Below are 86,716 nucleotides of genomic sequence, written 5' to 3' on the forward strand. Positions count from 1 at the left end.
ATACCAAAGGCAATCTGGATGCCGAAGTCGCTTTGCGTTTTGACACCGCAGATCTGCGCGCTGACACTTTGGGCTTAACGCGCTCGTTCAACAATATCTCCGCCGCATTTGGCCTTGGCTATCATATTGGCGAGCTAAAGATCGGCGCGAATATCTCGCGGACTGGCCGCGCACCAGCGGTGGAGGAGTTATCTTCCAACGGACCGCATATCGCGACGCAGGCCTATGAAATCGGCGATCCCGATCTGAAAAGCGAGCGCGCTTGGAATGGCGAACTCTACGCACGGTACGAAACGCCGGGCACCGCGTTCAGCGCAACGCTATACACCAACCGCTTCGACAATTTCATTTATGAGGCCGAGACTGGCGACAGTGAAGATGATTTGCCGGTGTTCCAATATTTCCAAAATGACGCCAAGGTTTGGGGTGTCGAATTTCAGGCGTCCACGCGCCTCGCCAGCTTTGGCAGTTCGAACCTGTCGGTCGATGGCGTTGCGGATTATACACGCGCCAAAATCTCCTCCGGTGGCGGCGATGTCCCGCGCATCCCGCCCTTGCGTTTATTGGGCGGGCTTAAGTTGACCAATGCACGTTTTGACCTGCGCGGCGAAGTCGAATTCAGCGACGACCAGACGAAGACGGCAGTGTTTGAAACGCCAACTGATGGCTTTACTTTGGTCAATGCTTCGGCGACTTGGCGGCCATTCGGGCGGGATCGCAACATTGCACTGATTGCGTCAGCGAACAATATCTTCGACGTAACCGCCCGCCGTGCCGCCTCCTTTACCAAGGATTTCGTGCCTTTGACCGGTCGTGATTTCCGGGTAACGGCGCGCGTTAGTTTCTGATCAACCGATAGTGTTCATGCAACCCCACCAAGGGGCTATTTCGATGATCGCGCGCTAAAAAACGGAACCTCCGCGTGATCGGTGGGTTAGCCTGCTAGGCCTAATTTGTGGGCCAAGCTCTTGGAGAATATCATGCGCAAAATTGCAACGATCATCCTGCTTTCAGTATCCTTGCTGGCAGCAGCCTGCAACACCGTCAAGGGCTTGGGCGAAGACATTGAATCCGTCGGCGAAGCCGGTGACCGCGCTACGTGATAGATGGCCGGTCGTAGTGACACGAAGGGCTGCAGGGGAACTTCTGGCCCTTTTTGGTTTATCATTCTGGGTCATTCTGAATACCCCTTGCCGTCTGAGTATAGGCGTCATCCTGAACTTGTTTGACCGATGGTCACTTCGTTCCAGGATCCATTTATCCATTCTGGTTAGGGGCGTGCTGCGCGATGGACCCTGGAGCCGAAGGCTGGCAAAGCCAAAACAAGTTTAGGGTGACGTTATGGGTGGCTCAGGGTGACGGAGCGGAGAAGGAAGAGAGGTTAAGGATATAGGACGAAGGCTAGGTTGCCAAACCTACAGCATAGCCTCTTCAACGGCCTCCGCCTTTTTACGGCGGCGGCGGGTGAACCAGATAGCAATCAGAGCCAGCTCGTATAATATACACAAGGGGATCGCGAGCAGCAATTGCGACACAACATCCGGCGGCGTGAGGACGGCGGCAACGGCGAAGGCACCGACAATGGCATAGCGCCGCGCGCCCCTAAGCTGTTCCAGCGTGACAATCCCTGCCCGCTCCAACAACATCAGCAACACCGGCAGCAAAAACGAAATGCCAAAGCCAAAAATGAACTTCATCACGAAATTGAGATAATTGTCGACACCCGGAAGCGCCTGTTGCTCCACACCGCCAACAGTGCCGCCAAAGCCAAGCAAATATTCCAGCGCGACGGGGATCGCCATATAATAAGCCATGGACGCGCCAGTGATAAACAAGACCGGCGTTGCAAGCAAAAATGGCAGAAATGCACGTTTTTCTTTGCTGTAAAGACCGGGGGCAACGAAGCGCCATAACTGCGTTGCGAATACCGGGAAGGAGAAGAAGGTAGCGGCAAAAAACGCGACCTTAATCTCGACGAAAAATGCCTCGAATATTGCGGTATAAATTAGTTTCGTCTGACCCGATGCGAGCAAAGGCTGCACAAGAAAGCCAAAGATCGGCCGCGCGAAATAGAGGCTGATGCCAAAAGCGATGGCGAGCGCCAAAAAGCTCCAGAGCAAGCGGCTGCGCAGCTCAATCAAATGATCAAGCAAGGGCATTTTGCTGTCGTCGATATCGCTCATGTCTTGGTCGCCGTTTCGGCTGGCGGGGTGTCAGCCGGTGCTTCTTCTAAATGTGCTTCAGCATCATCACCAACAACGTCTGCGCGTGGATCAGCCGGATGCGCGCGCATGATGCGGTCGTTTTCGGCCTTCCACTTTTTCTCCAATTCTTCGAGTTCCGACTGACGCACCATTTCGTCAAAGCCAGACCGGAAATGCGAGGCGACACCGCGCGCTTTGCCCACCCATTTGCCGACAAAGCGCAAGGCCTTTGGCAAATCCTTTGGCCCAATGACCAAAAGCGCCACCAGGACGACAAGCAACAGTTCGGATGACGCGATGTCAAACACGTCAATCCCCCGGCATCGAGGGTGAATGATTCAGCACTATCAATGGCTTAGCTTTGAGTCTTGTCAGTCTGCTTTTCAGCGTCAACGACCGTATTTGCGCCAATTTGCGGCGGCGCCTTAGGGGCTTCGTCCTCTTCGGTCATACCTTTTTTAAAGCTTTTAATCCCTTTGGCGACGTCGCCCATCATGTCGGAAAAACGGCCCTTGCCGAACAAGAGCAACACCAAAATGCCAACAATCAGCCAGTGCCAGATGCTAAAACCACCCATTTCAAACTCCTAACGGGGCGCGCCCCGGATGTTGCGACCCTTATGTCCCTACCCTATTTAAGCGTTGTTTTCATCAATTGCCAGTTCGGCGTCACTTTCTTCGCCAGTAAACAGCATTTCACTTATTGCGCTATCAATCGGGTCCAGCAAACCAGCGGCTTTGAGGTCCGCGATACCAGGCAAATCCTTGCGGCTGGTCAGGCCGAAATGCGTCAGGAAATTTGGCGTCGTGGCGAAGAGCAATGGACGCCCCGGCACTTCGCGGCGGCCAGCAGGGCGCACCCACCCCGCCTCCATCAAAACATCAAGCGTGCCTTTCGAAATCTGCACACCGCGAATGGCCTCAATCTCGGCGCGGCTGACGGGCTCATGATAAGCGATGATCGCCAATGTCTCGACCGCTGCGCGGCTGAGCTTGCGGCTTTCCTCCCGTTCGCGACGCAGCAAATGCGCAAGATCAGCGGCCGTTTGGAAATGCCACGTCTTGCCGCGCCGGACCAGTTCAATGCCGCGGCCTTCATAATGTTCCGAAAGGTGCGTGAGCGCCGCCGCGACATCGACGCTATCCCCGACATAGCTGCGTATCTGTTCGACGGTCATCGGCTGATCGCTGGCGAACAAGGTCGCCTCCACCGCGCGCAGGTCTCGGTCGGTTTCGATCATCTTGCCTTTTTCCGCACCATCAATGGCGCAAAAGTTGCCTCTTGCTGCAAATCGGCAATCCCACGTTTGGCAAGTTCCAAGGCCGCGACAAAGCTGGAGGCCAGAGCGGATTTACGCAAAGCTGGGTCCGCCGTCGGCGGCAGAAACGCATGTATCGCGGTCCAGTCAATCGCACGGCCAATCATGGCCGATACACGCTCCAACGCTTGTTCCAGCGTCATAACTTGGCGTTTTTTCACGATGTGCATGGCAGGCGCGGTGCGCGCGTTGATTTGGCCATAAGCGGTGATGAGCTCAAAATAATCGCATTCCCACGCCCGCGCCTTGACCACGCGCAACCCTTCGGGTGTGCCGCGCAAGAACACGTCGCGGCCAATCCGGTCGCGGGCCATCAACCGTGCGCCGCTGTCACGCATGGTATTCAGCCGCTCCAGCCTTAATTGCAGGCGCAATGCAAGTTCCTCCGGCGACGGGTCAATCGTCGGGTCCTTCGGCAGCAACAATGCTGATTTGAGATAAGCCAACCACGCCGCCATCACCAGATAATCGGCAGCGAGTTCAAGCTTCAACGCGCGCGCCTCATCAATGAATATCAGATATTGTTCGACCAAGGCCAAGATAGACAATTGCCGCAAATCCACCTTTTGGTTGCGGGCGAGCGCGAGCAACAGGTCCAACGGCCCTTCCCAGCCGTCAATATCGATGGTCAGAACATCGGGGCCTAACGCGACACTGGCCGCGCTCTCGTCGCGGAGGGCATCCTCTGCGTCAAAGAGCATTGACCCAGTCATGCCGCGCCCGTGGACCCGCCTGTAAGCTTTGTCTGCGTGTCGGCCAAGGCCAGCAACTGGTCCCGCTTGTCCAACAGATGCGCCAAGCGGTCGGCATCAAACGGCACAGACGGCAGGGCCATCGCGCGGTCAAGGCGGGCGCGGGCAGCCGGCGTAATTTCGGGCAGATTAGCTGCTATCGCGACCATTTCGTCCAACCGCCCCCAGCAATTGAGCGCAAGATCACAGCCCGCCTGAACACAGGCCAAAGCACGGCTTGCAACATCGCCTTGCAACGCGTTCATATCGAGATCGTCGCTCATCAACAGGCCGTCAAAACCGACCTGCCCGCGAATAACCGTATCAATGACAAAGCGCGACATGGTTGCGGTGTGCGCATTGTCCCAAACATCATAGACAACATGGCCCGTCATGCCCATCGCGGCGCTGTTCAGCGCACGAAAAGGGGCAAGGTCTTGTTCCAGCTCGGCCTCGGTTGCGGTGACATGTGGCAGATCGTGATGGGTATCGACCGTGGCGCGCCCCTGCCCGGGCATATGCTTTACAACGCCGATGACGCCGCCCAAGGCAAGGCCATCAAGGATAGCGCGGCCCAACGCCGCCACGCGCATCGGGTCGCTGCCTAAGGCGCGGTCGCCAATGGCGGAATGCGTGTCGGGCACGCGGACATCGAGGACGGGTAAGCAATCAACATTGATGCCGACTTCGTTCAGCGAGAGCGCAATAGCCTCCGCATTACAACGTGCTGCCTCAATCGCGGTGATGGGCGCGATGTCATATAGCGCATCAAATGCCCCGCCAGCGGGAAAATCAGGCCAGACCGGCGGACGCATCCGCGCGACACGGCCGCCCTCTTGATCAATCAGGATGGGCACATTGTCGCGCCCGTGCAAGGTCCGCAAGCTGTCGGTCAGCGCGCGGACCTGCGCCCGATCTTCGATATTGCGTTTGAACAGAATATAGCCTGCTGGCTCGACATCGCGAAACAGGCGTTTTTCATCATCCGTCAGGGTCAGGCCCGATAGGCCAAATATTACCGGTTTCATAAGCGAATGCTAAGCCTGCCGCCGCTGCAAGGCAAGCATGGAGCGGCGGGAAGTGGCGCTTTAGCTGTGTATAATTACCGGATTGCGCCCAAGAAATCCAACTTACCCAAAGGCACACCCTTCATCCGCAATAGCGCATAGGCCATGCTGAGATGAAAGAAGAAATTGGGAATGGCAAAGCCGTGGACGTAGGTGTTGCCAGTGAAGGGAATATCGCCGCTGGGCGTAGTCAGCACGACCTTTGCATCTTCGCGCGCCTCAAAACCATCGGGCGATGCGGCTTGCAGAAAGGATATGGCCTTGGCCACGCGCGCTTGAACATCGTCATAGCTGGCTTCATCATCGGCCCAAGGCTGGTTTTCAACTTGGCCGACGCGGACCGCAACAAACTTGGCGGTATCGGTGGTCATCTGCACTTGCTTCGTCAGCGGGGCCATGTCGTCGATCAGCCGCGTATCGAGCAATTCAGCCAAATCCATGCCCTGTTCCGCAGCAAAAGCCTTAGCCTTTTCGAGCATGTTCGACAGGTTTTTCAAGCCGCGGATGAAGGCGGGAACGGAGACATCGTATAAAGCAGGCATATTCTTTTCCTCGGGACGTTTGGCGCTATTTAAGTTGCTATTTGAAACGCTTCAACATGAAAAAGCGGGCAGTGCGCCGTGTTAAAAAAGGAAATGCTAGGTTGCCCGAATATGAGCGCCAGTTAAGCATGACGAGAGAATGTGTGGCGTCGCGCCAGAAACCTACCGCACGACCAGGCAATTCTCACCCGCGACCTTCAGTTTTGCGCAGAGTTGCTGCGCTTCGGTTGAATTGGCGGTTACGGCTTGCAGGCGGAACACCGTGCGCCCGCCTTCGACATTGGCTTGGGCAATCTTGCGGTTCATGCCTGCCAAAAAGCCGAAGCGCTTGTTCAGACCAGTCCATGCCGCTTCGGCCTTGGCGGAATCGCCGAACGCTCCAAGCTGCACCAAGACAGCATTTGCAGGCGCGCTGTTGGTTGCAGAAGGGGTCGCTGGTTTTGCCGCCACCGACTGGGGTGCCGCGACAGGGTCAGCCGACGGACCCGCAAGCACAGCGCCAGTTTTCTGGCCTTCGCTTGCGGCAAAGGCAGAATCGCCCTCACCTTCGAAGCTTTTACCACCCGCATCCGCAGGCTTTTCCTTATAATTACCCTTGGGCGCGACGATCAGTTCGCCCGTGCCATTCGCTCCGCCTGCTGGGCGCGATTGAACCCAATAGACGCCCCCGGCAATTGCCGCGAGCAAGACCAAGCCAGCAACCACCATGAACGTCACCCTGCTGGGCGATCCGTTTACCTCTGCGTCGTAACCGTCAGCGGTCTCAAGCCAAGGGAGACGATCATTTTCGTCGAGATTCAGTCCATCATTGTTGCGTTCCATTACGTCACGTCCCCAATCCCTACATGTTATACGCGGCTTCAATCCCCATCAGCCGCAATCCATTGCGCAGGACTTGCCCGATATTTCGCGCCATGAAAAGCCTTGCACCTGTCATGTCAGTATTTTGCGCCAATATGAAGCGCTTGTCCGGTTGGTCATTACCGAGGTTCCAATAAGCATGAAACGCTGCTGCCAAATCATTAAGGTAAAATGCAATTCTATGCGGCTCGCCCGATTTCGCGGCGGCCTCCACAATACGCGGGAAATTTGCGGCTTCTCGGATGAGGCCGATCTCCGCATCGCCCAGCATCGCGATGTGCGCGCCATCGGGACCGAGCCCTTCAAGCTCTGCCTTGCGCATGGTCGATGATATGCGCGCATGGGCATATTGCACATAGAAGACCGGATTGTCCTTTGACGCTTCCACCACCTTGGCGAAATCGAAATCCATTTGCGCGTCGGCCTTGCGTGTCAGCATCGTGAAGCGGACGACGTCCTTGCCAACTTCTTCAATCACCTCTGCCAAAGTTACAAAGCTGCCCGACCTTTTGGACATTTTAACAGGCTCGCCACCGCGCAGCAGGCGCACCATCTGCACCAGCTTGACATCGAAATCGACCTTGCCGTCGGTCAGCGCATTGACCGCCGCCTTGATCCGTTTGACCGTGCCCGCATGGTCCGCGCCCCAAATGTCGATCATCGCATCGACACCTTGGCTTTTCTGGAAATGATACGCGAGATCTGCACCGAAATAGGTCCAGCTGCCATTGGATTTCTTGATAGGCCGATCTTGGTCATCGCCAAATTGCGTTGAACGGAACAAGGGGAGCGTCACAGGCTCCCAATCTTCGATTTCCTTACCCTTTGGCTTTTCCAACTCGCCGTCATAGACAAGCCCGCGCGCGCGCAGTTCCCTCTCCGCGACATCAGCCTTGCCAGCTGCATGCAGCTCGGCCTCGGACGAAAACAGGTCATGGTGAATGCCCAGCAAGGCCAGGTCCGCCTTGATCATCTCCATCATTTCGGCAACTGCGGCCTTGCGGAATAACGCAAGCCATCCGCTTTCAGGCGCGTCGACATATTGGGCACCAAAACGCTTTGCCAATTGCTGGCCGACGGGGATCAAATAATCACCGGGATACAGCCCTTCTGCGATTTCTATGGTCTCGCCCAATGCCTCACGATAGCGCAAATGCGCAGACCGCGCGAGGACATCAACTTGGCCGCCCGCGTCGTTGATATAATATTCGCGGATCACGCGGTAACCGGCAAATTCCAGCAATTTAGCCAAAGCATCACCGACCACAGCGCCACGGCAATGGCCCATATGCATGGGGCCAGTTGGGTTGGCGGAGACATATTCAATATTCACCGACTTGCCATCGCCCAGATGCGAGCGCCCATAATCATCGCCCGATGCCGCCATAGCGCGCAATTCATCAAGCCATGCCGACGCATCGAGCCGCAGATTAAGAAACCCCGGCCCGGCAATTTCAACAGCTATCACGCCAGCAACCTTCGCCAGCTCAACCGATAAAGCTTCCGCTAAGGCGCGCGGGTTGGTTCCGGCGGGTTTTGCCAGCACCATCGCCGCATTGGTAGAGATATCGCCATGGGTCGCATCGCGCGGCGGCTCGACTGTCACATTGCTGCGGTCCAAATCCGCCGGCAAAGTTCCAAGCGCCACAAGTGCGTTCAGCGCATGGTCGACATGCGCTGCATATTGTTCAAAAAGGGTCATGACTGTGCCTTGAAATTAACGCGGATCACCGCGTGACATTGTAACGCAGCTGATCTTCGGTCAGCTGAAAACCGATGAGCATTTCAAAGCTTGATCGGACAACCGCTGCGCGCACTTCGGGATCGGCCATGGGGTCAAGCGCGGCGTCGGGGTCGCCCGGCTTGCGCTTCTTGGTGATTTTCTGCACGATTTCGGCGGGCAGGCTGGCGGCGTTCTTGTCGATATAGCCAGCGGCTTGCCCCTGCGCCGATGCGCGTTGCTGGCCATCGGCGAATTGCAATGTCACTTGGCCGACACGCTTTGCAATAACGGCGCTACCGCCTTGAACCACGGTATTGAAATAAGGTACAGTTACGGTCCGACTGCCGCGCACATCGCTACGCCGCGCTTGCACATCAAATATTGCCTGTGAAAAGATTTTCTCTCCGCTTTCGTTGCATGTCGGGCGAATATTCGTGATTGTCGCAACCACGTCGATAGCATCGGCGTCGGTGCTGTTCGTCGGGTTGAAAATAGTGATGTCACCCGTACCATCGGGCACCGCAACCGTTGGGCAGCCCGACCGCGTGACGTTCACGCCAACGCCAGCCGCAACATCCAAATCGCCGTCGCGTGAGCAACCGGCCAAAGTAGCTGCTGCAATACCGATGGTCAGGGCTTTGGTGGCGAAGTTCATAAAGGGCAATCCTCGGGTTTCTTAAGCTTGGGTCGCTTGTACGAAAGGTGCATTGGTCCTTATCCCCCCATCGCGGCGTGCGCAACAGGGGAAAGGTCTTGGCGGATGCAGTGACTTTATCTAAAGAAGATTACGCATGACTGAACAATCACTCCCCAAAAAATCGCTCCGGCTGCTTTTAGCCGCGCCACGTGGTTTTTGCGCTGGCGTTGACCGCGCTATCCAGATTGTCGAGCTTGCGCTCGAACAACATGGCGCGCCGGTCTATGTCCGCCACGAAATCGTCCACAATCGTTATGTGGTCGACAGCCTAAAGGCGAAAGGCGCGATTTTTGTCGAAGAGCTCGACGAAGTGCCTGATGGCGGCCATGTCGTATTCTCCGCGCATGGGGTGCCCAAATCGGTGCCCGCCAATGCGCAACAACGCGGCCTGGCTTATTTCGATGCGACCTGCCCCTTGGTTTCAAAAGTTCACAAGCAAGCCGAGCGACAAGTTGAGGCCGGCCGTCATATCATTTTTGTAGGCCATGAAGGACATCCCGAAGTCATCGGTACCTTTGGCCAAGTGCCCACTGGCGCGATGACCCTGGTGGAAACAGCCGAAGACGCGCGGGCAATTGAACCTGCCGAGCCCGACAATATCGCGTTTTTGACGCAGACCACTTTGTCGGTTGATGATACCTCGGAAATCGTTGGAATCCTTCGACAACGCTTCCCCAATATCGTCGGGCCAAAGGGGGAGGATATTTGTTACGCCACGTCCAACCGCCAAGAGTCGGTGAAGGCGATTGCGCATGAATGTGACCTTGTCCTCGTTATCGGCGCGCCCAACAGTTCAAACTCGCAGCGTTTGGTTGAAGTTGCCGCGCGTTCCGGCGCGAAGGCTTATTTGGTGCAGCGTGCCGCAGAAATCAGTCTGAACTGGTTTGATGACGTTAAAACGCTTGGTTTAACCGCAGGTGCGTCGGCCCCTGAAATTTTAGTGCGCGAGATTATCGACGCACTCGCGCTGCATTTTGATTTGGACCAGCAGCAGGTAACTACCGCAGAAGAGACCGTCACGTTCAAACTGCCACGCGAACTGGCTGGCGCGGCGAACTGATTTGGCGGTTTACACGCAGTTGGGGCCGCAGCAGGTTGAGGCATTGCTGGAGCGTTATGATGCCGGCAAACTTGTCGCGTTGAAAGGTATTGCCGAGGGCGTCGAAAACAGCAATTTCTTTGTGCAAACAACGCAAAGCCGTTTCATCCTGACCCTGTATGAAAACCGCGTAAACACTGACGATTTACCATTTTTCTATGCTTTGCTTAAACATTTGCACGATGCAGGTTGCACGGTGCCGCGGTTTATCACGGATCGTGATGGCCAATGGCTGCAATCGGTCGCGGGGCGCCCTGCTTGTTTAATTGAGTTTCTCGATGGCGTATCAGTCACCGAACCGACCGCAGCACAAGCACATTCGACCGGCGCGGCATTGGGGCATATGCATAAGGCGCTCGCCAATTTCACTTTGGCGCGACCCAACAGCCTTGGCGTTTCCGCATGGCGGCCATTGGCGATGCGTTGCACGGCGGAGGGCCTTGAATCCATCGCGCCCGGCCTGTCCACGCGGGTCTTTGCCGAATGCGATTATCTCGAGGCGCATTGGCCAACCAATCTGCCCGTCGCGGCGGTCCATGCCGATCTATTTCCGGACAATGTCCTGATGTTGGGCGACCATGTCAGTGGTTTGATCGATTTCTACTTCGCGTGCACGGAAATCCGCGCTTATGATTTGGCGGTGACGCACAGCGCATGGTGCTTTTCCAATGATGGCGCCGTTTATGATGCAGAGGTGAGCGCAGGCTTACTCTCGGGCTATGCTAGTTGCGTGTCCTTGGACGCGGCGACGCGCGAAGCATTGCCGATATTGCTGCGCGGCGCATGCCTGCGGTTCTTGCTCACACGTTGCTATGACTGGATTAACACGCCAGCAAATGCGCTTGTGACGCGCAAAGACCCGCTCGCTTTTCTGCGCCGGCTAGATTTTTACAGCAACACCGCACAGGTTGAAAATATGTTGGGGCATTATTCTTGAAACAGCTTGAGATTTTCACCGATGGCGCGTGCAAAGGCAATCCCGGGCCCGGCGGTTGGGGCGCTGTGATCCGTTATGGCAAGCATGAAAAAGAAATTTCGGGCGGCGAACCAGACACCACCAATAACCGGATGGAGCTTGCCGCCGCGATACAGGCGCTCAAAATCCTAATCGAGCCATGCCATATCAAACTGCACACTGACAGCAAATATGTCCTTGATGGGATCACCAAATGGATCCACGGCTGGCAACGCAATGGATGGAAAAACGCATCAAAACAGCCCGTCCGCAACGCCGATTTATGGCGTGACCTCATCGATGCTGTTGCCCGGCATCAGGTCGAATGGATTTGGGTGAAGGGCCATAATGGCCACCCCGAAAACGAACGCGCCGACCGACTGGCCAGTGACGCGGCGGAGGTTGCGGCGCAGCGCTAATAAAACCGCGCTGGCGTATACACGGCTGCGTCCACACGCGGTGGCGGGGCGATAGCTTCATCCAGCAATGATCCGGCAAGCTGCGCTGCGGCGGGTGCGGTCTGGATGCCAAAGCCACCCTGCCCTGCGAACCAGAAAAACGCATCATTCGCCTTATCGTGGCCAATGACGGGCAACCGGTCCGGCGCAAAGCTGCGCAGCCCGGCCCATTTATGTTCGACGCGTTGAATGTCCCAATCGACCACGGTCTGCAGACGGTCAATGGCGGTCGCGACGTCCCATTCCTCCGGCGCAGCATCGCAGGCCGGGGTTGCGGTTTCGTCATGCGGGCTGAGCCATAAGCGGCCGCCCGCATCTGGTTTAAAGTAGAAGCTGCCGTCTAGTCCAATGACCAGCGGCAAGTCCGCCGGAACGTCTGGCGATACGACCAATTGTGCGATGGTCCGGCGATAGGGTTGGATGCCCAAGGGCTGGACCTGCGCCAATTGCGCCACTTCGTCGGCCCATGCGCCCGCCGCGTTGATGATGATGTTTACAGAGCAGTTTACGCCGCCTGCCGCGATCTGCCATGCGCCATTTTGCCATTTAGCTGCGCTCAGGCGGCTGTTGCAATGTAGCACTGCGCCTTGCCGTTTTGCTTGGCGCAAATAGGCGGCGTGGAGCGCGGCGACATCAATGTCGCAACAGTCTGGCTCCCAAAGGCCATTCGTCCAATCGCTGCGCAGTCCCGGGACACGCGCCGCCACAGCCGCGCGGTCACTGACATCAATTTGCACACCGCTGGCCGCAAATTCCGCGCGCATATTGTCGGCCATCGACGTCTGATCTGCGGTGCCGATGTGCAGCCCGCCGCGCTTGTGCATCAATGGGCCATCATGAAAATCCGCAGGCGGCGCGGCCAAAAACGGCCCTGACGCAGTGGTAAGCGGCTGAACCCCAGGGCCGCCATAGCATTCGACCCAGAATGCGGCTGACCGGCCCGTCGAATGATATCCGGGATGCGCCTCTGCCTCAATCAATAGCACTGATGCCCGCGCGGACAATTGGGCCGCAAGGCTTGCGCCAGCGATACCGGCACCAATGATGGCAAAGTCAAAGTCGCTCATTTTTGTGGCGCGTTGGCTTCCAGAAAGTCGTCGATCCGCGCAAGGCATTGGTCACGAACGGGATCCGCCTCCCGCAACAATTCATGAGCAGCTTCCTTGCCGAAGATTAATGTTTCGGCATGTGGCAAGCGTTTGCTGTCGGTGATCACGCGCGGGGTGCTGACCAATTGGTCGCCAGTGGTCGCGAGCAGCAAAATGGGCGTTTTAATAGCCTCCAACAGACCCGGCGCTTCCAACATACGGATCGATGCAATCGCGCGTTCAATCCAATGCCAGCTTGGCGGGCCCAATTTCACGTTGGGACGCAATTTCCACCATGCGATTTCGTCTTCATAACGATCATCATCATGCGTCAACATCTTGCCCCGCATCTCCATGGGCGACATCGGCTTCTCGCTGACTTTCCAGGCGGGATCATTGCCCTTGCCGATTTTGACCATCAGCTTGGCAAAAGCATGGTTCAGGGCCAGCGGCAAGCCGCCGGTTTGAATGCCCAACATCGGCGCGCTCAACACTACTGCGTCAGGGTCGATCGCCTTTTCCACCAAAGCACGCATGGTAAGCTGCCCACCCATGCTGTGTGCCATAACAACATGTGGCCCTGGCGTTTCTTGTTTCCAGGCATTCCAGAAATGCCGCAGGTCGACAATCCAAGTGGCGAAATCATCGATATGGCCGACATGCGGGTCCGCCAATAGCCGTCCGGATTCGCCCTGCCCGCGCCAATCGATTGCCGTCACGCGCCAGCCGGCATCGGCATAATATGCCAATGTCTCCAGATATTTTTCATAATGGTCGCCGCGTCCCGGCAGGAACAATAACGACCCGCGTGGCGGGTTTGCGCCTTGCCAATCAATGCGGCGAATGGCCCATTGGTCGGCAGCATGCCATATGCTCTCCACTGCTTCAGCAGGGACCATGCGTCGGTTCATCGGCGTGTTGGTTTTGGGCACGGGCGTCTCTCGTAATAGATGCTGTAAGGATATTGAAGTAGGGAGTGCATTGCCCTTCAACTTTTACGGACGGTCTGCTCGATAGCGCCAAAGATGCTGTGTCCAGCCTTGTCGAGCACTTCAATCCGCACAACATCGCCGTGCTTCAGGAATGGCGTGACCATGTCGCCCGTCTGGATTTTCTCGACCATGCGGACTTCGGCCAAACAGCTATAGCCAAGGCCGCCAGCGGCGACGGGCTTGCCAGGGCCGCCATCGGCATCACGGTTGGACACTGTGCCCGAGCCAATGATCGAGCCTGCCCCGATATTGCGTGTCTTGGCGAGATGCGCGATCAAGGTTCCAAAATCAAAGGTGCAATCGTCCGAAGCCACCGCGCGTCCAAATGGCGCGCCGTTAAGGTCAACATTCAATGTACGGTGCAGCTTTCCATCCTGCCAAAAGTCCCCAAGGCTGTCCGGCGTGACAAACACAGGCGACAAGGCGCTGGCGGGTTTTGACTGGACAAAGCCAAAGCCCTTTTCCAACTCCGCAGGAATCAGGTTGCGCAAGGAAACGTCGTTCACAAGGCCAACCAGCCGGACATAAGACAAGGCATCTGCCGCCGATGTTCCTTGCGGGACATCGCCAGTCACGACAACAATCTCCGCCTCAAGATCACATCCCCACGCCTCATCGGCCAAAGGGATGTCGTCGCGCGCGCCCATGAAGGCATCGGAACCGCCCTGATACATTAACGGGTCATGCCAGAAGCTTTCGGGCAGCACAGCGCCCCGCGCCTTGCGGACCAATTCGACATGATTGACATAGGCCGAACCGTCCGCCCATTGATAGGCGCGCGGCAAAGGAGCGGCAGCGTCATGTTCATGGAAACGTTCGCGTGGAATGACGGCATGTTCAAGATCAGTCGCCAGCGCTTGCAATCGGGGTGCAAACTCCGCCCAATCGTCAAGTGCTGCCTGCAATGTCGGGGCGATATGCGCGGCATCGGCATACCAAGCAAGATTGTCCGACACGACCACCAAATGTCCGTCACGGCCCGACTTTAATGATGCAAGTTTCATGATTTTTCTCCGGCTTTTGTCCTTCATGCAACGATATTGCAGTTGCGGCAACCGCAACTCTGCGTTTAGACATAGAGACATGGCATATAAGAACGCCAAATTGCGGTTGGTTCATACAGGAGCGCTGGCGCTTTCGCTGTTCGTCACCAGCTCTGCCTTTAGCCAGCAACAGAATTTCAACACGGTTGAAGCCGCAAAAAACGGCTGGTTTGCCGAACAGAATCGGTCAGCGACCTGGTATCTGGCGCAGCATCAAAAACTGTCCAGTGCAATGAATGCGTTGCAGCCGCAAAGGCCGGGAGTTGTCGACGCCTATGTGCTGTCCATTGGTCTTGATTCCGACCCAGTCTTTGCGCGCGAGTCGGCTGAAGCGGCCAAGATATTGGCGCGGCGTTATGGGGCGACTGGCCGGACAGTGTATTTGGCCGCTGGCGCAGATGATAAAGCCACAGGCGCACCGCAAGGGTCACCGTCAAACCTCGCCACGGCATTGGCTGCCATTTCCAGCAAGATGGACACGAAGGAGGATGTCCTCATCCTGTTCGCCACCAGCCATGGCGACCCAGTTTCGGGGCTTGCCTATCGCGATGGGGATTATGCCGCAGGGATGATCGCGCCGCAGCGTCTGGCCGTTTTGCTCGACGGCATCGGCGTCAAACGCCGCATGGTGCTGCTATCGGCTTGCTATTCGGGCATTTTCATTCCGCTGCTGACCAATGATCAAACCGTTATCGTGACTGCGGCATCGTCGCAACGCCCTTCATTTGGCTGCACACCGAGTAACGATTGGACGTTTTTTGGCGATGCATTGATGAACAACGCTTTGCGCAAACCGCAGAAATTTGACGCTGCCGTTGCCGAAGCCACCGGGCTCATTACGCAATGGGAAGACGCGTTGGGACTTAAGCCATCACGGCCACAGGTTTTTGTTGGCGCAAATGCGCAGATCTGGTTGGACGTGCTGGAGAATAAGTTGCCCACGACCGCCAGTGCGAAGGTCGGACGCCCCGCGATATCGACCGATTGAAGGAGCTGCGGACTAACCCAATTCAACGACTCGCGCGCGCAATTGGGCCAACATCGCCTCCAACAACTTCGCCTCTCCGCTGCCTAATATCTTCTCAAGCTCGGCCTCTAACGTCAGCGCCTCCGGCACAATTTGTTCATACAAATCGCGTCCGGCGGGCGTGAGCGCCAGATGATGTGAACGGCCATCGGACATGTTCGGCACACGGCTGATCAGGCTGCGGTCCTCCAATGCCTTGCACGCGCGGTTTACGGTGACCTTGTCCATCGCGGTTGCCGCAACCAATTGCCGCTGCGTCGCCACATTGCTTTCGCCCAACAGCGCCATGACCCGCCATTCCGGGACCTTGAGCGCAAATTTGCCACGATAGGCACGCGCGATCAGGTCGCTGACCGCGTTTGATGTGATGGATAATTGATAAGGCAGAAACGCACTAAGCGTTAGTTTTTTGGTTGGCATCACGCGGGCTTCACTTGATCAGGATGCGCCGCGACAAAGGCCGGAAGCGCAGTTAGCGCGGCATCCATCCGCAACAGCTTGGGGAAGGCATTGAGCGGCGTATCCACGCGGCGGGCATTTGCCATTTGTGGGACGAGGCAGACATCGGCCAAATTCGGCAGGTCGCCGCCGAACAGACCATCTTCGGGGGCCATGGCCTCCAACGCCGCGAAACCTTCGATTATCCAGTGCCTGTACCATTGGTCCACGGCCTCTTGCGACTGGCCCATCTGGTCCTTCAGATATCTTAACACGCGCAAATTATCGATGGGATGTATGTCGGCAGCAATGATCAATGCTTGCGCCAATGTCTTGGCGCGCTCCGCCGGGTTCGAAGAGACCATCGCGGGGGCGGGATATTGCGCATCGAGATAATCAATAATCGCCAAGCTTTGCGTCAGGTCATGTCCGTGTATCGACAGCATCGGGACAAAGCCTTGCGGATTACGTGCAACATAATCGGGCGCCCTTTGCGCATTGTCCAGCAGGCTGGTTGGCACGGGCGTGTACGGCACATTTTTAAGGTTCAGCACAATACGCACGCGATAGCTCGCGGACGAACGCCAGTAATCGAACAGGATTATTTCACTCATGCGCTTGGTAATTAGCATGGCACAAGCAAAAGGCAAAAGCATTGCGGCTTGCCTATTCCCCGCTTATGTTGGTTTTCAACGCAAAGGACCCAATATGCACCACGCTAAAACATGGATGATCGCAGCCGCAATATGCGCGGCAATTCCGGCGCAAGCCGCCGCCCCAATTTCTGGGCGCTGGATCACACAAAGCAAGGACGGCGTGGTCGAAGTGTACGAATGTGGCGCGGCATTATGCGGGAAGCTGGTGAAGTTTCTCGTCAACCCGCCAGCAGGAGCAGGCGCGAAGGACTTGAACAATCCCGATAAAAAGCTGCGCAGCCGAACGATATTGGGCCTGAATGTCCTGACTGGATTTCAATCAGACGGCAAAGAATGGAAGGGCCAGATTTACGATCCCAAGTCAGGCAAAACCTATCGCTCAATCGTCTATAAGGGCAAGTCAGGCAATCTGGTCGTCAAAGGATGTATCGGACCCTTTTGCCAAGCGCAAACATGGACACCGGCCAGCTAAGGGCAGGACAACTTAAATGCATGGTCACGGCGTGGGTTACGCGCGCAACTTCCATCCAGAGCGCAGCAAGAGATAGCAGATAAGCCCGAGCACCGCGTTGATGCACAATAACAGCAACGCGCCAAACATCACCGGGCTATCCGCGCTGCCGATAAAGCCATAGCGGAAGCCGGAAATCGCGTAGAAAAACGGGTTGGCGTGGCTTATCGCCTGAAAAGTAGGTGATAATTTATCAACCGAATAAAAAGTCCCAGACAGCAAAGCGGCTGGCGCAACGATGAAATTGCTAACCGCGGCGGCATGATCGAACTTTTCCGCCCAGATTGATGTCATGACCCCGATAAGCGCAAGCATCATAGCCCCCATCAGCCCGAACCACAAAATTGCCCAGAAATGCTGAGGCATAACATGCACGCCGGGCCAAAATGCCATGGCGAGCCAGATAGTTCCGCCCACCAAAAACGCCCGTGTCACCGCCGCCGCCGTGAGCGCGGCCAAAACCTCCGCGTTGGAAAGCGGCGGCATCAGATAATCGACAATCGTGCCCTGAATCTTACCCACCAACAGCGAGAAGCTCGAGTTCGCAAAAGCGTTCTGCATCATGCCCATGATGATCAGGCCAGGCGCAATAAAATCCGCGAACGACACGCCCAACACGGTTGGCTTAACTGAACCCAAGGCGACGGTGAAGATAATTAGATAGAGCAAGGTCGTTATGGACGGAGCCCAAACGGTTTGCAGCTGCACCTTGAAAAAGCGGCGCACCTCTTTCATGTACAAGGTTTGCAGGCCGACCCAGTTTACATTGCGGATATGGCGTTCGCCGTCGGGCAGTTGCACAAGGGGGTTGGCATCCCTATCTTGGCCAATATTGCTTTTATGGTGGATAGTCATTGCGCAATCGACTATCGGCTTGCAACGATAACCGCAAGGCGCAATCGCGTCATTCGCGCGGCAAAGAAAACTCGTTATTGGAATTGCATTTATGTCGTGGACCGACCAGCGGATTGATCAGTTAAGGGCGCTTTGGGATAAAGGCCTGACCGCAAGCCAGATTGCAGACGAACTTGGCGGCGTCAGCCGCAATGCCGTTATTGGCAAGGCGCACCGTTTGGGCCTGAAATCACGCCCTTCCCCCGTGAAGTCGAACGACACGGACAAAAAAGCCGCGCCGAAAAAGGCTATACCGGCGCCGGCAAAGGCTCCAGCCACTGCGGCTGCGCCAGCGCGTCCCCGTCCATCCGCACCGGTCGCTGAACCCATTGCTCCCGTGCGCGCCGATGGTGATACCGCAGAAGCGCCGGTAACGCGCGCATCGACAATGCCACGTATTGTGTCGATCGGACCCGGCGGTTTCATGCGTCAGGGTCCCGGCGATCAGCAAGCGCCCATCCCAACTGCCCCGCCACGCCGCCTTGTACCTGCCAAGCCAAGCCCCGAAATGGCCGACAAAACGTCGTTGCTCGATTTGAACGAGCGTATTTGCCGCTGGCCGCTTGGCCACCCCGGCGAAGCGGATTTCCATTTCTGCGGTGTACCGGTTAATCCCGGATTCCCGTATTGCGTCGATCATTGCGGCCGTGCCTATCAGGCGCAGCTTCCACGCGGTGTGCGTCGCCCTCCACCCCCCATGCCATTTGGCGGTCCACGAGTTCGTTAAGACAGCGGCGAGATAGAGCGTGGATCATCCATTTGCGGATCTCATCGGATTAACATTAGAACAACAAGGTGAAGGTAGCAGTACGCTTCTGCTGCCGGTTGATGGTCGACATTTGAACCCGCACGGTGTTGTGCATGGTGCCGTCATTTACGCAATGGCCGATACTGGCATGGGCGCGGCGCTTTATTCGACACTCGATGCCGGATATGCGTGCGCGACAATTGATATCTCAATCACCTATTTCCGGCCAGTCATCGAAGGCCAATTGCTGTGCCAAACCGTTTTGGACAACAAGGGCAGGACTGTCGCCCATTTAACCGCCCGTATCACGCAGAATGATAAGTTGATTGCCCAAGCGAGTGGTAATTTCGCGATTATGGCCACGCCCCCGGAAAGACGCTGATCCGGTTTATTTCCACAGCCGAGTTTCGTTCGGCTGTTGCGCCGCCGACTCTCCCGCGCCTATAGCATTTATATGACCGATGACCTGTTCGGCGGCAGCGCGGCCGCCACCGCCGCATCCAATGATTATACCGCTTCTGCGATTGAAGTGTTGGAGGGGCTTGAGCCGGTGCGCCGTCGCCCAGGAATGTATATTGGCGGCATCGACGAACGCGCATTACACCATTTGGCCTCCGAAGTACTCGATAACTCGATGGATGAGGCTGTTGCCGGCCATGCCAGCCGGATTGAGGTCCATTTAGGCGTGGGTAACCGCTTGACGATCAGCGACAATGGCCGTGGTATTCCCGTCGACCCGCACCCCAAATTTCCGGAAAAGTCCGCGCTTGAGGTTATCCTTACCACCTTGCACTCCGGCGGTAAGTTCACTGACAAGGCCTATGCGACCTCCGGCGGCCTGCATGGTGTGGGTGTGTCGGTGGTCAATGCGCTGTCAACGGACACTTTGGTTGAAGTCGCGCGCAACAAGCAGCTTTATCGCCAGCGCTTTTCGCAAGGCCTGCCGCTTGGCAAGTTAGAAGAGCTGGGCCCAACGCCCAACCGGCGCGGGACGACGATTGCCTTTACGCCCGACCCGGAGATTTTCGGCGCAGATGCCAAGTTCAAACCCGCAAGGCTGTTCCGTCTGGCGCGGTCCAAGGCGTATTTGTTTGCTGGCGTCGAGATCCGCTGGCGCTGCGATGCGGAACTGGCCAGCGCAGATGTGCCCGCCGAAGCCGTGTTCCAGTTTCCGGGCGGCCTGTCCGACCATTTGCGGGAACAGCTTGGCAGCCGTGCCTGCGCTACCACCGAATTTTTCGCCGGGACGCAGGATTTTCCCGATGCGCAAGGCCGCGTCGAATGGGCCATTTCCTGGCCATTATATTCGGACGGTTCCTATAGCTGGTATTGTAACACAATCCCCACGCCCGACGGCGGCACACATGAGGCAGGGGTTCGCGCCGCGCTGACCAAGGGCCTGCGCGCCTTTGGTGAATTGATTGGCCAGAAAAAAGCCGCGCAAATTTCGGCGGAAGACATTTTCAACGAAGCTGAATTGATGTTGTCGGTGTTCATCCGCAACCCGCAATTCCAAAGCCAGACCAAGGACAGGCTAACCTCTCCTGAGGCCACGCGGCTTGTCGAAAACGCCGTGCGCGACCATTTCGACCATTATCTTGCCGACAATATGGAACGCGGCAAGGCATTGATGGGCTTCATCCTTGAAAAGGTCGACGACCGCTTGCGCCGCAAAGCCGAGCGTGAGGTCAAGCGCAAGACCGCGACCTCAGGCCGCAAAGTGCGCTTGCCCGGCAAGCTGACCGATTGTGCGTCGGACGATCCGACTGGCACCGAATTGTTCATCGTCGAAGGCGACAGCGCCGGCGGCAGCGCGAAGCAAGCCCGCAACCGCAAGACGCAGGCGATACTGCCAATCCGGGGTAAAATCCTCAACGTCGCATCGGCCACCGCTGACAAGATCCGCGCCAACAATGAAATCGCCGACCTGCAATTGGCGTTGGGCTGTGGCACGCGCAAGGACTGCAACCCCGACAATTTGCGCTATGAACGCATCATCATCATGACCGATGCCGATGTCGACGGTGCGCATATCGCAACCTTGCTGATGACATTTTTCTTCCAAGAAATGGCCGAGATTGTGAAAGCCGGGCATTTGTTCCTCGCGCGGCCACCGCTCTATCGCCTGACGCATGGCAGCCAAAGCGTCTATGCCGCCGATGACGCCCACCGCGCTGAGTTAGAAGCGACGGTGTTTAAGGGCAAGAAAGTCGATGTGGGCCGGTTTAAGGGCTTGGGCGAAATGAACCCAAACCAGTTGAAGGAAACCACAATGGACCCGGCGACCCGCTCGCTAATTCGCATCACGCTTCCGCATGAATATGAACGCCGCGCGGTGGTCAATGACCTTGTCGACCGATTAATGGGCAAAAATCCCGAGCACCGGTTCAACTTCATTCAAGAAAACGCTGCGCAGTTGGATGAGAATACGATCGACGCGTGAGTAAGCGCGTTTTTTAACATCTTCGTTACCCTGAACTTGTTTCAGGGTCCATTTCGCCTTTTATGATTGCCTTCGCTGCACGATAGACCCTGAAACAAGTTCAGGGTGACGGTCATCTATAACTGAAAGCTAACGTGCGTTGCTAAGCCGTCAAAGCCTCAACCAGCGCTTTTACCTTCTTCTGCCGCCATTGCGGCAAGGGTGCGACCAGCCAATAGGCTTCATCGCTTTCCTTCGCATTGTCGACGGCACGGACTTTGCCGCTGGCGATGTCGGCTTCGGCAAGGATCAGCGGGACGGTCGCCCTGCCCAACCCAATCGCAGCAGCGTCGATGGCGAGGCCGGCATCGGCGAGCCGAAGCGCAGCAACGCCTTCAGCGATAGGGCAATTGGGCCAGCTAATCAGAGTGTCCGCCCCGCCCTCTGGCGCCGCGACGGTGACATTAGCGCCCGCCGCAAGCCGGATACCCTCATGTTCCCCCGGCCCGGTGGTCAGGCGGATAGCGATATCCAGATTAGCCTCGGTAAAGTCTATATGCTCATCCGCTGGAACCAAATTAAAGCGCGTATCGGGGTTCGCCTTGCTAAAGGTCGCCAGCCGCGCGGCCAGCCATTTGGCGGTAAAGTCACGCGGCGCGGCAATGGTCAGCGCATTGGACGACTGCCCCGCCTGCATCGCACGGACCGATTCTTCAAACTGGAGAAAGCCTGCGCGTAGGGCATCAAGGCCGTTTGCGGCTTCATCGGTGAGTTCAAGCCCTTTGGGTGTCCGACGGAACAGCACGACGCCCAACATATCCTCCAGCGCGCGGATTTGCTGACCGACAGCGGCGGGTGTGACCGCGAGTTCATCGGCTGCCTTCGTAAAGCTCAAATGCCGCGCCGCAGCGTCAAGTACGCGCAAGCCATTCAAAGGCAGATGGGTGCGCTTCATCGCGCCGTGGCTGGCGCGACCAGCGTGAAACGCGGGATTTCAGCTAGAAACGTCGTGCCATCTTCACGCACAAAGCGATATTGGCCTTCCATTGTGCCGCTTGGCGTCGGCAAGGGGCAGCCGGAAACATAATCGTGGCTCTCACCGGGACGCAAAAGCGGCTGTTCGCCCACCACGCCGTCGCCATCCACATGGTTGATCGTGCCGCGGCCATCGGTAATCCGCCAATGCCGCGTCATTAATTGCACGGTTTCATCACCCACATTTTCGATGCGGATATGGTAGGACCAGAACCATCGTCCTTGGGCGGGCGCGGATTGTTCTACCAAAAAATTTGGCGAGACGCGGACAGTAATACCATCGGTGGTAGCGCTAAACGCGAAGAAGGAATCCAAAATGCTCGTCATAAACCAGCGGCCCTGAGTGCCTGATCCAAATCTTCAATCAAATCAGCGGGATCTTCCAAGCCAACATTGATGCGGATCAAGCCTTCGCCGACACCCATTGCCTCGCGGGCTTCGGGCCCCATGCCGTGATGCGTGGAGGATGCCGGGTGGCACATCAAACTGCGCGCATCGCCAATATTGTTGGAAATGTCGATCAGCTGCAGCCCATTGAGCAAGGCATGCGCTTGTTCACGGCCACCATCGACCGAAAAGGCAAATATTGGTCCGCATGCCTTCATCTGCTGCATCGCAAGCGCGTGTTGCGGGTGGCTTTCAAGGCCCGGGTGCATGATATGCGGCACGCGGCCTTCCAAGAATTTGCCGACCGCGAGCGCATTTTCCGACTGCCGCATGGCGCGCAGTTCTAACGTCTCAAGCCCCTTATGCACCACCCATGCATTGAAGGGCGACAAATTAGGACCCGTGTTGCGCTGAAACGGCAACAAAACCTCATCGATCCATTGTTGCGAACCGCAGACGGCGCCTGCCAACACGCGGCCCTGCCCGTCCATCAACTTTGTCGCGCTATACGCCACAACGTCGGCGCCAAAGTCCATTGGCCGTTGCAAGACGCTGGTAGCAAAGGCGTTATCAACCACAGTCGTAATGCCATGCTCTTTCGCCAGACCGCAGACATAGGCCATATCGACAATGTCCATCGTCGGGTTCGCAGGCGTTTCGAAGAAGAACACTTTCGTGTTTGGCTGAATCGCCGCCTTCCACGCGTCATTGTCGCGGCTGTCGATGGTGGTTGTGGTGATACCCCATTTCGGCAGCAGATTGTCGGTCAGCCAGCGGCAAGAACCGAACGCGGCGCGCGCGGCAACGACATGGTCGCCCATTTGCAACTGGCACAATAATGCCGTGGTCATCGCCGCCATACCCGTGGCTTGGGCACGGCACGCCTCGGCCCCTTCCATCAACGCAATGCGTTCTTCGAGCATTTGCACGGTCGGGTTTTGCAACCGCGAATAGGTCATGCCATCCTGTTCACCGGCAAAGCGCGCAGCAACGGTTTCAGCATCGTCATAGGTAAAGCCCGACGACAGGAATAAGGCCTCAGACGTTTCGCCATGCTCGCTGCGCCAAGTGCCGCCACGCACCGCTTGGGTGGCGGGACGCCAATGCCGGGTGATTTCGCGATTCTGGCCAGTGGTTTTCTTCATAAGTTCGCTTTTCGGGGAGAGCGGGGTTCAGGTCAAGGCGGCAAGCACGGCATCACCCATTTCACGGGTCGAATGCGTGCCGCCAAGGTCGGGCGAGCGTGCGCCGCCAGATAGTGCCTTCGCAACAGCCGCTTCAATACGGTCGGCCATCGCGGGCAAGCCCAGCGAGTAACGCAGCATCATCGCGGCGGACAAGATGGTCGCAAGCGGATTGGCCTTGCCCTGCCCCGCGATATCGGGCGCGCTCCCGTGGATGGGCTCATATAAGCCTTTCTGGGCGGCATCCAGCGACGCGCTGGGCAACATGCCAATCGAGCCAGCGCACATGCTGGCCTGATCCGACAATATGTCGCCGAACAAATTGCCCGTCACGATCACGTCAAACTGGCCGGGGTTACGCACCAATTGCATCGCGCAATTGTCGACATACATGTGGCTTAAGGTGACTTCGGGATATTCGGCATGAGTTTCGATGACGACATCGCGCCACAATTGCGACGTTTCAAGCACATTGGCCTTGTCTACCGAGCATAATTTCTTGTCCCGTGCCATCGCGGTTTCGAAACCGACGCGGGCAATGCGGCGGACCTCATCCTCATTATAAGACATGACGTCATAGCCTTCGCGCTTGCCATCTGCGGTTTTGCGCATACCCTTTTCGCCAAAATAGACATCGCCATTGAGTTCGCGGACGATGACCATGTCGATTTGTGACGCAACTTCAGGACGCAGCGCGCTGGCGTCGGCCAATTCGGGAAAAAGGGTCGCGGGACGCAGATTGGCGAACAAGGACAGTTCCTTGCGCAGGCCCAATATCGCCTGTTCTGGGCGCAAATGCCGTTCCAGCGTATCGCAATCCGGATCACCTACAGCGCCAAACAATATTGCATCGGCGCGCTTGGCAAGCGCCAGCGTGTCGGCCGGTAATGGATGGCCAGTCGCCTTATACGCCGCACCGCCAACCAACGCCTCTTCATAGGTCAGACCGTCGATGGCGAGCGCATCCAAAACGCGGCGTGCTTGCGTGATGACTTCGGGGCCAATTCCGTCCCCGGGTAACAAGGCAACTAACATTCGACCTCACCTTCGATTTTTTCGTCACCCTAAATTTGTTTCAGGGCCTTAGCTTCGATCTGCCTGCAAGTAAGATACTGAAACAAGTTCAGCATGACGATACTGAAACGGCAGGCTTGTCCCCTGCCAACAGCAACGCAGTTATGCAACTATGTTCGCATTAAACACTCCGTCGCTCCAGCGCAGGCTGGGGCGACGGTTTTTTATGATATTGCAACGGCCATCACACCGCCGCCCGTTTCAAACGCTCCACCAACCGTTCGCGGGCGGCCATGACATCGGCGCGGCGGTCGCCCAAGACATGCGCGACGAGCCGCTTGCGGGTCTGCGCCATCATGGCGACGGGCGCGTTGTCATTGTCCTGTTCTTCGGCATAGCCAAGTTCAGCCAGCAGCAATGTTTCATATTGCGCCACTGCCCCTGCCCACACCCGCGCCGCCGGGGCAAGTTCAATCGCGGATAGCAAACCATCCGCTGCGCTATGGATACGCAGATAAGGCACACCCTCCGCCAAAGTCGCAGCAGTCAGCGCCGTGACCCAGTCAATCGCGGCAATCGCCAAGGGTTCGCTCAACAAATGCGCGCGGCTGTGCTCAAGTTCGGGCGTCAGGCGCGCCAATTGTCCGGCGATGCGCGTCCGCCATTCGCCCTTGATCACATTGCCGGGGATGAGGACGGGTCGCAATTGTCGGCCGCGCGCGCCTGCAACATAGCCCGCCAATATGCCATACTCCGCGGTAAAGCCGCGCACAATGGCGCCTGTTTCACCATGGTTGCGGACCGCGCAGATGATGGCTGATGCCGAAATGTCCATATGCCCTCATGCCAAGACTGCGGCGTGAGGGGAAGTTTTATCCTGCGTCTGTGCTGACCATGAATAAGGTCACACCGGCATATTTTTCGGCCGAAGGTTCGAACGCAGCGTCAATGTCAAACGACTGGTCTGTGAGTTTCAGATCGTTGAGCCCCGATAAATGGAAAGCGCCAAGCTTCTTATCTCGTCGCGCCACGCCATGTTTTTCCAATATCACAGCATCGGTGAACAGCGCACTATGCTTGGAATATAAAACATGCGGGGCCAGCTTCATCGGCACATTATTATACACCAAAGTGACACATTTCTTGAGCGCGATAGCTTCAAGCAACAGTTGATTGATCGTCATAAGTTGTCTCTATCGCACCCGCTTCGCCATGCAATCAAAATAGCGGCACAACATTCCTCTACGGCCGGCATCAGCCGTTGCTGTGATAAAAATCATAGACCGTTTGTGCAACGGCGGCAGATACGCCGGGGGCCTTCTGCAAATCCTCAAGGCTAGCATTGCGCACGGCGCGGGCGGTGCCGAAATGCATCAATAGTGCCTTTTTGCGCGATGGGCCAATACCCGGAACTTCGTCAAGCGGGCTTACGGTAATGGCCTTGCTGCGTTTCGCGCGGTGCGCACCAATGGCGAAACGGTGCGCCTCGTCACGCAGCCGCTGCAAATAAAACATGACAGGTGCGTTGACGGGCAAGGTAAATTCGCGACCATCGGGGAAGTGAAAGGTTTCGCGGCCCGCATGGCGGTCGGGGCCTTTGGACACGCCGATAAAGGCGACATCCTCCACACACAGTTCACGCACGATTTGCATGACAGCGCTCATTTGTCCCTTGCCCCCGTCGATCAAGACAAGGTCCGGCCAGTTTTCATCGCGTTCCTGTTCCCCTTCCTCAGCCATCAGCCGACCAAATCGCCGCGCCATGACTTCGCGCATCATGGCAAAGTCATCACCGGGCGCAGTGTCCGGGTTTTTGATGTTGAACTTGCGATATTGGCCCTTGATGAAACCTTCCGGCCCCGCCACGATCATCGCGCCCAGCGCGTTGGTCCCCTGAATATGGCTGTTGTCATAGACTTCGATCCGACGCGGCGGCTCGGGCAATTCAAACAAGTCAGCCGCCTCTTGCAGCAATTTACCCTGCGTGGTGCTCTCCGCCAGTCTGCGGTCCAGCGCTTCTTCGGCGTTACGCGTCGCTTGTTTGACCAAGCGCACACGGTCGCCGCGTTGCGGCATGCTGATTTCGATCTTGCGTTCGGCACGTTCGGACAGAGCTTGCGCCAACAAATCTACCTCAGTCAGTTGCCGATCGAGGAAAATGGATTTTGCAGGGGGTACATCCTCATAAAATTGCGCGAGGAAGCTGGTGAACACTTCGTCCTCGCTCATTTCGGCCACATGCGCAGGGAAGAAAGATCGATGCCCCCAATTTTGCCCGCCGCGAATGAAAAATGCCTGGATGCCCATCACCCCATTGCGATGCGCCAGCGCAAAAATATCTGCGTCGCCCACGCCTTCTGCGTTAATCGCCTGCGACCCTTGAATGAAGGTCAGCGCCCCAAGCCGGTCGCGGACCATGGCAGCGCGCTCGAAATCAAGGGCTTCGGCCGCAGACTCCATCTCCTTGGCCAGTTTCGCCTGCACAGCGGAGGATTTGCCGTCGAGGAAGGATTTGGCATCCGCGACAAGACTGTCATAGGACGCGTCGTCAATCCGCCCGACACAAGGTGCGGAGCAACGCTTGATTTGATACAGCAAACAAGGCCGATCGCGATTGTTAAAGAAGCTGTCGGTGCAGCTTCGTAGCAAAAATAGCTTTTGCAGCGCGTTCAATGTTTGGTTGACGGAACCAGCGCTGGCGAACGGGCCGTAATATTGTCCCTTATGCCGCCGCGCACCGCGATGTTTTTGGATGCGCGGAAATTTATGGTCGGCGCGCAACAGGATGAAGGGAAAGCTTTTGTCGTCACGCAGCAGCACATTGTAAGCGGGGCGGTAACGCTTAATCAGCTGCGCCTCCAGCAACAGCGCCTCAGCCTCGCTATTGGTGGTGACGATGGTCATGGATCGCGTCAACGCGACCATCCGGCGCAAGCGGTTGGCTAGCCGGTCAATCTGCACATAATTGCCGACGCGATTTTTTAAAGCGCGGGCCTTACCGACATAAAGCACATCCCCCTTCGCATCGTGCATACGGTAGACGCCGGGTTTGAGCGGAAGGGTCTTCAGAACATTTCGGATCGCGGCGATGCCGGTATCGAAATCTGGTGTATCCGCACCGCGCACCGCAAAAGTCGCCTTTTCCTCGCTAAAGCGGGAGGCTGCATTGGGTTGATCGGGGCGGTCGGCTTTGGACATCTTGCCTGCCATGTAGGCGGAGCCAACGGCATACTCAATGTCATTCCGGTGGGAAGCAACGATGCGCATATGGATCGTAATTCCACCAGATGCGGAGTCCGTTGCATACCCATCGTCATTCCCGCGCAGGCGGGAAACTAACTCCGGACTCATAACTGCTCCAAAACGGCTCATTGCTAACTGAGAGCGCAGGAGTTGGATTCCCGCCTAGACGGGAATGACGACATTAGGGAACGTAGGCTTAGTTCAGCGACGCAATCGATTGGTCGATCAACGCCGCATCCGACTTTGCGTCATGATGCGCGGCGATCAGTTGCGCGGCAGCCGCAGCAGCAGCCGTGGCCGCAGTCTTGCGGACATCGGCAATAGCGGCGCGTTCGGCGGCGGCAATTTTGTCTTCGGCGGCTTGCGCACGGCGGCCAATCAACGCAGTAGCGTCGGACTTAGCACGCGATACGATCAACTTGGCTTCTTCTTCCGCCGCAGCCTTCATCGCTTCGGCGTCAATCGCAGCTTGCTTGGCCTTGGCTTCATATTCAGCCTTGATGGCTTCTGCTTCGGCACGCAAAGCGGTTGCCTGATCCAATTGTGCGCGAATGCCTGCAATCTGGCTGTCCAGCGCGCCTGCGATCATCGCAGGGACTTTCTTCCAGATCGCCAATGCAATCACCGCGAGCATCGCCAATGCGACGAGCATAGAGGCGTCAAAGCCCAGCGCCGACGGCGTTACATGTTCTTCCGCACCAGAATGTGCTTCGGTTGTGGCATGTGTTTCGGCGGCTGGCGCGGCAATCGCGGCTGCTTCTGTTGCAGGCGCGGTTGCCGTTGTGGCCGATTCAGTTGCTATTGTTGGATTAGCCATGCGACATTACCGCCTTCACTGCTTTTGCGGCTTGCGCAGAGGTGACCTTGGCACCAGAAACCTTAGCAACGATGTCAGCCGCGGCTTCTGCGGCCATGGCTTCGATGCCGGATAATGCTTTTGCAGTTGCCTTAGCCAATGCCGCGTCGGCAGCGGCGATCTTTGCGCTGATTTCTGCGTCAGCCTTCGCCAGACGCGCATCGGCGTCCTTCGCGGCTTTCGCCTTGGCAGCGGTGGATTTGGCTTGCGCCTCGGCCCGCGCCGCCGTCAAATCAGCAGCCCCGCTGTCGCCCAGATTATTGGCCTCTGCCCGCGCATGTTCCGCAGCAGCAAGGTCGTCCGCAATCTTGCGATCGCGCGCGTTCATGGTTGCCTCCACCTTTGGCAACATGATCCGGCCGACCGTAAAATAGATCAAGCCAAAGACAATCAAAAGCCAAAAGAACTGCGATGCATAGGTTGCAAGGATCTGACTAATCTGGGGCATATTATCCGTTCGTCCTTATGAAAGAATGCCCCGGCGCAGTGCCGGGGCGAACCGTCAGTTAGGCAACGAAGATCAGGATCATCGCGATAACGAACGCGAGCAGACCAAGAAGTTCGACGGCGGCAAAGCCGATGAACAGACGGCCCTGTTGGCTGTCGGCTGCTGCAGGGTTACGCAATGCGCCCTGAAGGAACGAGCTAAAAACGTTACCAACACCGCCAGCGGCGATACCGGCACCAATTGCTGCCAGACCGGCACCGATCATTTGGGCTGCTTCTGCGTCCATGATAATAACTCCTGTTGAAAAATAAACTTAGTGGTTGAAATATTAGTGCAAATTGACGGCGTCGTTAATGTACAGCGACGTCAAAAGCGCGAAAACATAGGCTTGAATTGCACATACGAGCAGTTCGAGCAAAGTGATGCCAATCATCAGCAAAAAAGCAGGGAAGCTGACAATCAGCGGAACCCATGCGGCTTCGGCGTTCAGGCCGTTGATCACAAATCCGGCGAGAACCTTCATCATGATATGCCCTGCCGTCATGGCGACGAACAAACGCAGCGCAAGGCTGAAAGGACGGATCATGAACGAGAAAAGTTCGATAACCGGGATCAGCCATAGCAGCCACCATGGCGTACCTTGCGGTACAAAAAGGCTAAAGAAATGCAGGCCATGCTTCCAGAAGCCCACAACCAAAACAGTACCGAAGCTGAACAAAGCCAGCACGGCCGTTACCGTCAGGTGGCTCGTAATGGTGAAAGGATGCACGCCGGGGACGATGCCAAAGGGCATCATGCCCATGAAGTTCGCCATCAGGATGAACATGAACAACGAGAACACCAAAGGCACATATTTCTTGCCTTCGGGACCGACATTTGCGGTCAACATATTGTTGATGAAGCCCGTTGCGCCTTCGACAGCCATTTGCCAGCGGCCGGGGACCATTTCGCGCTTCATTCCGCCCGCCATGAACAGCCATAAAGCGCCAAGGACAAGCACCATGAACAACGAAGAGTTGGTGAAGGAGACGTCATAACCAGCAAGTTCAAGCTGCGCGAGCGGCTCAATCTTGAACTGGTACATCGGATCGATTTTGCCGCTTTCGCCTGCCACGTTCACTACCCTGTTAAATACACGTCAAGCGCCCGGTTTAGTCCGGACGCTCAGCTGAAATCTTTATTATGTTCCTGAAGGCGACCGCGATGCCCAAAAACATGCACGTCAACAGGAGCGCAGGTGCGATACCCAGCCAGCGGTCCAAGACCCAGCCAACCAAAGCACCACCAGCCGGACCCGCAATCAGCTCGGTCAAAACCCTGTTCCCTTGCCGCATTCCTTTGGCCGGAACCTGATCCTTACCAGCGCGAACCGCTTCGGCCTTCCGCGCCGCTTTCAGCTGCAAATCTAACGAATCGAGCCGAGCGTCACTTGTGCCGTCATTGTCCTGCCCGGGATTATTTGAATTCATGTGATTCCGGCCTTTCTAAACAAGGGAAACCACCTCGAAATCGGGCAAACCCCGCCTAGGCACGGGCGCTTTAGGAGAGCCCCTGCGCCAAGTCAACAGCGCGCCTGCAAGAATGTTGCGACGCAATAGAAAAGGCCGCAGCATCCCTGCTACGGCCCGTCCAAACTATGTGGTCAGTCTTACTGCGGGCAACGCGCGTCCAATTGCGGCGGGCTGTCGTCTCGGGTTTTCCACGCACCCGACGGTGTCTGGTATTTTTCACCGGCAACGGTGCGCTCCGCAATCAAACGGCACCCCGTGCGCAACGCCATTTCTTCAACGGTTGCACCATTTGCCAAAGCCTCCTTTGAATACACGGCCTTACGCTTAATGTTAATATCCTCGACCAAAGCACGAACCGCCGACGAAGGCGGAACGACAAAGCCGAGATAACCGTCTGATTTTTCACCCACCAGGCCGCTTTCCCGCGCAGTTTGATAGGCAGGGTCTCGCCCTGACTGAAAGGCCATTGCGCTGGTTGCGGTCGTACCCAGCAACAACGCTGCGATGATCATTTCAACAGAATCTCTCATCAAAATACTCCCGGATTATTTTCAATCACTTTTTGAGACGCGGGGCCGAGCTTGTATAAAATTTCCTGCCGGATCGCGATGTTCAAGTTGATGACGATTGGCTTGTCGGGCGCGGTGACTTGCACGCACCCTGTCAAAACCGACGCCATCAACGGCGTGTACAAGAATATCATTTTCCTCATATGGCGGCGAATCGCATTATCCGTACGGTTCGTCAATTGATGCTGGTACTGCGCCATATTCGCTTTCCCTTTGCTGAATGGTTCATTCATTTGGTGGCTCTTTTTTGGTTTCAACTGGTTGCGATGGTGCACCGGCTCCATCCTGCTGTTTCTGCTCTTCCAGCAAATATTGCAGATCGCGGTCCGCCGCATAATTGGCGTCATAAAGCCCGCGGATAGAGCCGATAAGTTTCAGGAACTCCGCAGTCACGCTGACGTTGAATTGTATCGGGATACGCGCGAGTTGCCGCGTGATGAAGTTCCGTTTTGCCAATGCGCCCTGTTGCAAACCTGTAAAGCTGATGTCCGTGACGATTTCCCCGCCAAGGTCGCCTCCCACGCCAATAGTCAATGTGGAGTAGCGGATCGAGCGCAAGGCGTTAAAGGCATAATTGGCGAGCCTACCCATATCTTCATAAGCAAGTTCACCGAGATAGCTAACCTCCCCGCCGCCAGCACGCGACACGAGAGCGCCACCAACGATACGGCCGCCATCTTGGTTGAACAACATGGGCAAGACCCCGTCGAACACGCCAGTCACGCGTAGATTCTGAAAATCATAGCTAGCAAGCAGCTTCTCCGCATCAACGCCAATAACGCGGAAGGTTAAGCGGCGTTCGGACTCAACCCCAAAATCGAGGACAGTTGGATCAAGCACCAATTCTCCGCCCGCAAATGGCCAGCGCCCAGATTCAATCGCCACCTGCCGATTGGGCAGCAAACGGTAGCTGACCGTTCCGCCCAGTGCAGGAATACCTGGGTTGACCGACCCAAGCATCGCGATTTGGCCCGGTGCGGTTTCCAGGCCCAAAAGGTCGGAAAACAGGATTTCGGTGGTCAGCCCCTCAACCGGGCCGAAGGCGGCGGCCAAGTTCATGTCGCGCGTCGCAACCCGGCCAGTGCTGCGCACCCCATCTGTGTCCCACTCGATACGGCCATCGCCCCGGATGCTGCCATCGACATTGGCGGCGACGCCCAAGATTAGCGCGGTGAGCAAATCGGGTTGGAAGCGGTCATTAAAGCGCAAGTCATCCACAGCGAGCAAGGCGCGCCCGCTGCTGTTGTTTAAATCATGCCGGATATCGACATCCGAAACGCGGGTGCCAGTTGTGGGTTCAACCAAATGGCCGGTCGCAGTGATGATGCTGTTTGCGAGCGACAGCCGCATATCCGGCACCAGCATGGGCATGAACCGGTCCACCTGATCCGCATCCAACACATTCAGCCCCGCGTTGAGGGTCAGCGTCTCGGCAAGGTAGCGCCATTCACCCGATGCGGCGTCAATCAGCAGCGGGACATTGCCAATCTGCCCCGCGCCGCCCGTCAATATACCCGAAGCGCCGCCTTCCCCAAATCCGCCATTAAAACTTGCCACGTTAAAGATAGACCGCGCGTCGGGTTGGCCCAATTCAACGACGACGTCTTTGGCTGCAAAACCGTCGGTCAGGCTGAAACGGACGCTGCTACTGCGCGCAGCGAGGGGCGCGCTGCCAAGCGTGCCCAAACTGTTAAAGCCTGCGACATTGGTTGCAAAACGGACATTGCCCGCACGCAAGCTTAGCATTGGCCGTCCTGCGTCAGGGCATAAGCGCAGCGATTGGCCGCGCAAGGCTAAGTTCGATATGCGCAATGCGTCAAAGCGGACATTCTGGCAGCTGTCATACAAAGTGAAAGCCCCCGCATTATAACGCCCAGATATCGGGGCGTTCAGGCCAGTGACGAATCCACCCGGCAACGGCCCCGACATCCGCGCCTGCCCCGCAAAGCGCCAAGCACCATCAGGCGCAACGTTGAACGCAAGCTTTGGCACCGATAGGCTGGCCCCACCTGAAGCATAAGGCGCGATGAAGAGGTTGCCCAACCAAGCCTGCCCCGATTGCGCGAGCCGGAGGGTAGTGGCCGGCACATAAGGTCCGGACAGCGCCAATTGCGCAGGCGCGTCCAGTCGCCAACCCGATGCAGTTCTTGTCACGCCAAAAGAACCGCTCTGCCGCAGACGGATGCCTGATGCGCTGGTCATGGCAAGATTGGTTATGGTGCCCCCGCGGTGGCCCTGAAAATCCTGATAGGCATCAAAGCCGAGCCGCGCGGAGAATTGGTCGCCAGCGCGTTCCACGACGGGCGTCATGCGCGCGACGATTGGGCCAATGGGCGTATCCTTGGTTTGCGCGGCTAGATCGTGCAGACCCGTGATGGTGCCACGGTCCAATGCACCATTGCCGATCGACATTGCGCCGCGCGCCGACAAAGCCATACGGCCATTGGTAAGCCCCGCTGTTCCCTTGGCGTCCAAAACCAACCGGCGCACCGACAATGGCGCCGAACGCAGGGCCCCCTTGTCCATCGTAAAGTCGAAATTGGTGCGCGCCAATTTGCCATTGACCGACAGCTTGCCAGATATCCCCTGCAACTGAACCTGCGATATTCTGAGCCCATCCGCGGCATAAGCGAGGCTGCCGTCCCAAGCATCAAAGCGTTCGGACAGCTTGAGATTAGTGTCAAAACGCGGCGCGACCAGCGCGATGCCTAAACTGCTGCACTTTGCATTGGTGGCCGTAATTGGCCCAATCAAACGCGGCTCACGCCATTCGAGCAACAGTTTACCATCAAATTTCATGTCCGCCGCGCTGCATCCCGCCGCCGAAATGCTTGGTGCACGTAAGGACAGCTTGCCTGCAAATCGGTTCCGCAGCAGGCCGCTGCCATCAAGGCCTGCATGCATGACACCCCAAGGTGTATCAAACCGCGCGTGGGCGTTTTTAATGCTTACCGCGATATCGGGCCATTCAAACGGCGCGGCGGACTTTGGGTCGGTGAATTTGTCCAGTTCACCAAAGGACAATGTGCCATCGGCATAACGCCCACGCAGCATCACGCCCTCCGCGTGGACGTCCCGCACCTCTGCGCCGGAGAAGTTCAAGGCCATGTTTATTTCGACCAACTTTGCGGTCAGGTCAGGGCGGGCCGGATCACCGATGACAAGATCGCGAATACGCTGGGTGCGAAAACCGATGGTATCGATTGTATAGCGCGCCTTGATACCACGCTCTGCAAACGCATTTTGCACAAAATGGTCCGCAATATTGTTACGCTGGGCCCATGCAAACAGCAATAACAGCGCAAGCAAGATGCCGACGCCGCCGAAAATGCGCCGCTTCCACTGTGCGCCTTTATCGGGTTGCACATCGACATCGCCCGTCGGTATTTCGTCGGCAGGATCCAGCATGTCACTCAAATGCGGGAAAGGGCGGCCGGTTGCAACGGCATTTGCGTGATGTGACTTGCACCACATGAAAAAATCGCAGAAAAGGTTTTTGTCACAAGAGGATAGCAGCAATGCAGGATATTGCGGACAAGACGGAGCATCATGGCACGGGCCACCGCGCGCGTTTGCGTAAACGCTTGTTGGAGAAAAATGGCGAGAGCCTGCACGATCATGAATTGATCGAATATCTCCTCGCGCTCGCCATTCCGCGCCGGGATACCAAGCAGATCGCGAAGGATTTAATTCACCGTTACGGTAGCCTGTCCGCCTTGCTGACAGCCGATGCCGACAGTATCCTGCAAGAAAAATGGATGGGCGAAACCAGCGTTGCGGCGTTGAAAATAGTCCAAGTGGCGGCGCTTCGCCTGTTGAGTGAGCCCGTCCGCGAACTGCCGATATTGTCGTCTTGGCAATCCTTGCTGGATTATCTGCGCGCGGACATGGCGCATCTGACGATTGAGCGCGTGCGCACGCTCTATCTCAATAGCAAAAACATGCTGATCCGGGATGAGGTGGCGAGCGAGGGTTCCGTCGACCAAGCTGCCATTTATACGCGCGAAGTCATCCGCCGCGCGATGGATCTTGGTGCGGCAGCGATTATTCTTGTCCACAACCATCCCAGCGGAGACAGCGCGCCGAGCCGCCAAGATATCGCGATGACGCGGGACATTGCGGATGCCGGGAAAAAGTTCGGAATAGCCGTGCACGACCATATCATCATTGGCAAAAACGGTTTCAGCAGCATGCGCAGCTCGGGACTCATTTAGCGGGTGGCAAAATGGTGGCTGCTCCCGCATAGCCGCAAAATGCCATCTTCGACTCCCGTTCAGAAATCCATTGGTCCGCGCGAGCTGACCGTGATGATGTCCTCGCTCATGGCGCTCAATGCGCTGGCCATTGACGCGATGTTGCCCGCCTTCCCCGCCATGGTGCGCGGCCTTAGCCTAGCCGATCCGAACCAGATCCAGTATATCATCTCGACCTTTTTGGCGGGGACAGGAATCGGTGCGCTCATTTACGGTCCATTGTCCGACCGTTATGGGCGAAAGCCGATATTGCTGATCGCAATTATTGGTTCGGGGATCGCTTCTTTGGCATGTTCCTTTGCACCTGATTTTGAAATCATGCTCATCATGCGCTTTATCCATGGGCTATTGGCCGCGGCCATGGGCGTTCTTGTGATCTCGGTCATACGGGACCAGTTTGAAGGCGACGCCATGGCGCGGCGTATGTCGACTATCTTCCTCATCTTCATGATCGTCCCAATTGTCGCGCCGACCATTGGCCAGTTGGTGCTGCTTTTCGCTGGCTGGCGGGTTATTTTTGACCTGATGGCCTTCATGGCGGTCATCGCCGCTATCTGGGTCTATCTGCGCTTGCCCGAAACCTTGGCCCCCGAAAATGTCATTCCTATCCAACCAAAGGCGCTCGCCAAGGCGTGGAAGATTGTTTTCCTCAACCGCAACGCTGCGGGCTATATGATTGGCGCCGGCGTCACGCAGGGCGCTTTGTTCGGCTATCTCAACAGTTCGCAGCAGATGTTCGACAAGGTGTTCAACGCAGCGGATTTCTTTACCATTGGTTTTGCGATCATCGCCATTGGCATCGCGGTGTCCAACTTCACCAATTCGCGCATCGTCGAACGTTTTGGCGCGCGCCGTGTGTCGCAGACTGCTTTGTTGACCTTTATCGCCTTGGGCGCGTTGCAATTGCTTGCGGCCAAATTTGCACCAACATCCTTGCCGATCTTCCTGATATTGCTGACCGGTAACATGGCGATGATCGGCTTTATCGGCTCCAACTTCTCGTCGATTGCGATGACACCCTTTGGCCATGTCGCAGGGGCGGCCTCGTCCTTTCAGACCTTCGTCCGCACATTGCTTTCGGCATCGCTGGGGGCAATCATCGGGCAACAGTTTGACGGCACGGTATATCCGGTGGCGCTAGGGTTTCTATGCTGCGGGCTGGTCGCGCTTGGCCTTGTCCTATGGTGCGAAAAGGGGAAGCTTTTTACGCGGCCCGGCACCACATTACCCATGCCCACCAATCCGCGCAATTAAGGCAAAGAAAAGGGGCACCGAAGCGCCCCTGTCCTTTTGTTATTTGCCGGAAGCCTTAGTCTACAACTGGACCAGGAAACTCACCCATATCCGGCGCATCATCGGCCAACTGGTCATGCTGCAGGTTAGAATTGCGCATGCCATACACGAAGTAAATAAATATGGCGCCAACCAAAAAGTAGACGAACATCATAAGTACATGTTTTGGAAGCGACTCGATCAGATACAGACACGACAATATGCCAAGAATCGGTGTCAGCGGGTAGAGCGGCACCGAGAAGCCACGTGGCAATTCAGGTGCTGCACGGCGCAGGTAAATCACCGACAGACAGACGATTGCAAATGCCGCCAAGGTACCAACCGACGTCATGTCGCCCAGAACATTGATGTCAAAGAAACCAGCCGCAACCGCCGTGATCGTGCCGACCAACAGCGTATTGATATAAGGTGTGTGGAAACGTGGGTGTACCCTAGAGAATATCTTCGGCAACAGACCATCGCGGGCCATGGTGTAGAAGATACGGGTTTGTGCATACATCAACACCAGAACAACCGAGGTCAGGCCAATGATCGCGCCGACCTTAATGGTCTTTGCAAGCCACGACCATTGCGCGCCGAAGCTATCAACCACAACCGCAACTGGGTCAGGCACATTCAATGTTTCATAAGGCACGAGCAGGGTCATGATCGCAGCAACAAGCATATAGATGACTGTGCAGACAACCAACGAACCAATGATGCCAAATGGCATGTCACGCTTGGGGTCTTTTGCTTCCTGACCAGCGGTCGAAACAGCTTCAAAACCGATGTAGGCGAAAAACACGATGGATGCGGCACGCATGATGCCGTCGAAACCGAATTCACCGTCGCCGGTATTTTCAGGAATAAATGGCGTCCAATTAGTCGCCACCAGTTCAGGCAGATTTGAAAGGACGATATAACCACCAACCAGAATGAACGCAGCAAGAACGCTCACCTTAATGGCGACGATGACGTTGTTCACCTTGGCCGATTCCGACACGCCAACCACCAGTAAAAGCGACAAAGCCATGCAGATGAAGAATGCTGGCAAGTTGAAAATCGCGGTCACCGCAACACCATCAACGATCAACGGCGCACCGTCACGCATCACGGCTTGACCGGTCGGACCGGTAAACTGCGGCGGGATGACAAGACCAAAGTCTGCCAGAAGACTGACGACATATCCGCCCCAGCCTACCGCGACCACCGAGGCTGCGAGGCCATATTCAAGGAGCAACAACGCGCCCATGATCCAAGCGACAAATTCACCCAATGTCGTATAGCTATAGGTATAAGCGGAACCTGACACGGGCAGTGTCGAGGAGAGTTCGGCGTAGCAAAGCCCTGCAAAGGCGCAGACGATACCTGCGACAACGAACGACAACATGACAGCAGGGCCAGCATGTAAGGCAGCCGCGCTACCCGTACGGACGAAAATACCCGCACCGATGATGCAACCAACGCCTAACAGCAGAAGGTTCCATTTGCCCAACGAACGCTTCAATTCGCTGTTTGCCGACTCTCTTTGTACCTGTGCGATCGTTTTGCGCGCAAACATGCGCTGCATCACGGATTGCTGCTCAACGGCCATCATAATCTCCCCGATGGATTTCTTGTCGCGCAGAACCTAACCTCAAAATGCCACCGCGCAACTTAATTTCACCGTGCCAGCATGGGTCCGAGCGGTTTTCCACCAAAAATATGGACGTGCAAGTGTGGAACCTCTTGATGCGCGTCCATTCCGATGTTCGCCAATAATCGATATCCCGGCTCAACCAGCCCCAATTCGCGCGCAACATGGCCAACGGCGCGAACAAAGCCGGCTATTTCGGAATCGCTGGCTTTGGCGCTAAAATCATCCCAACTGACATAAGCGCCTTTGGGTATCACCAGCACATGGACGGGTGCCTGCGGGTTGATGTCGTCAAAGGCCAAGGCCCATTCATCCTCGAACACCTTGCGGCACGGGATCTCGCCACGCAGGATTTTGGCGAAGATATTCTGGTCGTCATATTCCAGTGTTGGGTCAATCGGCATGTGTCACTCCTTGGCTTATGTCCGCGCGGCTTTTTCGACCAAGCCAGAGACACCTTCCCTGCGATCGAGTTCAGCGAGTACATCGTCCAGCGTGACACCCACATCACGCAGCAATATCATCAGGTGAAAAATCAGGTCCGCCGCTTCAGCGGTGACATGCGCCGCGTCGCCCGACAGCGCAGCGATAATGGTCTCGGTCGCTTCCTCGCCAACCTTTTGCGCGATTTTGCCACGGCCCTTGGCGAATAAGGATGCGACATAGCTACTGTCTGGGGCGGCGTCCGCGCGCTGGGCAATGATATGTTCGAGCCGTATGAGTGTATCGCGCATCATATATCTCTCTGTAAGGCAACGACCATGGCCTTGTCCTCAGCAGGGATCAAGCCTTCGAGGACGCGCCAGAAGCCGGTGACCGATTCCTGCCCGGCCGCCGCATAAGCGGACGCCAGGCTGTTGCGCAATGCATCAAACAATTGGGCTTCGAACTGAACCCCCTCGGGCGTGAGGCGCAAGAGTTTCTGACGCCGGTCGACATTCCCCGTCCGCGTTTCGACAAGGCCGCGATCCCCTAAATCGGTAAGGACGCGGCCAAGCGATTGTTTCGTAATCGCAAGGATTTTCAGTAACGTGCTAATCGGCAAATCGGGCTGGCGCGCAATGAAATACAACGCGCGATGGTGCGCGCGACCAAGGCCATGTTCGGCCAGCCCTTCGTCAATGGCGCGTGTGAGCCGCGTATAACCAAAGAACAAAAGCTCAACCCCGCGGCGCACTTCATTCTCACGAAGGAACAGGGGCGACGCAGTCGGGGTGACAGAAACAGAAGATGGGACAGCCATATTGACGTATCTTGGCCTAGGCCATAGGACAGTGCAAGACCCTAATGAATGAGAGCATCGATGAACGCTGGCGCATTTCCTTTTGAGGCAAACCCGTATCCGGTAGATCCTTCCGAACGCACGGCGCGGTTGGTCGACCCCGGTTTTGGCCGGGTGTTCACAGACCATATGGTGACAATCCGATATTCGGACGACAAGGGCTGGTATGACGCAAAGGTCGGGCCACGCGGTCCCCTTACGCTCGACCCCGCGACGGCCGTTTTGCATTATGCGCAAGAGATTTTTGAAGGGCTAAAGGCCTATCGCCTCGCCGACGGCGGGATGGCTTTATTCCGCCCCGAACAAAATGCCCGTCGTTTTCAACGCTCGGCAAAGCGCTTGGCAATGCCCGCGCTGCCCGAAGAGATGTTCCTGCAAGCGTGCAAGCAATTGGTTGAGGTTGATAAAGACTGGTTTCCACCTGTCGACGGCGGATCCATCTATCTGCGCCCATTCATGATCGCGAGTGAGGTGTTTCTGGGCGTGAAGCCGTCTGCTGAATATCTGTTCATGGTCATTGCGTCTGCGGCGGGCAATTATTTCAAAAGCGGCGCGCCAGCCATTTCGATCTGGGTGTCCGAACAATATACCCGCGCGGCACCGGGCGGCACGGGCGCGGCAAAATGCGGGGGCAATTATGCCGCCAGCCTCGTCGCACAATCCGAAGCCATTAAACAGGGTTGCGACCAAGTCGTGTTTCTCGACGCCGCCGAACATCGCTGGGTTGAGGAACTGGGCGGCATGAACCTGTTTTTCCTGTTCGATGACGGGTCAATCATCACGCCGCCCGCCGACGGTACAATATTGGAAGGCATCACCCGCGATTCGGTGCTGACTTTGGCGCGCGCGCAAGGGTTGAGCGTGCGTGAGGAACGCTACGCCATTGACCAGTGGCGGGCCGATGCGGAATCGGGGCGCTTAGTTGAAACCTTCGCCTGCGGAACGGCTGCGGTCGTCACGCCGGTTGGAAAAGTGCAGTCCGCCAAGGGTAGTTTCACCATCGGCGCGGGCGGTGCGGGGCAGATGACTCAGCAAATCCGGTCAAAACTTGTGGATATTCAGCGCGGAATTGCCGCAGATACCCATGGCTGGGTGCAGCGCATCGATTAAGCAGTTGCGCAATAAGATTCCCGCGATATAAGCCGCCCGCACCGGCCAGTTTACTGGCTTGCTGGGGCGTCGCCAAGCGGTAAGGCAGCGGCTTTTGATGCCGCCATTCGCAGGTTCGATCCCTGCCGCCCCAGCCATTCACGCAGATACTGCGGATATATTATATGCGAAATTTTTGCAACCGCCTGTAAAAATGCGTAAAACTTTTTCTACCATCTAGTAACTAAGTAATATATCGTTAGATACATATTATCGCCGTATAGCCGTTGGGCTTCTGAGGGGTGGACCTAAGATGAGGGTATTTATTGCTGACCATGGTTCGGATGTTGTCGATTATCTTAAACAGATAGTTGAAGACCTAGGGTATACCGCCGTCGGTTGCACCGACAACAATGTTTTCACGGAGATTTTAGCGCGGGAAGCATTTGACCTCGTCATCTTGGATTGGAATATTCGCGCGGCGGACGATACATCCCTGCTTGAATGGATGAATAAGACTTTGCCCACACGCCCACCGGTTATCATGATGGCGAACCGGTCTGCTAAGCGGGATATTACAGATGCTTTGAATGCTGGCGCTGACGACTACATAACGAAGCCAGAAAGCCGTAATGTTATCGCGGCCCGGGTAAATGCTTTACTGCGCGGCAATGCGGCAGGGGGCGCCTTTGATACCGAGGTCACATACGGCGCGTACAAAATGAACCGGCTTGAACAGAGTGTTACAATCCATGACGAGACCGTCATATTGACCGCCAAGGAATTTGAGTTAGCGGAAATGTTTTTCAAAAACACAGACCGGACCTTGTCACGTAATTTTATTATGAAAACCATTTGGCGGACAACGGCAACGCTCGCGACACGCACGTTAGACATGCACATTTCGAGGGTGTGGGCCAAGTTGTCTTTGCGACCCGAAAACGGCTTCCGGATTTTCACGGTTTTCGGGTACGGTTACCGTCTTGAATCTCATTAGTAAGCCGTAAAACGGGACCTATACAAAAAGGCTGCTTCAAGCAGCCTTTTTCGCCCGCTCCACCATTTCTTGGTTCAGCATTTCGGCCAGCAGAAACGCCAGTTCAAGCGACTGCGCTGCGTTCAATCTTGGGTCGCAATGTGTGTGATACCGATCTGCAAGCCCTTCGTCAGTTACCGCAACTGCACCGCCAGTACACTCGGTGACATTCTGACCCGTCATTTCGATATGGATACCGCCGCCAAAGCTTCCCTCGGCGCGGTGTACAGCGAAGAAGCCGCGCACTTCGGCCAAGATACGCTCAAACGGGCGCGTCTTATATCCGCTGGCTGATTTGACGACATTGCCATGCATCGGATCACAGGACCAGATGACAGGATGTCCTTCACGCTGCACAGCGCGTACCAAATTTGGAAGCCCCGTTTCTACCTTGTCATAGCCGTAACGCGAGATCAAAGTGATCCGCCCGGCCTCCCGTGCTGGGTTCAGCGTATCAAGCATTCGCAACAATGCATCGGGTTCAAGGCTTGGGCCACATTTCACGCCAATGGGGTTGCCGATACCACGCAAAAATTCCACATGAGCCGACCCCTCGAACCGCGTCCGATCACCAATCCACAGGAAATGGGCTGACGTATCGTACCAGCCGCCGGTCAGGCTGTCTTCTCGCGTCATCGCTTGCTCATAGGGCAGCAACAAGGCTTCATGGCTCGTGTAGAAGCTCGTTCCCTTAATTTGTGGAACTGTCTCTGGCGTAATGCCGCACGCCTCCATAAAGGCCAGCGCCTCGCTGATACGATCTGCGGTTTCTTTATATTTTTGCGCCCATGGCGAACGGCCCATATAATCATGCGTCCAGGCGTTGACCTGTTGCAGATTGGCATAACCACCGCTGGAAAAGGCGCGAAGCAGGTTCAATGTTGATGCGGCCTGACTATAAGCGCGGATCATACGCGCCGGGTCTGGCTCACGCCCCTCGGCCACAAATTCAATGTCGTTGATGATGTCACCGAAATAGCTCGGCAGCTCAACGCCATTGATGGTTTCAGTCGGTGTGGAGCGCGGCTTGGCAAATTGGCCCGCCATACGCCCAAGCTTGACCACCGGTAACTTGCCCGCGAAGGTCAGCACGACCGCCATTTGCAAAATCACGCGGAAAGTGTCGCGGATGTTATTCGGATGAAATTCGGCAAAGCTTTCGGCACAATCGCCGCCTTGAAGCAGAAACGCCTTACCGTCCGCTACTTTTGCAAGATCGGCAGTGAGGTTTCGCGCTTCGCCTGCAAAAACCAGCGGCGGATAATTACGCAGCGTGTTTTCGGCGGCCGACAACGCGGCAGCATCCTTATACACCGGCATGTGAATGCCCGTTGCGTCTCTCCAGCTTTCAGGCGTCCAATTCGTCGCCATAGGGCGTACTCCAACAATAATAATATAAAATTTGCGCCCTTTAGGCGTAACATGTTGTCGGTAGCAAGTGTTAGCGCCTAATTTCCGTTGGTTTCGCAAAATGCAACACAGCCAGCATCTTTTGCCACATTGGTAACCAAATTGCCTGTTGGCAAATGACTGGAAAGACGTCTATGTGGCCGCTGAATCGCCCCTGTCGTGCGCCATTGTGATGGACGCGGTGGGAGTGAAGGGATTTCGTCGGTATTGCGGGGTTCGGATCCGCGACGCAAAAAGGGCAGATTATGTCGACAGTCAAAAAAACAAAAAGCACCGGAAAAAAACCGGTGAAAGCGCCAAAGGGCCCTGCTGCGGTTGCTTTGAATGCGGATAAAGCGACGTCGGGCGGCATAACTGCGGACGATCTGGGCGTTGAAAACAACGATCAGGCACCAGGCGTCCGCCGCCGCGACTTCATCCATATCGCAACCGTTAGCTTCGCTGGCGTAGGCGCCGCCGCCGTTGCAATGCCTTTGGTATCGCAGATGAGTGCAAGTGCTGACGTACTGGCCTTGGCCTCTATCGAAGTCGACGTAGCCGCCATTCAGACTGGCCAATCGATCAAGACCAGCTGGCGCAAGCAGCCAGTCTTCATCCGCAATTTAACACCTGCGGAAGTCGAAGAGGCTAACAAGGTCGATGTCGGCGGTTTGCGCGATCCGCAAACGCTTGCCGACCGAACAAAGCCTGGCAAGGAAAACTGGCTCATTACCCTTGGCGTCTGCACCCATTTGGGCTGCGTGCCTTTGGGTGCCGCCGCTGGCGAAGTTAAAGGTGAATATGGCGGCTATTTCTGCCCTTGCCATGGTTCGCATTATGATACCGCCGCACGTATCCGGAAGGGCCCAGCCCCGACAAACCTCGTCGTTCCGGAATTCGCATTCATTTCTGACACAGTCGTAAAAATCGGTTGAGGAGCTAGAAACTAATGAGCTTCCCTTGGGCACAAGAATATAAGCCGCAAGGCACAGTAAGTAAGTGGGTCGATGAACGCCTGCCCTTGCCGCGCTTGGTATATAACGCAGTCGGTGCAGGTTATCCCGTGCCACGTAACCTCAATTATTTCTGGAACTTCGGCGTCCTTGCTGGCGTCGCATTGGTTATCCAGATTGTAACCGGCATCGTCCTTGCCATGCATTATTATGCAAGCGTCGACGGCGCGTTCAATAGCGTCGAACATATCATGCGCGACGTGAACGCAGGCTGGTTCCTGCGCTACGCGCACATGAATGGCGCGAGCTTCTTTTTCATCGTCGTCTACATCCACATTTTCCGCGGTCTTTTCTACGGATCGTATAAAGCGCCGCGTGAAATGATCTGGTTGCTGGGTGTCACCATCTTCCTGTTGATGATGGCGACCGCATTCATGGGCTATGTTCTGCCATGGGGCCAGATGAGCTTCTGGGGGGCGCAGGTTATCACTGGCTTCTTCTCCGCTATTCCGTTGGTAGGTGAACCATTGCGTCAGTTGCTCCTTGGCGGTTTTGCGCCAGACCAAGCGGCCCTGAACCGCTTCTTTTCGCTGCACTATCTGATGCCATTCGTTATTGCTGGCGTCATCATCCTCCACATTTGGGCATTGCATATTCCGGGATCATCGAACCCGACGGGCGTGAGCATTAAGGGCGAACAGGACACGGTTCCATTCCACCCTTATTACACCGCAAAGGACGGCTTCGGACTTGGGATCTTTTTGATCTTCTTCGTGGCAGTGACTTTCTTTGCGCCAAATATGTTGGGCCACCCCGACAACTATATCCCGGCAAATCCGCTTTCGACGCCTGCGCACATCGTGCCTGAATGGTATTTCTTACCATTTTATGCGATTTTAAAGGCGTTTACCGTCGATTTCGGCATCCCCTTCACAGGCGTCATCATCATTGAAGCTAAGTTGATGGGCGTACTTGCGATGTTTGGTTCGATCCTGCTGTTGTTCTTCCTACCATGGTTGGACACGTCACCCGTGCGTTCGGGTCATTATCGTCCGCTGTTCCGCAAGTTCTTCTGGTTTGGCCTAATCCCATGCTTGGTTCTATTGACCTATTGCGGCGGAAAGCCCCCTTACACCCAGTGGGTTATTCTTAGCCAGATTGCAGCGGCTTATTATTTCATCCACTTCTTAATCATCCTGCCGATTGTTTCGCGCATTGAACGGCCGCTTCCGCTGCCTAATTCAATCACCGAAGCTGTCACCGGCAAACCGCTTGAAACAGCGGCCGCGTAAAACAGGGAAAGCAGTATCATGGTTCGTTTAGTTGCTTTTTTAGTAGGCCTGTTTTTCAGTGGAATGCTTTTAATTGGCCTTGGGGATACCGTTATCAAAGCCATTCAGGAACCTGCGCAGCCCACGGCTGAGCATGAGTTTCACGAAATGCCACTTGCCGTCAGCTTTGCGCATGACGGTCCGTTAGGCAAGTTTGACCGGGGCCAGTTACAGCGCGGATTGAAGGTATATTCCGAAGTATGCGCAGCGTGCCACAGTCTAAAGCTTGTTGCCTTTCGTGATTTCGCGGCATTGGGTTACAATGAAGAACAAGTGAAGGCACTTGCCAAGGCTTGGAAGACCGAAGTGCCAAGCATCAACCCTGAAACGGGTGAAGCGGCCTCGCGGCCGGCTATTCCTGCCGATAAAATTCCTTCGCCATTTGCGAATGAAGTTGCGGCACGTGCGGCCAACAACAATGCGCTTCCACCCGATCTCTCGCTGATCACCAAGGCGCGCGGTGATGGCACGGCCTATGTGTATTCCTTGTTGATGGGCTACCGCGATCAAGCGGGTTACAAGAACGCAGAAGGCCAAGAGCTGCTGAAGGAATTCCCCGAAGCCGCGACGCCCGCCGGCCTGCACTTCAACCCATGGTTTGCAAACCTGAATATCGCCATGGCCAACCCGATCGCGGGTGATGATCAGGTTACCTATGACGATGGTACAAAGGCCACCAAGGCGCAGATGGCGAGAGACGTTTCTGCATTTTTGACATGGACAGCGGAGCCGAAGATGGAAAACCGCAAGAGCGCAGGTTGGGCGGCATTGGGCTTCCTAATCATCTTCACCGTGCTTGCATGGATGTCCTACAAAACCATCTGGGCAGACAAAAAACACTAATGGCGTGAAATCGATTTTTGAAAGGGGCCGCTTTTGCGGCCCTTTCTTTTGCAATGAGGGCGTTGACGCTGTGGCCGGATAATGGCAATAGCGGCGCTTCACACGGCCAATTGGTCCGTCGCGGGTATAGCATAGTGGTAATGCACTAGCCTTCCAAGCTAGCTAGAGGGGTTCGATTCCCCTTACCCGCTCCAACTTTCTGACCTTTACACTGTTTGCACCGCTAAGCTGATACAGTTTGCAACAACGCGGCCATTGTCTTGACAGCCTATCGCCCCATATTCATCCTATATTCACGCGTGTTCATTAGTGCGGACGATTATAAGGAGCGAGAACGATGAAGAAACTTTCACTGTATGCTGGCATCATGGGTCTTTCTGTTACTTCCGCAGCGGCGCTTCAAGCTGCACCCGTTAAAGCCGATTCAGACGGAAATCGGATTGTCACCAAGGCGGAAGCCATGGGAGCGGCCGATGCGCGCTTTGCTAAGATAGACATAAATGGCGACGGCACATTAAACGCTGCCGACCGGGCCGCCATGATGGCAAAGCGCTTTGCTATAATGGACGCAGATAATAACGGCGCAATTAGCCAAAGCGAGTTCATGGCGATACATGAAGCTGGCGCCGAGCGACGTGCCGACCGGCGTGAACGGCGCCTGGAACGCATTGGAGCCAGCATGCGTGAAGGCCGCCAACGCGCCCGGATTGGTGCCATTGTCATGATGGCACGCGCCGATACCAATGGAGACAAGGCCGTATCTCAAGCAGAATACCGCGCTGCGATTGACGCACGCTTTGGTAAGGCAGATGCCAATCAAGATGACAGCCTTTCAATTGAAGAACGTCAGGCCGCGCGTAAGGCACGCTAAGTTTAGCGCATTATCGTCCGTGCTTTTTCACGCACTGTTTGATTGAAGAGTCACTAGGCCTGTGGTCTGCGGGCGATAGTTTCGTGCATATTTTAAGGTGAGCCGGCTTGCGGAGATCGGCGAGCGGGCGGCATCTTTGGCGTTCTGATTAAATTGCTGTGGCTAGCAATTGCATAATGTTGGCCTACTCCGCCTTTAGCGCGATAATGGTTTGTATGCAGGCAACGATACACGCTAATTGCCAGGAAATGGATTTCTAGTGAGGAGTGTCACATGCGCATTGCGCTGTATCAGCCGGACATGGCGGGGAATGTCGGTGCGGTTTTGCGCACGTCGGCTTGCTTTGGCGTCATATGCGATATCATCGAGCCTTGCGGCTTTGCCTTTTCCGAACGCGCGTTGAAACGTTCAGGCATGGATTATATGGATCATGTCCAGCTTCGACGTCATGCCGACTGGTCGGCCTTTCTCGAAACCTTGGACGGCGCGCGGATCGTCTTGATGTCCAGCAAGGCGTCTACCCCGCTTCCACAATTCACATTTCAGCCTAATGACATCATTCTCATGGGGTCCGAAAGCAAGGGGGCGCCAGCGCAAGTGCATGCACGCGCCGACGCGCGCGTGTGTATTCCGATGGCAACAGGATTTCGATCCTTGAACATTTCGGTGTCGGCTGGCATCGCTTTGGCAGAAGGTCTTCGACAGACCCATTCATTCCCGAGAGGCGAGAAATGACCCTGATATTAGATCAACGCCAACAGGCAGCGCGGACATGGTTTGAATCGCTCCGCGACAGCATTTGCGCTTCCTTTGAAGCGATTGAGCGCGAAGCAGGCTCCGACGCGTCGTTTGAATATACCCCATGGGCCCGCAACGACCATGATGGCTCCCCCGGTGGCGGCGGTGTCCGCGGGGTGATGAAGGGTAAGGTTTTCGAGAAAGTTGGCGTCAATGTGTCGACCGTCGGCGGCAGCTTTAACCCCGAATTTGCAAAAACTATTCATGGTGCGGCTGAAGACCCCAGTTTTTTCGCCACGGGCATTAGCCTCGTTGCGCATATGGCAAACCCGCATGTTCCAGCAGTGCATATGAACACGCGTTATCTGGTTACGACGAAAAGCTGGTTTGGCGGTGGCGCGGACCTTAACCCCCCCATTCCTTATTCGGAAGACACAGACGACTTCCACGCGCGCCTCCGTGCGGCCTGTACGCCTTATGGCCCCGATGTATATGAACGTTATCGCAAATGGGCGGACGAATATTTCTGGATTCCGCACCGCAACGTTCATCGCGGTGTCGGCGGGATCTTTTACGATCATCTCGAAAACACAAGCGACGCGTTGTTTGAACAGAATTTCGCGTTCACGCGCGATGTCGGCAATGCCTTCCTCGACATCTTTCCAACGCTTGTCCGCCGCCGTATGAACCAACCCTTCAGCCCCGAAGAAAAGCAGGCGCAATTGCGCTGGCGTGGCCTCTATGCTGAGTTTAACTTGGTATATGACCGTGGCACGACCTTTGGGTTGAAGACTGGCGGCAATGTCGATGCAATATTGATGAGCCTGCCACCCGAAGTCATATGGGCCTAAATCCATATGGTGTTTAGCCCGATTGCCCATGGCGAACTTGGCGCCATTATTACATCGTTGGAAATGACGAGCCGTCCGCCGTTGCGGGCGCTACCAGCGTCAGAGCTGCGGTTGGAACGATGGCAAGCGCCAAAGGCAGATACGTATCGCACGCTGTATCGCCGCATTGGGGAACCTTGGCTGTGGTTCTCTCGGCTTGCGCTGAATGACACCGACCTGTTGCACATCATCCATGACCCTGCAGTGCGTATCTGGGCCGTTCTGGACCGACGCGGCATTGAGGTCGGAATATTGGAGCTTGATTTCCGGCAGGCCGGACAATGCGAGATTGCCTTTTTCGGCCTTGTGCCAGAACTGACTGGCAAGGGTCATGGCAAATGGTTGATGGCGATGGCGCTACAGATGGGCTGGGCGGAGGCCGGCGTTCAGCGGGTGTGGGTGCACACCTGTACGCTTGATGGTCCCCATGCGCTGGCCTTTTATCAAAGGTCCGGCTTCACCGCTTATCAACGGCAGTTGGAAACCTTCCCCGACCCACGCCTTAATGGCCTCATACCGCGCGACGCTGCGCCACATATCCCGCTTATAGATTAGGTGTCTGCGCGGAAAGCTGTCGGTTGACGGCGACCAGCATCAATATGAAAGCTACGGCCTCCAAAGTGACAAATAGCGCCTTGACGGCGGACTCGACAATCGGGACACCATCTTCGCCAGCGATGGACTGGAAAATGGCGACGATTGCGGCATCGGCCAAACCTGCGAAAATGCGCAATATAACGGCAACGAAGAGCATCAAAAACAGGATCGACCAACCGCAATTACTTGTAACGCGCCACGTCCGGATGACGGAACGGTTGACACCATCGCCGGAGTCCTGCGCGAAGACGGCGGGCAATATTGCAAAACGACCAGAAAGATAAAGACCCGGTATTATCAGCAGAAAAAATCCAGCCAAGGTAGCCCAGCCAACGAGCAAGCTGGCCACCAAATAGGGGACGAATAATGCCGCTGCGATTTTAAGGGCATCCCCCACTTTTTCCAACTGACGCCCCGACATCAGCACGTACAAAGAGATGCTGCCATAGGTGGTTACCAACATCATCGGCAAAAGGACGCGCCAGTTGGCTTCGAAATAGCGGCTGATTTCCAACATGGCTTGATTTCTATTGTCCAGATTTTCAACAATAAGCGGCGGCACGAGAAAGGCCGAAATCCATGCCGACATAAAAATGAAGAAGCCTGCGATTGCGGCAATCGCCTCTTTATGCACCGCAAGCAAAGCCCGCGCGTCAATCCAGACAGCGCGATAATCAAGCTTCTTTGGCATAATTTCTCCTTAGCTATGCGCCGCGTAGAGGCAGACATATGCGGTGGCAAGCCGCTTGCACCATGCTAAGGGGTATATCATGATTGTGGATCACAATATCGACTGGGACATATCAACGGGCCTGACTCCCTATCCAGACGCACTAAAGCGTATGGAATCGTTACAGGGGGCCATCCGTGATGACAACGCAAGAGAGCTTATCTGGCTGCTGGAACACCCGCCCTTATATACCAGCGGTACCAGTGCGGACCCCGCAGAACTGCTCAGCCAGCAATTCCCAGTCTATGACACCGGACGCGGCGGGCGATACACCTATCATGGACCGGGGCAGCGTGTTGGCTATGTCTTATTGGACCTTGCCCGCCACGGAAAGGATGTGCGCTGCTACGTCCATGCGTTGGAAGGTTGGGTGATACATGCGCTTAGCCATTTTGGCATCAAAGCCCGCCGTGCCGAAGGGCGCATTGGTATTTGGTGTGACACGCCGGACGGCCAAGAAGCAAAGATTGGCGCGATTGGGGTACGTATTCGCAAATGGGTCACGATGCATGGCTTTGCCGTCAATATTTCCCCTGATCTCAGCCATTTTTCCGGCATCGTGCCCTGCGGGATATCGGAATATCCGGTGACCAGCCTCGCCGCGTTAGGCATCAGCGCTACCCTATCAGATTTTGACGCCGCTTTATTGTCCACTCTCCCCGATTTTCTCAATAGTCTTGCGAAAGCGGATGAAAATTGTACGGTCGCGCCGAGTTAGACCGACGAGGATATTATGCGCTTTTGCAACTTCACGCCTGCCCTTGCCATGATGCTGCTGCTGCTGTCCGCATGCGGCGGTTCTCAGGAGGATAATCAGGCCACCGAAACGCGCATGGATAATCTCGACAGTTTAGAAGGCACGATCAGCGACGACATGATCAACACAGATGAAGCCGTTGACGATGTACCCGTTCAGCCTGACGCCGTTGTTTCGGCACCCGTCGCGAGCGAAGATGCTGCCCGAGCCAAAACCGATACAGTAGACACGGCAAAAGTCGAAATATCCGGCGAGGCAAAGTGAGACTAAGCAAAACGCTGAAGCTGCCTTGCGGGGCCGTACTGAACAATCGCATCGCAAAGGCCGCGATGACAGAGGGACTTGCCGACCCATTGGGTCGTCCAACGCCTGAATTGCAGAACCTATATGGCATTTGGTCGGATGGCGGCGCTGGCCTGCATATTTCGGGCAATATCCACATTGATGCGGACCATCTCGAACGCCCTGGCAATGTCTTTTTTGAAGGACATCCTGACACCGAGATGATGACGGCCCTCCAATTCTGGACAAAGGCGGCGACCCGCAACGGCAATCATTTCTGGGCGCAGATTAGCCATGCCGGACGGCAAACGATGCGCGCGATCAACCCGCGTCCCAAGGCACCTTCTGCGGTCAAGCTGCGGTTACCCGGTGGACAATTCGGGACGCCTATCGCCTTAACCGAGGACGAAATTCTGAACCTCATAGGCCGCTTTGGGCAGGCCGCGTTACATTGCAAAAATGGCGGATTTACAGGCGTTCAGATCCATGCCGCGCATGGTTATCTGATTTCGCAATTTTTAAGCCCACGGTCGAACCAACGCACCGACCGTTGGGGCGGAAGCCTTGTGAACCGCGCCCGTTTCCTGATGTTCACGATAAATACTGTACGCACCTTGGTCGGTCCTGAATTCCCCATTTCCGTCAAATTGAACAGCGCCGATTTCCAGCGCGGCGGCTTTGCCTTTGAGGACAGCCTGCAAGTGGCCCGATGGCTGCAGGATGCAGGTGTGGACCTCATCGAGATTTCGGGCGGCACTTATGAGCAACCAAAGCTACTTGGCATTCAAGGTATGGAGGAGGAAGAGGCCCAGAATGTCGCCGACACCACGCTTTCACGGGAAGCTTATTTTGTTGACTTCGCCCAAGCGATGAAGGCCGAGTTAAAAATACCCTTGATGGTGACCGGCGGCTTCCGCAGCGCATCGGCAATAGAACAAGCGTTGCGCAACGGCGGTGCCGACGTCATCGGCCTTGCCAGGCCATTATGCGTCATGCCGGAAGCACCAAAGAGGCTGCTCGGTGGTATGGCGATATTGCCCAAGATCGAGAATCAATTGAAGCTGCTGCCTGAATGGCTGTCAAGCTTACGCAAGATCAAGATGGTGCGCAGTATGGAAGGATTTGCCACGCAATATTGGTTTTACAGCCAGATCTACGCCCTTGGCCGCACGGGCCGCACAGCACCAGATATGACGGTTTTTGCCGCATTGCGTGAAGTGGAAGCGTATCAGAAAAGCTGGTTAAAGGCGTCCCGCGCGGCGAGAGCTTAATCGCCCTCGCCGGGGTCAGGGCTGAAATATTTGTCGAACTTATCTTCTACGCCCTTAAACTCATCTGCATCTGCTGGCGGTTCACGGCTTGATGTGATGTTTGGCCATTCCGCGCTATAGGTCGCGTTGAGTTCAAGCCATTGCTCGAGACCGCTTTCAGTGTCTGGCAAAATTGCTTCTGCAGGGCATTCAGGCTCGCAAACGCCGCAGTCGATGCATTCATTGGGGTTGATGACGAGCATGTTGTCGCCTTCATAAAAGCAATCCACCGGACATACTTCAACGCAGTCCATATATTTGCAGCGGATGCAGGCATCGGTAACGACATAAGTCACTTGCGGAAATCTCCCAAACGCGGCGGCGGAGTGGCCGCTTCACTATGCTGCCTATTGCGAGGCGCGGGGAGAAGTCAACGGCGGAATGCAACTGCCTGCCAATTTTTAGTCTATGCGCTGATAGCAAAGCAATGCCTCACAGGCTGGGCCGCGCCGTAATGGCATCGACAGCAGCTTGAACGTTACAACGGCCTCACCAACGGGCAATGTGATGATATCGCCGATGGCAATGGGCTGGCTACCCTTTTCCACCCGGCGACCATTGACCCGGATGTGGCCGGTCTCCGCCCAATTTTGGGCAAGAGTCCGGCTCTTGGCAAGTCGCAGAAAGAACAGAAGTTTGTCGATCCGCAACTTCGCACCGGCCGTTTAGAGTTTAAGCCCCTTAAGCGCCGCCAATTGTAACGCAAGGGATGATAAAGGAGCACTTTGCTTGGCAGCAACCGGTGCGCGCTCGGGTTTGGCTTGTGGCTTGCCTGTGGTCTGTGATTTTTGGTGTTGCGGCTTGGCGCGCGGCTGACGCTGTTCGGGCGGCCGTGGCTTTGGCAAGCCGACCCAGCGCCAATGCGTCAGGGTGATGGCTTGTGGCTCAGCTGCTGGCGGCGCATCGGGCTCTTGGGTGCTCGCTTCAGGTTCGGCAGCAACCGTTGTTTCTGCGACCTCAGCTTCGGGGGTTGGAACGCCTTCCTCTGCCAATATTTCTACCGCCTCGGGAATAATGTCAGAGACTGCCTCAGTCTCAGCCTCAACAAGCTGCGGCTCTGGTGCCTTTTCCGCCGGACGGAAGCCTGCGTCGCGCATCAGGGCCTTCAACCCGTTCTCGCTAATCCCCAGCGACGTGGCGAAGGCCATGTCCATGCCAAATAAATTACCCCGTCCCCGTGCTTCATGCGCTTTTTTGATAACCCGCTCGGCGAGGTCAATGCGGACATATTCGTCGCCAATCCGCCGATAACCAGCGTTGCGTGCTTCGGACGCACTGGCAAAATTCCACGCCTTCAAATGCACGGCGCTTTCGGGCGGGAGTTCTGGCATTGCGCGGTTATCGCGCGCCGCAAATAATGCTGCACGCCATTTGGCCGCCGCTGGTTTCAAGGCGGCATGGTGATATATATCGAGCGCACCAAAGACGATGCCACCCTTACGCGCAGCGCCACGGGCTTCCTTAGGTAATGCCGCAATTGCGTCGGCCAGATACTGTCGGCCCGCAATGCCACCCTCGTCTGCCAATCGCACCGCAAGCGCGCGGACATTGCCGTCGACATCTACTTGTTGCGCGAGTTCCAACAGCCCAATTATGCCGCCCATGGATTTGGCCAATTGCGTTGCAATCCAGCTTTCGGCGCGCGTTGTGATTTCACGCAACGCGTCACCTTCCAGGCCGGAAACAGCCTTCACTGGGGTAAACGCAGGTTGCATCAACGTCCGCCCCTTAGTCAGCACACCCAGTATTTCGCCCTGCCAGAAAATGGCGGGCTTGCCTTCTCCATCCGCCGCGAGCGAGAATTCGCTGTCCTCTGCCATGCTTACGTCCTTTGCCTTTTGTCTCAAATATGCTGCCAAATGCCGTTCGGCGGCTGCCAATAAAAGCTTACGGTCACTTGCTTTGGCCGCCGGGTCAACCCGAAACGCAAAGCCCCGTAAAGTACCAATGTCTTCTCCATCGACCAGAACATGTGTGTCAGCTTTAATCTCCACGGGCAACAACCCAACATCCGTCGCGTTTTTCCGCAACAGCATCGATGTGCGTTTATCGACAAATCGCTGGCGCAATGCATCGTGCAACGCGTCCGATAATTTTTCCTCCAACGCGCGTGCGCGCTCTGCCATGGCGGGCGGATTGGTTAACCAATCGCTGCGATGGGCAATATAAGTCCATGTCCGCACTGCCCCGATTCGCGCCGAGAGCGTATCGACATCGCCTTGAATATTGTCGAGCCGCGCGAGTTCGCTGGCATAGACGCCTTGCGGAATGACGCGGTCATTTTGCCCGAGATATTGCCACAGCGACGCGACGAAGCGGCTGTGATGTTCCTCGCCCATTTGGCGGAAGTCAGGCAGGCACGCGACTTCCCAAAGCCGCGCAACATCGACTTGATGGCGGATCAGAGCGTTCACATCGGGCATTTCGGCCAAACGCTTGAGCACCAGCAAATCTATAACCTTGGGCGCTGGCAATAGCCCTGGACGATTCGGCTTCTTCTCCAAATCCGCTATCAGCGTCGCAATATCGTTAAAGCGCGGCTTGGCCTCACGCCAATACAAGCAGTACAGACGCGGGAAGCTGTGCCCTTCAATCGCCAACACTTCTTCGGGCGTGAATTCGCTGCCTTCGCCAGCCAACGTCCCGAATGTTCCGTCGCGCTGATGGCGACCAGCGCGGCCCGCGATTTGCGCCATTTCGGCGACTGTCAGGCGTCGGCGGCGAGAGCCATCGAATTTGGACAGGCCGACGAACGCGACATGCGCGACATCAAGGTTCAACCCCATGCCAATGGCGTCAGTAGCCACGAGATAATCCACCTCGCCCGATTGGAACATCGCGACTTGCGCATTGCGCGTCCGCGGGGACAACGCCCCCATGACGACCGCAGCGCCACCGCGCATTCGGCGCAAAGTCTCCGCCACGGCATATACCTGCTCGATTGAAAAGGTGACGATCGCTGACCGTTTCGGCAAGCGCGACAGCTTCTTCGCGCCAGCATAGCTCAACGTCGAAAATCGCGGGCGGGAGATGATTTCAGCATCGGGCAGCAACGCGCGGATAATCGGGCGGAGACTTTCCGAGCCCAGGATCATCGTTTCCTCCCGCCCACGCGCATGCAATATTCGGTCGGTAAAAATATGCCCACGTTCGGGGTCGGCACCCAATTGCGCCTCGTCTATGGCGACGAAGGCAAACTCCTTCTGAATGGGCATGCTTTCAACAGTGCAGCAATACCAGCGGGCTTGCGGCGGTTCAATCCGCTCTTCACCCGTTATCAAAGCAACATTCTGTTCGCCCTTCATGGCGACAACGCGGTCGTAAATTTCCCGCGCCAGCAAGCGCAACGGAAACCCAATCATCCCACTGGAGTGCGCGCACATCCGTTCGACAGCAAGATGTGTCTTGCCAGTATTGGTTGGGCCTAAAATGGCCGTGAGGGCGGAACGCACTGGGGGCAAAATTTACATCAGTTGGCCATCAACGCTGCAGCGAGTTCCTTCAATGGCACGTTGGTATCGGCTAATTGTTCAACCCTGGGCGACAGGCCTTCGGTCACGAACAGGCGGCCCTGGACATAATCCTTGGTCGCGTTGACACAGTCGAGCGCGATGACTTTATTGGCCTTTAGATAGACCACAGAGAAGCTGCGCGTATCTGGGTCGCCGCGCAACACCATGGAATCATACCCCGCGCTGATGCCCACTGTTTGAAGGCGCAAATCATATTGGTTGGACCAAAACCATGGCACCGAGTGATAGGGCGTCAGTTCATTGGTCAGGCTTTTGGCAACGGCGTTCGCCATATCATTGGCGTTCTGGACCGATTCAACGCGCATGACGTTGCCGCCTGCAAAATCATTGGCATGAGCCGCGCAGTCGCCAATGGCATAGATATCCGGCAAGGACGTCCGGCAATAAGCATCAACATCAACCCCCGCCCCGCCAGCCGCGCCCGCCGTCAGCAAAGGCGCAACAGCGGGGATGATGCCAATGCCGACAATGACCATGTGGGCGGGGATCACTTCACCATCAGCCAAGCGCACACCCGTGACAAAATCGTTGCCCTCTATGCCACTGATTTCAACGCCCAAGCGCACGTCCACGCCATGCGCGCGATGCTCAGCCTCGTAAAAACGCGATAATGGTTCGCCTGCAACCCGCGCCAAAACGCGGTCCATCGCCTCCAGCACAGTGACTTTCTTGCCGATTTTCCGGAGTACGGCCGCCGCCTCAAGCCCAATATAGCCGCCGCCCACAATCGCGATGTCAGCGACATTATCGAGACCGTCAAGCATGCGGTCCACATCAGCGCGCGAGCGTACAACGTGCATCCCGGGCAGATTGCCCCCCTCAACAGGCAATGATCGCGGACTGCCGCCTGTTGCCCAAATCATCTTGCCATAAGAAATGTCCGCCCCATCAGACAGTGTCACCTTATGGGCAGATGGATCGACAGCGTCCACGCGCATGCCTAACATCATATCGACGCCGCGTTCCGCCCAGAAAGCCGCCGGGCGGATCATGATACGTTCAAACGCTTTATCGCCCGCGAAATAATCTTTCGACAAAGGCGGGCGTTCATAGGGATATTCAGGCTCAGCGTTTACCACGCCAATGCTGCTCTCATATTTGGCCTGCCGTAACGCAATCGCGGCCTGCGCGCCGCCATGGCCGCCGCCGACAATAAGAATATCATAATGCATTAGTGAAGATTCGCCTGCTTAAAAAACATCGGAACAGCGGTAAGCAAAAGGTCGCCCACTGGCTAGTCCTATGCTTGCAGCATATGTAATTAACTGGCAGAGTAAGGTCATGACAAGCATGACATTGGACTTTGCCCTTGGCGATAATGCCGACATGATCCGCGAAACGACGCAACGTTTTGCAACGGATAAAATCGCGCCGCTCGCGGCCAAAATCGATGCGAATGACTGGTTCCCCAGGGATGAGCTGTGGCGCGCCATGGGCGAACTCGGCCTGCATGGAATAACCGTTGATGCAGCCGATGGCGGCCTTGGCCTTGGCTATTTGGAACATGTTGTCGCGGTCGAAGAAGTCAGCCGCGCCTCTGCCTCCATCGGCCTTTCCTACGGCGCGCATTCCAACCTGTGCGTCAACCAAATTGCGCGCTGGGCCTCGCCGGAGCAAAAGGCGAAATATCTGCCTAAGCTGATTTCGGGCGAACATGTTGGCAGCCTTGCCATGTCCGAAGCGGGCGCAGGTTCAGATGTTGTGTCCATGAAGCTGAAGGCAGAAGCGGTTCAAGGCGGCTATATTCTGAACGGCACCAAATACTGGATCACCAACGCGCCTTATGCCGACACTTTGGTAGTCTATGCCAAGACCGCGCCAGAGGCTGCATCGCGCGGCATCACCGCGTTTCTGATTGAAAAAGGCATGGAGGGTTTTTCCATTGGCCAGAAAATCGACAAGGTCGGGATGCGCGGTTCGCCAACGGCGGAACTGGTGTTCAACGATTGCTTCGTATCCGATGAACAGATGATGGGCCCGCTGCATGGCGGCGTTGGCGTATTGATGTCCGGGCTGGATTACGAACGCGTTGTGCTTGCCGGACTTCAACTTGGCGTGATGCAGGCTTGCTTGGATGTGGTCCTGCCTTATGTGCGCGAACGCAAGCAATTCGGTAAACCCATTGGCAGTTTCCAGCTGATGCAGGCGAAAGTCGCCGACATGTATGTCGCGCTCAATTCCGCCCGCAGCTATGTCTACAATGTAGCGCGGGCATGTGACGCTGGGCAGACCACGCGCTTTGATGCGGCAGGCGCAATCCTGCTCGCCAGCGAAAGCGCGGTGAAGGTCGCTGGGGAAGCCATTCAGGCCCTTGGCGGCGCTGGCTATACCAAGGATTGGCCCGTCGAGCGCTATTGGCGCGATGCCAAATTGCTCGACATTGGTGCGGGCACAAATGAGATTCGGCGGATGCTGATTGGCCGGGAGCTGATCGGAGCGGCTGGATGAGCGCGTTGGTCGACAGCCTTTTATGACGGCACGTCCTGTCTTGGGTGTTATCGCCTGCAACCGCATGGTCGGCAGCGAAGTCGCCCAGGCCGTCATGAACCGCTATATCCGCGCGGCCATGGCCTATGCCGATGTTGCAGCGTTGATCATTCCTTCCCTGCCCGACCTGATGACCGCCGCAGATGTCGCACCGCGGATAGACGGCATATTGCTGACGGGTAGCCCATCGAACGTCGCAACGCGGCTTTATGGCGAAGATGGCGGCGACGGACCCTATGATGACGGTCGCGATGAGATTGCCATGTCGATGGTCGACCGCATGATAGATGCGCAAAAACCGGTGTTCGGCATTTGCCGGGGTTTTCAGGAAATCAACGTCGCTTTGGGTGGAAGCTTACGCCGCGACACCAGCATTAATGATACGCTGATTCGCCACCATGCGCCGGATGATGTCGCCTTTGACGCAATGTTCGATCATCGCCATGCGGTCGATCTTGCCGATGGCGGCGTTTTGGCCAAGGCTTATGGCAAAAGCCTGCTGGACGTGAACTCGGTTCATTATCAAGGGATTGGTCGCTTGGCAGATGGTCTGCATATCGAAGCAAGCGCGCCCGATGGTTTGGTGGAGGCCTATAGCGCACGGCCCAACGGCGCGCCCTTGCTGGCGGTGCAATGGCACCCCGAATGGAACACAGAAAATGACCCAGATTCGCAAATCTATTTCCACCTTTTGGGAAAAGCGTTAAGAGGTGAATTGTGAACAACAAAGTGACCCGATATAATCGCTATCAAGCGCGGATAGGCTTTTCACCCTGAATACAGATTTGGGCGCTGCCTATCGCTCCCCTCCCACAAGCGGGAGGGGCTGGGGGTGGGCCTGCAACGGCTAAATTAAATAGCTCGCCTGCGGCTCGCACCCTCCCCTAACCCCTCCCGCCTGCGGGAGGGGAATATTCAGGAGACCTTTTCATGCCACGCAATTACGACATCGCCGAACTACGCCGTTTGGACATCGCCCACCATTTGCCTGCACAAGCCGATTGGCAAGAAATAGAGGATCTGGGCGGAAGCCGAATCATCACCCATGCCGAAGGCTGTTATATTCACGACGGCGACGGCAACCGCATATTGGACGGCATGGCTGGCCTGTGGTGCGTCAATGTCGGCTATGGCCGTGACGAATTGGCCGAGGTCGCGCGCGAACAAATGCGTGAGCTGCCTTATTATAACAGCTTCTTCAAAACCGCGAACGCGCCCGCGATCATGCTAGCAGACAAGATTGCCAGCCTGACGGGAGGCCGCCTGCCGCATGTGTTTTTCAACAGCTCCGGCTCCGAAGCCAATGACACCATATTGCGCATGGTCCGCCATTATTGGCAAGTGAAGGGCGCACATAGCCGCACCATCATCATCAGCCGCCATAATGCCTATCATGGCTCTACGGTCGCGGGCGTCAGCATGGGCGGTATGAAGGCGATGCATGGTCAAGGCTTCCCCGCGCCGGGCATCTTGCCGATGGCAGGCATTGAACATGTGCGCCAACCTTATTGGTATAATGAAGGCCGCGACATGACGCCCGAGGATTTTGGCACGGCATGCGCGCAGGCGATTGAAGACAAGATATTAGAGGTCGGCCCGGAAAATGTCGCAGCCTTCATTGGCGAACCCGTACAAGGCGCTGGCGGTGTCATCATCCCGCCCGCCAATTATTGGCCGCAGGTCGAGGCAATTTGCCGGAAATATGGCATATTATTGGTTTGTGATGAGGTCATCTGCGGCTTTGGACGGACTGGCAATATCTGGGGCCATGAAACCATGGGCATCCAACCCGACATTATCGCGATGGCCAAGGGGCTGTCGTCGGGATATCTCCCGATCTCCGCCGTGGCGGTCAGCGCCGATATCATTAAGGTAATGAAAACCGGCGGCGACTTCGTCCATGGGTATACTTATTCGGGCCACCCCGTCGCGTCTGCAGTCGCCTTACGCAATATCGAGATCATGGAGCGCGAAGGCTTGGTCGACAAGGTCCGGAACGAAACTGGGCCATATCTCGCCAAAGCACTGGCTCCCTTGCGTGACCACCCGTTGGTTGGTGAAGCGCGCTCCATCGGCTTGCTTGGCGCGATCGAGGTTGTTGCAGACAAGGCAACCGGCGCGCGCTTTGGCGGTGCAGAAGGCACAGCAGGCCCGCTCGTCCGCGATATCTGTATCCGTAATGGCCTGATGGTGCGCGGAATCCGTGATAGCATTGTCATGTGCCCGCCACTGATTATCAACACGGCCCAAATTGACGAGCTGGTAGGGATTATTCGCAAGTCCCTTGATGAAGCGGAGCCGAAATTGCGGGCGATTGGATAAAGGGGAGTAAGAAAGTGCAGCTCAGCACTAAGGTTTCTTCTCGCTAGACAAACCCCATCCAATCTTTACCAAAGGCAACCATGACAACACCAACATTAAAGCGCGCGTTAATCACGGCAGCCCTCACCCCCGCCCTGCTCCTTGCATTCGCACCGGCACAAGCCGCCGCGCCCGTCGCGGTTAAGCCCAAGCCACCAGTGCTTTCGTGCACAACAACAACCGCCGAAGGGCTATCCTACACCGTCATCAAGCCGGGCAAAGGTGAACAGCCAAATGCCGATTCCAAGGTCACCGTGAATTATAAAGGCATGCTGACCGCCGACGGTACCGAATTTGATTCCGGCCAAGGGGCCCAATTCCCCGTTGGCGGGGTCATTCCCGGATTTGCACAGGGCCTGCAATTGATGCAGGCTGGCGGCAGCTATCGCCTCTGCATCCCTGCGGCGCTTGGCTATGGCGCAGCGGGCACCGGCCCTATTCCAGCCAATGCCGATTTGGTGTTTGAGGTTGACCTGCTGTCCTTCACTAATCCGCCACGAAAGCCAATCATTCCCGCCGCCGAACGCGCGTGTTCGCAATCCACCGCAACGGGCCTCGGTTTCGAAGTCGTGAAATCCACTGCGGGCAAAAAGCCGATCGATGGGGACATTGCGCTTGTCGACTTCACCATCTTTGACGCCGCGTCCGGCGTCGTGCAGCAAAAAAGCGAGTGGGAAAAAATCCCGTTGAGTCAGGCATCCCCAATTTTCAGCGAAAGCCTGAAAATGATGCAGACAGGGTCAGCTTACCGTTTCTGTATGCCAAAGACCGACGACGGAGCGGCAGAAAGCAACATCATCGTCACGTTGATCGATTTGCGGCCTGCACCAAGCGGTGACAAGTGAGAACGAGCCCTCTAACTTAACAAAACAACCGGACTGTCCGCGCGCCAGTGCATGCTGACCTTATCCTCCCAGGTGAAGTCATCTTGGTCATGGCGAGACAAATTGGGGCGGCTAACGCGGATGATTTGGCCGCCTTCAAGTTGAATATCATATAAAGTGACATCGCCAAGATAGCTCATACCCTTAATCGTGCCGCGCGCGAGATTGTGGCCGTCGGGTGCGTCTTGGGCAGCGGCGCGGACCGCTTTACCCTCGCCGGGAACGTGCAGGTAAATTTTTTCGGGGCGCAACGCGATCCAGACATTTGCTCCATGGGGTCCAGTAACACCATGGTTCAGGTAAACCTTACCAAGGCCGGGGCAATCGACCGCGGCCTTATCGGGTTCATCCAGCGTCAGCGTGCCTTCAAATATGTTCACCGAACCCACGAAATCCGCCACAAAGCGGTTGGCAGGATATTCGTAAAGATCCGATGGTGGCGCGAGTTGTGCAACTTCGCCTTTGTTGATTACCGCAACACGGCTTGCCATCGACAAAGCCTCGTCTTGATCATGGGTGACGGTGACGAAGGTAATGCCGACCTTGTCCTGCAAATCCGCCAGTTCGAATTGCATTTGCGCGCGCAATTTTGCGTCGAGCGCGGACAGCGGTTCATCAAGCAATAATACCTTTGGCCGCATGACCAAGCTGCGGGCAAGCGCAACGCGTTGACGCTGCCCGCCTGACATCTGGTCGGGCATCCGGTCCTCAAACCCGCCCAGCTTCACCAGCTGCAGCGCCTCCGCTACACGGTCGCGAATTTCGCCTTTCGATACGCCGGCTATGCGCAATCCATAACCCACATTATCGGTCACGTTCATATGCGGAAACACAGCATAGCTTTGAAACACCATGTTCACAGGCCGCTTGTTCGGCGGGACAAGGCTCATATCTTGTCCATCGATCAGGATCTGCCCTTCGGTCGGCAATTCAAACCCAGCGATCATCCGCAGCAAAGTCGTCTTGCCGCAGCCCGAAGGGCCAAGCAGGACGAAAAATTCGCCGGCGCGGATATCGAGACTGACATTATCGACCGCCGTCACCTTGCCAAAGCGTTTGGACACATTGCGGATTTGGATGATGGGTATTTTGGTTTCGGTCATATCAGTTTTCCGTGGGCGGTGGGCGCGTCTCAATGGGCGTCCGATATGCCCTTCACACCCTGATATTTCAGGGCGATGAAGGTCAGGGCGACAGTGAGAATGATGAGGATGGTCGACGCGGCATTAACCTCTGGCGTGACCGAGAAGCGGACCATCGAATAGACCTTTACCGGGAAGGTAATGGTGTCAGGACCGCTGGTGAAAAAGGTAATGACGAAATCGTCGAGGCTGAGTGTGAAGGCAAGCAATGCCCCTGCCACCAAAGACGGCTTTATATGCGGCAGCAGGACATCACGAAACGCCTGCCACTCGGTTGCGCCAAGGTCCTTTGCGGCCTCTTCCTCTTCCTTGTTAAAACTCGCCAAGCGGGCACGCACGACCATCGCAACAAAAGGAAAACAGAACGTAATGTGCGCGATAGTGATGGCAGACAGGTTGAGCGGCCATGGCAGGTCGGTTGGCCAGTCAACCATGGCAAAAAAGATCAAAAACGCGACGCCCAAGCAGATTTCAGGAACGATGATCGGCAAGGACATGGTGCCTTCGACCAGCCCCTTGAACGGAAAACGGAAGCGCCAGAGCATAACCGCAGCCAGTGCGCCGATGACTAAGCTGATGATCGTCGCCAAGAACGCGATGGTGAGCGAATTGACCATCGCTTCGACCAGACTGTCATTGTTGAGCGCTTTTTCATAATATTTGAGCGTGAAACCCTTCCACACGACGTTGCGCTTGCTGTCGTTAAAGCTGAAAATCATCAAGACAATCAGCGGCGCATAGAGGAACAGCATGATCAGCCCAACCCAACTGCGCATCCACAGCGTGCGGGTATATTCAAGCGGGGCGATGGCGGTGCGGTTAAACATCAGCGCGCCTCCCTCACTTTGTTCGACCGCATCGATTGCAGCGCAATCAGAATGAACATTGCGTAGATAAGCAGGAAGGACAAAGCCGCGCCAAACGGCCAGTCATTGGCGCGCTTGAACTGCCGTTCAATAACATTCGCAATCATCTGACTGTCGGTGCCGCCCATCAGGTCGGGCGTGAGATACGCCCCCAATGCCGGAATGAGCGTGATCATAACGCCAGCCACAATACCGGGGGCCGCGAGCGGGACTACGACTTGCATGAAGGTTTTGAAATGGCCTGCGCCCAAATCAAGGCTGGCCTCAATCAGGTTTTTATCCAGCCGGTCGAGCGCCGAATATAAGGGCAATACCATGAAGGGCAAATGCACATATACCAGCCCCAATACGACCGCGAAATTATTGTAGAGCAACTGCACGGGCGTCCATGCATCCAATGGTTGCATGCCTACCAAAGTACGCAACCAGCTCGCGCCGTCCCACAGCCCGCCCAGCCCCTTGTTCATATAGCCGTTCGTGCCCATCAACGCCATCAGCGCATAAGTGCGAATCAACAAATTGGTCCAAAAGGGCAGCATGACGCCCAGCAGCAACCAAGGCCGCCATTTGGGTGCGGCAAAGGTGATTGCCATCGCCACGGGAAAGCCAATGATGAGGCAAATCAATGTCGTGAGCGCGGCCACCGCAAGGCTTTTGAGGAAGATGGAAAGATACAGCCACTCGGTCGCGCGCTTGTAATTGTCGAGCGTGCCGGAGATATCAATCTCGGCTGGACCCGCATTCTGCCCAAAGCTGTAGAGCCACACGATGGTCATGGGCGCGATGAAGAACAGGGCAATCCAGAACACCGGTGCCGTGGCAACGGCAGCAAAAGGCTTCTTCTGGCTTTTCCAGTCCTGCATCGGCCCTGACATTAATCAAGCCGCCCGGATGCGCGTAAACGCCTCCTCATATTTCGGCTGCAGATCTGGATTGAATTTGGCATATTCACATTTCGCCAGAACCGCGGCGGGCGGGAAAATGACCGGATTATTTTTATAATCATCGGGCATCAGCGCCTTTGCCGCCGCATTGGGCGTTGGGTATAGAATTGTCTCAGTTATCTTCTTACCAGCCTCAGCATCCAGCAAATAGTTAATGAACGCATGGGCATTTTTCGGATGCGGCGCACCCTTTGGAATGCACAAATTGTCCGAGTTTAACTGACTGCCTTCCTTGGGAATGACAAAGCCAATATCGGGTTCTTCGGTCATAATCTGAGCAATATCGCCATTATACTCAAGGACGAGATCGACCTCGCCCTTCAGCAATAGATCCTGGCCATTGTCTTCATGAAAGGATTTAATATTCGGCTTTTGCTTGATCATCATCGCTTCAATCATTTTGATATCAGCGTCGGTCAGGCCGTTGACCGATTTACCCAGATATTTGCCATATAACCGGAACATGTCGCCCGCTTCGGACAGCACCGCAAGGCGGCCCTTATACTCGTCACTGTCAAACAGCACTTTCCAGCTATCGGGCACCGACTTCACCTTGGACTTGCGATAGCCAATGCCCAGCGCAAGCCAAGTGTACGGCATGGAATATTTGCGCGCCGGATCATAAGGCACATCCTGATACTCAGGCGCGACATTCTTGAAATTAGGGATCTGCGCCTTGTCGATTTCAACCAGCATATCCGCGGCTGCCATGCGCTCAACAAAGTCGTTTGATGGGACGATAACGTCATAGCCTTGGTTGCCCGCGCGCAGCTTGGCAAATAATTCGTCATTGCTAGCGAACAAGGTCATGTTCACATCAACGTCTGCGCTGTCCTTGTAATCCTCCAAAGTGGTCTCACCAATATAGGTGTCCCAGTTATAAAAGTTCAGCTTGGCCTCTTCGCCATTGGCAAGCTTTGCAGCCTCTTTCTCGCCACATCCAGCGAGCGCACCCGTTAATGAAAATCCGACAGCCGCAACGCCCATGCCCTTCAGCATGGCGCGCCGATTGCTACCCGCGTGCAAAAATGTCTTGAAATCCATCGCTAATCTCCCACTGAGAACCCATGTGTGAAGCGGACATGCTGAACTAATATCAAGACTTAGAAAAGCCCCTTTTTTCCATGTTTTGCAGCGCAATTAAGTTACGACATATCGCAATTATTTTGCACCGCAACATAACTATTTGACGGGCGTCTTTGCCTCTGCATCGACCGCTGCTTGAACAGCCTTGTAAAAGGCCTCCCGCTGTACACCGACTGTATTGGGATCAGTTGCCTTGGGCCAGTTACTGTTCGATGCGATCACAAGGTTGCGCTTAGGGTCAATGAAGATGCCCTGCCCGAAAATGCCTTGGGCGGCGTAACTGCCATCGTCATAGGTCCAATATTGATAACCATAGCCTTTACCGGGCATATCTATGTCGGCCTGCTTGCTTGTTGCGGGCGCTATCCAATCGTCGGGTAAGATGCTTGCGCCGTTGACCTTCGCCCCACCCAGCATGAACACGCCAAAACGTGCATAATCGCGGGTTGATGCCTGAATGCAGCAACCGCTGATCTCGTGCCCGGTCGTACCCAATAGCCAGCTTGCGTCCTGTTCCATACCAAATGGTGCCCATAGCTTATCGGACAGATAAGCGGACAAGGTCTTCTTCGTGGCGGAACTGACCAACACGCCGATCAAATTGGTTTCACCAGTTTTGTAGACCCATTTTGTGCCCGCCGGTGCCTCACGCGGCAATTTGCGCATATAGCTCACCGTGACGTCCATGCCATTTTCGGCCTTGTGCGTGTTGAACAAAGCAACGTCGGACTTGGGGTCCTCATAATCCTCATTCCATTTAACGCCGGAGGTCATCGTCAGCAATTGTTCGATGGTGACATCATCATAAGCAGAGCCCTTGAGATCGGGGATATAGGCCGACACCTTGTCATCGATGCTTTTGATATATCCGTCTTTTATCGCCGCGCCGACCAAGGTCGAGGTGAAGGATTTCGCGACAGAGAAGCTCGTCCATTTACCCTCTGGCCCAAAATCGAGGCCATATTTTTCCATCCGTATTTTGCCATCCTGAATGATGACCAACCCAGCGGTGCGTTGCGCCTTCATATAGGCGTCGACATCCGTAGCGATCGTCAGCGGCGTGCCCTTGGGCAAAGGATATACCTTGTCGCCTTTCGCAATGACATTGGCTTTGGCAAGGATGGGGATCCGGTCCATCGTGCGAAACGCGGCGTCGCGTTGTTCAACGCTCCAGAACAGCACGTTAGCGTCCGTTGGTAGGCTGGACAGGAGCGCTTTCATATCCTTGTCCGCACTGACCCAGAAACCGCCCGCTGCCGATACGATGACCAACAAAATCCCGAATATCCATTTTTTCATCCTGCTCCCCCAATTTACCTTAAGCGTAAAGCGACCGGCGCAGCAAGGATGCCGCCGCCGCTAAATCTACTTTTGCAATACATCAGAAAACAGCGCCAAAGCGAAGCTAATTCATCATCAAGCCGCGTTGTTAAATTTGACCGCGCAAACGACGACAGTCATTGCGAAAGACCATAACGCGCCTTATGTGTCTAACACACGCCCGCTAATGGGCTGGATTTCTAGGCATTATACCAATTGGAGGAGTTCGTTAGATGCGTAAAACCTTTTTGAAATTTCTTCTGGTGCCCGTTGCTGCGGCCTCGTTAGCCGGCTGCGGTATAAACAGCGTTCCGACGGCTGAAGAAAATGCCAAAGCGAAGTGGGCTGATGTGCAGGCCGCTTTTCAAGAGCGCGCTAACCTCATTCCCAACCTAGCCAATATCGTCAAAGGCGCGGCCGCGCAGGAAAACAAGACCCTGACGGAAGTCATACAGGCGCGTGCGCAAGCCACCTCGCCCAACATCCAGGTCAACCCTGACGACTTAAGCAATCCTGCAAAGATGGCAGCGTTTCAGGCGGCACAGAATCAATTGTCGGGCAGCCTGTCGCGCCTGCTGGTTTCGGTCGAGCAATATCCGCAATTAAGAAGCCAGGAAGGCTATTTGAAATTGCAAGACCAGTTGGAAGGTCAGGAAAACCGCGTGCGTATTACGCTGCGCGATTACAATGAAGCTGTGCGTGGGTACAATACCACCATTCGGACATTCCCCGACATCATTGGCGCTAAAATCATCCACGGCGCAAAGCCGATGGTTCCCTATCAAGCCACAACACAAGGTGCAGAGACCGCACCGACGCTGGATATGGCACCTGCGGCTTAAGGCCAATCTGGGGAATTGAATATGAAAAAGGCCCTTGGCCTTATGATTGCGCTGCTGCTGGCCCTCACCGGCCAAGCAGCAGTTGCTCAGAATTTTCCTAAGCTGACGGGTCGTGTGGTGGATCAAGCAGATCTGCTTGACCCGCAGCAAGAGGCCGCGCTCACTGCCAAGCTGGCGGGACTGGAAACCCGCACCAAGCGGCAACTGGTGGTGGCAACGCTGGGCAGCCTCGAAGGTTATGAAATATCTGATTATGGTTACCGGCTGGGTCGGGAATGGGCACTGGGTCAGGATGGCAAAGGCGAGACCGAGAAGGACAATGGTGCGATCCTGATTATTGCCCCCAATGAACGCAGAATGCGGATTGAGGTGGGCTATGGCCTTGAACCCGTGCTGACGGATGGTCTGTCATCGACAATCATTCGTAACGACATCACGCCACGTTTTAAAGTCGGCGACTTTGCCGGTGGCATCAATGCGGGCGTTGACCGCATCGTTACGCAACTCGAACTTCCCGCTGACGAGGCAGCGAAGATCGCCAGCGCGGCCCAACAGCCACGTAAACGCGATAAAGGCGGCCCATTGGGCGCGATCATCTTTGTGCTCTTCCTCATCTTCTTCGTATTCCTGCCGATGTTCCGTTCCATGAATGGTGGAGGGCGGAAGCATCGGCGTGGCGGCATGGGTCCAGTCATCATCTGGGGTGGTGGCGGCGGGTTTGGCGGCGGTGGCGGTAGTAGTTTTGGAGGCGGCGGCTTTGGTGGTTTTGGCGGCGGAGGCGGCAGCTTTGGCGGCGGCGGCGCGTCAGGTGGTTGGTAGGATATTTTAACATGGCATTACGTAAAATCAGCCAAATGAGCGCAGCCGACCATGCCTTGGTGACAGCTGCTGTCGCCGACGCGGAACAACACACAAGCGGTGAAATCGTTACAATTGTGACGGAACTTTCGGACCATTATGACGACATCCCTATGGCATGGGCCAGCGCCGTCGCATTTATTGCCTTGGCGACGTATGCAACTTTTCCCGAGTTTTACATTGGCCTGATCAACCGCTTGTCGGGTGGATGGGGCCATGCATATACCATGAGTGAATATCTCGCCATTTTGTTGGTTGCGGTTGCATTGAAGTGGGTTGGAACGTGGTTGATCCTAAAATGGATACCCTTGCGTCTGGCCCTCACGCCCAAAGCGACAAAGCTGGCACGCGTCCGTCGCCGGGCGATGAGCCTGTTTAAGGTCGGAACCGAATCCAAAACAATGGACCGAACCGGCGTGCTTTTGTATCTGTCGATGAAAGAGCATCGCGCGGAAATCTTGGCTGACGCAGCAATCGCGTCCAAGGTTGCGCCAGAGGTTTGGGGTGACGCAATGGTTGCGTTGCTAGATCAGGTAAGGGCCGGAAATCCCGGTGCTGGCGTTGCGACAGCTGTGGCGCAAATGGGAGTGGTGCTAGCGGAACATTTCCCGAAGGGCTGCGAAAACCCCAACGAACTACCCGACAGGCTCATCGAATTATGACGAAACCAGACGATGTTGAAACCGTGATGTGGCAAGGTCGCTTCATCACGGCGAAGACGCGCGGAAAGTGGGAATATGTAAGCCGCGCGCGCGGTATCAAGGCGGCGGTGATCCTTGCTATGGAGGACAGCCAAGTCCTGCTCGTCGAGCAATATCGCGTTCCGCTTGGCGCAAATTGTATTGAACTGCCTGCAGGTCTGATTGGTGACCATGAAGAGGGTGAGGACACGTTGGTGTCCGCGGCACGCGAGTTAGAAGAAGAAACGGGCTATCGCGCCAACCACCTAGAGATTGTTGGCGAGTATTTCTCGTCACCCGGCATGGTCAGCGAAAGCTTCTCGCTCGTCCGCGCGTATGGTTTAACCAAAGTAAGCGAAGGTGGCGGTGTTGATGGTGAGAATATCATTGTCCACCGCGTCGCCTTGGCGGACTTGCCCAAATTTGTTCAGGAAAAGCGCGCAGAGGGCTGCGTCGTTGACGTCAAACTGCTGATGCTGCCCGGAATGATCGCTTAACGAAAATTATCCGCATAAGCCTGCAGCTTCAGCGTTTTAGGCGGCGCTGGGATAAAGGTCGCCGCGATCCCCTTTTTCTCCGCAAAAGCGCGCGCTGCGTCCAAGCTTGGGAAGGTCAATTGCACTTGCGATTGCGTATCGCCTGATCCCGCCCAGCCCATCAGCGGATCCGCCTTGCGCGGTTCTGCCGGAACATATTCCAGCACCCATTCGCGGCGACCACTTCCCGACTGCATAGCATTTTTGGGGCGTTGAAAGATGCGGGCGGACATATTGTGCTTCCTGACGGTTAATTCGCCACCGCCTTGCCCGAACAGCATCTGAGTCGTCAAGCGTTGCGGGGCGTATCGCGCGCTTGTGCTTTTTTGGTCTTGAGGCTGGCGACACTTTCCCACGGCGCGTCGGGCCAGTTATGTTTGGGGTAACGCCCGCGCATTTCTTTAGCCACGTCACGCCAGCTTCCACGCCAGAATTCGGGAAGGTTGCGCGTGGTCTGAATAGGACGGCCAGCAGGCGAGGTTAGGCTAAGAACGAGTGGTATGCGGTCAACGCCCACCAACGGGTGGGTATCAAGGCCGAACAAAGCCTGCACGCGCAATTCAACCGTTGGGCCAGCTTCGGCAGCATAATCGATATCATGCGCAGTTCCGGCGGGGCTTTTGAAAGAAGCGGGCGCGATTTGGTCAATGCGCGTGCGCGCATCCCATCCGAGCATATTGTCAAGTGCTTGCGCCAGGGCCGATGGCGCAACATCACGCAGGCGGTTCACCTTAATGAGCAAGGGTAGAAGCCATTGTTCCGCGCTGTGCGCCAAAGCATCGTCACTAAGCGCGGCAATGCCTGCGAACAGCGCGCGTTCCCGAAGCGCGCGGGCCGATACAGACCAAGGCAGCATGTCGATTCCCATATCCTGCACAGCGGCCAACAAAGCATTGGCAAGGGCCTCAGGATCAGGCTTTTCGACGCGTCCCTCGCTCAGCACAATCGCGCCAAGCCGCCGCTGCATGCGTGCCTCCACGCGGTCAGCATTTCTGTCATAAGACAGGATTTCCTGACAGATGATGCGATGCGCAAATCGCCCCAAGATTTCCGGCTCGGTCAGCGCCGCCGCCGCCAATATCCGCGCGCCCGAAGCCGCACCTTGCACATCGGCAACGGCAAGCCATTCCGCGCTTGCGAGAGGCGACGCTGCATCAAGCTGAAGCCCGCGACCCATTGCGCTAATCCATTTCTCGCCCTTGGCATCGCGGCGCTTCGCAATGCGTTCAGGAAATGCTGTGGCGATCAGTCCGCCGATGCTCAAGGGCTCGACCCCGGCATTACCGCCGCACAACCGCGCAATGCGGTCCGCTAGCTTGCGTGCGGCGTCTGCCTTTGGCCCACGTTCCCGCACGAAGCGTTCAAAGCGTGCCTCAATATCCTCACTTGGCCCGCCCAGGCCGCGCTCTTGCAATAAGACCGCCAACATCGCCGCGTCCTGCGCTTGCCCGCAATGGGCAGCGGTCACAACCATATGCGCAAGGTTCGGCGGCAAGGGAAGGTTGGCAAGCGTGGTTCCGTGCTCCGTGATGCGGCCTTGCGGATCCAGCGCATCAACCGACAAAAGCAATTTGTGCGCTTGCTGCACGGCGGCGGCGGGCGGCGTATCAAGCCAACGGAGTTTTGCTGGGTCTTGCTCGCCCCAACGCGCACAATCGAGCAATAAGGGTGCAAGGTCACTCTCCAGAATCTCCGGTGGGTCGAATGGCGGCAGGCCCCCGTTGCCTGCCTCCTGCCACAGCCGATAGGCAACGCCAGCCTGTTGGCGCGCGGCACGCCCGGCGCGCTGGGTTGCGGCAGACAGGCTTGCCCGCTCTGTTACCAACCGCGTGACACCAGCCGCCTGATCAAAGCGCGCGCGTCGTGCAAGGCCGCTGTCGACCACGACACGCACCCCGTCGATGGTCAGGCTGGTCTCGGCAATGTTTGTGGCAAAAATGACCTTGCGGCGGCCGTGCGCGTCGCGGCGGACCGCAAGCCGCTGGTCCGCTGGGTCAATCTGCCCATGCAGCCTGTGCACCACAATATCTGGACCGCAATCACCCAAAGCGTCAAAGGCACGGTCAATCTCACGCACGCCGGGCAGAAACGCCAATATATCGCCCTGCTGCTCCGATAGCGCCTGACGCAATATGCGCACAATGTCGGTTTCAATCGGCAGTTCGGTCCTGCGGCCGACATATAGATATTCCAAAGGCCATCTTTTGCCTTCGCTTTCCAGTACCGGCGCATTGCCCATCAAGGTTGAAAAACGCGCACCATCCAAAGTGGCCGACATTGCCAGCAAGCGCAGATCAGGCCGGAAAGCGGCTTGCGCCTCTAACGCCAGCGCGAGCCCGAAATCGCTATCGATGCTGCGTTCGTGGACTTCGTCAAACAACACAGCTGATACGCTTGATAGCTCAGGATCACTGATAATCCGATTGCGGAAAATACCCTCGGTCATCACCAATATGCGGGTATCCGGGCCATGTTTGCTATCGAGCCGTGTCGCGTATCCAACGCGTCCACCGACCGTTTCGCCCAAATTTTCGGCGATACGTTCCGCCGCCATGCGCGCGGCCAAGCGGCGCGGTGACAGCAATAGGATTTGGCCAGTGCAATAAGGCTCAGCCAACAAAGCAGGCGCAACCATCGTCGTTTTGCCAGCGCCCGGCGGGGCGATAAGAACGGCGTTGGGAGCCGCGCGCAACGATGCCAGCAAATCGGGCAAAACCGCCATGACAGGCAATGCTTCGGTCATGTTCAGCGCGGACGACACCGCTGCGTCCGTCAATATGCCCGGGCTATTGCGAATTCCACTGCCTCGGTCAGCGCAGATTTGGCTTCGCCTGCGGGGAAATGCGCAATCGCATCAATCGCGCGCTGACCATAATGCCGCGCCCGATCCAATGTGTCGTCAATGGCACGATGCGCACGCAACAAGGCACGGGCATGGGCCAAATCGGCGTCGCTTACCCGGTTACCCAGCATCGCGTCGCGCCAAAATTTCTGCTCTTCGGTGTTGCCACGGCAATGCGCGAGGATCACAGGTAGGGTAACTTTGCCATCGCGGAAATCGTCTCCGCTGTCCTTGCCCATGGTCGCGCCGTCGGAGACATAGTCAATGGCATCGTCAACAAGCTGGAACGCAATACCAAGATTCCGGCCAAAGGCATCCAACGCCATTTCCTGGGCCTCTCCGCTTTCAGCGACAACCGCAGATATCCGGCACGCCGCAGCAAACAAAGCCGCCGTTTTCGAACCAATGATGTCGAGATATTTTTCTTCCGTCGTCGAAATCTGCCGCTGCGCAGTCAACTGGTGGACCTCGCCCTCCGCGATAACGGCCGATGCGTTCGACAGGATTTTAAGAACCTTGAGCGAACCATCCTCGACCATCAGCTCAAACGACCGGCTGAACAGAAAGTCGCCGACAAGCACAGCCGCTGGGTTCCCGAAAATCAGGTTCGCCGCAGTCTTGCCACGTCGCATATCGCTGCCGTCGACAACATCATCATGCAGCAACGTTGCGGTGTGAATAAACTCTACGGCTGCAGCCAATTTGTGATGACGATCACCAGGATAATCGAGCAACTGCGCGCAGGCCAAAGTAAGCATTGGTCGCATACGTTTACCACCGCCGGCAATCAAATGGCCAGCCAGTTCGGGAATAAGCGGAATTTCGGACTGCATGCGATCCAGAATGACCGCATTGACCTTATTCATGCCCAAAGCGACCAATTTCAAAATTGGGTCGAGCGATGGGGCCTGATGTCCGCCGATATTGTGGATAGTTGCCGTCATAATCTGATCGCTGTGACGCCCGCAGCGTGGATAGGCAAGTGCAAATGGCGTATTTCCCCTTGTCCGTTGCGGTCAATATCGGCACAGATGGCACCAATGAACGACGCAGACACCCTCGCCCGCTTTCGCGACAGTATCGATAATATCGATGCTGCCCTCGTTTTCATGCTCGCCGAGCGGTTCAAGATAACGCAGGCCGTGGGTGAGTTTAAGGCAAAGTCATCGCTGCCACCCGCAGACCCCGCACGCGAAGAGCGGCAGATAGAGCGGCTTCGGCAATTGGCACATGACGCCAAGCTTGACCCTGATTTCACCGAGAAATTCTTGCGCTTCATCATTGATGAAGTCATCCGCCATCATCAGCAAATCCGCGACGGAAGTTAATCAGCTTGTCGCTTTTGGTAAGCGTAATCTGACCAAGAGTCCGCCCAGATCCTCGCTTTTTTCCAACGCGACAGTCCCGCCATAAATTTCGACAACGTCGCGGACGATCGCGAGACCAAGGCCCGTACCAGGCTTGCCGGTATCCAACCGCGCACCGCGATCAAACAACCGTTCACGTTCGCTTTCGGGGATGCCATGTCCGTCATCCTCAATGATCATTTCAACAAAGTCGCCTGCATCCTCGACCGTCACAAACACACTGCCGCCGCCATATTTCGCCGCGTTTTCGATCAGGTTACCGAGCATTTCATCCAGATCCTGCCGCTCCACCCGTGCCGCAATTGCTTTGTCTCCGGCCATATCGAGTCGGATATGCGCATAGAGACGGCCCACCGCGCGCTCGACCGATTCCAAGCTGCCCCAGACCACCGCGCGGCTGTGGCTGTGGCCCCGGCGGCCAACAGCGCGGGCGCGGGCTAAATGATGGTCCACCTGACGCCGCATCGTTGTGGCTTCGCGGATGACCGTTTCCGACATATCAGGGGCGTGCGCGGTCGCGCTATTCATGATGACCGTTAACGGCGTCTTGAGCGCGTGCGCAAGGTTACCCGCATGACGGCGCGATTCCTCCGCCTGTTTCTCATTATGGTCGAGTAAGGCGTTCAACTCATTGACCATCGGCATCACTTCGTCGGGCAAGGCATCTGTCACCCGGCTTTCCTTGCCGCTGCGCATCTGGGCAATCGCCATGCGCACCGCGCGCAGCGGCCACAGACCATAAAATGTCTGTAACGCCGCCAAAATGATAAGGCCAAGCGCTAGCAGAAAGAAGCTTGTCACCAATACAGAGCGCAGTTCCTGGATCTGCGCATCAAGACTATTGCGGCTCTGCGCCACCATAAATGTCCAAGCAACATCGGAGTCCGGAAGCTTTATCGAGCGCTCTGCGATGCGCAGCGGCTCGTCAGGAAATTCACCACTGTTCCGAAAATGAACCGCCTGATCTTTATGACCAGCGGGCGGGCGAAGCGCGCGGTCCCACAGTGAGCGAGAGGAAAAGGGCATCGCGTCTTTGCCCGTAATCTGCCAGTAAACGCCGCTGTTCGGTTCCAAAAAACGTTGGTCGCCCAACGGCCGGTTCATCCGAATTTCACCATCAGGGCCGATTTCTGCCGAAGCAATCATCGCAGTCAGGACATATTCGATCTGGGTATCAAAATTCTGTTCAACCGAATTGGTCAACACGCGGTCCAGCGCAGCGCCCCCACCGATGAGCAAAATCGTAATCCACGCAGCGGCCGTCAGGATCATCCGGCGGGTAAGCGATCCTGTGCTTTGAAGTTGGCTGCGCCACGTTGGCGGCTTTGGTAGGGTCATATTGGCCACTGGCGGTTTCAGCTAACGGGTTCCTCAAGGCTGTAGCCAAGGCCCCTGATCGTCGAAATCACCTCCTGCCCCAGTTTCTTTCGGATGCGGGTCACGAAGACCTCAATAGTGTTCGAATCACGGTCGAAATCCTGGTCATAAATATGTTCGATCAGTTCCGTCCGCGACACAACCTTGCCCTTATGGTGCATCAGGTAAGACAGCAGCTTATATTCTTGCGCCGTCAGCTTCACGGGCTGACCATCAAGCGTCACACGGCCCGAACGCGTATCCAGCCGGACATCGCCGACATTCAGCTCGCTTGACGCATTGCCAGATGCACGGCGGATCAGCGCGCGCAATCGTGCAATCAATTCTTCGGTCTGGAACGGCTTCGCGAGATAATCATCGGCACCTGCATCAAGGCCAGCGACCTTATCCGACCAGCTATCCCGAGCCGTCAGCACCAACACAGGGAATTTTCTGCCTTCCTTGCGCCAGCGGTCAAGAACGGTCAGCCCGTCAATTTCCGGCAGACCAAGGTCAAGGATGACGGCGTCGTAATTTTCGGTGAAACCCATATAATGGCCATCCTCACCATCAACCGAGAGGTCAACGGCATAGCCAGCGCCTTCAAGCGTTGACTTGAGCTGCTTGCCCAAATTGGGTTCGTCTTCTACGATCAAGATGCGCATGCCGTTCCCTTATATTGTCATAGTTTGTACAGCGATGAGGCTAGCAGATTTGGGTGCCGCGACAAAATCCTATCACAGTTGCCGCAGCACACTTCCCGTCCGCCCATCCACGTCGACGAAGATAACCCGGTCGCGGTCAATGAATTTCAAACGGTAAACTTGTGCGACTGGGTCGTATTCTGGGCCCAGATACTGCATCCCGCGCATGCGCGGTACAATAATTGCCTCAATCTCGCGTAGGGGCTTGACCTTGCCGGCCCGCATATCCTGCCGCGCCTCATTCTGCTCCCCCCGGAGCGGATCGGCGGTTACAGGACTAAGCAAAGCGATGCTTGCGAGCATGGAGGCAAGGACAAGTCGGTATAACATCATCGCCCCCTAAGCGTGCGGCATTGAACGCAAAGTGAATGGCGCGCCCGCGCTTCGCATCGTTTGACGTCCAAAATCCATTATTTCACCATTTCAAATGTGAAGGACATGCCTGCCGCAACGCTGAGCTCGCCAGGCGAAATGGGTGTGGATTTCCCCATGTCATTCATCGACGCACGCACGACTATAGGCATTGCTGCATAACGCCCTTGATTGTCCGTTTCTTCGATACGCAATACGCGAACGTCATTGTAACCGGCTTTCCGCGCCAGACTGCGCGCCCTGGCTATCGCCATGGCCCACACCTTGTCACGGGCGGCTTCCCGGAAGCTGCTGTCGTCATCAATGCCAAACATTGGTCCATTGAAATTGGTCGCGCCATCCACTGCAAGCGCATCAAGGAAAGCGCCAAGCTTTGTCAGGTCGCGTAGCTTGGCATTAACCATGTTCGACGCCTGATAGCCCTTAAAAATCTGCTGCCCGTCGCGATAGTCAAATTGCTGGTTCAAATTGATTTGCGTGGTTTGGATATCACGATCCGCAATGCCAAGCGTCTTCAGCCGCGCAACTACAGACGCCATTTGCGCATTATTGGCGCGGACCGCCGCGCTTGCCGTTGGCGCCAATGTTTGAACGCCAGTTGAAAATGTAGCGATGTCCGGCGGGGTTTCGACGGTTTCTGAGATCGTCAGGTCAATGACCGGATTGGCGGTGGTCACATGCACCTCCGTCGCCATCGCGCCACTGGCCATCATCCCGCTCGTCGCAAGCATCGCTGCCAACATAAATTTATGCATATCAAACTCCCGTTTTGTGCCAACCATTTAGATTGCTGTTCGGCGCGCCCATTCGATATAGGCATGGCGAAGCTGAACGGTTGCCGAACCGGGTTGGCCATTGCCGATTAATTGCCCGTTAATCTGCACGACCGGCATCACAAAGCCTGAGGCGGACGACATAAAGGCTTCCGCCGCTTGCTCCGCCTCGCGAATGGAAAAAGGCCGCTCTTCTATGTGATGTGCCGCAAGCGGCAGCACGGATGCGCGGGTAATGCCGTGTAAAATTTCGCGGTTAAGCGGGTGCGTAACCAAAATGCCCTCATGCGTGATGATATGCGCGTTTTGCGCGCTGCCTTCGGTAATCCAGCCATTGCGCTCCATCCACGCGTCGTCCGCGCCGCGCACAATCGCCTCATTTTTCATCATAGAAGCATAGAGCAATTGCGTTGTTTTGATGTCTGCCCTGCCCCAACGCAAATCAGGCATCGTCACCACCCGAATCCCGCGAAGCGCCAATGGGTTGTCCGCCAGCGTGCGGGATTGCGTAAAGGCAAGAACCGTCGGCGGCGTATCGGCAGGCGGAAACAGAAAGTCGCGGTCTTCAGGCGTGCCGCGTGTGACCTGCCAATAGATCATGCCTTCTTCGAGGTTGTTACGCGCCACCAGTTCGCGGCAAATAGCGCGCCACTGGTCTGCGTCTGGTGCGCCTCTTATCCCGATTTCTGCGAGCGAGCGGGCAAGGCGTTGGACATGGCCGTCGAAATCCACAAGTTTACCGTCGAGTACCGAGACTACCTCGTAAACAGCGTCTGAAAACAGGAAGCCTCTGTCGAAGACCGACACCTTGCCCTCGGTTTCGGGGATGTAGTTTCCGTTGAGATAGATAGTGCGCATGATCTTTGCCTTGCTGATGCCCTGACTGTGTTTTGCGGTTTGCGGTTTGCGTTGATGCCCGAAGTAGGATGCTGAAACAAGTTCAGCATGACGCGCGCGTGGTCGGCATCACGATACTGGAAAATATCGATCCTGGAAAATATGATGCCGCGTCGACCTGAACACCCCACCCCGTCACCCTGGACACCCTACCCCGTCACCCTGAACTTGTTTCAGGGTCTTAATTTCCACCGTCACGGTTGCATTGCCGCCACTTGCGTCCTATCCGCCCGTCAACATGTCAGCACCCCCCATATTCGCTTTCGAAAATCTCGCGCTCCAGCAAGGTGGTGGCTGGCTGTTTCAGGATATTGATTTGTTCATCGGCGCGCGTGACCGGTTAGCACTGATCGGGCGCAATGGGGCGGGCAAAACGACGTTGATGAAACTGGTGGCCGGAACGGTCGAAGCTGACAAGGGCAACCGCGTCATCGCGCCCGGCACCAACATTGTGATGTTAGAACAAGACCCCGACGTCAGCGTATTTAGCAGGCTGGTCGATTTTGCCATTCATGGTGAAAAAGGCCCACCCGAATATGCGGTGCGCGCGATTGCTGACCAATTGGGCATTAATTTGGACCGAGAGGCAAAGACCGCAAGCGGCGGGGAAAAGCGCCGCGCCGCAATTTGCCGCGCGCTGGCAAGCGAGCCTGACCTGCTGCTGCTGGACGAACCGACCAACCATCTTGACCTTGCGGCGATTGAATGGCTGGAGGAATGGCTAACGCGCTATCGCGGCGCATTCATGGTGATTAGCCATGACCGAACGTTTCTGACGCGGTTGACGCGGCAGACATTCTGGCTGGATCGCGGCCTGCTGCGCCGCAATGAAATCGGCTTTGGCGGTTATGACGCTTGGACTGAACGGGTCTTTGCCGAAGATGCGCGCAATGCAGACCGTTTGGATGCCAAGTTGAAGATTGAGGCGCATTGGTTGGAACGCGGGGTCACTGCGCGGCGCAAGCGTAACCAAGGTCGCTTGGCCAAGCTATGGGAAATGCGCGCCGCCCGAGCCGCGATGATTGGCCCGCAAGGTACGGCCAAGCTCGCTGCCGCAAGCGACGACAGCAAAACCAAAACGGTCATCAGCGCGCAGAATGTTGGCAAAAGCTTTGGCGATCGCACGATTATCAAGGATTTCACGCTGCGCATTCAACGCGGCGACCGCATCGGCATTGTGGGCGCAAATGGCACGGGCAAAACAACGCTTATCCGTATGCTGACGGGCGAGACCGAACCCGACACGGGCAGCATTACGCTGTCGCCGACGCTCACGGGCATCGTCATTGACCAGCAACGCAAATTGCTGACGCCCGAAAAGCGCGTGCGCGATGTGTTGGCCGATGGCAGCGACTGGATCGATGTGCGCGGCGTGCGCAAGCATGTGCAGGGTTATCTTAAGGAGTTCCTGTTTGACCCCGCGTTGATTGAGGCCCGGATTGGCTCCTTATCCGGCGGCGAGCAATCGCGCATTTTGCTCGCTCGGGAATTTGCCCGGGAGGCCAATTTGCTGGTGCTGGATGAGCCGACCAATGACCTTGATCTGGAAACGCTGGACCTGTTGCAAGAGGTTATCGCCGATTATGACGGCACGGTTTTAATCGTCAGCCATGACCGCGATTTTCTGGACCGGACGGTCAATTTGACGCTAGGCTTGGATGGATCAGGCCATGTCGATATCATCGCCGGTGGATATGCTGATTGGGAAGAAAAACGGGACAAGCGGAACAAGCCCGCCGCCAAGAAGGCCGAAAAGGTGGCGTCGTCCGAGCCTAATAATGCGGCCCCATCAGCGCCAAAAAAGGTCAAGCTGACCTATAAGGATCAGCGCGACTATGACCTCCTGCCAAAGCGCATCACAGACATCGATACCGAGATTGCGGCGGCGGAAAAGGAAATGAGTGACCCAGCTTTGTACACGCAAAAGCCAGCGCGTTTTGCTGAATTGACCGCAAAGACCGATAGCCTGCGCGCCGAAAAGGATGCGGCAGAGGAACGTTGGCTCGAACTCGCCATGATGGTCGAAGATTCCACATCCTAGCCTGGAATGCGGTAAAAGGCCGCCAGCCGATCTAGCGCGATTTTGAGCACGAGCTTTCCCGACCGCACAGGCCACGACATTTCGCGTTCCGCAGCGGGCACGCTTTCCCCAACGCAAATGACCCGCCACGCAATATCCGACAGATCGGGGCCAAGCGCCGTCAACGCGCCGTCAAAGCGGCTTTTGGCCTGAATCATCCGTTCGGTTCGGTTAAGCCCCGATGGCGCACCGCGTTTCTGGCGACTGCGCGGGATATTCTCCCACGACATAGTCACATGCGGTCCAAGGGCGGCTGATTCATAATCGCCGCGCAATGTCTCACCTGCCAACATTTGTCGGTTCGACAAATGGCCGCGCGCATGCAACCACGACAGTGGCGATTCCGACAGGTTAATCGTCACACTGCGCTGGGTTGCATGAATTTCTGCTACTGAGTGTTCGACCAGCATGCGTGGATCGTGAAATTTCCGGTTCGAATAGGATTTGGCGGGCATCGATAATCTCCTTTGACTGTTCGAATCACCCTTGCCATGTGGTAAATATTGTAGGAAAGAAAAAACCTATTTGGTAATGGAGTGCTCCATGCAAAGTCGAATTCGCGATGTTCGAAGGGCCAAAGGCCTGACACTTGCCGATGTGGCAGAACGCTGTAAGCCTCCAACAACGGCACAAACCATCGGCCGCCTTGAAACCGGCATGCGCGTGCTTTCACTCATCTGGATTAACCGCATTGCGGACGCTTTAGGAGTGGATTCCAGCGATCTCGTCGCTTTGCCTGACCAACAATTTCTGTTCGTCGCGGCGGTGCTGCATGAGGACGGAACTTATGCGCCAACGCAGGAGGAACGCCTCATGGTGCCCAATGTCAGCGGGAATATGGTCGGGCTTCGTATTGCGGCACCGATGGGCGAATATCGACGCGGGGATGAATTATGGCTGGAGCAGCTGCAGGCGGAGGATTTTGCCGCTGCGCTGAATTTGGATGTCCTTGTGCCGCGACCGGGCGGGCGGTTCATCTTTGGCCGCTTGCTTGGCCGCGATGCCGGAAAGCTCCACCTTCTGCCGCTGGAGGCTGGCGCACGTCAGCAGGTCGTGACCTACCCAGCCTGGATTGCCAAAGCCGTCCGGCTCGTCCGCAAGTTATAACCGTTAAGGCTGCGCGCCGAAGTCCTGGCCTATCCGCTCCGCCTTGGAACCCGTCACTTCGTCAGTCGGGACGAAGCTATGTGATCCAACCTTGAGCCAAATCAGGATCGGCGCGGCCTGATAAATGGACGAATAAGTGCCAACAACAATACCAAATGCCATTGCCATGCTGAAGCCAAAAATGACGTCCGGTCCAAATAGCACGAGCACGATCAGCGGTAGCGATATCGATACGCTGGTCATCACCGTACGGGACAAGGTTTCATTGACCGACAGGTTCAACAGCGAGGCCATTTCCATTTTTCGGAACTTCATTAGGTTTTCGCGGATACGGTCGTAAATCACGACGGTATCGTTCAAGGAATAGCCGATGATGGTCAGCAGCGCGGCAATGATGTTCAGGTCAAACTCCCACCCCGTAAGCGCAAAAAGCCCGAAGGTAAGCGTTACGTCATGGACCAAAGACCAGATCGCCCCTACACCAAACTGCCATTCGAAACGGAACCAGATATAGATCGAAACCCCGGCCATGGCGGCCAGAAGTGCCAATACCCCTTTGCTGAACAATTCCTCCGAAACTTTGCCGGACACGGAGTCTACCCCGTCAATCCGCACATCGGGATGACCCGCCTTCAAACTGCTGGTAATCTTCGCCGTCATCGCATTCGCGAGTTCGGGGTTTTTGTCGGCACCTTCAGGCAGTTTCATGCGGATCGACACTTGGTTTTCAGCGCCGAAACGCTGAATTGTCGGATCACCATAGCCAAGACTGCCCACCGTCTCGCGTAGTTCGGTCACGGGCGCCGTGGCGCTTTGCGTAAAGGTCGCGCGGATCATCTGACCGCCGATGAAATCGACGCCAAAGTTCAGGCCCTTGGTCGCGACCAATCCCACCGATGCCGCCATCAGAACTAGGCTGATCGCAAAGGCCCATACGCGCCATCTGAGAAAGTCAATATTGGTGTCATCACGAACGAGTTTGAGCAGTTTCATATCAATATCCTCAAATCGTCAATTCAGTGGGCCGCGTGCGCTTCACCCAGAGCGACACCCACATGCGGGTGATGGTCACGGCGGTGAAAACCGAGGTCACAATCCCGATCATAAGGACGACGGCAAATCCGCGAATGGGTCCCGACCCGAAAATGAAGAGCAAAACCGCCGCGATGACGTTGGTGCTGTTCGCGTCGAAAATCGCGCGGCTTGCTTCTTTGTACCCGAACTCGATGGCCTGCACCACCCGGCGGCCACGTTTCAGTTCTTCGCGAATACGTTCGTTGATCAGGACGTTCGCATCAACCGCCGCCCCAATCGTGAGAACAAAGCCCGCAATCCCTGGCAAGGTCAATGTCGCATTGGCAAAGGACATCACGCCCAAAATCATCAACACGTTGATGATCAAAGCCACATTGGCATATATGCCGAAACGGCCATATACGAGAAACATGAGCACAAGAATGGCGGTTGTACCAATGACCGCAGCTAAGACGCCGCGACGGATGGAGTCAGCGCCAAGGTCGGGACCAACCGAACGTTCCTCCACGATAGTCAAATCCACCGGCAATGCACCAGAGCGCAATGAGATCGATAACGCATTGGCGCTTTCGGTCGTGAAGCTGCCGGAAATTTGGGATACGCCGCCGAAAATCGGCTCCCGAATTTGCGGCGCGGAAATGACTTGGCCGTCGAGCACAATCGCGAACAATTTATTCACATTTTGCTGAGTCATCCGGGCAAATCTTTGACCGCCTTCGGAATCAAACTGGATGGTGACAGCAGGCTCATTGGTCTGCTGGTCAAAGGTCGGGTCGGCCTTGACCAACTTGTCGCCGGATATGCCGCCCAAGCGGCGCACCGCGATGTACGGCAGACCAGTGGGATTATCGGGATAGGGCAAAACTTGGCTACCAACACGGGCCTTGCCCTGCGCGGTTTGATCGGGATCAGCTTGTTCATCAACCAACTTGAATTCAAGCTTAGCCGTCTTACCAATCAACGCCTTCAACGCCTCTGGATCATCCAATCCGGGAACCTGAACGACGATGCGGTTATCACCTTGACGAATGATCGTCGGCTCCAACGTGCCAAGCGCGTTAATCCGGCGGTCAATGACGTCCTTGGCTGTGTCCATCGCTTGGTCCAGCGCATTTTCGTCGCCTGAGCTTGCCGGTGACAGAATGATGCGGTTGCCATTATTGACGCCGATATTCCAATCTCGCGCGCCCAAAGTATTGCTAATCAGCGGCAAGATCACTTCCCGCGCAGCATCGACCTTGGACATGTCGGTGACGTTAAAGCTAAGTTCACCATTAGTGCGTGAGACATCCGCAATCGCAATTTGCGGATTGGCACGGCGCATCGCTGTGCGGACGCTGTCTTCCAACGCTTCGAGCCGGGCCTCTGATAGTTGCGACGTGTCCGCCTCCAGCAAGATATGGCTGCCACCTGCAAGATCGAGGCCCAGATTGATCGTGGGTGTGGGCACAAATTGCGCCAGCTGCGCGCGCATCGACGTCGGCAGCAGGCTCGGAATAGCAAAGGCCATCCCCACGACAAGCACGGTGTTGAGCATCCATATGCGCCAACGGGGAAAATCAAGCATAGATGGGTTCCGAACGAACTATAAAAGCAATATCTGGGGCTAGCGGCAAAGCCGTTCAACCCACAGGGTTAATCATTCGCGGCTTTGGCATTGCGCGACTGCACATTGGCGATGGTTGACTTGACCGCCTTCACCCGCACATTTGGCGCGATTTCAACTTCGACATGATCGTCGGCAACCTTGGTCACTTTACCCATCAGGCCACCAGCGGTCACGACGTCGTCATTCTTCTGTACCGCAGCGATTTTTGCCTCATGCTCCTTCGCCCGCTTTTGTTGTGGACGGATGAGGAAGAGATAGAACACCACAAAGATCAGCAGGAGCGGAAACAACTGCACAAAAAATGCCGAACCACCAGCACCACCGGCGGCAGCGCTCAAAATAACAAACTCCATGGAAGACCTCACATTCATTAAGTGGAGCGCCAACATGCAGCGCAGCCCGGAACCAATCGGGCGCGATTATCACCTGCACCCTGCTGACGCAACGTCAAAGCGTCGACAGCGCGCTTGCTTTTCAAAAACCAGCGCCATATATGCGCGCTTCCACTGACCTCCGCGAGGTCATTGGCGGTCGGGACGTAGCGCAGCCTGGTAGCGCATCACACTGGGGGTGTGGGGGTCGCAGGTTCGAATCCTGTCGTCCCGACCAATTATTCTAGGCTTTTCTTCACATTTACTCAGAATTTTATCACTAAGCAATCTGTGGTGACATCACCATGACATCACGCGAAGCAATTTCGCGGACGGTTCAGCGCTAATAACTGCATGCTGTTAGGCATATCCATTCACCTTATCCGACCCCCGCCGGCTAGAAAGCTAGACGAAAGGTTGCCCCGCCTCCCCTTGACCCAATCGTATTCATCTCAGTCGCCTATCAGCCACAGCCACCCTGCACGCCCGCCGCACCGACATTCTATTGCCGACGAACAGATCCCGGGCGCATTGCTGCTCAACCCGGTAAAGGAATTCCTCTTTAGCCAATAATCGCTCCTGAAGCGCCTGACGGGTGTCTGTGCGTGTGTACTTGGATAGACCCTCAGAGCGCGCTGTGAGCTTCCCTATGGCCTTCTGCGCTCGCGTTACAGCGTCATCGTACTGCGAGCGGTAAGGCAGCCCCCAGCCCTTTACTGAGGCGAAGGCTTTGGCGCCCGAGGGCAGAATAAGCTTGCAGCAAAGCCGCTTGGTCTGGGGGCACACAAAGTACCAACGATTGCCGCCAAAACGCATCCGCCTCGATACCAACTGCACTGTTTGCATAATTGGCTGCCCAAAGCATATTCCATCAATTTGCAAGCTTGGATAAGCGATGTCACCGGTGAATGTTGTGGTCAGGAAGATGTCGCCCACAAGGTTGCTGCCCAATTGCCATCGGCGTTGGAGCCGGTGATCCATGAACTCAAGCAGCATTCCATTCTTACGCAGCATGGACGTGTCGAGCGCTATGCAATCTTCTACCGTTGGCTTGTAAGTTCTTGCGGCTGGTGAGGGGAAGGCTGCCATACCCTGCTTTCTGACCGAAATCTTTTGTCTAATGTAATATTATCACATTACGGCGTGGCGCGGTAGCCTGATTTGGCTTTGGGTAAAAAAGAGCGATACATCGCTCGGGGCGGTTGAGATCATGAAATTCGTTTCGTCATAATGACCGGAATTGGGCCGGGAGCGGACTGTCCGCGGCTCTGCGCGGATCGATGAATAGTTGCCGTTTATGCAAGTCAGAAAGCCTGGCTTTTGTCGCTAACTTTGCAGACCCTACACTGGTCCCCATCCGACCCACGCTTCTCAACAGGAGCGGGTGCGACCAAGAATAAGGCACTACCGCCCAAGCAATTAGATCATGGTCGGACAACTGTGATGACAATGTCGCCAAGGACGTTCGAACGATGACGCACCACATCATTTGGCTGCAGGAAATGGCCGCCAGCAAGTTCGTTGGCGATAAATTTCTCGCGGGCAATGTCCATCGGTGATTGGCGCGCGAATGGACCGCCCGCAATCACATAAGCGAACGCCGCATCGATCAGGTCTCTGCGTGTTGGTGGGGTGAAGATCGTGCCCTCAGCCGTTCCAGACATCAATGTGGCGCTCGGCGGGA

At 56.0% G+C, this 86,716-nt stretch carries 94 protein-coding genes, 3 tRNA genes and 1 pseudogene (1 of these 98 running past the window's edge); 38 read left to right on the forward strand and 60 right to left on the reverse strand.

Going from position 1 to position 86,716, the window contains the following annotated elements:
- Together Q0O07_RS02805 and Q0O07_RS02810 are read left to right on the forward strand one after the other, a co-directional pair.
- A protein-coding gene (locus Q0O07_RS02805; protein WP_295490106.1) for a TonB-dependent receptor crosses the window boundary here: on the forward strand, nucleotides 1-848 show its 3' portion. Its footprint begins 1,312 nt before the window's first position; 848 of the gene's 2,160 nt are visible here — the last part of the coding sequence; its start codon lies off the left edge, out of view; it ends in the stop codon at nucleotides 846-848.
- A 132-nt stretch (nucleotides 849-980) separates the two neighbouring features.
- A complete protein-coding gene (locus tag Q0O07_RS02810) occupies nucleotides 981-1,103 on the forward strand; it encodes an entericidin A/B family lipoprotein (protein WP_295490109.1) in 123 nt (40 codons plus the stop codon).
- Nucleotides 1,104-1,415: 312 nt separating this feature from the next.
- On the opposite strand, the gene tatC is transcribed toward Q0O07_RS02810, so the two are convergent.
- The 10 genes from tatC to Q0O07_RS02860 all read right to left on the reverse strand — a co-directional run bounded on the left by tatC (nucleotide 1,416) and on the right by Q0O07_RS02860 (nucleotide 9,101).
- A complete protein-coding gene (gene tatC / locus Q0O07_RS02815) occupies nucleotides 1,416-2,183 on the reverse strand; it encodes a twin-arginine translocase subunit TatC (RefSeq protein ID WP_295490111.1) in 768 nt (255 codons plus the stop codon).
- Entirely contained in the window at nucleotides 2,180-2,512 is a 333-nt protein-coding gene (gene tatB, locus Q0O07_RS02820; RefSeq protein WP_295490113.1) for a Sec-independent protein translocase protein TatB, read from the reverse strand. The genes tatC and tatB overlap by 4 nt, the downstream gene beginning before the upstream one ends.
- A gap of 47 nt (nucleotides 2,513-2,559) precedes the next feature.
- Nucleotides 2,560-2,781: a twin-arginine translocase TatA/TatE family subunit gene (locus tag Q0O07_RS02825; protein ID WP_295490115.1), complete on the reverse strand. Its 222-nt coding sequence runs from the start codon at nucleotides 2,779-2,781 to the stop codon at nucleotides 2,560-2,562.
- Between the two features lie 57 nt (nucleotides 2,782-2,838).
- The gene (gene scpB, locus Q0O07_RS02830) at nucleotides 2,839-3,444 is read right to left on the reverse strand and encodes an SMC-Scp complex subunit ScpB (protein WP_295490118.1); all 606 of its coding nucleotides are present in this window, start codon (nucleotides 3,442-3,444) and stop codon (nucleotides 2,839-2,841) included.
- Complete coding sequence (locus Q0O07_RS02835; protein WP_295490120.1) at nucleotides 3,441-4,235, reverse strand: ScpA family protein; 795 nt, start codon at nucleotides 4,233-4,235, stop codon at nucleotides 3,441-3,443. The genes scpB and Q0O07_RS02835 overlap by 4 nt, the downstream gene beginning before the upstream one ends.
- The gene (gene nagZ / locus Q0O07_RS02840) at nucleotides 4,232-5,281 is read right to left on the reverse strand and encodes a beta-N-acetylhexosaminidase (protein WP_295490123.1); all 1,050 of its coding nucleotides are present in this window, start codon (nucleotides 5,279-5,281) and stop codon (nucleotides 4,232-4,234) included. The genes Q0O07_RS02835 and nagZ overlap by 4 nt, the downstream gene beginning before the upstream one ends.
- Before the next feature lie 74 nt (nucleotides 5,282-5,355).
- The gene (locus Q0O07_RS02845; RefSeq protein WP_295490125.1) at nucleotides 5,356-5,862 is read right to left on the reverse strand and encodes a DUF1993 domain-containing protein; all 507 of its coding nucleotides are present in this window, start codon (nucleotides 5,860-5,862) and stop codon (nucleotides 5,356-5,358) included.
- A 162-nt stretch (nucleotides 5,863-6,024) separates the two neighbouring features.
- Complete coding sequence (locus tag Q0O07_RS02850) at nucleotides 6,025-6,684, reverse strand: SPOR domain-containing protein (RefSeq protein ID WP_295490127.1); 660 nt, start codon at nucleotides 6,682-6,684, stop codon at nucleotides 6,025-6,027.
- Nucleotides 6,685-6,703: 19 nt separating this feature from the next.
- On the reverse strand, nucleotides 6,704-8,425 hold the full coding sequence (gene argS, locus Q0O07_RS02855) for an arginine--tRNA ligase (protein ID WP_295490129.1): 1,722 nt from the start codon (nucleotides 8,423-8,425) through the stop codon (nucleotides 6,704-6,706).
- A 25-nt stretch (nucleotides 8,426-8,450) separates the two neighbouring features.
- Nucleotides 8,451-9,101 (reverse strand): hypothetical protein, encoded by a 651-nt coding sequence (locus Q0O07_RS02860; RefSeq protein WP_295490131.1) that lies wholly within the window; start codon nucleotides 9,099-9,101, stop codon nucleotides 8,451-8,453.
- Nucleotides 9,102-9,237: 136 nt separating this feature from the next.
- Here Q0O07_RS02860 and ispH point away from each other — a divergent pair, with 136 nt between their 5' ends.
- From ispH to rnhA, 3 genes are read left to right on the forward strand one after another with little or no spacing between them, the layout of a single operon-like run.
- The gene (ispH, locus tag Q0O07_RS02865; RefSeq protein WP_295490134.1) at nucleotides 9,238-10,203 is read left to right on the forward strand and encodes a 4-hydroxy-3-methylbut-2-enyl diphosphate reductase; all 966 of its coding nucleotides are present in this window, start codon (nucleotides 9,238-9,240) and stop codon (nucleotides 10,201-10,203) included.
- A gap of 1 nt (nucleotide 10,204) precedes the next feature.
- Nucleotides 10,205-11,179, forward strand: a complete 975-nt coding sequence (thrB, locus tag Q0O07_RS02870) for a homoserine kinase (RefSeq protein ID WP_295490137.1) — start codon at nucleotides 10,205-10,207, stop codon at nucleotides 11,177-11,179.
- Entirely contained in the window at nucleotides 11,176-11,616 is a 441-nt protein-coding gene (rnhA, locus tag Q0O07_RS02875) for a ribonuclease HI (protein ID WP_295490140.1), read from the forward strand. The genes thrB and rnhA overlap by 4 nt, the downstream gene beginning before the upstream one ends.
- Here rnhA and Q0O07_RS02880 read toward each other — a convergent pair.
- The 3 genes from Q0O07_RS02880 to Q0O07_RS02890 are packed head-to-tail and all read right to left on the reverse strand — an operon-like array spanning nucleotide 11,613 to nucleotide 14,739.
- Complete coding sequence (locus Q0O07_RS02880; RefSeq protein WP_295490143.1) at nucleotides 11,613-12,722, reverse strand: FAD-binding oxidoreductase; 1,110 nt, start codon at nucleotides 12,720-12,722, stop codon at nucleotides 11,613-11,615. The genes rnhA and Q0O07_RS02880 overlap by 4 nt on opposite strands.
- Nucleotides 12,719-13,675 carry an alpha/beta fold hydrolase gene (locus Q0O07_RS02885; RefSeq protein WP_295490146.1) on the reverse strand — a complete coding sequence of 319 codons (957 nt, stop codon included), beginning with the start codon at nucleotides 13,673-13,675 and terminating at the stop codon, nucleotides 12,719-12,721. The genes Q0O07_RS02880 and Q0O07_RS02885 overlap by 4 nt, the downstream gene beginning before the upstream one ends.
- Nucleotides 13,676-13,731: 56 nt before the next feature.
- Entirely contained in the window at nucleotides 13,732-14,739 is a 1,008-nt protein-coding gene (locus Q0O07_RS02890) for a fumarylacetoacetate hydrolase family protein (RefSeq protein WP_295490150.1), read from the reverse strand.
- A gap of 79 nt (nucleotides 14,740-14,818) precedes the next feature.
- Here Q0O07_RS02890 and Q0O07_RS02895 point away from each other — a divergent pair, with 79 nt between their 5' ends.
- Nucleotides 14,819-15,766 carry a C13 family peptidase gene (locus Q0O07_RS02895; RefSeq protein WP_295490153.1) on the forward strand — a complete coding sequence of 316 codons (948 nt, stop codon included), beginning with the start codon at nucleotides 14,819-14,821 and terminating at the stop codon, nucleotides 15,764-15,766.
- A gap of 12 nt (nucleotides 15,767-15,778) precedes the next feature.
- On the opposite strand, the gene Q0O07_RS02900 is transcribed toward Q0O07_RS02895, so the two are convergent.
- Both Q0O07_RS02900 and maiA read right to left on the reverse strand, forming a co-directional pair.
- On the reverse strand, nucleotides 15,779-16,225 hold the full coding sequence (locus Q0O07_RS02900) for a MarR family winged helix-turn-helix transcriptional regulator (protein WP_295490155.1): 447 nt from the start codon (nucleotides 16,223-16,225) through the stop codon (nucleotides 15,779-15,781).
- Nucleotides 16,225-16,857, reverse strand: coding sequence for a maleylacetoacetate isomerase (gene maiA, locus Q0O07_RS02905; RefSeq protein ID WP_295490158.1), 633 nt, complete (start codon nucleotides 16,855-16,857; stop codon nucleotides 16,225-16,227). Before maiA ends, Q0O07_RS02900 begins: the two co-directional genes overlap by 1 nt.
- A 16-nt stretch (nucleotides 16,858-16,873) precedes the next feature.
- Here maiA and Q0O07_RS02910 point away from each other — a divergent pair, with 16 nt between their 5' ends.
- Entirely contained in the window at nucleotides 16,874-17,371 is a 498-nt protein-coding gene (locus tag Q0O07_RS02910; protein ID WP_295490160.1) for a DUF2147 domain-containing protein, read from the forward strand.
- A 36-nt stretch (nucleotides 17,372-17,407) separates the two neighbouring features.
- Here the strand turns inward: Q0O07_RS02910 and Q0O07_RS02915 are convergent, their stop codons facing one another.
- Nucleotides 17,408-18,265 (reverse strand): ABC transporter permease, encoded by an 858-nt coding sequence (locus Q0O07_RS02915; RefSeq protein WP_295490163.1) that lies wholly within the window; start codon nucleotides 18,263-18,265, stop codon nucleotides 17,408-17,410.
- A gap of 91 nt (nucleotides 18,266-18,356) precedes the next feature.
- Between Q0O07_RS02915 and Q0O07_RS02920 the strand changes: the two genes are divergently transcribed.
- The 3 genes from Q0O07_RS02920 (at nucleotide 18,357) to parE (ending at nucleotide 21,495) form a co-directional block, all read left to right on the forward strand.
- Nucleotides 18,357-19,031, forward strand: a complete 675-nt coding sequence (locus Q0O07_RS02920; protein ID WP_295490166.1) for a GcrA family cell cycle regulator — start codon at nucleotides 18,357-18,359, stop codon at nucleotides 19,029-19,031.
- Between the two features lie 19 nt (nucleotides 19,032-19,050).
- Nucleotides 19,051-19,434 (forward strand): PaaI family thioesterase, encoded by a 384-nt coding sequence (locus Q0O07_RS02925; RefSeq protein ID WP_295490168.1) that lies wholly within the window; start codon nucleotides 19,051-19,053, stop codon nucleotides 19,432-19,434.
- 72 nt (nucleotides 19,435-19,506) lie between these two features.
- Nucleotides 19,507-21,495 carry a DNA topoisomerase IV subunit B gene (gene parE, locus Q0O07_RS02930; protein ID WP_295490171.1) on the forward strand — a complete coding sequence of 663 codons (1,989 nt, stop codon included), beginning with the start codon at nucleotides 19,507-19,509 and terminating at the stop codon, nucleotides 21,493-21,495.
- Nucleotides 21,496-21,637: 142 nt separating this feature from the next.
- Here parE and Q0O07_RS02935 read toward each other — a convergent pair whose 3' ends face one another.
- The 15 genes from Q0O07_RS02935 to Q0O07_RS03005 form a co-directional block, all read right to left on the reverse strand.
- Complete coding sequence (locus Q0O07_RS02935) at nucleotides 21,638-22,429, reverse strand: LysR family transcriptional regulator (protein ID WP_295490173.1); 792 nt, start codon at nucleotides 22,427-22,429, stop codon at nucleotides 21,638-21,640.
- Nucleotides 22,426-22,836 (reverse strand): Co2+/Mg2+ efflux protein ApaG, encoded by a 411-nt coding sequence (gene apaG, locus Q0O07_RS02940; protein ID WP_295490175.1) that lies wholly within the window; start codon nucleotides 22,834-22,836, stop codon nucleotides 22,426-22,428. The genes Q0O07_RS02935 and apaG overlap by 4 nt, the downstream gene beginning before the upstream one ends.
- Nucleotides 22,833-24,041: an aminotransferase class I/II-fold pyridoxal phosphate-dependent enzyme gene (locus Q0O07_RS02945; protein ID WP_295490178.1), complete on the reverse strand. Its 1,209-nt coding sequence runs from the start codon at nucleotides 24,039-24,041 to the stop codon at nucleotides 22,833-22,835. The genes apaG and Q0O07_RS02945 overlap by 4 nt, the downstream gene beginning before the upstream one ends.
- A gap of 27 nt (nucleotides 24,042-24,068) precedes the next feature.
- Nucleotides 24,069-25,115: a 3-isopropylmalate dehydrogenase gene (gene leuB, locus Q0O07_RS02950; protein WP_295490181.1), complete on the reverse strand. Its 1,047-nt coding sequence runs from the start codon at nucleotides 25,113-25,115 to the stop codon at nucleotides 24,069-24,071.
- A gap of 223 nt (nucleotides 25,116-25,338) precedes the next feature.
- Entirely contained in the window at nucleotides 25,339-25,929 is a 591-nt protein-coding gene (locus Q0O07_RS02955; protein WP_295490184.1) for a recombination protein O N-terminal domain-containing protein, read from the reverse strand.
- Between the two features lie 37 nt (nucleotides 25,930-25,966).
- Nucleotides 25,967-26,278, reverse strand: coding sequence for a hypothetical protein (locus Q0O07_RS02960; protein WP_295490186.1), 312 nt, complete (start codon nucleotides 26,276-26,278; stop codon nucleotides 25,967-25,969).
- Between the two features lie 70 nt (nucleotides 26,279-26,348).
- Complete coding sequence (gene uvrC / locus Q0O07_RS02965; RefSeq protein ID WP_295490334.1) at nucleotides 26,349-28,304, reverse strand: excinuclease ABC subunit UvrC; 1,956 nt, start codon at nucleotides 28,302-28,304, stop codon at nucleotides 26,349-26,351.
- 229 nt (nucleotides 28,305-28,533) lie between these two features.
- The gene (locus Q0O07_RS02970; RefSeq protein WP_295490188.1) at nucleotides 28,534-29,154 is read right to left on the reverse strand and encodes a F0F1 ATP synthase subunit B; all 621 of its coding nucleotides are present in this window, start codon (nucleotides 29,152-29,154) and stop codon (nucleotides 28,534-28,536) included.
- A complete protein-coding gene (locus Q0O07_RS02975) occupies nucleotides 29,147-29,641 on the reverse strand; it encodes an ATPase (RefSeq protein ID WP_295490191.1) in 495 nt (164 codons plus the stop codon). The genes Q0O07_RS02970 and Q0O07_RS02975 overlap by 8 nt, the downstream gene beginning before the upstream one ends.
- 58 nt (nucleotides 29,642-29,699) lie before the next feature.
- The gene (locus Q0O07_RS02980; protein ID WP_125229901.1) at nucleotides 29,700-29,927 is read right to left on the reverse strand and encodes a F0F1 ATP synthase subunit C; all 228 of its coding nucleotides are present in this window, start codon (nucleotides 29,925-29,927) and stop codon (nucleotides 29,700-29,702) included.
- 42 nt (nucleotides 29,928-29,969) lie between these two features.
- Nucleotides 29,970-30,725, reverse strand: a complete 756-nt coding sequence (locus tag Q0O07_RS02985) for a F0F1 ATP synthase subunit A (protein ID WP_295490337.1) — start codon at nucleotides 30,723-30,725, stop codon at nucleotides 29,970-29,972.
- A 67-nt stretch (nucleotides 30,726-30,792) separates the two neighbouring features.
- The gene (locus Q0O07_RS02990) at nucleotides 30,793-31,110 is read right to left on the reverse strand and encodes an AtpZ/AtpI family protein (RefSeq protein ID WP_295490194.1); all 318 of its coding nucleotides are present in this window, start codon (nucleotides 31,108-31,110) and stop codon (nucleotides 30,793-30,795) included.
- Between the two features lie 179 nt (nucleotides 31,111-31,289).
- The gene (locus Q0O07_RS02995; RefSeq protein ID WP_295490196.1) at nucleotides 31,290-31,682 is read right to left on the reverse strand and encodes a YdbL family protein; all 393 of its coding nucleotides are present in this window, start codon (nucleotides 31,680-31,682) and stop codon (nucleotides 31,290-31,292) included.
- Nucleotides 31,682-31,954: a YnbE family lipoprotein gene (locus Q0O07_RS03000; protein WP_295490199.1), complete on the reverse strand. Its 273-nt coding sequence runs from the start codon at nucleotides 31,952-31,954 to the stop codon at nucleotides 31,682-31,684. The genes Q0O07_RS02995 and Q0O07_RS03000 overlap by 1 nt, the downstream gene beginning before the upstream one ends.
- Complete coding sequence (locus tag Q0O07_RS03005) at nucleotides 31,947-35,129, reverse strand: YdbH domain-containing protein (protein ID WP_295490201.1); 3,183 nt, start codon at nucleotides 35,127-35,129, stop codon at nucleotides 31,947-31,949. Before Q0O07_RS03005 ends, Q0O07_RS03000 begins: the two co-directional genes overlap by 8 nt.
- Nucleotides 35,130-35,239: 110 nt before the next feature.
- Here Q0O07_RS03005 and radC point away from each other — a divergent pair, with 110 nt between their 5' ends.
- Both radC and Q0O07_RS03015 read left to right on the forward strand, forming a co-directional pair.
- Nucleotides 35,240-35,935, forward strand: coding sequence for a DNA repair protein RadC (radC, locus tag Q0O07_RS03010; RefSeq protein ID WP_295490204.1), 696 nt, complete (start codon nucleotides 35,240-35,242; stop codon nucleotides 35,933-35,935).
- A 39-nt stretch (nucleotides 35,936-35,974) separates the two neighbouring features.
- Complete coding sequence (locus Q0O07_RS03015) at nucleotides 35,975-37,228, forward strand: multidrug effflux MFS transporter (protein ID WP_295490207.1); 1,254 nt, start codon at nucleotides 35,975-35,977, stop codon at nucleotides 37,226-37,228.
- 55 nt (nucleotides 37,229-37,283) lie between these two features.
- Here Q0O07_RS03015 and Q0O07_RS03020 read toward each other — a convergent pair whose 3' ends face one another.
- From Q0O07_RS03020 to Q0O07_RS03035, 4 genes are all read right to left on the reverse strand, one after another.
- Nucleotides 37,284-38,843, reverse strand: a complete 1,560-nt coding sequence (locus Q0O07_RS03020; protein ID WP_295490210.1) for an amino acid permease — start codon at nucleotides 38,841-38,843, stop codon at nucleotides 37,284-37,286.
- A 65-nt stretch (nucleotides 38,844-38,908) separates the two neighbouring features.
- Entirely contained in the window at nucleotides 38,909-39,286 is a 378-nt protein-coding gene (locus tag Q0O07_RS03025) for a histidine triad nucleotide-binding protein (protein WP_295490213.1), read from the reverse strand.
- Between the two features lie 15 nt (nucleotides 39,287-39,301).
- The gene (locus Q0O07_RS03030; protein ID WP_295490340.1) at nucleotides 39,302-39,616 is read right to left on the reverse strand and encodes a phosphoribosyl-ATP diphosphatase; all 315 of its coding nucleotides are present in this window, start codon (nucleotides 39,614-39,616) and stop codon (nucleotides 39,302-39,304) included.
- A complete protein-coding gene (locus Q0O07_RS03035; protein ID WP_295490216.1) occupies nucleotides 39,616-40,125 on the reverse strand; it encodes a MarR family winged helix-turn-helix transcriptional regulator in 510 nt (169 codons plus the stop codon). The genes Q0O07_RS03030 and Q0O07_RS03035 overlap by 1 nt, the downstream gene beginning before the upstream one ends.
- Before the next feature lie 60 nt (nucleotides 40,126-40,185).
- Here Q0O07_RS03035 and Q0O07_RS03040 point away from each other — a divergent pair, with 60 nt between their 5' ends.
- From Q0O07_RS03040 to Q0O07_RS03050, 3 genes are all read left to right on the forward strand, one after another.
- On the forward strand, nucleotides 40,186-41,274 hold the full coding sequence (locus Q0O07_RS03040; RefSeq protein WP_295490219.1) for a branched-chain amino acid aminotransferase: 1,089 nt from the start codon (nucleotides 40,186-40,188) through the stop codon (nucleotides 41,272-41,274).
- A gap of 62 nt (nucleotides 41,275-41,336) precedes the next feature.
- Nucleotides 41,337-41,411 (forward strand) — tRNA-Gln (locus Q0O07_RS03045).
- 155 nt (nucleotides 41,412-41,566) lie between these two features.
- Nucleotides 41,567-42,250, forward strand: coding sequence for a response regulator transcription factor (locus tag Q0O07_RS03050; RefSeq protein WP_295490222.1), 684 nt, complete (start codon nucleotides 41,567-41,569; stop codon nucleotides 42,248-42,250).
- A 36-nt stretch (nucleotides 42,251-42,286) separates the two neighbouring features.
- Here Q0O07_RS03050 and Q0O07_RS03055 read toward each other — a convergent pair whose 3' ends face one another.
- A complete protein-coding gene (locus tag Q0O07_RS03055; RefSeq protein ID WP_295490225.1) occupies nucleotides 42,287-43,660 on the reverse strand; it encodes a class II 3-deoxy-7-phosphoheptulonate synthase in 1,374 nt (457 codons plus the stop codon).
- A gap of 284 nt (nucleotides 43,661-43,944) precedes the next feature.
- Here Q0O07_RS03055 and petA point away from each other — a divergent pair, with 284 nt between their 5' ends.
- The 8 genes from petA to Q0O07_RS03095 all read left to right on the forward strand — a co-directional run bounded on the left by petA (nucleotide 43,945) and on the right by Q0O07_RS03095 (nucleotide 49,859).
- Nucleotides 43,945-44,613, forward strand: coding sequence for a ubiquinol-cytochrome c reductase iron-sulfur subunit (gene petA, locus Q0O07_RS03060; protein WP_367271031.1), 669 nt, complete (start codon nucleotides 43,945-43,947; stop codon nucleotides 44,611-44,613).
- A 14-nt stretch (nucleotides 44,614-44,627) separates the two neighbouring features.
- Complete coding sequence (locus tag Q0O07_RS03065) at nucleotides 44,628-45,923, forward strand: cytochrome b/b6 (RefSeq protein ID WP_295490228.1); 1,296 nt, start codon at nucleotides 44,628-44,630, stop codon at nucleotides 45,921-45,923.
- 18 nt (nucleotides 45,924-45,941) lie between these two features.
- A complete protein-coding gene (locus Q0O07_RS03070; RefSeq protein WP_295490230.1) occupies nucleotides 45,942-46,805 on the forward strand; it encodes a cytochrome c1 in 864 nt (287 codons plus the stop codon).
- 120 nt (nucleotides 46,806-46,925) lie between these two features.
- Nucleotides 46,926-46,999, forward strand: a tRNA-Gly gene (locus Q0O07_RS03075).
- A gap of 143 nt (nucleotides 47,000-47,142) precedes the next feature.
- Complete coding sequence (locus Q0O07_RS03080) at nucleotides 47,143-47,676, forward strand: hypothetical protein (protein WP_295490232.1); 534 nt, start codon at nucleotides 47,143-47,145, stop codon at nucleotides 47,674-47,676.
- A 273-nt stretch (nucleotides 47,677-47,949) separates the two neighbouring features.
- Nucleotides 47,950-48,411: a tRNA (cytidine(34)-2'-O)-methyltransferase gene (locus Q0O07_RS03085; protein WP_295490234.1), complete on the forward strand. Its 462-nt coding sequence runs from the start codon at nucleotides 47,950-47,952 to the stop codon at nucleotides 48,409-48,411.
- On the forward strand, nucleotides 48,408-49,265 hold the full coding sequence (hemF, locus tag Q0O07_RS03090; RefSeq protein ID WP_295490236.1) for an oxygen-dependent coproporphyrinogen oxidase: 858 nt from the start codon (nucleotides 48,408-48,410) through the stop codon (nucleotides 49,263-49,265). Before Q0O07_RS03085 ends, hemF begins: the two co-directional genes overlap by 4 nt.
- A gap of 6 nt (nucleotides 49,266-49,271) precedes the next feature.
- A complete protein-coding gene (locus Q0O07_RS03095; RefSeq protein WP_295490238.1) occupies nucleotides 49,272-49,859 on the forward strand; it encodes a GNAT family N-acetyltransferase in 588 nt (195 codons plus the stop codon).
- Here Q0O07_RS03095 and Q0O07_RS03100 read toward each other — a convergent pair.
- Complete coding sequence (locus tag Q0O07_RS03100; protein WP_295490241.1) at nucleotides 49,849-50,592, reverse strand: hypothetical protein; 744 nt, start codon at nucleotides 50,590-50,592, stop codon at nucleotides 49,849-49,851. The two genes, Q0O07_RS03095 and Q0O07_RS03100, sit on opposite strands and share 11 nt — an antisense overlap.
- Before the next feature lie 79 nt (nucleotides 50,593-50,671).
- Between Q0O07_RS03100 and lipB the strand changes: the two genes are divergently transcribed.
- Genes lipB through Q0O07_RS03115 form a run of 3 tightly spaced genes read left to right on the forward strand, consistent with a single transcriptional unit; the run spans nucleotide 50,672 to nucleotide 52,941 of the window.
- A complete protein-coding gene (gene lipB / locus Q0O07_RS03105) occupies nucleotides 50,672-51,349 on the forward strand; it encodes a lipoyl(octanoyl) transferase LipB (protein WP_295490244.1) in 678 nt (225 codons plus the stop codon).
- A 15-nt stretch (nucleotides 51,350-51,364) separates the two neighbouring features.
- Complete coding sequence (locus Q0O07_RS03110) at nucleotides 51,365-51,652, forward strand: hypothetical protein (RefSeq protein WP_295490246.1); 288 nt, start codon at nucleotides 51,365-51,367, stop codon at nucleotides 51,650-51,652.
- Nucleotides 51,649-52,941: an NADH:flavin oxidoreductase/NADH oxidase family protein gene (locus Q0O07_RS03115; RefSeq protein ID WP_295490249.1), complete on the forward strand. Its 1,293-nt coding sequence runs from the start codon at nucleotides 51,649-51,651 to the stop codon at nucleotides 52,939-52,941. Before Q0O07_RS03110 ends, Q0O07_RS03115 begins: the two co-directional genes overlap by 4 nt.
- On the opposite strand, the gene fdxA is transcribed toward Q0O07_RS03115, so the two are convergent.
- The 4 genes from fdxA to Q0O07_RS03135 form a co-directional block, all read right to left on the reverse strand.
- Nucleotides 52,938-53,276, reverse strand: a complete 339-nt coding sequence (fdxA, locus tag Q0O07_RS03120; RefSeq protein ID WP_295490252.1) for a ferredoxin FdxA — start codon at nucleotides 53,274-53,276, stop codon at nucleotides 52,938-52,940. The two genes, Q0O07_RS03115 and fdxA, sit on opposite strands and share 4 nt — an antisense overlap.
- 105 nt (nucleotides 53,277-53,381) lie before the next feature.
- Nucleotides 53,382-53,630, reverse strand: a complete 249-nt coding sequence (locus Q0O07_RS03125) for an RNA-binding S4 domain-containing protein (protein WP_295490253.1) — start codon at nucleotides 53,628-53,630, stop codon at nucleotides 53,382-53,384.
- A gap of 15 nt (nucleotides 53,631-53,645) precedes the next feature.
- The gene (locus Q0O07_RS03130; protein WP_295490256.1) at nucleotides 53,646-56,342 is read right to left on the reverse strand and encodes a helicase-related protein; all 2,697 of its coding nucleotides are present in this window, start codon (nucleotides 56,340-56,342) and stop codon (nucleotides 53,646-53,648) included.
- 107 nt (nucleotides 56,343-56,449) lie between these two features.
- Entirely contained in the window at nucleotides 56,450-57,685 is a 1,236-nt protein-coding gene (locus Q0O07_RS03135; protein ID WP_295490258.1) for an FAD-dependent oxidoreductase, read from the reverse strand.
- 109 nt (nucleotides 57,686-57,794) lie between these two features.
- On the opposite strand from Q0O07_RS03135, the gene Q0O07_RS03140 reads away from it, so the two are divergent.
- From Q0O07_RS03140 to Q0O07_RS03155, 4 genes are all read left to right on the forward strand, one after another.
- Nucleotides 57,795-58,961: an isovaleryl-CoA dehydrogenase gene (locus Q0O07_RS03140; protein WP_295490261.1), complete on the forward strand. Its 1,167-nt coding sequence runs from the start codon at nucleotides 57,795-57,797 to the stop codon at nucleotides 58,959-58,961.
- Nucleotides 58,962-58,983: 22 nt separating this feature from the next.
- Complete coding sequence (locus Q0O07_RS03145; RefSeq protein ID WP_295490264.1) at nucleotides 58,984-59,721, forward strand: gamma-glutamyl-gamma-aminobutyrate hydrolase family protein; 738 nt, start codon at nucleotides 58,984-58,986, stop codon at nucleotides 59,719-59,721.
- Between the two features lie 209 nt (nucleotides 59,722-59,930).
- Entirely contained in the window at nucleotides 59,931-61,322 is a 1,392-nt protein-coding gene (locus tag Q0O07_RS03150) for an aspartate aminotransferase family protein (RefSeq protein ID WP_295490267.1), read from the forward strand.
- A gap of 80 nt (nucleotides 61,323-61,402) precedes the next feature.
- Nucleotides 61,403-62,206: an FKBP-type peptidyl-prolyl cis-trans isomerase gene (locus tag Q0O07_RS03155; protein ID WP_295490270.1), complete on the forward strand. Its 804-nt coding sequence runs from the start codon at nucleotides 61,403-61,405 to the stop codon at nucleotides 62,204-62,206.
- Nucleotides 62,207-62,217: 11 nt separating this feature from the next.
- Here the strand turns inward: Q0O07_RS03155 and Q0O07_RS03160 are convergent, their stop codons facing one another.
- The 5 genes from Q0O07_RS03160 to Q0O07_RS03180 form a co-directional block, all read right to left on the reverse strand.
- Nucleotides 62,218-63,348: an ABC transporter ATP-binding protein gene (locus Q0O07_RS03160; protein WP_295490272.1), complete on the reverse strand. Its 1,131-nt coding sequence runs from the start codon at nucleotides 63,346-63,348 to the stop codon at nucleotides 62,218-62,220.
- Between the two features lie 29 nt (nucleotides 63,349-63,377).
- A complete protein-coding gene (locus tag Q0O07_RS03165) occupies nucleotides 63,378-64,214 on the reverse strand; it encodes an ABC transporter permease (RefSeq protein ID WP_295490275.1) in 837 nt (278 codons plus the stop codon).
- Nucleotides 64,214-65,128: an ABC transporter permease gene (locus Q0O07_RS03170; RefSeq protein ID WP_295490278.1), complete on the reverse strand. Its 915-nt coding sequence runs from the start codon at nucleotides 65,126-65,128 to the stop codon at nucleotides 64,214-64,216. Before Q0O07_RS03170 ends, Q0O07_RS03165 begins: the two co-directional genes overlap by 1 nt.
- A gap of 3 nt (nucleotides 65,129-65,131) precedes the next feature.
- A complete protein-coding gene (locus Q0O07_RS03175) occupies nucleotides 65,132-66,241 on the reverse strand; it encodes a PotD/PotF family extracellular solute-binding protein (RefSeq protein WP_295490281.1) in 1,110 nt (369 codons plus the stop codon).
- Nucleotides 66,242-66,379: 138 nt separating this feature from the next.
- The gene (locus Q0O07_RS03180; RefSeq protein WP_295490283.1) at nucleotides 66,380-67,582 is read right to left on the reverse strand and encodes a serine hydrolase; all 1,203 of its coding nucleotides are present in this window, start codon (nucleotides 67,580-67,582) and stop codon (nucleotides 66,380-66,382) included.
- A gap of 254 nt (nucleotides 67,583-67,836) precedes the next feature.
- Here Q0O07_RS03180 and Q0O07_RS03185 point away from each other — a divergent pair, with 254 nt between their 5' ends.
- The 4 genes from Q0O07_RS03185 to Q0O07_RS03200 are packed head-to-tail and all read left to right on the forward strand — an operon-like array spanning nucleotide 67,837 to nucleotide 70,480.
- Nucleotides 67,837-68,445: a LemA family protein gene (locus tag Q0O07_RS03185; RefSeq protein ID WP_295490286.1), complete on the forward strand. Its 609-nt coding sequence runs from the start codon at nucleotides 67,837-67,839 to the stop codon at nucleotides 68,443-68,445.
- Nucleotides 68,446-68,466: 21 nt separating this feature from the next.
- On the forward strand, nucleotides 68,467-69,264 hold the full coding sequence (locus Q0O07_RS03190; RefSeq protein ID WP_295490288.1) for a TPM domain-containing protein: 798 nt from the start codon (nucleotides 68,467-68,469) through the stop codon (nucleotides 69,262-69,264).
- Between the two features lie 11 nt (nucleotides 69,265-69,275).
- The gene (locus tag Q0O07_RS03195; protein ID WP_295490291.1) at nucleotides 69,276-69,965 is read left to right on the forward strand and encodes a hypothetical protein; all 690 of its coding nucleotides are present in this window, start codon (nucleotides 69,276-69,278) and stop codon (nucleotides 69,963-69,965) included.
- On the forward strand, nucleotides 69,962-70,480 hold the full coding sequence (locus Q0O07_RS03200) for an NUDIX hydrolase (protein WP_295490293.1): 519 nt from the start codon (nucleotides 69,962-69,964) through the stop codon (nucleotides 70,478-70,480). The genes Q0O07_RS03195 and Q0O07_RS03200 overlap by 4 nt, the downstream gene beginning before the upstream one ends.
- Here Q0O07_RS03200 and Q0O07_RS03205 read toward each other — a convergent pair.
- From Q0O07_RS03205 to Q0O07_RS03215, 3 genes are read right to left on the reverse strand one after another with little or no spacing between them, the layout of a single operon-like run.
- A complete protein-coding gene (locus tag Q0O07_RS03205; protein WP_295490296.1) occupies nucleotides 70,477-70,752 on the reverse strand; it encodes an ETC complex I subunit in 276 nt (91 codons plus the stop codon). The two genes, Q0O07_RS03200 and Q0O07_RS03205, sit on opposite strands and share 4 nt — an antisense overlap.
- Before the next feature lie 56 nt (nucleotides 70,753-70,808).
- Nucleotides 70,809-73,262 carry an ATP-dependent helicase HrpB gene (gene hrpB / locus Q0O07_RS03210; RefSeq protein WP_295490298.1) on the reverse strand — a complete coding sequence of 818 codons (2,454 nt, stop codon included), beginning with the start codon at nucleotides 73,260-73,262 and terminating at the stop codon, nucleotides 70,809-70,811.
- Nucleotides 73,263-73,291: 29 nt separating this feature from the next.
- Complete coding sequence (locus Q0O07_RS03215) at nucleotides 73,292-74,305, reverse strand: polyprenyl synthetase family protein (protein ID WP_295490300.1); 1,014 nt, start codon at nucleotides 74,303-74,305, stop codon at nucleotides 73,292-73,294.
- 96 nt (nucleotides 74,306-74,401) lie between these two features.
- Between Q0O07_RS03215 and Q0O07_RS03220 the strand changes: the two genes are divergently transcribed.
- Nucleotides 74,402-74,689, forward strand: a complete 288-nt coding sequence (locus Q0O07_RS03220; RefSeq protein WP_295490303.1) for a chorismate mutase — start codon at nucleotides 74,402-74,404, stop codon at nucleotides 74,687-74,689.
- Here Q0O07_RS03220 and Q0O07_RS03225 read toward each other — a convergent pair whose 3' ends face one another.
- The 5 genes from Q0O07_RS03225 to Q0O07_RS03245 form a co-directional block, all read right to left on the reverse strand.
- On the reverse strand, nucleotides 74,690-76,000 hold the full coding sequence (locus Q0O07_RS03225) for a sensor histidine kinase (RefSeq protein ID WP_367271033.1): 1,311 nt from the start codon (nucleotides 75,998-76,000) through the stop codon (nucleotides 74,690-74,692).
- 83 nt (nucleotides 76,001-76,083) lie between these two features.
- Nucleotides 76,084-76,749, reverse strand: a complete 666-nt coding sequence (locus Q0O07_RS03230) for a response regulator transcription factor (protein WP_295490307.1) — start codon at nucleotides 76,747-76,749, stop codon at nucleotides 76,084-76,086.
- 72 nt (nucleotides 76,750-76,821) lie between these two features.
- Nucleotides 76,822-77,121, reverse strand: a complete 300-nt coding sequence (locus Q0O07_RS03235) for a hypothetical protein (RefSeq protein WP_295490309.1) — start codon at nucleotides 77,119-77,121, stop codon at nucleotides 76,822-76,824.
- Nucleotides 77,122-77,198: 77 nt separating this feature from the next.
- Nucleotides 77,199-77,915 carry an SIMPL domain-containing protein gene (locus Q0O07_RS03240; RefSeq protein ID WP_295490311.1) on the reverse strand — a complete coding sequence of 239 codons (717 nt, stop codon included), beginning with the start codon at nucleotides 77,913-77,915 and terminating at the stop codon, nucleotides 77,199-77,201.
- Nucleotides 77,916-77,942: 27 nt separating this feature from the next.
- A complete protein-coding gene (locus Q0O07_RS03245) occupies nucleotides 77,943-78,791 on the reverse strand; it encodes a D-amino-acid transaminase (protein WP_295490314.1) in 849 nt (282 codons plus the stop codon).
- Nucleotides 78,792-79,068: 277 nt separating this feature from the next.
- On the opposite strand from Q0O07_RS03245, the gene Q0O07_RS03250 reads away from it, so the two are divergent.
- Nucleotides 79,069-80,871: an ABC-F family ATP-binding cassette domain-containing protein gene (locus tag Q0O07_RS03250; protein ID WP_295490316.1), complete on the forward strand. Its 1,803-nt coding sequence runs from the start codon at nucleotides 79,069-79,071 to the stop codon at nucleotides 80,869-80,871.
- On the opposite strand, the gene Q0O07_RS03255 is transcribed toward Q0O07_RS03250, so the two are convergent.
- The gene (locus tag Q0O07_RS03255) at nucleotides 80,868-81,365 is read right to left on the reverse strand and encodes a DUF6456 domain-containing protein (RefSeq protein WP_295490318.1); all 498 of its coding nucleotides are present in this window, start codon (nucleotides 81,363-81,365) and stop codon (nucleotides 80,868-80,870) included. The genes Q0O07_RS03250 and Q0O07_RS03255 overlap by 4 nt on opposite strands.
- Before the next feature lie 88 nt (nucleotides 81,366-81,453).
- On the opposite strand from Q0O07_RS03255, the gene Q0O07_RS03260 reads away from it, so the two are divergent.
- Nucleotides 81,454-82,017: a helix-turn-helix transcriptional regulator gene (locus tag Q0O07_RS03260; protein ID WP_295490320.1), complete on the forward strand. Its 564-nt coding sequence runs from the start codon at nucleotides 81,454-81,456 to the stop codon at nucleotides 82,015-82,017.
- Between the two features lie 3 nt (nucleotides 82,018-82,020).
- Here the strand turns inward: Q0O07_RS03260 and secF are convergent, their stop codons facing one another.
- From secF to yajC, 3 genes are all read right to left on the reverse strand, one after another.
- On the reverse strand, nucleotides 82,021-83,010 hold the full coding sequence (gene secF / locus Q0O07_RS03265; RefSeq protein WP_295490322.1) for a protein translocase subunit SecF: 990 nt from the start codon (nucleotides 83,008-83,010) through the stop codon (nucleotides 82,021-82,023).
- 10 nt (nucleotides 83,011-83,020) lie between these two features.
- A complete protein-coding gene (secD, locus tag Q0O07_RS03270; RefSeq protein WP_295490325.1) occupies nucleotides 83,021-84,619 on the reverse strand; it encodes a protein translocase subunit SecD in 1,599 nt (532 codons plus the stop codon).
- Between the two features lie 68 nt (nucleotides 84,620-84,687).
- Nucleotides 84,688-85,014, reverse strand: a complete 327-nt coding sequence (gene yajC / locus Q0O07_RS03275) for a preprotein translocase subunit YajC (RefSeq protein WP_295490326.1) — start codon at nucleotides 85,012-85,014, stop codon at nucleotides 84,688-84,690.
- 179 nt (nucleotides 85,015-85,193) lie between these two features.
- Between yajC and Q0O07_RS03280 the strand changes: the two genes are divergently transcribed.
- Nucleotides 85,194-85,270 (forward strand) — tRNA-Pro (locus tag Q0O07_RS03280).
- Between the two features lie 209 nt (nucleotides 85,271-85,479).
- On the opposite strand, the gene Q0O07_RS03285 is transcribed toward Q0O07_RS03280, so the two are convergent.
- Nucleotides 85,480-86,121 carry a hypothetical protein gene (locus Q0O07_RS03285; RefSeq protein WP_295490329.1) on the reverse strand — a complete coding sequence of 214 codons (642 nt, stop codon included), beginning with the start codon at nucleotides 86,119-86,121 and terminating at the stop codon, nucleotides 85,480-85,482.
- A gap of 335 nt (nucleotides 86,122-86,456) precedes the next feature.
- Nucleotides 86,457-86,716 (reverse strand): annotated as a pseudogene (locus Q0O07_RS03290) (hypothetical protein); the annotation flags it as partial.

Source organism: Sphingorhabdus sp. EL138 (genome assembly GCF_945890115.1).
Lineage (GTDB): Bacteria > Pseudomonadota > Alphaproteobacteria > Sphingomonadales > Sphingomonadaceae > Sphingorhabdus_B.

Bases quoted from the DNA above. Each gene is read 5' to 3' on its own strand.
- Q0O07_RS03165 (WP_295490275.1), bottom strand. From the start codon at position 64,214: ATGTTTAACCGCACCGCCATCGCCCCGCTTGAATATACCCGCACGCTG.
- secF (WP_295490322.1), bottom strand. From the start codon at position 83,010: ATGAAACTGCTCAAACTCGTTCGTGATGACACCAATATTGACTTTCTC.
- Q0O07_RS03260 (WP_295490320.1), top strand. From the start codon at position 81,454: ATGCAAAGTCGAATTCGCGATGTTCGAAGGGCCAAAGGCCTGACACTT.
- Q0O07_RS03140 (WP_295490261.1), top strand. From the start codon at position 57,795: ATGACAAGCATGACATTGGACTTTGCCCTTGGCGATAATGCCGACATG.
- uvrC (WP_295490334.1), bottom strand. From the start codon at position 28,304: ATGGCAGGCAAGATGTCCAAAGCCGACCGCCCCGATCAACCCAATGCA.
- Q0O07_RS02895 (WP_295490153.1), top strand. From the start codon at position 14,819: ATGGCATATAAGAACGCCAAATTGCGGTTGGTTCATACAGGAGCGCTG.
- Q0O07_RS03135 (WP_295490258.1), bottom strand. From the start codon at position 57,685: ATGCATTATGATATTCTTATTGTCGGCGGCGGCCATGGCGGCGCGCAG.
- Q0O07_RS03005 (WP_295490201.1), bottom strand. From the start codon at position 35,129: ATGCTGGATCCTGCCGACGAAATACCGACGGGCGATGTCGATGTGCAA.
- Q0O07_RS02955 (WP_295490184.1), bottom strand. From the start codon at position 25,929: ATGGACATTTCGGCATCAGCCATCATCTGCGCGGTCCGCAACCATGGT.
- Q0O07_RS03050 (WP_295490222.1), top strand. From the start codon at position 41,567: ATGAGGGTATTTATTGCTGACCATGGTTCGGATGTTGTCGATTATCTT.
- tatC (WP_295490111.1), bottom strand. From the start codon at position 2,183: ATGAGCGATATCGACGACAGCAAAATGCCCTTGCTTGATCATTTGATT.
- yajC (WP_295490326.1), bottom strand. From the start codon at position 85,014: ATGGAGTTTGTTATTTTGAGCGCTGCCGCCGGTGGTGCTGGTGGTTCG.
- Q0O07_RS03080 (WP_295490232.1), top strand. From the start codon at position 47,143: ATGAAGAAACTTTCACTGTATGCTGGCATCATGGGTCTTTCTGTTACT.
- Q0O07_RS03285 (WP_295490329.1), bottom strand. From the start codon at position 86,121: ATGGCAGCCTTCCCCTCACCAGCCGCAAGAACTTACAAGCCAACGGTA.
- Q0O07_RS03225 (WP_367271033.1), bottom strand. From the start codon at position 76,000: ATGATCCTGACGGCCGCTGCGTGGATTACGATTTTGCTCATCGGTGGG.
- Q0O07_RS02990 (WP_295490194.1), bottom strand. From the start codon at position 31,110: ATGAATTCAAATAATCCCGGGCAGGACAATGACGGCACAAGTGACGCT.
- Q0O07_RS03195 (WP_295490291.1), top strand. From the start codon at position 69,276: ATGGCATTACGTAAAATCAGCCAAATGAGCGCAGCCGACCATGCCTTG.
- Q0O07_RS02850 (WP_295490127.1), bottom strand. From the start codon at position 6,684: ATGGAACGCAACAATGATGGACTGAATCTCGACGAAAATGATCGTCTC.
- Q0O07_RS03175 (WP_295490281.1), bottom strand. From the start codon at position 66,241: ATGGATTTCAAGACATTTTTGCACGCGGGTAGCAATCGGCGCGCCATG.
- Q0O07_RS03065 (WP_295490228.1), top strand. From the start codon at position 44,628: ATGAGCTTCCCTTGGGCACAAGAATATAAGCCGCAAGGCACAGTAAGT.
- Q0O07_RS03160 (WP_295490272.1), bottom strand. From the start codon at position 63,348: ATGACCGAAACCAAAATACCCATCATCCAAATCCGCAATGTGTCCAAA.
- Q0O07_RS03145 (WP_295490264.1), top strand. From the start codon at position 58,984: ATGACGGCACGTCCTGTCTTGGGTGTTATCGCCTGCAACCGCATGGTC.
- Q0O07_RS03230 (WP_295490307.1), bottom strand. From the start codon at position 76,749: ATGCGCATCTTGATCGTAGAAGACGAACCCAATTTGGGCAAGCAGCTC.
- Q0O07_RS03150 (WP_295490267.1), top strand. From the start codon at position 59,931: ATGCCACGCAATTACGACATCGCCGAACTACGCCGTTTGGACATCGCC.
- apaG (WP_295490175.1), bottom strand. From the start codon at position 22,836: ATGACGAGCATTTTGGATTCCTTCTTCGCGTTTAGCGCTACCACCGAT.
- Q0O07_RS02860 (WP_295490131.1), bottom strand. From the start codon at position 9,101: ATGAACTTCGCCACCAAAGCCCTGACCATCGGTATTGCAGCAGCTACT.
- Q0O07_RS02960 (WP_295490186.1), bottom strand. From the start codon at position 26,278: ATGACGATCAATCAACTGTTGCTTGAAGCTATCGCGCTCAAGAAATGT.
- Q0O07_RS02975 (WP_295490191.1), bottom strand. From the start codon at position 29,641: ATGCCCCAGATTAGTCAGATCCTTGCAACCTATGCATCGCAGTTCTTT.
- Q0O07_RS03110 (WP_295490246.1), top strand. From the start codon at position 51,365: ATGCGCTTTTGCAACTTCACGCCTGCCCTTGCCATGATGCTGCTGCTG.
- Q0O07_RS02880 (WP_295490143.1), bottom strand. From the start codon at position 12,722: ATGAGCGACTTTGACTTTGCCATCATTGGTGCCGGTATCGCTGGCGCA.
- Q0O07_RS03035 (WP_295490216.1), bottom strand. From the start codon at position 40,125: ATGGCTGTCCCATCTTCTGTTTCTGTCACCCCGACTGCGTCGCCCCTG.
- Q0O07_RS03235 (WP_295490309.1), bottom strand. From the start codon at position 77,121: ATGATGTTATACCGACTTGTCCTTGCCTCCATGCTCGCAAGCATCGCT.
- Q0O07_RS03130 (WP_295490256.1), bottom strand. From the start codon at position 56,342: ATGATTGGGTTTCCGTTGCGCTTGCTGGCGCGGGAAATTTACGACCGC.
- Q0O07_RS03155 (WP_295490270.1), top strand. From the start codon at position 61,403: ATGACAACACCAACATTAAAGCGCGCGTTAATCACGGCAGCCCTCACC.
- Q0O07_RS03025 (WP_295490213.1), bottom strand. From the start codon at position 39,286: ATGCCGATTGACCCAACACTGGAATATGACGACCAGAATATCTTCGCC.
- lipB (WP_295490244.1), top strand. From the start codon at position 50,672: ATGATTGTGGATCACAATATCGACTGGGACATATCAACGGGCCTGACT.
- Q0O07_RS03030 (WP_295490340.1), bottom strand. From the start codon at position 39,616: ATGCGCGATACACTCATACGGCTCGAACATATCATTGCCCAGCGCGCG.
- Q0O07_RS02945 (WP_295490178.1), bottom strand. From the start codon at position 24,041: ATGAAGAAAACCACTGGCCAGAATCGCGAAATCACCCGGCATTGGCGT.
- Q0O07_RS03220 (WP_295490303.1), top strand. From the start codon at position 74,402: ATGAACGACGCAGACACCCTCGCCCGCTTTCGCGACAGTATCGATAAT.
- Q0O07_RS03180 (WP_295490283.1), bottom strand. From the start codon at position 67,582: ATGAAAAAATGGATATTCGGGATTTTGTTGGTCATCGTATCGGCAGCG.
- Q0O07_RS03185 (WP_295490286.1), top strand. From the start codon at position 67,837: ATGCGTAAAACCTTTTTGAAATTTCTTCTGGTGCCCGTTGCTGCGGCC.
- parE (WP_295490171.1), top strand. From the start codon at position 19,507: ATGACCGATGACCTGTTCGGCGGCAGCGCGGCCGCCACCGCCGCATCC.
- nagZ (WP_295490123.1), bottom strand. From the start codon at position 5,281: ATGAAACCGGTAATATTTGGCCTATCGGGCCTGACCCTGACGGATGAT.
- Q0O07_RS02970 (WP_295490188.1), bottom strand. From the start codon at position 29,154: ATGGCTAATCCAACAATAGCAACTGAATCGGCCACAACGGCAACCGCG.
- Q0O07_RS02890 (WP_295490150.1), bottom strand. From the start codon at position 14,739: ATGAAACTTGCATCATTAAAGTCGGGCCGTGACGGACATTTGGTGGTC.
- secD (WP_295490325.1), bottom strand. From the start codon at position 84,619: ATGCTTGATTTTCCCCGTTGGCGCATATGGATGCTCAACACCGTGCTT.
- Q0O07_RS03070 (WP_295490230.1), top strand. From the start codon at position 45,942: ATGGTTCGTTTAGTTGCTTTTTTAGTAGGCCTGTTTTTCAGTGGAATG.
- Q0O07_RS02825 (WP_295490115.1), bottom strand. From the start codon at position 2,781: ATGGGTGGTTTTAGCATCTGGCACTGGCTGATTGTTGGCATTTTGGTG.
- leuB (WP_295490181.1), bottom strand. From the start codon at position 25,115: ATGTTAGTTGCCTTGTTACCCGGGGACGGAATTGGCCCCGAAGTCATC.
- Q0O07_RS02910 (WP_295490160.1), top strand. From the start codon at position 16,874: ATGGCACAAGCAAAAGGCAAAAGCATTGCGGCTTGCCTATTCCCCGCT.
- Q0O07_RS02985 (WP_295490337.1), bottom strand. From the start codon at position 30,725: ATGTACCAGTTCAAGATTGAGCCGCTCGCGCAGCTTGAACTTGCTGGT.
- Q0O07_RS03015 (WP_295490207.1), top strand. From the start codon at position 35,975: ATGCCATCTTCGACTCCCGTTCAGAAATCCATTGGTCCGCGCGAGCTG.
- Q0O07_RS03200 (WP_295490293.1), top strand. From the start codon at position 69,962: ATGACGAAACCAGACGATGTTGAAACCGTGATGTGGCAAGGTCGCTTC.
- Q0O07_RS02835 (WP_295490120.1), bottom strand. From the start codon at position 4,235: ATGACTGGGTCAATGCTCTTTGACGCAGAGGATGCCCTCCGCGACGAG.
- Q0O07_RS03000 (WP_295490199.1), bottom strand. From the start codon at position 31,954: ATGAATGAACCATTCAGCAAAGGGAAAGCGAATATGGCGCAGTACCAG.
- Q0O07_RS03095 (WP_295490238.1), top strand. From the start codon at position 49,272: ATGGTGTTTAGCCCGATTGCCCATGGCGAACTTGGCGCCATTATTACA.
- argS (WP_295490129.1), bottom strand. From the start codon at position 8,425: ATGACCCTTTTTGAACAATATGCAGCGCATGTCGACCATGCGCTGAAC.
- Q0O07_RS03205 (WP_295490296.1), bottom strand. From the start codon at position 70,752: ATGTCCGCCCGCATCTTTCAACGCCCCAAAAATGCTATGCAGTCGGGA.
- Q0O07_RS03020 (WP_295490210.1), bottom strand. From the start codon at position 38,843: ATGATGGCCGTTGAGCAGCAATCCGTGATGCAGCGCATGTTTGCGCGC.
- Q0O07_RS02995 (WP_295490196.1), bottom strand. From the start codon at position 31,682: ATGAGAGATTCTGTTGAAATGATCATCGCAGCGTTGTTGCTGGGTACG.
- radC (WP_295490204.1), top strand. From the start codon at position 35,240: ATGCAGGATATTGCGGACAAGACGGAGCATCATGGCACGGGCCACCGC.
- Q0O07_RS03215 (WP_295490300.1), bottom strand. From the start codon at position 74,305: ATGACGGCAACTATCCACAATATCGGCGGACATCAGGCCCCATCGCTC.
- hrpB (WP_295490298.1), bottom strand. From the start codon at position 73,262: ATGACCGAAGCATTGCCTGTCATGGCGGTTTTGCCCGATTTGCTGGCA.
- Q0O07_RS03085 (WP_295490234.1), top strand. From the start codon at position 47,950: ATGCGCATTGCGCTGTATCAGCCGGACATGGCGGGGAATGTCGGTGCG.
- Q0O07_RS03245 (WP_295490314.1), bottom strand. From the start codon at position 78,791: ATGCGCACTATCTATCTCAACGGAAACTACATCCCCGAAACCGAGGGC.
- Q0O07_RS03100 (WP_295490241.1), bottom strand. From the start codon at position 50,592: ATGCCAAAGAAGCTTGATTATCGCGCTGTCTGGATTGACGCGCGGGCT.
- ispH (WP_295490134.1), top strand. From the start codon at position 9,238: ATGACTGAACAATCACTCCCCAAAAAATCGCTCCGGCTGCTTTTAGCC.
- petA (WP_367271031.1), top strand. From the start codon at position 43,945: ATGTCGACAGTCAAAAAAACAAAAAGCACCGGAAAAAAACCGGTGAAA.
- Q0O07_RS03255 (WP_295490318.1), bottom strand. From the start codon at position 81,365: ATGCCCGCCAAATCCTATTCGAACCGGAAATTTCACGATCCACGCATG.
- Q0O07_RS03250 (WP_295490316.1), top strand. From the start codon at position 79,069: ATGTCAGCACCCCCCATATTCGCTTTCGAAAATCTCGCGCTCCAGCAA.
- scpB (WP_295490118.1), bottom strand. From the start codon at position 3,444: ATGATCGAAACCGACCGAGACCTGCGCGCGGTGGAGGCGACCTTGTTC.
- Q0O07_RS02915 (WP_295490163.1), bottom strand. From the start codon at position 18,265: ATGACTATCCACCATAAAAGCAATATTGGCCAAGATAGGGATGCCAAC.
- Q0O07_RS03190 (WP_295490288.1), top strand. From the start codon at position 68,467: ATGAAAAAGGCCCTTGGCCTTATGATTGCGCTGCTGCTGGCCCTCACC.
- Q0O07_RS02935 (WP_295490173.1), bottom strand. From the start codon at position 22,429: ATGAAGCGCACCCATCTGCCTTTGAATGGCTTGCGCGTACTTGACGCT.
- hemF (WP_295490236.1), top strand. From the start codon at position 48,408: ATGACCCTGATATTAGATCAACGCCAACAGGCAGCGCGGACATGGTTT.
- Q0O07_RS02920 (WP_295490166.1), top strand. From the start codon at position 18,357: ATGTCGTGGACCGACCAGCGGATTGATCAGTTAAGGGCGCTTTGGGAT.
- Q0O07_RS03240 (WP_295490311.1), bottom strand. From the start codon at position 77,915: ATGCATAAATTTATGTTGGCAGCGATGCTTGCGACGAGCGGGATGATG.
- Q0O07_RS02900 (WP_295490155.1), bottom strand. From the start codon at position 16,225: ATGCCAACCAAAAAACTAACGCTTAGTGCGTTTCTGCCTTATCAATTA.
- Q0O07_RS02845 (WP_295490125.1), bottom strand. From the start codon at position 5,862: ATGCCTGCTTTATACGATGTCTCCGTTCCCGCCTTCATCCGCGGCTTG.
- maiA (WP_295490158.1), bottom strand. From the start codon at position 16,857: ATGAGTGAAATAATCCTGTTCGATTACTGGCGTTCGTCCGCGAGCTAT.
- Q0O07_RS03055 (WP_295490225.1), bottom strand. From the start codon at position 43,660: ATGGCGACGAATTGGACGCCTGAAAGCTGGAGAGACGCAACGGGCATT.
- Q0O07_RS03170 (WP_295490278.1), bottom strand. From the start codon at position 65,128: ATGTCAGGGCCGATGCAGGACTGGAAAAGCCAGAAGAAGCCTTTTGCT.
- Q0O07_RS03040 (WP_295490219.1), top strand. From the start codon at position 40,186: ATGAACGCTGGCGCATTTCCTTTTGAGGCAAACCCGTATCCGGTAGAT.
- Q0O07_RS02980 (WP_125229901.1), bottom strand. From the start codon at position 29,927: ATGGACGCAGAAGCAGCCCAAATGATCGGTGCCGGTCTGGCAGCAATT.
- Q0O07_RS02810 (WP_295490109.1), top strand. From the start codon at position 981: ATGCGCAAAATTGCAACGATCATCCTGCTTTCAGTATCCTTGCTGGCA.